Origin of the sequence: Pseudoflavonifractor hominis (genome assembly GCF_014288125.1) — a bacterium.
Classification (GTDB): domain Bacteria; phylum Bacillota; class Clostridia; order Oscillospirales; family Oscillospiraceae; genus Pseudoflavonifractor_A; species Pseudoflavonifractor_A gallinarum.
In genome coordinates, this window is record NZ_JACOPR010000002.1 from 1 (window position 1) to 112,375 (window position 112,375).

A 112,375-nucleotide genomic window follows, 5' to 3' on the forward strand; every position below is an offset into this window, starting at 1 on the left:
TTCTCCCGCCGGGCTTTTTCTTCCGGCGTGCGATTCTTTCTGGCCATATGTATAACCTCCTGTGTGATGCTTCTATTTTACACCACTCAGGAGGTTTACACATAATTTGAAGAAGTCTCTGTACGGCTCCTCTCATATTTTATAAAGTATAAAGGGAACCGCTGCAGAAGTTTTCATTCTGCAGCGGTTCCCTTTTCTCTGTGCTCACACTCTTAAAATACTAAGACATTTACTTCCACTTTTTCAGTGCAATGATAACCAACAAACGATCTGCAAGCTCCTCACAAAATATGAATGAGTCCGAATGTTACCATCGTCATGATAGATGCCGCAATACAGACACCCAGGAAAATAGCGGGAATGGCCTTTAACCGCATGTCCAACACCGCCGCTGCCAGGGCCACGGGATAGTCCAGCCATAGGGCAGACCACCCCGCAGCTCAACAGTAGGCGCCACGGAAATCAGAAATGTGGCAATCAGTCTACCGAATGTTGTGGATGTAAGCCAGGTGATCATATAGGTCTTTCCGCCTTGTCTGGTTTAGTTTTTTTCTCGTTTCACTATATTGTTTGCGCTTTTAAAAATACTCTCTGCGGGAATCACTCCCCGGACAGACGACAAGGGATAGACACTCGTTCCGCGACCAATCACTGTTCCCGGATTCAATACGCTGTTGCATCCAACCTCCACAAAGTCCCCCAGCATGGCACCAAACTTTTTCAGGCCTGTAGGAATCTCTGTATGGCCATCTTTTACAACCACCAGCGTCTTGTCACTTTTGACATTGGAGGTAATAGAGCCGGCCCCCATATGCGCTCGGTATCCCAATATGGAATCTCCTACGTAATTGTAGTGCGGGACTTGTACGTTATCAAACAGAATGACATTTTTCAGTTCCACAGAGTTCCCTACGACGCAGTTCGCTCCTACCAGTGCGTTTCCTCGAATAAATGCACAATGCCGTATCTCTGCATCCTCACAAATAATACAGGGCCCTGTGATACTGGCTGTGGGTGCAACACGTGCGGATTTTGCAATCCAGACAAATTCATCTGGATGGTCAAATACTTCCGTGGGCAGCTGTGGCCCCAGTTTTTTCAAGAAATCGCCGATCTGCGGAAGCACCTGCCATGGATACTCTGTGGCTTCAAACAATGCTCCAGCCAGTGTGTGGGAAAGATCAAACAAATCTGGATTCTGATACATACAATTCCCCTTCTTTTATCGCCGTTATCTTTTTTGATTCACATATTCAGCCATAGACTGACAATCAAAATCTCGCAGCATATGTTCCATCTTCCGGCGGCATGCTCCAATACCATAATAATGGATCAGCGCATCCCGTTTGCTGAGTTTGAGTCTGGGCTGCTGAGGATCAATTTCCCGCGGATGCAAATAAAATACCACCGGATGCCCCTCACGGTTGACTTGCTTTGCAAACATATGAATAAACGGATAGGGCAGTGCCCGAAAATAGAATCCCCCCGAAAACGGGATATTCATCCCGGGCACCCGTACCGTAGAAGGCGGAATCTCCAGCAAGTTTGTTGCCTCCGGATGATACTGAACGGCCGGAAACGGAAATCTAGGTGCACCGCTGATTCCATACAGAAAATTTTTGAAGGGGAAAATGCTGCTGTCATACACAAACCCCTCCTCTTGCAAGATTGCAAGGGCCCAAAGAGACTCCTCCGTAATGGACCAAGATGGTGCCCGGTACCCTAACACCGCTTTCCCAGTAATATCCTCCAAGAGTTTTTTGCTCCGCTGGATATCCTCCCGAAAGGCCTCGGGTGACTGCTTATAGACCAACTGATGCCCATATCCATGACTTGCGACCTCATGTCCGGCCTGTGCAATCTTTCTTACCAAATTCGGGTGCTGTTCTGCCACAAATCCGAGGACAAAAAACGTTGCTGTGGCATTGTTTCGTTCCAGTGCCTCCAAATATGCTTCTGTGTTCTCTTCCACTGTAGACTTCACTGCCGCATCATTTTGGAAAAGACCATCTTCATAATTTGCGTGGAACCAGTCCTCAGTGTCAATTGTAAAAATATTTTTCATACGCATCTCTTATATTACATCATAGTCGCCCATCGTAAAGAACCAATTCTTCACATCGCAGACGCCTTTTTCTTCCAGCGACTGATCAAACAACCGCAAAATCAGCGGAAATGGCTGCGGTTCAAATCTCTTCGGGCAACGGAAAAAGCCGAGCTTTTTCAAAACCGCAGATTCCTGGGTATGTCCAAACATCAGACAGCCAGCCAGACTTGCCCCTTGGTTTTGCATCTCATGCAGGAGCTTCCGCAAAAGCCGCTCGGCAGCTTCCGCGTAGCCATCTGCAAACAGGAAATCCGCCAACATGGCACACTGCATCCCGGCTACCTCCATGATCCGTCCCACCGCAAAGCAGACAGGCCGGCCATGCTCCACGGCCAGATAGGGGAAATAGGTCCTACGGGGCATATCCAGATAGCGGAATCGGACAAATGCGCTGTCCCGGATGTTCATTACCGGGTATTTCCCCTTCACCGCATTCCAGAATTCATCTACCAATTCCAGCCGCTCTTTCGTAACCGGTAAAATTTCAAGTGCTCCCTCTTTCACGCTTTCTTTGATTCGGAAAAAAGGATCGGTAGGCTTTCCAAAAACGGAGAGAACTTTACTGTGCAAAAACTCTTCCACCATCTGGGATGGGCGCAATGGACGCAGCAGGAGGGGGATTTGACCGAGTTCTTTAAAATTCAGTTTCTTGATAAAGCCGGGATAGGAATTCGGATTTGGCATCCCATAGCAAAAAGCATGCCCAAGTTCCTCTTCTCTACGGTATGTTTCTTCCGCAAGGCCAGTAAAAATACCTTGTCCCCGATACTTCTTTCCGGTGAGAGTATTGAGTGAGTTGGAACTTTGCCGCAGTTGCCCATGGATCAAAAAGCGCATGGGCCAGACCACATACTGCCCCGCCAGCGCACCATCCTGTACATCCACCGCCAAATCGATCAGGGCATCACCTGCTGGGTTTTTAAAATACTGATATCGTAAGAAATCCTCATTAGCAATATCATTATCTGGCCCATACTGCCTTTGAGTCATAGCTATAATTTCATGCAATTTTGCATAAGAAAACCAAACACTCTTCCACATACAAAGTCACCTGCAAGCCATATCATTACCGTTATGATAAATTTATGCCAAATTGCTTAATATTACTCCGCCAATAATTAACGCAATTCCTCCCAACTGTGTCCATGTGATAACCTCATGAAAGACGATACCTGCAATTATAAAATTGAAGATATACGTAGTGGCAAGAAATGGAACAACTTGCGATAATTTATAGTGTGATAAAAGATAAAAGAATAACAACATGGAAATTCCATAGCATACAACTCCGCCCATAATTCTCCAATGAAATACAGACCTTATTAAAGCATAGAGAGAGTCAGTTTGAAGAGGTGTCTGTAAAAATTGGGTCTTCCAAAGCGCATTTGCTATAGAATTACATGCACTAGAAAGTAATGCAGGGATTATCAACATAATACTGTTCATTCGCTTCTCCCCTGCAAAATATGTCGCTGAATACAAGAAAATGTTTCATCCGCATGCTTCTTTGAAGACAAACCAACAACAACATTCTGAATTCCGGCGCTTTCAAGATATGCATACGCTTCTTCCGGCTTTAGACGCCCGGAAGCTAGCGTTGCCATTGCTAAAACAGTGTGCCTAGTGCTTTTTACCGCTTGTTCACACGCAGTTTTACTAGGATTCATCAAAAATCCAAGCTTATTAAATCCTGCCATTACCAAACTATCTTCTGCATCAATCTCATCTAGATATTCCAAAAATCTAGTTAAATTCAATGTTCCATAACCAGGAATGGCATGGTATTTCTTGCGAATATATCTGTCAAATCCTTTCAAAATATCTTCCATTTGATATCCAAGAATGAGATCACAAAGAGCATTATGAAGAAAAACAGCTTTTATATTTAAACCTTGGAACGGTGCAAGTTCCACATCAATCAGTCGTTCAAAAATCCCCATATGATCAAGTGTTATAGCATTAATACAGGATTTTGCTATAAATCCTACCCGATTTTTTCCCTGCTGGGAAGTAATAACCGATTTAATCGTATCATATATTCCCATCTCAGTAACCATACTTACATATTTAATAATGTATGGCACATTGACGTATATATTTAAATTTTTACGAAGTCTATCATCTTTCCGAATCATATTGCAAATTTCCCCAACAGAGGGATGCGTAGAAAACATGACTCCATGGACACCTTTATCTATCGCATAGTTTAAAATTCGCATAATTTCAGATAAGTCTTTAAACTGTTCGTATGTCTCATGTCCTCTATCCTGAGACATATGGTTAACACCAAAAAATTGGTTGTCTCCCAAGATAACCTGATCAATTTCAATCATTCTTATTTACCCCCACTGCATCCTTAATTTCTGCACTTCGGTAAATCGATTCAATAACACGTTGAACATATAGTGCTTCATAAGGTGTACATCCCTGCATTCTCTTTTCTAATTTTTTACCCGAAATATTTTTTAAAAAGCTATCCATCTGATAAGAAAAAAGAAGTCCACCGAGGTCCATAAAGCACCCAGGATAAAGATCTGGATAGGTGTATTCCTCCAGCTTTTCTCCATCCATATCAAATAATTCTAACGTTTGATCTGTTAAAACAATCCTACCGGCGTCGCCCTGAATTTCCATTTTAGTATATGATTTTCTAAATTCCTTTTTACTCCAAGATGTTTCAAAATCACACACCACGCCTGATTTAAACAAGATTTCTACAGAAGCTTCATCTTCCACGAGACGTGAATAAAGCTGCTTTGTTTCGGCATTTACAGTTTCAATCTCGCCAAAAAAATGAATTAAAAGGTCAAGCATATGAATACCAAAGTCTATTAGTGCTCCTCCACCAGATAGTTCCGGCTTATAGCGCCAGCCCGTATGCTCTTCAAAAACATCCCCAATAAACATTTGTGCTTCCACATGTTCTATCTTTCCTATCCTCTTATCTTCTAAAAGCTCTCCAGCTTTTAGAACACTAGGAAGAAAACGATTGCAAAAGCCTATTTGAATTACTGCATTCTTTGCATCTGCCATTTCACAAATATATTGTGCTTGTTCTGCATTAATTGCCAAAGGTTTTTCTACAAAAACTGCGCATTTATTCTCTACTGCTAATTGTACAGATTCTTTATGGTTAAATGTTGGTGTAGTCACAAGTACAGCATCTAGTCGCTCTTTTTCAAACATCTTCTTTGCATCACTATATGCATGTACATTTTTGTATACATGTTTAAATCCAAGCCGCATAACTGCAGACTTGTCGCAAATAGCAGCAATTGTAGCCTGCCGTGAGCCAGCTAAAAGAGCTCCATGCAACATTCCCATTTTGCCAAAACCAATAATACCTACTTTATACACAATGCTCCTCCTCTAATTCCCGAACCCTTTGCTCCAGTATTGCAACAGCCTGTGCCAATTGTTTCGTTTTCTCATTCTGCTTAGATACTATCGCAGTTAGTGACATTAAAATAATAATTACACAGAAAAAAATCAACGAGAATAGTGCATTTGTCGGCTCATAAATACCGATCAATGCAGCAAACCAATCCAAAAGATGAGGAAATACAGCCAACACCAGCATCAAAATGCCAGAAAATATCCAGAGGAGTGTATATTTTAAATGTAAACTCCTCTTTTTCAGCAGTAGGAGCAACAGTACAAAGTATACCGCCACTGCGAAAAGCATCACAATTTGAAGTGTCCTACTGATCATTTTTTGCCTCCCTTCCGTACATAAGGCGGAATAAGATCAAAGCCAGAGAGACCTTGATCATATAATACACCGAACGAACCGGGTTAATCGAACTGACTCCCCCCTGACGCTCCCGCATTTGGACAGGCACTTCCACAATTTTCGCCCCAGCAAGTCCCGCCGCTAAAATTGCCTCTGGTTCGGGATAGTCTTGTGCATAATCGGCAGCAAATCGCTCAATCATGCTCCGGTTTACCGCCCGCATACCACTGGTCACATCCCGAACCTTTACACCACAGAGAAGATGAATCAGTCCACTGAGAAAATTAATCCCCAGCCGGCGCAGACCGGTTGACTGAAATCCCTCCTTTTCAAGGAAACGCGAGCCAATGACCACATCGGCTTCCCCGCGCTCAATCGGTGCAATTAGATTTTGCAAATACTGCGCATCATGCTGGCCGTCACCATCAAATTGGATAGCAATATCATAGCCATACTCCAACGCATAGCGGTAGCCCGTCTGTACACCACCACCGATCCCGAGATTGATGGGGAGGTCCAGATAGTTGGCTTCTGCTTGTCTGAGCACGCTCTTTGTCTTGTCGGTAGAACAGTCATTGATCACCAGATACTGGATGCTCTCCGGCCCGCTCTTCTGAATATCTCTTATGGTTTTCAGAATATTTTGCTCCTCATTGTAGGCGGGAACGATTACTAAAACTTTCATATGACCTCAAGCTTATCATCTATTGTACCATCTCTGGCACTTGATATTTTGTAATACGGATGCTGTTGATGGAAAATTCTGTCCCGCGGAATACACACGGAACGATCATCAGGCTGGAAACATTATCATCGATATATACAGTCTGTTTCCCATTGAGTGACGTGCGCGGAAATCTGCCATAGACATCATTTTCCGATATTTCGGGCGTATGGCTTCCAGTCCAATACACCGTACAATAATCGTATAGATATCCTCCCGGCATATCCAATTCCACTTTGGTAATTACAGAATTTTCACTCAAAGAAGCCTGCGATTCTGGAACTTGGACATGCAAAATCGGAATTCCGTCCCATATTCCCTGATACGTGGTATCACCAATTTGTTCCACATTGTCTACGCGCCACAACGATCGATCCGAAATAAGCTCCTGGCTTTCTAACACAGGAAAGGACTCCACCTGTGAGGACGAGACGTCATACGTGCGGGCAAGTCGGTAATTTGACATCTCTGTCCCCATGCTCCACGAAAAAATATAAACACTGTACAGAAGAATAATGGAAAACACGATACTAAATGCCCAATAAGCATATCGAAAGATCAGATTTATATAGGCAATACTCTTTTGCTCATATACTTGAATATCTGTATCGCTTTTCTTTTTTCTGATTTTAAAAACAACTTTCTCTACTATCACCCCAAATAGTACCAAAACACAGGGAATGGACGGATACACATAACGTGCAAGTCCATGATAAGGCAGGCACATCAATGTGAATAAGAGAGGTACACAACCTATCAAAAGTACTTCTTTTTTACTTCTTCGAATAAATACGGGAATCAATGCGATGGTTGGCACAATCAGAAGAGGGTGGATCAACCGGAACATGCTCAGTATCTTGTATGGATGCACCAGGTTTTCATCCCAGAAATCATACCACATAAAGTTGAAAAATCCAAATACCCGCCATTTCCAGTAAAGTGTTTCACTCAGGGTTTTATTCTGGAAAATCAGCGAATCAATATCCACCCCATTTGTACTGCTCATGTCCAGGAAATAGGGCTGTGCCCCCCAGATTTGTGGTCCAACCCCAGCCTCTGTAAGCAACCAAAATTGATGAAAATCCAACCAATTTCGTATCCAAAGAGGTACTAGAAAAGCCAGTGCAACGATTATCACTATGCCACAGCAGCGGATTCTCTTTTTTAGTGGTAAGGCTGTTGCATATATCAACAGGAAAAATATTTCTACTGCCAAAAAGGGAAGTGCCTGCGCACGTACCATAACCGCTGCCATCAATACAGCCGTTATGCCCGCAACATAAAAATATGGATGCCGAATACTTTCCATACGCCGCATAAATCGGACCATTCCATAAATTGCCGCAGTTAAAAGCGCTGTAGATAAATTTTCCGTTAATAAAATATCCAGATTATATAGAAATGCCGGATAAATTGCTGCAACGGCCGTCACAAAAACAGAAACAAAAAATGATATACCAATCTCTTTCAGCAACAAATAGATAAGACAAAGTACCGCAAAGCTTAGAAATACCTGTACCATATATGCAAAAGGCAACGCATCATTTATGATATAAACCATCGCCAAAAAAATGGGATATCCAGGCATAACATTACTTGCAGGAGAAATGGCAACCTCTCCACGATACATAGCGCCGTCTCGATCATTGGCAAGTACGCCGTATTTTATAAGATTTCTAGCAGCATAATCATAAGCGGCACTATCTGAACTATCTGCGATTGGTCTATTAAAGTCTGTTACATAAACTCTCAAAATTAATCCCATTAATAAAATTAGGATCAAAAATATAGTTTTTTTATTAAAATACACAGAACGATTGTCCTGTATTTCAAAATTCACAGTATCACACTCTCTATCCCACGATGGCATAAATTTGCCATGGGTCAATTGAATCTTCATAGACCAACTCAATGGCCCCAGTACTTACTAACTCCTCCGGTACTCCAACAGATGTGAAAATATATTTTATTCCAAGCTTATTTGCCGTCTCCAAATTAATATAAATTATTCTGTTTGTACCATCGACCTTTTCACTCTTTTCATAATCGTATATTTCGACTCGATTTTCTCCAACTGTCAAGCGCATATCAATATGGGCATACTGATTCCAGTAGTGCTCGTATTCATGATTCGGATCAATTGTCTCCATCATGGTCCAATCCGGATAATAGTAGGTCCCGCTGACACGAGCTACGCCCTGTGCGCTTACCAGATTCGAAATCGTCGGACTTCCACTGACCATCCACCGCCCGGGGTCCTCTGCATTGAGCTGCCGAATGGCCTGCATGGTTGTCTTTTCAAACATAGAGTCCGTACCGCAGGTAATCGGATCAATCCAAACTGTAGAAAAGACATTCAGTGCAACGAGCAGGGACATAAAGTAAGTGCAGGAGCGTCTCCCCCCTCGCAAAAGCAGATATGCCATATAGCAAAGGAGGGTTACAATACAGACAAAAAATACGGTGCCAAACCAAACCGCACAAAAATAGCTAAATATGTTCTCACAGTTGGACCCTACAGATAACAGGAAGAGCCACAGCGCGCCACAGATTACCAATGCCTTTCGTGCACAAATCCCCTGTATCTCCTCTTCCAGCATGGGGACCAGTGATATCAGAGTAAGTGTATAGCCGATCCCACACGCAAGCATCATCCGGCCGGGATAACTCATGGACAGCAGTGTGATTTGATTGATGATCGGCATTTCTGGGAGCCAAGCTATCAGTGCCAACAAGGTTGATATGCCACACAATAGGGCTGGCAAGAGCACTTTTTTCTGACGGCGTACGATCAGCCAGATAATCAGAGGGACCGTAATAATGCCAAATGAATAGAATTGACTGATTTCACAAGAGTTGGAAAAGTCTGGATGCCGAATAAAGGCAGTAAATGGGTTGATCAGTTGGTAGAGCGGATACTCTGCGGGGAGAGAAATCCACGCTCTTGTTGCTCCTGGATAAACCGTATCCAGCATAGTTTGAATTGCCGGTCCAGACATCAGCCAGAAGCGCACCAGTAGCCCCGCAAACGGAAGGGCGACCAACACATAGGTACACAGGCGTCGGGGCGCAAAGGGATGCTTGTCCCAGTTTCTCCATATAATCCAGATTACAACCCCCAACAGCACATAAGCCACCGGGACTTGGCAGGCCGGATAAATTGTCAGTATATAACAAGTTAAGAAGTAAAATACACCAACAATCGACAGTCCTCGGAGCACTCTGCTCTCTGCTTGGAAGTATGCATAATAGCACGCCACTGCAAAAAAGCCAAACGTATATAATTCCGTGGTGGACTGAGACAGCCACCACCGAATCGCAGGTGCGAATGTGAAAATCATCGCCCCGTAAAATCCATATCGGTTCCGTCCCGTTAGGATACGGCAAAGCTCAAATGCAGACATAAAGAGCGCAATAATCTTCCACCACCAGTAAAATGCAAACGCATTCGCTGCCGGCAAGAACAAAAATCCCAGCAAAGATGGCCGGAATAGGATGATCGGATCTTTTACTGGTGAAAATGCGGATACAATCATATCCGCCCCGTCCATCATCAGCTTATCGTTGTAATAAGGAAGATCGTCACCACCATTTACCTGCGCAAAATAATAGGGCTTCTCCGTTGCCCACTCATCTCCACGAATTCCCTGCGGAATTCCCAACAGAGTGCTGCACTGGTACTCTTCCGTATTTCCCAGCAGCATTCCGTCGTAAAAGCCCAAGGAAGAACCGGTGTATTCCCCGCAGGTCATAAGGACAAGAAGCAGCGTTGCCAGGAGATACCGGTAACGTACGGTTCTCTCCCCTCCCAGCAGCAGGCATAGCATTCCAACAAAAATCAAAATAAAGAAAAAGCCTGCACGCAGCAATGAAAAACTGCTTCCTGCGCTGAAGTACCGGGTCATCGTGTCCATTCCCAAAAAAACAGCCGCACGATATAGGATTTTTAACAGCACTCCATCTATCACAAGGGCAATACATGCTGCGGAAACTGCACACACACCTACTCCCAACACTGCACGCTTGTAATCATTCGGGATATGCACATATACCCACAAATCATGCCCCAATTGATATAGTTTCCTAAAAATTTTAGCAAAACCTCTGGCCAAAATATCAATCCATGTCAGCGCACACGCAAGCGCTACCACCGCAGCAAGGGTAGTGACTGTTTTCAGAGAGATTCTTGCAGTTACTGCCTGTGTCAAATCGGTATCCGCGGCAATGAATCCATCTGTTCCTGTGACTGTGTATACAACTGCGCCGTCTTTTTCTTCGCTATTTATAATATCATTTTGGACTTCAAACCAGTTAAAAATATCGGAGGAATCGAAATAATATTCCTCAAATAAGGTCGGCTGGACCGTAATGTAAAACAAAGTCATCGTTCCGGGAGATGTTCCAAAATCCAAACGGATCCGATTCATCCCTTCCTTTGGAACCGGGATAAAAACCGTCTGTCTCCCTGCACTTAAAGGAACGGCTTCGGACATATGGGTATCATCAAAGCGATACTCGCCCACCATTCCATTGTCATAAAACAAATTGATACTTGTTGCAATATCCGATTGCATATCAATCGCAACATGAGGCTCCCAGCTCTGTATATAGAACATGAAGCCTACTGCAACCAAAATGATGAATATAATTGCACGTTTCCAAATTTTCATCGTTTTATCCACTGTACAAACGCCTTTGCCAGCCCGCAAATTCCTTTGCTTGCGAGTATGACCCGCGCCTTTTGCAGTCTCCTCTTCCATTTAGACGGTTTCTTTATTTTCCCATTGCTTTCAACACCAAGTAACTCCTGGTAAATCTTATTCGACTTCGCAAACGGGTCGTCATACAAAAACATCACATCGTAGTTTTCCCGGTAGGCCTCACGCACCTCACGCTTTACTTCTTCTCCTGAATAGTAATTCGCGTAGCTCCATGGCGTTTTCGAGATATGATCTGCGTCGTTTTGATTGTGCTCGGCCGCATACTTTGCATAGAGTTCACGAAATAGTTGCCCTTCCTCAGGAAGCCATTTATCCATGCAATTTTCCGCACTGGCACCAAATCCGGAGAAATGGATGAATCGCAGCGGATCTCCCTCAATATAGTATCCGCCGTCATCCCGCGTAATATTGCAATTCATAAGCGACCAGGGCGCAAAGTCATATCCATGATGTTTGAAAATCTTAGCATCAAAAAAGCTTGGAACAAGATCAAACCATTTTTGATCGGTAAAAATTCCTCTTTGGATGTCATCATAGCAAAAGAGGTACAGTCTTTCCGCCCACCAATCAACGCACTTTCTTCCTTCGTCGCTGCGTTTAATGCCCAAAAATCCGAGGTTATATACGCCATGTGCGGTACTGGAAAGCTCCATATCAATGTTACCCGGTTTGAGCAGGTGCGGACAAAGAACAATCGGATATTGATCCAACATCTCTCTCAGCTCAACAAAATCACTATACACATAAGTGTCCGGATCCAGATACACAAATTTATCTTCTTCCGTAAAGCGATCCATCAAGTACCGAAAAAACTGCCCCTTTACCGCTGTAGAAGCTTCCACGATGCTATGCTTAAAAATGAAACGGTCAAAATTTCCTTCCCAAGCATCTTTCGCTAAAACAATGTGATCAAAGCACTCATCTGGTATTGCATTTGAAATTTCTCTTTCAACCAGGCACAGCACCATAGTTGCATCCGGAATGTTCCTTTTTACCGACTGTGCCAAAGTTCTTGCTTTGTGCACGTAATTAGCACACACAGAAGTAAATATAATCATGCGTATAAACTCCGTTTTATTTTAAAATGAATTTTTTGATCCAATATTTTAAGAATGGATTTTTCCTCAGTCGCTCCAGTATCCCCAGACTCTCCTGATATGCACGGTTCAGAAAAAGCTGCTCGATCAGCGCATCACGCAAAATAATCGCATACTCATCTTTATATTTTTCATACAACCGTGGATGCTGCAAATAAATATTTCGATAAGTCTCTTGCACAACCGCTGCACTTTCTTGGAACTTCGTAGTTCGAGATCTGGGCTTAATCCGGTAGTGGAAGAGTGTTTCCGGTAACTGCTCTACCTCTCTCCCGAGCTCCAACAGCGAAAGCCAGAAGTCATAGTCCTCCATTCCATGCTCCATATTTGTCCGAAATCCCCCGACACTTTCCCAATCCTCTTTTCGAAATAGGGCTGTGACAAATATAACATTGTCGAGCAGCATGGAGCGCAAGGAATATTCCGGAAGCTCCCATGGTCCGCTCTTTTCGCCGAACAAATCCGCGCGGCAATAGACGATCCCAATATTTTCTTTTTCTTCCATCACCTGAACCGCCCGTTCAATATAACACGGCTCAATCAGGTCATCTGCATCTACGGGCAAAATATATTTTCCCGTAGCAATCTCGATCCCGGCATTTCTTGCACCTGCCGGACGCAACCTCTCCGTATGGAGCAGCTTCACATTCCCCTGTTTTTCCAGTTCTTCAAGTATGCTCACGGTCTTGGGATCATCAGATCCATCATCAATGACAATCAATTCAATGTTAGTGTAAGATTGACCAAATACAGATGCAACCGCATCTGTTATATATTCCCCGTCATTATAGCAGGGCATGATTACGCTAACTTTTTCCACTTAATTCAACCCTTAACCTTCTATTTTTCTCTTCATAAGAATCTTTGCCGCAGATTTCCACCGATGGTCACATAGTTCTCCCTTTAAATATTCCAATGCAGAATTTATCTGTTGTAATTGTTGCTCAGTCTCTTTCAGCTGTTGTTCCTTTTCTGCAATCTGTGCCTGCGCTAATCGCAATTTTTGGGCACTATCTTCTGCCTGTGCCTGCGCTAATCTTAGTTTTTGGGCAGTCTCTTCTGCTTGCGTCCGCTCCTCCTGCAATTGCTGGTCTATTTCCGCTGCGTGCGCTTCCACCGTTTCAGTCCGCATAAGAAGCTGCCGATTTTCAGCCTGGACCGCCTCACACTGCCTTTCTGCATTTAGACGTTTTTCCCGTTCCGCATTTCTCTCACACTCTATTTGAAAATAGCCAGTCGTCCAATCCAAAATCTCGCACTTAAATTGGATTTTGATACATGCTCTGTTTGAGGTGCTGCCCTCTACCAGGAATTGGGGATCATAGGTGGAAAATACAGCCTTATTTTCATCCCAGGATCGTGCATTGATCGGTCTTACCGATAGCTCCTCCAGTCGAACATCAGATATACTGCATGCATTTCCTTCCAGTGGATCCCATCTGATTTGTTTTGCCTGTGCAATCCTGTCTGACTGAAACTCGACACACCATGTGCCGTCCTTATTTTGAGCCGCACTTTTCAATACTTCGGCATGGCCGGCCTCATCAAATAGAAAAAGCTGGCTCCAAAGAAACTGCTTGGCCTCTTCCTCTTTAATGCTTTCATCCAGGTCGATATGATATACGGCTCTTTGCTGAGATGCAAAATCTTGCATACCAACATACTCTGAAATAAAGTGGTGTTCCCACTTCTCAAAAACTTCCAGCTCCGGCTCGCCTACTTCTAAGAAATCTCTTACCGCCGCTTCTGTAACGATTGGCCGAAACAGCGCATGGTCTCTTAGCTGCTGCAATACTCTCCAAAGAGCATACTCCCCCGGAACCGCACAGGAGAAGACCCATTCATTGTCAATGACAGTCCATTGATCCGGTCCACAAAAAAAGTTGTCCGTGTTCAAATCAATATTTACTTTTTCTGTCCAATGCAGCTGTCTTTGGGGCTCAACAGGGCCAAACGCTTCCAAGAATTTTGGATCTACAGGTTGTTTTGAAAGGTCACCCCTGTACAAATACGTTTTTAAAATTTGGAGTGTATCCCAGAAGGCATCGACTTGCCCCTGCTCGGCTTGTTCACTCAGGAGACTCGTCAAACTCTGCTCATGCAGCAGCGAATACCTTAAGATACCATCTTCATATTTTGATTGGACGGTACAAATCGGTCCCTGATCTTGGATTGGCGTTTCCATCCGTTGAAGATGTTTATTGGCATCTGGATAAAGTGCTCGTTTCTCTACAATTTCCTTCTGCTGATAGATCTGTGTACAGATTGCAAATTTCTTTTTTCGATTGCTGCTAATTTTAACATAGTCCGGTCCGTTCATTTCTTGGCATGCCTTGTTTCCCAGCTCCACCAAGAATGAATTGTTAAAAACTCCAGCAATTTTGTTTTCCATCAAAGCTTTTCTGACAATTTCCTTATCAAACAGCTCAATTCGAGGCATATCATAGGGTACATCCGTGGTTTTCGGCTCTATTTCATCCACCGTAGAATCAGAAAAAATTTCGGTTGGGAACTTATAGTCCGGATACGGATAATACCACCGCAACACATCCAACCCCACGCATTCGAAAAGATTGGAAAGTTCTTTGCGCGAAAAAGTACGTATTTTATTTTGCCCAGGATATCCGTTTATCCCCGCAAAAACTCGGCCCAAATGATCTTCGGGTGCGCCGTTGATATATTTAAGGCCAAATTGATTTTCTATGGCAAGTAAAATCTTCCCCTCAGGCTTCAAAAGAGACTTCATATAGCTCAAAAATTGTGTATATGGGTTTTCCACATCTTTTCCCATGATCCCACCGGCATACTCCAATACACCATTGATGATCACATAGTCAAAGCGCTCTTCAAACTCCACACGCAGTACATTTCCGACAATGACTTCCAGGTTGTCCGCATCCACGTAGCGTTGAAAAAGGATCTTAGCTCTTCGCATGGTTAATTCGCATGAGGTCACATGTTTACCCCGCCGGATCAACAGTCCGGTCAGCGCGCCACAGCCAGCTCCAATCTCCAGAATGGTACTGTTAGACTCAAACGGGTACCAGTTCAATATGTTCTCTCGCTGTGGAGAAAAGTGATAAAATACAGCCCAGCGGGGATCCATACCAAGCGTCTCATCACGCTTGCAAACACGTGTATAGATCTCATCTTCAATATCGCCATCAGAATAGAGGGCGTCTTCCTGGCTCTGATAATATTTCGTATTGAAAACCGCCATAGCTTTTCTCCTTACTGCTGCGCAATCCTTACCTTTGAATCAATGTCAAAAAAACCATTGGTTATTTTTGCTCCGAGTGTTTGTATGCAAAGGACATCATACAAACGGTGCAATACACGCAGTTCGCCCTGCCCGTCAAATTTTGTACACCCAAGAGATAGAAAAAGAGGATAATTCTGAAATGGAAACTTCTGTCGAAAGGAAACGGTCACCGTCTGGCCCGGCTTTACGGTCCCGGTATCGACATTTTCCTGCATGGTATTTGTTCCGGCAACCTCCAGCCCAGACATATCTTTGAAGGTAATCGCATAAATCGGATTTTGAATCTCAGCGTGGAAGAGCACCTTCATTTTAATTGTATACACGCTGTTTCTGTTATAAATGGTGGCCAAGTTTCCACTTTCATCAAAAATCCCGAAATCCGTAATTTCTGCTTGCCGGTCACCATACTCCAATATTTTCTCATTCAGAGCGTATTGTGTCTTCCAGCAGACAGATTCCCGCTCTTCTTCCGGCATTGCCTCCTCAGGATGGGGTTGGTTTTGCTGCTTTTCAACCGCCAGAATCTGCTTGTATTCGTCAATAACCTCTTTGGGTGCGCCATCACAGACCATACGGCCCTTATCCAGTAAAATCGCTCTGTCGCAATATTTAATGATGCTTGACTGATCGTGGCTGACGAATAAAATCGTCTTTCCCTGTTTTTTGAAATCCTCAATCTTTTTATAGCACTTTAATTGGAAAAAGACATCTCCTACAGCAAGGGCCTCATCAATAATCAAAATTTCCGGATCCACACTGATTGCCACGGCAAATGCAAGCCGGACAAACATACCCGAAGAGTAAATTTTGACCGGCTGATTTATAAAATCTCCGATATCGGCAAACTCAATAATTTCTGGGAGTTTGCGCTGCATTTCCTCCCGGCTGTACCCCATAATCGATCCGTTTAAATATATATTTTCATATCCAGTATACTCTGGATTAAATCCCGCACCCAGCTCCAGCAACGCGGAAACTCTTCCTTGAACATGGACAGATCCTTCCGTAGGGGTCAAAACACCGGTTAATATCTTCAGCAGTGTGGATTTTCCAGAGCCGTTCTTTCCAACTATACCAACACATTCCCCTTTGTGCATGGAGAAGGTAACTCCTTGCAGCGCATAAAAATCTTTATGGTAAGAACGCCCTCCCGGTCTCATTGCCTCAAGAAGTCTGTCAACTTTCCGTGAATACAGTGCATACTTTTTCGTTATATTTTCGCATTGGATCATACATGTCATTTCTTCCATGCCAAACTCCTATATTACATCCGCAAAATGAGGTCTCATCTTGCGGAACATCAGGGCTCCCGCCAAGAAAATTATCCCTGTCACAATCCAGAAGTAAAGACTTGTCCCTATTCTCTGATAAAATGGCACGCCATAGATAAAGGAGTCCCGATATCCTCTGGTAATATAAAACATTGGATTCAATTTTAAAATCATCATCAGGGCGCGAGGAATGTTATCTTCACTGTAGAAAATGGGGGTAAGCCAAAAACCAACCTGCAGTACGACCTGCACGATTTGTGTCATATCCCGAAAGAACAGGGTAATGCTCGATGTTAAAAAACCCAGTCCCAGCGTGAGTACGCACATCGCAAACATATAGTACAAGCTCTGGAGCCAGATGAGCCGCACCGGATTCCCATACAAAATGTTCATCAAAAATAAAAACACCAGGAAAAACAGGTGCAAAAACAATCCAGACAGGACTTTCACAACCGGCAATACGCTTGTTCGGAAATTCATCTTCTTCACCAGATAGGAGTATTCCGCCAAGCAGGCGCTCGAATATATGACAGTTTCAGAAAAATAAATCCAACTTATATATGCCGGTGTAAACCACAAGATAAAGGGAACATTGTCCACAGGCGGATTCTTGAATCCAACCTCAAATACAAACCAGTATACCAATATGGAAACAAGCGGCTGCACAAATGCCCAAAACGCGCCAAACACAGAGTTCGAAAATCTGGCCTTAAAATCATTTACAGCAATATCCCAGATCATCCTGCGTCGTTCAAATACATCTGAACAAAATTCCCGAAAATATTGCAATAGAATCATAGTGCGTCTATTTCCCCCAGATATTCGTATAATGCAGTTCGCCAATCTGGAAGCGGCGTCCATCCCAGTGCATCGCTCGCACTCTTGCTGAGTCGTGAATTATGCGGCCGAACTGCTTTTGTTGGATACGCGTCACTTGCAATCGGAATAACAGATACACTCCGGTTGGCGATATGGAAAATCTCCCGGGCAAATTCCGCCCACGAACAAATTCCAGAATTGGTCAAATGATAGATCCCATAGTTTTTACTGTTGATTATATCACATATCGCTTGTGCTGCATGCCTGGTATAGGTTGGCGATCCAATCTGGTCATCGACGACACGGATGGTCTGATGTTGCTCCGCCAGTCTCAGCATTGTCTTTACAAAATTGTTCCCATGCTCTCCGAAAACCCACGAAATGCGCACAATGAAATATTGCTCCAGAAGTTCCTGTACCGCCAGTTCGCCCTCCAGCTTTGACTTTCCATAAACATTCAGCGGGCCTTTGGGATCGTCAACCTCATAGAACTGTTCTCCCGTTCCAGGAAACACATAGTCGGTGGAAATATAGAGCATTTTTGCATGTAGTTTCTGACACGCTTGTGCGATATTGCGCGTACCATTCCCATTGACCGCAAAAGCCTTTTCCGCTTCCTCTTCCGCCTGATCCACTTTTGTATAGGCCGCACAATGGATCACCATGTCCGGTTTATACGCCATAACAAAATCCAAGACCGCTTGTGGGTCTGTAATGTCCATTTCTTTCGAGGACACCCCGCAATTTTCAACCCCACGAGCGGTCAGTTCCCTGCACACATCATAGCCAAGCTGGCCACTGGCACCAGTTACCAATACTTTCATTTTTCCCTCACACTAAATTTCGCTTTCCAAGCTCTACAAATTTGCAAAACAGCCATTCCGGCATATGGCACGCAACGATTTCAAACAGAGAGGGCAGCTGACTGAATTTACGGTATCTCCAAACCAGCATCGCTCCACCGCGATGATTCCAGTTTCTCTGCCGCGCCTCCAGCCAGCACAGCCGCGCCTCAATTTCCTTTTTCATCTTGGCACAACAAGGAAAATTCTCCTTTAGCCAAGCCATGCGGCAATATGCGGCATCAATCCGAACTCTTCCGTAACTGGCTTTATCGTAAACGCCAGCCAGCAATCCGGTTTGGTTCCCACCGTGAATCCGGTAGCGGATCAGCGGCTTTTCTACGGAAATAATCGCACCTTGCTCTGCGCACCAGAGTGCTAAATAATGGTCATGTACCATATAGGGACAAAAAGGTGCTGCACGTTTCCCCAATTTTGCCTGGAGCAACATGGTACATCCCGTTACAAAATTATGCGTCAGCAGCCCTGCCGCCAATTCCTTACCCGAATGAAATACATGATGCTTTCGAACCTTGGTAATGCTGTCGGCTATCTGCGCTCCTTTTCCATCAATGATATACATATCTGAGCAGGACAGCAGCGCTCCGCTTTCGCTCATCGCTCTTTCTAATATCTCCAGCTTTTCCGGCAACCACACATCGTCCTGATCGCAATAGGCAAAGTAGTCTCCCTCTGCCTCCTGCGTTAACCGCTCAAATGTCCGGTTGGAACCCAAGTTCTTCTCATTGCGCTGAACCACGTATGGAAACGCCGAAATACACTCCTGCAAACAGGACTGTATTTCTTCATACGGCACCGTCGGAGAGCAGTCGTCCCGAACGTACAGCATCAGATTCGGATAGGTCTGTGCATTCAGGGAACATAACTGCTCCCGCAGCCAGTCCATTCGCGGCTCATAAACGGCCATCAAAATGGCAATACGCGGTTTATCGGTTTGCGTACATCCGCTCATAGTAGTTCTGATACTCTCCATTGATGATGTTTTCCCACCAAGACCGGTTGTCCAGATACCACCGAATGGTCTTTGGGATTCCGTCGGCAAACTTGGTGGCCGGCAGCCACCCCAGCTCCCGATGGATCTTCGCCGGGTCAATGGCATAGCGCATATCGTGACCCTTGCGGTCGGTCACATAGGTAATCAGAGACTCAGGCTTGTCCAGCGCTTTCAGAATGATTTTTACAATATCGATATTGCGCATCTCATTGTGGCCGCCAATGTTGTAGACCTGCCCCACCCGGCCTTTTTCCAAAATGAGGTCAATGGCCGCACAGTGGTCTTCCACATACAGCCAATCCCGCACGTTCAGCCCCTCTCCGTATACCGGCAGAGGCTTGTCCGCCAGGGTATTTGCAATCATCAGCGGGATAAGCTTCTCCGGGAACTGATAGGGGCCATAGTTATTGGAGCAGCGGGAGATGGTAATGGGCATGCCATACGTGCGATGATATGCATTGCACAGGAGGTCTGCCGATGCCTTGGACGCAGAGTAGGGAGAAGAGGTATGCAGCGGTGTCTCCTCCGTAAAAAACAGGTCCGGCCGATCCAGCGGCAGATCGCCGTATACCTCATCGGTAGAGACCTGATGATAGCGGGCCACACCGTACTTCCGGCTGACATCCAGCAGCACCTGCGTGCCCATAACGTTGGTTTCCAGGAACACCGCCGGGTTTTCAATGGACCGGTCCACATGACTCTCGGCCGCAAAATTCACCACCACATCCGGCTTTTCCTCCGCAAAAATCCGATCCATTTCACTGCGGTCGGCAATATCTGCCCGAATAAAGTGAAATTTGGGATCATCCATCACAGAGGCCAATGTCTCCAGGTTTCCGGCATAGGTGAGTTTATCAATGCATACCAGGTCATAGTCCGGGTGAGCCTTGCGCATATAAAAAATAAAATTGCTGCCAATAAAGCCGGCGCCGCCGGTAATGAGCATTTTCATAACGGCTCCTCCTTAAAATCCGGTCTCGGCGTCTTTCAGCCAGGGAGCATTCTGGTCCTTCTGAGACAGGATCGGATTTTCTACCCCCCAGTCAATGGCAAGCTCCGGGTCATTCCAGCGGATACCGCCGTCGGCTTCCGGCGCATAATTATTATCCGCTTTGTAGAGAAACTCCACATGATCCGTCAAGGTCACAAAGCCATGGCCAAAGCCACGGGGAATCAGCAGCTGGCGCTTGTTCTCCTCGGACAGCTCCACCGCCACCCACTGCTTATAGGTGGGACTGGCCGGACGCAAGTCCACCGCCACATCCAGCACGGCGCCCCGGGCGCAGCGCACCAGCTTGGCCTGGGCCTTGTCCCCTTTTTGGAAATGGATCCCTCGCAGCGTCCCCTTTACCGTGGAGGAAGAGTGATTATCCTGCACAAAGTCGTAAAAAAGGCCTGCCTTTTCAAACTCACGCTTGGACCAGCTCTCCATAAAAAAACCACGATGGTCTCCAAACACCTTCGGCTCCACAATCAGGACGCCATCCAGCTTTGTCTTGATAAATTCCATTCCGATATACGCTCCTTAATAGAGGATTTTATTGTCGGCCACCGCACGCAGGTGTGCCCCATATGGAGACTTCCCATAGTTTTCAGCAGAAGCAAGTAGCGTCTCCCGGTCGATCCAGCCATTTCGGTAAGCAATCTCCTCCAGCGCCGCAATCTTGGTATCCGTCCTCGTCTCAATGACCCGGACAAATTCCGTGGCCTCTGCCAGGGAGTCCACTGTCCCCGTATCCAGCCAGGCATAACCCCGGCCCAACGTAATGACATTCAGGGTCTCTTCTTCCAGATAGATTCGATTCAGATCGGTAATCTCCAACTCCCCGCGCGCGGAGGGCTGAAGCTCCTTGGCACGCTGGCAAACTTTCTGGTCGTAGAAGTAAAGTCCGGTTACCGCATAGTTGGATTTGGGGTTCTTTGGCTTTTCTTCCAGCGACACCGCCTTGCCGGAAGCGTCAAATTCCACCACACCGAATCGCTGGGGATCCTCCACATAGTAGCCAAATACGGTCGCCCCGGTTTCCTGACTTGCGGCACGTTTGAGATGGGCCGTCAGGCCCGCGCCATAGAACACATTGTCCCCTAAAATCATGGCACATCGGTCCCCGCCGATGAACTCTTCCCCCAAAATAAACGCCTGCGCCAGTCCGTCCGGCGAGGGCTGAACTTTATAGGAAAGATGAATGCCAAACTTACTGCCGTCTCCCAGCAGACGCTCAAAGTTGGGGAGATCGTGTGGGGTAGAAATGATGAGGATGTCCCGAATCCCCGCCAGCATTAGGGTAGAGAGTGGATAATAGACCATGGGTTTATCATAAATGGGGAGCAGCTGCTTGGAAGTTACCATCGTAAGCGGATACAAACGCGTTCCGCTGCCACCGGCCAATACAATACCTTTCATTCTGACGTTGCCTCCATTAGCAATATGATAGGAGATCCATACATCCTTATATGAGATGAAAGCCTTCTTTCCTCTCTAAGAACAATTTTGCCCCACTAGATACGCAAATAGCATTATCTATGCTTAATCTTTCGCACACTTTTATGACTATTGATTATACCATAGGCCTATCTCAGGCGCAATAAAAATCCCCTTGCCGTTCCATCGTTGCTCTTTGCCAGTAAAAGGTCTTCCCCCGTTCTCCCCCAACTCCTTGAACCTGTTTGGGACACATCCACATCCCACTGGATGGGCTCCATACCGATGGAGCGGATGGTCGAAATCACGGTATTGTTATACTCTCCGTAGGGTGGCCGGATCAGGGTGGGCCGGACTCCCGTCACCGCTTCGATCTTATCATTGCAGGCCTCCACATCCGCCACGATCTCCTCCCGGGAGAGCTGATTCATATGTGCGTGTGAATTGGAGTGATTCATCACCTCATGTCCGGCGTCATGGAGCGCCTTGACCGATTCCGGATAGCGGTCCACCCAGTCCCCCACGACAAAGAACGTCGCCTTGACCTGATACTGCTCCAGAATATCGATCAGCTGCTGGGTGTCCTCGTTCCCCCAGGGTGATGGAAACTTGCGGCGCTCTATCTTTCTCACTTGTTGATTTTCAGAAGTTTCCTATTACATTTTTCGATATATCATTTTATCTTCATTGACGAATCCAATTGGTATTTCTCCCGCCGAGATGGTACAATCTATTGGACTTATTCCGCCCTACTGTCTCTGACTTCTATATTCTTCCCCAAAGGCAGGCGATACGACATGTTCCTTGATATGCACATCCATGAATCCACCTGTTCCAGTGACAGCCGCATGACGTTGGCTGAAATTGTGGAAACCGCAAAGATCAAAGGGCTGGACGGCGTCTGCATTACCGACCACGACAGTATGGGGCTCCGGGAACAGGCTGAGGCATACAGCCGTGAAATTGGATTTCCCATTTTTGTCGGTGTGGAGTACTACTCTCTCTGGGGCGATATCACCGCATTTGGAATTGATACGTTTCCCGATACCCGCATCCCCGCCCAGGACTTTATCGACCAGGTCAATGCGGCAGGGGGCTTCTGTGTGGCCTGCCACCCCTTCCGCAGCAACAATCGGGGATTAAAGGAGCATCTGCGGGATGTCCACGGTCTCCACGGCGTGGAAGTGCTCAACGGCAGTACCGACCTTGCCGCCAATCGCCTGGCCCTTGCTCGGTGTCGGGAGCTGGGTCTGGCCGCCATCGGCGCCAGCGACGCCCACTGGACCAGCCAGGTGGGCGTCTATGCCACCTATGTCCCCGGCCATCCCAGGACCATCTCCGAACTGGTGCAGGCACTGCATCAGGGCGGTGTGCACCCGGCGATCTGGGAGAACGATGGTTATCGAATCGCGGACACCTTTTGACCCTGTCCGCCGTGTATGTCCCCTGCCTGCCATGACGCAGACAGGGGACTTCCTCTGGACAAAGTCAAGAACCGCGTTTGGATAAAATGTAAGGAAAAGAGTAAGGAGAAGAAACACATGAACCAAAAGATTGCTGCCTCCGCAGCCGCAGCCGCCCTCCTGGCAGGTCTCCTGTCCGGATGTACCCCTGCATCGGAGCCCTCCAGCCAGCCGGCCCAGTCCGCCTCCCCTGCCCCCACCGAGACTGCCGCTGAGAAGCCCTATGAGGGTACCACCCTCAACGTCATGCTGGCCTACGGCGGCGCCGAGGCCTCCTTTGACGCCTTCACCGAGAAGACCGGTATTAAGGTAGAGTATGTAGAGATCTCCACCGGTAAGGCTCTGGCCCAGCTCCAGGCCGAAAACGGCAACACCACTGCCGACATCTGGTTCGGCGGCGGCGTGGACAGCTATATTGCCGCCACCGATCTGGGCTATCTGGAGCAGTATGTCTCTCCGGAGGCGGAAAACATCAACCCCGCTTACAGCGACAAGGACGGCTACTGGACCGGTCTGGCTCTTGTCCCCGCCGGCTTCCTGGTCAACAACGACGTCCTCGCCGAGCGCAACCTGGAGGCACCCAAGACCTGGGAGGACCTGGCCAAACCCGAGTACAAGGGTGAGATCATCATGGCCTCTCCCGCCATCTCCGGCACCCAGTATGCCATCCTCAACGGCACCATCCAGGCATATGGTGAGGAGAAGGGCTGGGAAGTCTGGCGCGGCATCAATGAGAATGTGGACTTTTACGCCCAGGGCGGCGGCGAGCCCGGTCCCAAGTGCGCTGCCGGTGAGTTCGGCATCGCTGTCCTGGCCATGACCGGCGGTACCTTCGCCATGGAGGATGAGTTCCCGGTCACCGCTCTCTATCCCGAGGACATGATCCCCTGGACCCCCGCTCCCATCGCCATCTTCAAGAGCTCGGAAAACAAGGAGGCCGCCAAGGTCTTTGTAGACTACATGCTCTCCAAGGAGGGACAGGAGGCCCTGCGTGAGGCTGACGCCCGTATCATGGCCCGCTCGGATGTGGAGATCCCCGCTGAGATCGGCAATGTGGACACCAGCAAGCTCATCGAGCAGGATGTGCGCCTCTTCGGCAGCCAGCGGGAAGACCTGCTGGCCAAGTGGGATGCGCTGGCCGGTGACAAGGAGTCCAACTAATCAAACCCGGGTCGGACAGGCTGCAGCAACAGCCTGTCCGCCTTTTTGTGAGGGATACTATGAAACATCCTGACACCCTATCTTCCCCTCTGCGCTACCGGGCGGCCGCCTGTCTGGACCGTATGCTCCTGCTCCTGGTGCTGGCCGGCGTAGCCCTCTTTATCCTCTATCCCATCGTCTCCGTGGTGGCCACCAGCCTGTTCCGGGACGGACAATTTACGCTGGAATACTATCAGGCCCTTTTTACCGAAAAAAACGCGGGTCTGATCCGGAACAGCCTTTTTGTGGCCACCCTCTCTTCGCTCGGCAGCGTGACCCTCTCCTTCCTCATCGCGCTGAATGTATACACACTGCGGGGACGCAGCGGCTCCCTCATCCGGAGCGGCCTTCTGCTGACCATGATCTCCCCGCCTTTTGTCTCGGCGCTGGCCTATATCATGCTCTTTGGCCGGAGAGGGATCATCACTCATCAGCTCCTGGGGCTCAGCATCAACCCATACGGCTGGCACGGCGTGGTCATCCTCCAGATCATCGGGAGCATCTCCTTTGCCACACTGATGCTCCTCACCGCCTTCGACCACCTGGACGCCCGGCTGATCCTCGCCTCCCGGGATCTGGGCGCCTCGCCCGGGGAGACCCTGCGGCATGTGATTCTTCCCTTGATACGTCCCGCACTGCTCTCCGTTTTGCTGATGCTCTTTACCATGAATCTGGCGGATTTCGGCACGCCCATCGTTATTGGCGGAAGCTTTCGTGTCCTGGCCACAGAGGCCTACCTCCAGGTGATCTCCTCCTCTAATCTGGGACGGGCTTCGGCTATCAGCGTCATGATGGTCCCCGCAGCAGCGGCGGCTTTCTACTGCTACAGCCGCGCCATGAAGCAGGAAGAGCGCGTCCGCATGGACGGACGGGACTCCGCTGTTCCCACGCCCTACACCCCCTCCCGTCCCATTGCCCTCCTGGCTCGGGGCGCCACGGTGCTCTTTTTCGCTGTCATGGCGCTGAAATACGGCATGATCCTGCTCTCCTCCCTCTCCAACACCGCCAGCGGCACACTCACATTTACGCTGAAATACTGGGGAGATCTGCCCCGCTCTCAGTGGAGCTCCTTTGGCCACAGCCTGGTCTATTCCGCTGTGGCGGCCGCCGGAGCTGCCTTTCTGGGTATCCTGCTCTCCTATTTCACCACCCGCCGAAAACTGCCGGGAATGCGCGCGGTGGAGTTTATGGCCTCCCTCCCCTACATCATTCCGGGGACCTTCTTCGGCCTGGGCTATGTAGCCGCCTTCAGCCATGAGCCCATCTATATCCGGGGGACGGCGGGGATTCTGATCCTGAACATGCTCTTCCGGCAGGTCTCGCTGACCAATAAGAGTGCCAACGCCCACTTTGCCACCCTGAATTCCAATCTGGAACATGCCGCCCGGGATCTGGGCGCCAACCGTCTCCAGATCCTCTTCGGCGTACTCTTCCCCATTCTCCGCTCCTCCTTTGTCACTGGCTTTGTCTCCATTTTTACCTCCTGCATGACATCGGTGGGAGCCGTGATCTTCCTGATCTCACCGGGCAAGAATCTGGCCAGTGCCGAGCTCTTCCAGTCCATTGAGAATGGCCGCTATGGGGTCGCATCGGTCCAGGCTGTCCTGCTCATTCTGGTCACAGTCGGCATCAACCTGGCCTTTACCGCCGGCAGCAAACGCACCAAACAGAGGAGGAAACCATATGTTTTTACAGCTTAAGGGGCTGAAAAAGCTCTACGACGGCTCCAAGGGCCTCTCCCATCTGGATCTGGAGATCGAAGCGGGCTCTTTTGTCACCCTTTTGGGGCCCTCCGGCTGCGGAAAGACCACCACCCTGCACCTTCTGGGCGGCTTTCTCACGCCGGACGCCGGGCAGATTCTCTTGGAGGGGCAGGATCTGGTCCCCCTCCCGCCTGAGCGCCGTCCGGTGTCCACCGTCTTTCAGAGCTATGCCCTCTTCCCCCATTTGAATGTGCTGGAGAACGTCTCCTACGGCCTGCGCTTCTTCCGGCGCCTGAAAAAGCGGGAGGCCGCCGCGGCCGCCCTGGAGCAGCTGCACGCGGTGGGCCTGGAGGGATATGAGCACACGCCGGTCAGCGCTCTGTCCGGCGGACAGCAACAGCGGGTGGCTCTGGCCCGGGCCATGGCCACCGGCCCCAAAATCCTGCTGCTGGACGAGCCTCTCTCCAATCTGGACGCCGCCCTGCGGGTCCAGCTGCGTGAGGAGCTCAAGGAACTCCAGCGGCGGCTGAACATTACCATGATCTTTGTGACCCACGACCAAGAGGAGGCCCTCAGCCTCTCCGACCAGATCGTGGTGATGGACCAAGGCAAGGCCGTCCAGACCGGCACGCCCCGGGAGATCTACTTCCAGCCCCAGAACCGCTACGTTGCCTCTTTTGTGGGCAAGGCCAACTACATTCCCTATCAGGGACAGCAGGTCCTGGTCCGCCCGGAGGAGATCCGGCTGACTGCCGACCCGGCGGGCAGCTTTCTGATCGGCCAGGCCAGTTTCATGGGCGCGCACACTCTGTATGTCCTGCACCGGGGCGAAGAGACGCTCTATGTGGATCTCTCCGGCCAGGCAGGAAGCCGCTTTGCTATTGGCGCTCGTGTACGGGCCGAGTGGACTCCAGCCGCTTCAGAGAAGAGCGGCCCGATCTCCCTTTGACCCACTCCATCCAAATCTGCTGCACTGCAAAGAGAGACCGCCCGATGGGCGGTCTCTCTTCTCTTTGAATATGCTAATTATTCCACCGTATAGACGCTTCCCGTCGTATTGAGGAAGGTCTGCTCCGGCATCTGCTCCTGGAACATGGCGGTTGCCTTGGGTCCGGTGCAGTGAGACAGGCCGATCTGCTGTACGCCCAGCTCCTTGAAGCGGTCGATGGTCTCCTGGATGGTCGCCTCGTCCGCGTCCAGCAGGTGGAAGCCGCCAATCACCGCATACACCTTTTCGCCCGAGCGCTCCTGGATGGTATTGACGATGTTCAGGATTCCGCTGTGCGAGCAGCCGGAGAGGATCACAAGACCCTTGCTGGTCTCCACCGCGACTGCGACCTCTTCGTCAAAATCGTCCACCTCGTAGGTGCCGTCCTCCCCCTTCTCCAGCATGTTGGGAGCCAGCTGGAAGGACGGGTCCTTGTCGAACGAGCCGTAGACCGTTACGCCGTCAGCGATCTTGACACTGCTGGTATCCAGGTACTCAATGGCAACGCCCCGGTCCAGCAGGTCCTGCTCGTCAAAGTTGATGCCCACAGGGAAGTAACCCTTGGTTCCATCCGTAAAGTCAAACTTCTGTCCCACCGAATCGTAATAGTATTTGCCGTCGGCCTTATCGAAGAAGCCCTTCTTCACAAAGAGAGTCTTCCCCTCGGCGCCGTAGGTATCAAAATAGGGAGTCACACCGCCGCAGTGGTCATAGTGGGTGTGGCTGAGGACCATCTTATTGCAGTCAGCCAGGTCGATCTTCATGGCCTGGGCATTTTTCAGGAACTGGCCCGCCTTGGCGGTATCAAAGATGATCTTATCGTTGCCGGTCTCTATGATGGCGGAAAATCCGAACTCCTTCTCCAGCGCCTCATTGCTGCCGTTGTTGTTCTCCGCCAGGGTGGTGATCTTTACCTCATCCTCCCGGGTAATGCGGATCGTGGAGCTCTCCTGGTCAAATTCCACCTGAAATCCCAACCCTTCTGCCAGTGCACGCAGGCCAATGGTGGTGACGCCGTTGACGGTATTGCCCGCCAGCTCCGTCTCCTCCCCATTGATGAAAATGGGATACATGGACCTGGCTCCTGCCGTTGCCCCCAGTCCCAGCGCCAGCGTACACGCCAGTACCGCAGCTGCCTGTCTCTTGTGCTTCATAAAATTTTCTCCTTTCCCAGGCCGACACACCCGGCCTTTCTCCGCCTTCCAGTATAGCTTTGGTGAATGAGGAGTTCAAATTGTTCTCCTCTCTATTCTCACCGCCAAATATAGATGGTTGCAAAGTCTCCTTCATCCGCCATTTTCCCTCATATTTCGCTTGCCGCCGGGCGCCCGCTCTGCTATCCTGAGAGCAGAGCGAAACGCTCTGTTTCCTCCCCCTTCTTCCTCATGCACCATAGATCATCCAAAGGAGAAGACCGATATGCTCACCATTGCGATCCCCGGTCGGGAACCCCTCCATCTCACCCATTTGCTTCTGGACTACAACGGGACCATCGCCCTGGATGGTCAGCTGATTCCCGCGGTAAAACCCAGACTGGAGGCTCTCAGCCGCAGTCTGGATATCTCAGTCATCACCGCCGATACCCATGGGACCGCCCAGCGGGAGTGCGCCGGACTTCCGGTCGCCGTCAAGGTCTTTCCCACCGACCACGTAGCCGAGATCAAGGCCTCCGAGGCCCGCTCTCTGTCCGGGGGCGTGGTCTGCATCGGCAACGGCTATAACGATATCCGGATGGCCGATCAGGCCGCACTCTCCATCTGTGTCATGGGGCAGGAGGGCTGCTGCGCCGCTCTCCTCGGCCATGCGGACATTGTCGTGACCTCCATTACAGACGCGCTGGACCTTCTGCTCAAACCCCAGCGCATCCGGGCCACTCTGCGCACCTAGCCGCCCGTTCCACACCGCAAAAAAACGACGCTTTCCCGCGGCCTGACCGACCGGGAAAGCGTCGTTTTCATCTTTAAAAATATTTGGAAAAGAGCTGGGTGAGATACTCCTCCGCCTCCTGACAAAAGGCGCCGTAGGTTTCCATCAGCGCTTTGCCGGCCTCTGTCACAGTGGACGCTCCCCCCGATTTTCCACCCCGGGTGCGCTCCAGCACCGGGCAGTCCATATGCCGCTCCAGGTTGGAGATGATCTTCCGTCCCTTGCTGTACGAGATCCCCATGAGACGGCAGGCATCCATCAGCGAGCCCGTCTCCTCGGTCAGGTGCAGGAGCTGATGGGCGCCCGGGCCGTAGAAGGGGCGGTCCCCCAACAGCTGAAAGCGAAAGCCGGGGCGCAATCCCTGCTTCTCATAGCCGGAGATCAGATGCTCATACTTTCGTCCATCCCGGACATTGGCCAGGATGCCCTCATCGTCCACCTCCAACCGCGTCTTCTCTACGCCCGCCGCACGGATGGCGCCGGCCAGTCCGTCCGGCCCGTCATACCCCAGTACCCCCGGGATCTGCCCTGCACTCAGACGGATGGGATGGCCGCCCCGGCCGCCGCAGACCGGCACGCAGATCTCTCCCTCTGCTTCCAGCAGTCTCTTCACCGTCTCCACCGAAAAGAGCGGCACATCGGTGTGGGATATGAGCACCGCAGAGCACTTGTCCTGCAAGTAGGAAAGGCCGGTTTTGATGCTCTCCAGCATCTCTCCGGTGTGGGAGCTGTGGAGAAAGACCACGTTCATATGGGGGATCAGCTTTTCGGCCCGGTCCTCCTCGCCGTCGCAGACCACGGCAATGCGCTCCACCCCGGCCATCTGAAAGGTCAGCACGCTCCGCTTGAGGGCGCTCAGGGTTCCTACCTCTTTTTCCGGTTCAAACCGCCGTGCGCCGCCGGTCTGACCCGCGGCAATGATCAAAGCAGCTGTCATGTGCGCTCCCACCTTCTCCATGCTCTGGACTCATCTTCTCAGAATGTACCAAAATTATACCACAGATACTGCAAAAGACAACCAAAGGCAGAGATGCCCGGAGAGCGCGTTCTCCGGGCATCGGTTCTGGATACTGTTTTTTTATATCGTACCGGCGTAGAGCTGTGCCAGCTGCTCCTCGCTCAGGTCCACATGGTAGAAGAGCTGGAAGAACTCCTTGACCTCCTCGTCCACGTCATAGGGCACCCGGTCGGGATAGAGCAGCCCGGCCAGCCAGCGGATTCCCACCAGACGGTTGGGTCCCGGCGGACGGTCCACCCAGCTGAACGGCGCGTTGGGCGTGCCGTAAACCTTCCCCTCCTGTACGGCTTTGAGGGTGGCAAAATCCGGATTGCTCAAAATGGACTGGGCCGCCGCGCCGCCGCTCATGTTGGACTTGGGCTCACCATTGACCACGATCACGTCGGGGTCCCAGGCCAGCAGCTGTTCCAGAGAGATCTGGACTCTGGAGCCGTCTCCCAGCTCCAGATCGGCCACATTGACCGCTTTCACCGCGTCCAGGATGGCGCCGTGGGAGGAACCGGCCGGAGCGGTCTCCAGAGAATTTTCCCCATTTCCATAGTAGACGCGGACCTTCTCCTCCTCGGAGACATCGATGGCGGCTACATCCGCAAAGACGGCCTCAGCATACTCCGCCAGGATCTCCGCCTGCTCCTCCACGCCAAAGAGCTCTCCTATGAAGCGGTAGACCTCTGCCGCGTCCTCCAGCTCGGAGCTGACCATCACCACCGGAATACCCAGCTGCTGGGAGAGCTGATCGGCCTCGTCCTTTGTCCCCTCATTGATGGCGGAGACATGGAAGGCAATGGTGGGACCGGCCGCGATCACGGCCTCGTAGTTGACCGAATCTCCCATGCCGAAATTGGGTAGGTCGTGATACTCGGGAAGGATGATGCTCTTCTCAATGTCATTGAGCTCATAGTTCCAGCCCAGCAGTTTGTCGGGGACCAATGTGTACAGATAGATGGCCGAGACCGGTCCGGTGGAAAAGGCCGACTGGATCTCTTCCGGTACCGTCATGGTGCGCCCCGCCATATCGGTGATCTCCCGCTGTCCGGTCTGCTCGGTCTGCTGCGCGGAAGGATCTGCCGCCGGGGAAGCCGTGGGAACGGAGCTGCTCTGTGTACATCCGGCCAGCAGCGCCAGTGCCAGCAGCAGCGCCGCCAATCCCGATGTACGCCGTAAGTTACGTTTCAACGATGTGACCTCCTCTTTCTTGCTTTGGTTTCTATCCCAAATCCGACCCGGGCCCAAGTCGGAATTGACACAGCGCGGGAAATGTGTCATACTACTTCTCATCGATAGTTTTTTAAAAACATATCGACTTGATGTTTTAGACACTATCACAATCCTGTCCGGATGTCAAGCACCATTCCGTTGCAGAAAAGCGAAGGAGGCCTGGATATGCAGTTGGAATATCAGCAGGAGGAGGCGGTGATCCGCAGGCGCTACCGCCTCGTACTGGCCGGGATGTTTCTGGCCCTGGCGGCGGCCGGGCTCTTCTCCTTTGCCATCGGCTACTATCCCTTGACCCCTCAGGAAGTGTTTCAGGCCTTCCTCTCCCGCTTTGGGGCCGCCGGGGAGATTAAACCCCAGGCCGTGACCATCTTCTGGAGCATCCGCCTCCCCCGCATCCTCTCGGCCCTCTTCATCGGGGCCTCCCTCTCGGTGGCGGGGGCCACCTATCAGGGTATGTTCCGCAATCCCCTGGTCTCGCCGGATATTCTGGGGGTCTCCTCCGGGGCCAGCCTTGGGGCCGCCTTTGCTATTCTGTGCGGCTCCCCCAACTGGCTTATTCAGCTCTCGGCGTTCACCGGCGGCATTGCCGCGGTGGCATTCTCCTATCTCATCAGCCGGAAATCGGCCCATTCCCAGATCCTCAGCCTGGTGCTCACCGGCTCCATGGTCATGGCCCTGTGCAATGCCGGCGTCACCATGATCAAGTATGTTTCCGATCCCAACGACGTGCTTCAGCAGATCACGTTTTGGCTCATGGGAAGTCTGACCAAGACCAGCATGAACTCCTTCTCCTGGAGCGCGGTCCCCATGGCGGTGGGTCTCGCCATCGTCCTGCTGCTGCGCTGGCGGATCAATCTGCTGACCCTGGAGGAAGAGGAGGCCATCACGCTGGGCATCAACGTGCGCCGGCTCCGCCTGATCCTGATTCTGGCCTCCACTCTCCTCAGCGCCGCCGCCGTGTGTCTGGGCGGCATGATCGGCTGGGTTGGCCTTATGATCCCCCACATGGCCCGGGCATTGGTGGGGGTGGATTACAGCCGTCTCATTCCCGCAAGCGCCATGCTGGGCGCCCTCTATCTGCTGCTGATGGATGATCTGGCCCGCTCGATCCTCTCCATGGAGCTGCCGCTGGGCGTGGTGACCAGCATTATGGGCGCACCGTTCTTTGTCTATCTCATCATCAAGCGGAAGGAGCGCGATTGATATGCTGCTGGAAGTGGACCAGGTCCGCGGCGGATATGGCGGAAAAGACGTGGTCAAAGGGGTGAGCTGCTCCGCCGACGCGGGGGAGGTGCTCTGCCTGCTGGGACCCAATGGGTGCGGCAAGACCACTCTCTTCCGCCTGCTTCTGGGCCTTCTGCCCATCACCGGAGGGAGTATCCGGCTGGATGGACAGGATGTGCGCTCCTTTTCCCCCCGGGAGCTGGCAAGCCGTATTGCCTACATTCCCCAGTACCACACTCCCGTTTTCTCCTATACCGTGTTGGATGTGGTCCTGATGGGGCGCTCAGCCCATTTTTCCACCTTCTGTGCCCCCAAGGAGGCCGACCGCGCGGCCGCCTTTGCGGCTCTGGAAAAGCTCAACGCCGCCCACCTTGCCAACCGGAAATACACCGCGCTCAGCGGAGGACAGCGACAGCTCGTCCTGCTGGCCCGTGCCATCTGCCAGTCAGCCAAGATCTTTGTTCTGGATGAACCGGCCGCCAATCTGGACTACGCCAACCACCAGCTCCTCATGGAGGTGGTAGCCGATCTGGCCCAGAAGGGATACTGCATCGTCATGTCCACCCACAGCCCCGAGTGTCCGGCCTCCATCGGCAGCAAAGTGCTGCTGATGCAGAACGGGGAGCGCTCCGCCTTCGGAAGCCCGGAACAGGTCATCACGCCGGAGCATCTCCAGGCGGTCTATCACATTGAGATCGACGTCGCCACGGTCCATGACCGCTACGGCGCCCGGAGAACGATTTGCCTGCCAGTCCAACGGCCGGCCGCATCCTTTTGATTTGAGGAGGTACTGTTATGACACCGCTTCTCTCCACACCCTATCCCGATCTGCGGGGGGATCTGGACTATTTTCTCTCCATGCAGGAATCCCAGCCCGTGGACCGGCCCGACCACTCCGCCCAGAAGTGGGATCAGCGGGCAGACGCCTGGGAGCAGGAGGGTCCCAAGGCCCAGAAGGGGGACGCCCGCGTCCGGAGCACCATGGCCTATCTGGAAGAGCGCGGCCTGCTCCGCCCGGAATATGAGATTGCCGATATCGGCTGCGGTCCGGCCCGCTTTGCCGCCGCCTTCGCCTCCCGGGTCCGCTGGGTGACCGGCTTTGATCTCTCTCCCCGGATGGTCCACTATGGCAGCGAATACGCCCGGAAGCAGGGCGTGGAAAACCTGACCCTCCGGGTGGCCGACTTCCAGACCCTGGATGTCCAAGAGGAGGGGCTGGAGAAGGCCTTTGACCTGGTGTTCAGTTCCCTCACCCCCGCGATCCACGGGAAGCTGGGCCTCCAGAAGGTGGTGTCCATGAGCCGGGCCTACTGCTGCAACATCACCCACATCTACCGCCGCAATTCTCTGTGCCGCCGGCTCCGGGAGGAGGTCTTTCACCTGCCTCCGGAGGCCCCTACCTGGGGGATCCGCTGGTTTTACTCCCTCTTCAACGCCCTGCTGCTAATGGGCTATCTGCCTGAGACCAGCTATGATTCCCGCCTTCAGGAGCGGCGCCTCCCGCCCAGCGAGCGCTATGCCTCCCTCCTGATGGAGCACACACTGCCCCGGGAGGCCCGCACGCCGGAGCATCAGGCCCGCATCCTGGATTGGATGGAGCGCAATACCGACGCCGACGGCCTGCTCACCGAGTCCATTGAGGCCTGCTACGGCCGCATCCTGTGGGATGTGCGCGTCTCTTCCGCGCCGGAAAAAATACACACTGAGAAGGAGGTATGACCATGTCCCCACTGCCCACCCGCGCCCACGTTCTGGAGACCTTGTTCCAGCACTGGGCCCCCATCGCCCGGAGCGAGACCATCCCCACGATCCAGGCCCTGGGCCGGGTCCCCGTTCAGGACCTGTATGCCCAGGTATCCATCCCGGTGGTCCGGGCAGCCGCCATGGACGGCGTGGCCGTCGCTTCCTCCCGCTTCTGCGCGGGGATCCCGGACATGTCCCACTGGAAGCTCGGGGAAGACTTCTGCCGCGCCGACACCGGCGACGACTTTGACGATCACTTTGACGCGGTCATCCCCATTGAGCAGGTGGAATTCCCGCCCGAAGGAGGGCTCCGTCTCCATGACATCTCCTCGGTCCAACCCGGAGACCGGGTCCGGCCCTGCGGCAGCACCATACGGGAAGGGCAGCTTCTGGTCCCAAAGCACCGGCAGCTGCGCCCCTTTGACCTGGCCAGCCTGGCCATGGGCGGCATAGACCAGGTGGAAGTCTTTGCAAAGCCAAAGGTCGCCTTTCTTCCCACCGGCAGCGAACTGATCCCCCTGGGGGCCGCCGTGAAGCGCGGGTGCGACATTGACAGCAACAGCATCCTGGCCCACAACCTCCTCCGGGAGATGGGGGCCGAACCGCTGTGTTATCCCATCGTACCGGACCGTCCGGAGAATGTGGCGGCTGCTCTGGACCGGGCGCTGGAGGAGGCCGACGTGGTACTCCTCAACGGCGGCTCTTCCAAAGGGGAAGAGGATTTCAACGCCCGCCTGCTGGAGGAGCGTGGCTCAGCGCTGTTCCACTGGGTGGCCGCCGCGCCTGGAAAACCCATGTGCGTGGCTCTCATTGGAAATAAACCGGTGATCAATCTGCCCGGGCCTCCCCTGGCGGTACTCTACGGGATGGACTGGTGCATCCGCGCCATCGTGCACCGGCTGCTCCACACACCTCTTCCCCGGCGGCAGACGGTCCCGGCCACTCTCACCGAGCCCATCCAGGCCCCCAGCGATATGGAGATCCTCTGTATGATGGAGCTCTGGCACACCCCCTCCGGCTACCAGGCCAAGCAGAAGCCCTGGCGGGGTGGCAGTGTGGCCGACGCCCTTGGGGCGGGCGCCATCTTTATCACCGAGTTGGGCCGGGGCCCTTACCAGCCTGGCGAGACGCTGGAGGTCACGCTGCTGCGCGGTCTGGAAGATTTCTAAGCGAACCGTTCGCATTTCTAAGAAGCATACCAATGGTTTGCGACACACGGAGACGGCCCCGGGTCAAAACCCGAGGCCGTCTTTTACTCATACTATTCCGCCCTTTTCCCGCATAGGCTACCAGAGAGATTTACGGAAAAGGAGGAAGCCATATGTCCACCCAGACAGCCCCGCCACGCCTCCCGGAGACTTGGCACATCTCCCGCCGATTTGCGGGGGACCGCTCCCCGGAGGCCGTGGTCCAGGCCCTGCTCCGGGCCCATATGAAATAGCCCCATATCCACCTGCGAAAGGAGGGACGGCCGTGCGCACATGGAATACGGCTGGGTATCTGCGCCTCTCCCGGGAGGATGGCGACAAGAGCGAAAGCGACAGCATCGCCCATCAGCGCCGTCTCCTAGAACAGTACCTGGCGGAGCATCCCGAGCTCCGCCTGATCGATTTTTACCAGGATGACGGCTACACCGGCACCCATTTTGACCGTCCCTCCTTCCGCCGCATGGAGGAGGACATGGCCGCCGGAATCATCGACTGCATCCTGGTCAAGGACCTCTCCCGGTTCGGGCGGGACTACATCGAGGTGGGGCGCTATCTGGAAAAGGAATTCCCCGCCCGTGGGGTGCGCTTCATCGCCGTCAACGACGGGGTGGACAGCGAACAGGGGCGCTACGACATGCTCCTGCCCATCAAAAACCTCTTCAACACCCAGTATGCCAAGGACATCTCGGACAAGGTCCGCTCCACCATCCGCTCCAAGCAGCGACGGGGGGAGTTTATCGGGGCCTTTCCCAGCTATGGCTACCGGAAAGACCCCAGGAACCACAACCATCTGGAGATCGATCCCCCCGCCGCCTGTGTGGTCCAGCGGATCTTTGATCTCTGCGAGGCGGGGCTCGGACAGCTCAAGATCGCCAAGACCCTCAACGCGGAGCACATCCCAAGCCCCAGCGAGTATAAGCGTCTCTCCGGTGAGCGCTACCACAACGGGCGCAGGATGGATCAGACCACCTACTGGACCTACGCCACCGTCCACCGTATCCTGCAAAACCAGATGTACCTGGGCAACATGGAGCAGGGCCGCAGCGAGCGTCCCGGCATGCACGGGAAGGCCCGCCAGCGGCAGCGGGCGGAGTGGATCGTGGTCCCCGGCACCCATGAACCCATCATCTCCCGGGAGCAGTGGGAGCGGGTCCAGAGCCTGCTTCAAAAGCGCACCCGGCAGCTGAGCTTTGAGCAAAACCAAAGCCCCTTTGCCGGTTTTCTCCGCTGCGGCGCCTGTGGACGGGCCATGGTAAAGACCCGGCGCCCCGGCGGGCTCTCTTACAGCTGCGGCTCCTATAAGCGCTATGGACCCACTGTCTGCACCAGGCACAGCATCTCTCACGCCGTGCTGGAGCAGATCGTTCTGGAGGATCTCAACCGCCTGCTCTCCTCTGCGGGGGACCTCAACATCCTCGCCCAGCGGTCGGTTGCCGGTCTGCCCCACTCCTCCGGCGGTCCTCCGGAGGGGGAGCGGCTGGAATCCGCTCTCCAGCGTCTGCGCCGGCTGAAAAAATCCGCCTATGAGGATTACCGGGACGGCCTGCTCAGCCGGGTGGACTATCTGGCCTATCAGGCGGACTATGAAGCACAGATCCAGGCCCTGACCCGCCAGCTCGCCCAGCTCGCCCGGGAGCAGAAAGACGATCCCCTCCGCCGGCCCTGGGTGGACGCCCTGCTCCGGCAGGGGAAACTCACCGAGCTGGACCGGGTCACCGTGGCCGAGACCATCCGGGAAATCCGGGTCTTTCCAGATCATCAGCTTGAGATTACATACACCTTTGCCGACGATGCGGGGCTGTTATCCGGGTAAGCTTTCATCCTGTCCTTCCGACAAAAATGGGGGCGCGCCAATCGGTATTGGCGCGCCCCTGTTCCATTCTTTTATCGGATTCCGTACTTTTCAATGATATAGTCCATGTCCTTGTCTCCGCGGCCGGACAGGTTGATGAGGACCGAGCCCTTCCCCATGGTCTTGGCCAGCTTCATGCCATAGGCCACCGCATGGGCGCTCTCAATGGCGGGGATGATGCCCTCCAGCCGGGAGAGGGTGAAGAAGGCGTCGATGGTCTCCTCATCGTTGACCACGTCGTACTTGACCCGTCCCAGATCGTGGAGGAAGGCGTGCTCCGGTCCGGAGGAGGGATAGTCCAGTCCGCTGGCCACCGAGTAGACCGGCGCCGGCTCCCCGTTGGCGTCCTTGAGCATGAGGCTGTTGAACCCGTGCATGATGCCCTCGCTGCCGTAGGAGAGGCTGGCCGCGTGATCGCCCAGGGCGGAGCCCCGGCCCAGCGGCTCTACCCCGTAGATGTCCACCGGGTCATTGAGGAAGCCGGCAAACATGCCCATGGCGTTGGAGCCGCCGCCCACGCAGGCCACCACCGCGTCGGGCAGCTCGCCCGTCATCTCCAGGAACTGCTCTCTGGCCTCAATGCCCACCACAGCCTGGAAATCCCGCACCATCATGGGGAAGGGGTGGGGGCCCACCACGGAGCCGATGCAGTAGATGGCGTCCCGGTACTCCCGGCAGTAGGCGTCAAAGGCGGCGTCCACCGCTTCCTTCAGGGTCTGAAGCCCGTGGGTGACCTCGATCACATTGGCGCCCAGGATCTTCATACGCGCCACATTGGGAGCCTGCTTCTGGATGTCCACCGCGCCCATATAGATGTCGCACTCCAGCCCGAAGTAGGCCGCGGCCGTGGCCAGGGCCACTCCGTGCTGTCCGGCGCCGGTCTCGGCGATGACCTTTTTCTTGCCCATATACTTGGCCAGCAGCGCCTCGCCCATGCAGTGGTTGAGCTTGTGGGCTCCCGTGTGGTTCAGGTCCTCCCGCTTGACATACAGCTGCACATTGCCCAGCGTGCCCGAGAGCCGCTCCAGGTAGGAGACCGGCGTGGGTCTGCCCTGAAACTCCCGGCGGATGCGCCGCAGCTCACTGACAAACTTGCTGGACTTGCAGATGGTGAAGTAGGCCTGGGTGATCTCATCCATGGCCGCCTGGAGCTCGGCAGGAATATAGGAGCCGCCATATTTCCCATAAAACCCTTTTTCATCCGGGTACTGCTTGAAATAAGTATCAAATTCCACCTGATTGAATTTCATGTTCTTCTCCTCCTGACGTATTTCATATCGTTCCGGCATGTTGTCCCGGATGTTTTCCGAAAAAACAAAAACGTCCCTGACAGAACCAACTCTTCTGCCAAGGACGAATCATAGCGCTATCATCCGCGGTGCCACCTTGTATTCACGGGTCATCCCCGCACACTCCATAGGATATCAACATATCCCCGGCAACTAACGTATGCCACACGTTGCGGATACTCCGGAGTCTCCCGTTTCCCCACACCCTCTGCGGTCCATTTGACAGCCTGTGTCCTGCCTGCTTTCCAGCCCCGCAGGCTCTCTGTGAGGGCATGACTGCCGTTATCTCCGCTTCATCGGTTTAGTTTATTAAATTTTTTGCATTATATCATCCCACACGTTCTTTGTCAAGTATTCCTGGCCGCCTTCCCGTCCGTCGTCCCAATTTTTCGTCCTCTTTTCTTTCCTTACACATTCATTACGTCCGCCTCTCTTGCACAGCGTTTGATTCCTTGCTATACTTAATTTGTTCTTATACGAAAATTTTGAGATGAGGAGCATGATTATGAAAAAGATGCGCATTCTCCCCCTGTCTCTGGCCCTGAGCCTTGCGGTCTCCATACCCGCCTCTGCGGCCTCTCTGAGCGATGTCTCCGGCCCCTACGCCCAGAGCATCGACAACCTTGTCCAGCGCGGTGTGCTCCAGGGTGACGGCACCGGTTCCTACCGCCCGGAGGAGGCCCTGACCCGTTCGGCTGCCGCCTCTATGCTCTACAATGCCTTCTGCCTGGTCCCGGTCTTTTCCATGGAAGCCCCCGCGCCCGAGGCCGGCGAGGACGGCACCATCCCGGAGCCTACCACCAAAGCCTTTTACTCCACTTCCACCACGGTAGCCACACTGGATGCCGCCCTTATACCCGCCGCTCCCGATGCCGTGGGTACTTGGGCTGAGACTGTGGCCAATACGGTGCTGGAGGCCCGCCTGATGGAGCAGATCGACGGCTCCTTCCAGGGGGACAAGACCATGACCCGGACCGAGTTTGCCCTGGCCGTGATGAAGGCGGTCTACGGTGCGGACAAGGAGATGGACTTCCTGGCCCAGGGCCAGGCGGACGGACTGCTCCCGGAAGGCCTCACTCTGGATGATACCGTCATGACCCGCGGCGAGGCGGCTCTGCTGCTGGATACCGCCATCCAGGACCTGACCATCCTTACCACCATGTCCACCTCGGATATCCACGGCAATATGGTCCCCTACACGCCTTCCGGCTCCCGGATCCAGGTGGGCGGTTCGGCCCGGGCTGCCTGGCTCTTTGACGAGGCAAAGCGCCGCAACCCCAACACCCTGATCATTGACGGAGGCGACTCCCCCTACAACACCGATCTGGCCAATATTTCGCTGGGCAAGTCCAGTGTGGACGTTATGAACGCCCAGGGCTACGACGCCACGGTGCTGGGAAACCACGACTTCGACTACTCCTTTGAGAATCTGCTCTCCCTGGCGGACCGTGCGGAATACGCCATGCTCTCCGCCAATACCTTCTGGAAGGACGGCACCTATCCCGAGCAGTTTGATCCCTATATCATCAAGGAAGTGGGCGGCCTAAAGGTGGCCATCGTGGGTCTCACCGACGACGGCAGCAAGGCCACCACCCACTACTCCAACACCCAGGACATCGACTTCCATGACCAGTGGGAAGTGGGCCAGGAGACCGTCACCAAGGCCAGCGCCGAGTCGGATGTGGTCATCCTTCTCTCCCATCTCCACAGCCATAACAACACCGTCCCCACCAAGATCGATGGAATTGATCTGGAGATCGGCGGCGGAAACGACATCTTCGGCCGTCCTCTGAACATTGAGGACACCGTGGTGGTGAATCCCGGCGGCGTAGGCACCTGCGTTAACCAGACCAACCTGAACATCAAGGACGGCGAGGTTCTGGGTTATACCTTCAATCAGATCATCCTCTCCTCCGACGTGCCTGAGGACCCCGAGGTCAAGGCCATCCTGGAGGACTATCAGGCCGACCTGGATGCCCAGATGGACGTGGTCATCGGACAGTGCGCCTCTGACATTGCCTGGTCCAGCCCCCTGGTGCGCACCCAGGAGAGCCCCCTGGGCAACCTGTCCGCCGACGCCCTGCGCGATTACTGTGACGCCGACATCGCCATTCAGAATGGCGGCGGTATCCGTGCCGGCCTCACCGCAGGCGATGTGACCGTGGGCGACGTGTTTGCCATGCTCCCCTTTGACAACAAGGTCACGCTGGTGGAGGTCACCGGTCAGACCGTGTGGGACGCCCTGGAGAACGGCGTGGACGGATATCCCACCACCAACGGCAAGTTCCCCCAGGTCTCGGGCATCAAGTACACCTTTGACGGTTCCAAGCCCGCGGGCGAGCGCATCGTCTCTGTGACGCTGGAGGACGGAACTCCGCTGGATCTCAATGCCTGGTATACCCTGGCCTGCAATGACTTCATGTGCGGCGGCGGAGATGGCTACACTATGCTCAACGTCCTCAATCCCGAAAACGGCGAGGGACACAACGGGGAAATGGCAACCCAGGATCTGCCCGGCTGTAAGCTGATCAACCGTACCAACGACTATTACCGCAATGTGGTCAGCGAGTACATCAAGGCGCAGGGCTCCATTGCTCCGGCTCTGGATGGCCGCATCACCATCCTCAATCCCCAGGAGGGCAGCGGCGCTCTGAACTGATTCTTTCCCGCCCTTCCCATCATCCAACCTCTTGAAATAGACGGGCCCCCGCAGTGCTTGCTCACTGCGGGGGGCCCGTTTTTCAATTTCTATTTGATGAGGGACGGACCATAGTCCGCTTCGATTTTTCCGATCACCATATCCAGGCACTGCGAAAAATATCGATCCAGGGATACGCCATCTCCATTCAGATACTGCATGGAGGCTCCCATCATCAGGGATATCAGCGTGTAGGAGAGATCCTTGGCATACTCCGCTTCCATCTGCGGATAAAATTCCAGCATGCTCTCCACCAGATGCCCTCTCCAGTGGTCAAAGGAGCGGCGGAAATCCTGCTTGACCGTCTCATCCGACTGGCCCAAAAGCCAAAAATCAAACTGGACCTTGTCATAGCGGGGCTGCTCCAGAATGAGCGCCTTCTTCTGCTCAAAAAAGACCGCCAGCCGCTCCCGCAGGGAATGGGTCTCCTGCAGCATAAGCCCGCTGCGTTCCTGGTCAAACCGGTCCTGTATCTCCGCCAGCAGGGCCAGAAGCAGATCATGCTTTGTCTTGAAATGGTAATGCAGATTGGACGCGGCCATGCCCGCCTCCTCCGCAATCAGATGCATCCGGGTCCCGCTGATGGAATATTTGGCCATCACCCGGAGGGCCGCATCCAAAATACGCTGTTCCTGCAAAGTACGAGGCACATCGTTCACCCTTTTCTCAGTAAAATCTATCTCTTAAAAATTATAGAAAGAAACGGGGCACTTTGCAAGGCTCCCGTCTCCCCCGGCTCCCATTCGGCTTTTTGTATAATTTTTTATCCTATTTTTTCTCTAAAATAGTCAATTGACCAAAGCGCACAAGGGGCGTATGATGATAGCAAGAAATTCGACTGACTAATCAGTCAGTATTTTGAGGAGGCAATGCCATGCCGCGCACCCTGATCAAACATGCCGACTGGATCCTTACCATGGATCCCAAGGGTACCCGCTACCGAAATGCGGATCTGCTGCTGGAGGATAACCAGATTTTAGAGATCGGTCCCAACCTGGACGCCGGCCCCGGGCCCGTCCAGGTGATTGACGCCACAGGGAAAATCATCACTCCTGGCTTTGTCAATACCCACCACCACACCTTCCAGTCCCTGGTGCGCAATATCCACATTGCAAATGGTCTGAAGCTGGAGCCGTGGCTCATGGTGGTCTATGATATTTTCCGTGAGATCAATCCAGAGTTGGTCCGCGCCGGGGCCCTCGTGGGCCTGGGAGACCTTCTGAAAACAGGCTGTACCACCTCTTCGGACCATATGTATGTCCATCCCCAGGGCACTCAGCGGCTGACCGATGTGGAGATCGAAGCGGCCGCAGAGCTGGGCATCCGGTTCCATCCCACCCGGGGCGGCATCACCATTGGCCGCTCCCAGGGCTGCGGCCATGTACCCGACGATCTGGTGGAGTCCGCCGATGACATCGTCGCGGATGCGGAGCGGCTCATCGATACCTACCATGACACCAGCCGCTTCTCCATGTGTCAGATCGGCCTCTCCCTGTGCTGGCCCCCCTTTGAAACCGATGAGATCGTGCAGCGGCTGCGGGACCTGGCCCTGAAGCGGAACGTGCAGTGTCACACCCACCTGGGCGAGAGCCAGGGTGAGCTGGCCATCTCCATGGAGCGGCACGGCTGCCGCCCGGTGGAATATATGCGCCGGATGGGCTGGTTCGGCAAGCAGTTCTACTTTGCCCACTGCGTCCAGCTCACCGACGAGGAGGTCCGCCTCTTTGCCGACACCGGAACGGGCATCGCCCACTGCCCCAACTCCAATATGTTCCTCAGCTCCGGCGTGTGCCGTGTCCCCGATTTTCTGGAGGCAGGCGCGGCCATCGGCCTGGGCGTCGACGGAGCCGCCAGCAACAACGCCTCCAACATGATGGGCGAGATCCGCAACTGCTATCTGGTCAACCAGCTGAAATGGGGCAGCCGGGCTCCCTCGGCCGAGCAGGTGCTCCGGATGGCCACCGCCGGCGGCGCACAGGTGCTGGGCCGGGACGACATCGGCTACCTGGCCCCCGGCATGGCGGCCGATCTGGTCCTCTTTGACTGGAGTCAATTCTCCTATGCCGGCGGACAGAATGACCCGGCGGCCTGTATCGTGCTCAGCGGCGATCCGCGCATGGTGGATACCGTTCTGGTCAACGGCAAGGTGGTGGTGGAGCACGGTACTCTCACGACCATTCCGGAACGGGAGGCCGCACACTGGATCCGCAAGGCCACCCGCAGCATGCTGGAGCGCGCCTCCGTGCGTCAGCCCGCTCTGAGAGACGATTTATAAGGTTTATCAAATCCATAGGGAGAAAGCAAAAGGAGGAAATTCTGTATGAACCACAAGGCGCCGCGTACTTATGAACTGAACGAAAAGCCCCCTGTTCCCGAGTTGATTCCTCTGTGTCTTCAGCACGTCCTTCTCTTCCTGGCCAGTACCCTGGCTATTCCTCTCATCATCGGTTCCAGCCTGGGCTTCTCCAGCGCGGAGATCACCCTCATGCTCCAGTGCAGCATCTTTATTGCCGGCGTAGGCACCATCCTTCAGTCTCTGGGCGTGGGGCCGGTGGGTAACCGCCTGCCCATCATTCTGGGCGCCACCTTTACCTTCGTGACACCCGCCATCGCCATCTCCCAGGCCTATGGCTTCCCCGCCTTCATCGGCGCCAGCCTGGTATGCGGTGTGGCCGTGGCCCTCTTCGGTGCGGTCAGCGTCAAATTTATCCGCAAGGTCTTCCCCCCTGTGGCCATGGGCTGTGTCATCATGGTGATCGGCCTCACTCTGGTCAGCGTCGCTGTGGGGTACTGTGCCGGCGGCAGCGACAGCCCCACCTACGGAAGCCTGCAAAACTACGGTGTGGCCCTCTTCACGCTGGTTATCGTCATTGTACTCAATGCCTGGGGAAAGGGCTTTGTAAAAGGCGCCTCTGTCCTGATCGCCCTGATTGCCGGGTTCCTGCTCTCCGCTGCGCTGGGCATGGTGGACTTCTCCTCTCTGAATGAGTCCTCCTGGTTCTCCCTGCCCCAGCCCCTCCACTTCGGCATCTCCTTCAAGCTGCCCGCCATCATCATCATGGCCCTGCTGACTCTGGTCAATCTGGTGGAGTTCCTGGGCGACACCTCCACCGTGGCCTTTATTGCGGCCAACCGCGTGGCCACCAAAGAAGACCTCTCCCGCGGTGTGGTCTGTGACGGCGTCGCCAGCATTCTGGGCGCCCTCTTCAACTCCACCCCCACCATCTCTTACAGCGGCAACATCGGCCTCATCGGCGTGACCGGCGTCAAGAGCCGCTATGTAGTGGCCGCGGCCGGCGGATTTATGGTGGTGCTGGGCTTCATTCCCAAGCTCGCCGCCTTCCTCTCCCTCATCCCCACCCCGGTCATCGGCGGAGCCACCCTGGTGGTCTTCGGCAGCATCGCCGCAAACGGCCTGAAGATGCTGGGACAGCAGCAGCTCTCAGAGCGGGATATGCTCCTCATCGCTGTGTCTCTGGCCATTGGTCTCGGCTTCAGCGCCACACCGACTGCTCTGGCCGACTATCCCTTCTATGTCTCCGCCCTCATCAACGGCATCCCCGGAACGGCTTTCTCCGCCATTCTGCTCAACCTGATCCTTCCCAAGGACAAGGCTGTCCCTGCCGTATCTGAGGAGAATACACAGGTGGAGAGCAAGTAAGAAGCCATATCTCCAACCATCGACAATCTTTTTACAAAAACAACGAGGTCGGATCCGCTTGGACATCCGCTCCCCGTTGTTTTTGTTTTTTCACGCTCACTTTGCATGTTATCCGAATTTTTTATGCAAAAAATTTCCACTTATATAAGGTATGGTTACCCGTTCTCCATGGCTGGCAAAATATTGCGCATGTTCTCTTTGATTCTTCCTGCAAAAATATTGTCTTTTGGGTGTAATATGATATAATTAGTTTTATCATATTCTTTTTCACAGTAGTGTGTGCTGTGGCAAGGCCTGTCCGTTTTAAAATGTAGTCCGGCTCCCACAGAGTTTCACGGTATGTTGTGAAGAGAAATTGTCGCGAAAAGAAGGGAGATATTATGAAAAGACCAACTCTGAAGAAAACCGTTAGCCTCGCATTGGCCTGCGTCCTCAGCCTGTCCCTGCTGGCCGGCTGCGGCTCCTCCGGTTCCGGAGACAACTCCGACAAGACCGTGATGACCATCGGCATCAGCTCTGACCTGTCTTCTCTGGACCCCCATCTGCAGAACGATACCGCCTCCGGCTACGCTACCCGCCATATTTACAGCACCCTGGTCCTGCTGGACGAGACCACGAACGAGTTCGTGGGCGATCTGGCCGAGAGCTGGGAGGCCGTTGACGATGTGACCTATAACTTCAAGCTGAAGGAGGGCGTCACCTTCCATAACGGCGACACCCTCACCTCCGAGGACGTCAAGTTCTCTCTGGAGCGCCAGAAAGAGTCCGCCAAGGTTGGACATCTGGTCTCCATGATCGAGTCTGTGGAAGTGGTGGACGATCTCAACTTCGTCATCCACCTCAACTCTCCCAGCAACGCGCTGATCTCCTCCCTGGCCCACATGGGCTCCGCCATTCTGGACAAGACCTACACCGAGGAGCTGGAGGCCAGCGGCAAGACTCTGGCCGACGCCCCCATGGGTACCGGTCAGTATACCTTCAAGGAGTGGGTCCCCGGCGCCTCCTTTGAGCTGACCAAGTATGATAACTACTTTGATCCCGAGCGTGCCGCTCAGAACGACGGCCTGATCTTCAAGATCATCCCCGAGGAGACCTCCCGTACCATCGCTCTGGAGAACGGCGAGATCGACGTGATGCTCAATGTGCCCGCCAATGACGCCGACCGCATCCGTGAGAGCGAGAGCCTGGCTCTGGATGAGTTCGGTTCTACCCGCAGCGAGTTCCTGCTCTTCAACGTTACCAAGGCTCCCTTCGACAATGTGAAGGTCCGTCAGGCCATGAACTACGCCATCAACAAGGACGACGTTCTCACCGCCATGGTCAACGGCGCCGGCAAGACCACCAACGAGTACTTCAACTCTGCCGCCATCGGCTATGAGGAAGTGGACGGCATCTACACCTACGATCCCGCCAAGGCCAAGGAGCTGCTGGCGGAGGCCGGCTACGGCGACGGCTTCACCTTCACCTGCTACCTGGCCGGCGATGCCCGCAACCGCGCCGCCACCGTCATCCAGGCCAACCTCCAGGAGATCGGCGTGACCATGAACATCGAGATGATGGAGTCCGCCACCTTCTATGAGCGCACCGGCAAGGGTGAGCATCAGGCTGCCATCAGCGGCTGGATTGCCAACGCCGAGCCCGACAACACCTACCGTCCTCTGTTCACCTCTTACAGCGTGGGTGACGGCGGCAACCGCTCCTTCTACAGCAACCCCGAGGTGGACGCCCTGGTGGATGACGCCGCGGTCAACCCCGATCCCGCTGCGGTCAGCGCCGACCACAAGCAGATCCTGGAGATCCTGGTCAACGACGCCATCTGGGTGCCCCTCAACGAGTGGACCGGCATGGTGGCCCGTCAGGCCAACCTGCAGGGCATCGGTCTCTCCGCCATCGGCATGGAGCGCTTCGAGGGCCTGCACTACTAATCTTTCTTCCAACTGCACGCTGCATGGGCAAAGGCTTCGGCCTTTGCCCATGCTTAAAGGAGTCAGACAACTATGTATAAATATGTGTTGAAACGACTGCTGATGCTGATTCCCGTCATCATTGGTGTGTCGTTTCTGGTATTTTTTATTATGTCCCTGTCTCCCGGTGATCCCGCCCGTACTATCCTCGGCGAGACAGCCCCGATTGAGGCCGTGGAGGCCCTGCGGGAGGAGCTGGGCCTGAACGACCCCGTTCTCAAGCGCTATGTGGACTATATGGGCGGACTGCTCCACGGAGATATGGGGACCTCCTACAAGTCCAACCGACCCGTCTTTGATGAGATCATGGGCCGCTTCCCCGCCACGCTGAAGCTCTCCCTCTGGGGTATGCTCTTCGCTGTGGCGCTCTCCATTCCCATCGGTATCATATCCGCCACCAAACAATATTCGTTGGTAGACGGAGTGAGTATGGTGGGCGCCTTGCTGGGTGTGGCCACACCTAACTTCTGGCTGGGCCTCATCCTGATCATCGTCTTTTCTCTGAATTTGAAATGGTTCCCATCGGGTGGTATGGACGGGTGGAAAACCTATATCATGCCCGTGATCACCCTGGGTACCGGATGTATGGCCAGCATTACCCGTACCACCCGTTCCTCCATGCTGGAGGTCATCCGTCAGGATTACATCCGCACTGCCCGGGCCAAGGGCGTCAAGCAGCGTGTGGTCATTACCCGTCATGCCCTGCGCAATGCCCTGATCCCCGTCATCACGGTCATCGGCCTTCAGTTCGGTTACCTGCTGGGCGGCGCTGTGCTGACCGAGACCGTCTTCTCCTGGCCCGGCGTGGGTACCTATCTGGTCAACAGCATCAAGGCCAAGGATACCCCCTCGGTGATGGGCTGCGTGATCGTGTTCTCCATCGCCTTCAGTATTGTCAACCTGTTGGTGGATCTGCTCTATGCCTTCGTGGATCCCCGCATCAAGTCCAAGTATAAGTAAGGGAGGTGCAGACAATGAAACATACTCATGTAAGCCAGGCGGACTCCGCCTCCCTTCAGCCCGCTAAGAAAAAGAGCAGCATGGCGGCCGAAGTATGGATGCGTCTGTGCCGAAATAAGATGGCCATGATCGGTCTGGCCATCCTTCTGGTCCTGGTCTTTTGTGCGATTTTTGCCAATCAGCTGGCCGATTATGAGACCCTGGTCATCAAGCAGGATATGTCCATCCGCCTTCAGGGGCCCAGTGCAGAGCACTGGCTGGGCACCGATGAGTACGGCCGCGACATCCTGGCCCGTCTCATCCACGGCTCCCGGATCTCTCTGGTGGTCGGCCTGGTCTCGGTGAGCATCTCCCTGGTGGTGGGCGGACTGTGCGGCGCACTGGCCGGCTACTACGGCGGCATCATTGATAACGTCATCATGCGCGTGATGGATGTTCTTCTGGCTGTCCCCAGCATCCTGCTGTCCATCACCATCGTGGCCGCGTTCGGTACCAATCTGTTTAACGTTATGGTGGCCATCGGTATGTCCAGTGTGCCAGGCTATGCCCGTATCGTCCGCGCGGCCGTGCTGAGCATCAAGGATCAGGAGTTCGTGGAATCCAGCCGCTCCATTGGTACCGGCACCCTCCGCATCATTCTCCAGGAGATCATCCCCAACTGCCTGGCTCCCATCATCGTACAGGCCACGCTGGGTGTCGCCAGCGCCATCCTGTCCACGGCATCTCTGAGCTTTATCGGTCTCGGCGTGCAGCAGCCGGTGCCCGAGTGGGGCGCCATGCTCTCCGGCGGCCGTACCTTCATGCGCGACGCCATCCATCTGACGGTGTTCCCCGGTCTGGCCATCGTGATCACGGTCCTGGCCCTGAATTTGTTGGGCGACGGTCTGCGGGATGCCCTCGATCCCAGACTGAAGCAGTAAGGGAGGACAATGAGACATGCAAGAAAAAGAGTATAGCGTCCAGATCCGGGATTTGTCGGTTCAGTTTTCCACCACCGACGGCGTGGTCCACGCCATCAACGGCATCGATCTGGACATTGAAAAGGGCAAGACTCTGGGCCTGGTAGGCGAGACCGGAGCCGGTAAGACCACCACCGCCCTGAGCATCCTCCGCCTGATTCCCGATCCCCCCGGAGAGATCACCGGAGGCACCATCCTTCTGGATGGAAAAAACATCTTTGAGTACTCCCTTCAGGAGATGGAGGATATCCGCGGTGACTATGTGTCTATGATCTTCCAGGACCCCATGACCTCCCTGAACCCGGTCATGTCCGTGGGAGAGCAGATCGCCGAGGTCATCCTGCTCCACCAGAAGGTCAATAAAAAGGAAGCCATGGTCCGCGCCCAGGAGATGCTGGAGCTGGTCGGTATCCCCGGCGAGCGCGCCTCGGAATATCCTCACCAGTTCTCCGGCGGCATGAAGCAGCGTGTGGTCATCGCCATGGCCCTGGCCTGCAATCCCAACCTGCTCATCGCCGACGAGCCCACAACCGCTCTGGATGTGACCATCCAGGCGCAGGTGCTGGACCTGATGCAGAAGCTGCGTGAGAAATACGGCACCTCCATGCTGATGATTACCCACGACCTTGGCATTGTGGCCGAGGTCTGCGACGAGGTGAGCATCATGTACGCCGGCTACATCGTGGAGCACGGCACGCTGGAGGACATCTTCGATCACACGGCCCATCCCTATACCAAGGGTCTCTTCGATTCTCTGCCCAATATCAAGCGGCGCAACGAGGAGCTCAAGCCCATTCCCGGCCTGATGCCCGATCCCACCGATCTTCCCAGCGGCTGCCCCTTCCATCCCCGCTGCAGCCACTGCCAGGAAATCTGCAAGACCCGTATGCCCCAGATCACCCAGCTCTCGGACACCCATACCGTCCGCTGTCTGGCCTATGAGCCCGATGCGGGAGTCACATTAGGAGGTGCGGACCATGTCTGATGTCATTTTGGAGGTACGCAACCTCAAAAAATATTTCCCCACCAAGAAGGGACAGCTCCATGCGGTGGACGACATTTCCTTCACCCTGGAGCGGGGCAAGACCCTGGGTGTCGTGGGTGAGTCCGGCTGCGGCAAGTCCACCACCGGTCGCGCTATCCTCCGCCTGCAGGACCCCACCAGCGGTCAGGTCCTCTTCCAGGGGAAGGATATCACCAAATTCTCCACCCACGAGATGCGCAATCTCCGCACGGAGATGCAGATGATCTTCCAGGACCCCTTTGCCTCTCTGAACCCCCGCAAGTCGGTCAGCGAGATCATCGCCGCCCCCCTGCGTCTGCACAAGCTGTGCAAAAACAAGCAGGAGCTGGAGCGCCGGGTCATCAGCCTGATGGAGACCGTGGGTCTGAGCCAGCGTCTGATGAACACCTATCCCCATGAGCTGGACGGCGGCCGCCGTCAGCGCATCGGCATTGCCCGCGCGCTGGCCATGGACCCCTCCTTCATCGTCTGTGACGAGCCGGTATCCGCTCTGGACGTTTCCATCCAGGCTCAGATCCTGAACCTGCTGAAAAAACTCCAGCATGAGCGCGGACTGACCTACATGTTCATTACCCACGATCTGTCGGTGGTCAACTATTTCTCCGACAACATCATGGTCATGTATCTGGGCAAGATGGTGGAGTACGCCCCCAGTGAGGAGCTCTTCGCCTCCCCCACGCATCCCTACACCAAGGCCCTGCTTTCGGCCATCCCGGTGCCTGACATCCACCATAAGAAGGAGCGTATCCTCCTCCAGGGCGAGATCAGCTCTCCCATCGACCCCAAGCCCGGCTGCCGCTTCGCGCCCCGCTGCGCCTATGCCCGTCCCGAGTGCTTCGAGGTAGAGCCCAAGGTCTATCAGGTCAGCCCCCGGCACAAGGTAGCCTGCCATCTGTGCGCCGACCAGGGGCTGCCTCTGGCGGAATCTTCTCAGGGAAACTAAATGGAATTCCAGGAGGAACTGTAACATGGAACTTCAGATCGACACGCAATACATTCTGGACACCTTCCGCACGCTGGTCAACACGCCCAGCCCCGTGGGCTATTACCGGGAGATCAATCCCGTCGTGGCCCAGATGGCCAAAGAGCTGGGCTATGAGGTGACCTACGACAACCGCAATACGGTCTACATCACGGTAGATGGCCAGGACAACAGCAAAACCGTTATGATCGGTGGCCACCTGGATACCCTGGGCTTCATTGTCCGCCGGATCGATGACGACGGTATGATCCGCATCCGCAATCTGGGCGGCGTCAGCCACACCAGCATGGAGAGCGAGACCGTCACCGTTCACACCCGCGACGGACGCAAATATACCGGCATCTACACCTGTCAGTCCCACTCGGTCCACGTCTTTGACGACGCCCGTACCCTGGAGCGCAATGAGCAGAATATGATGATCCTGCTGGATCAGCCCATCAAATCGCGCCAGGATGTGCTGGATCTGGGCATCCGTCACGGCGACATGGTCTCCTTTGAGCCCCACTGCACGGTGACCGATAACGGCTACCTCAAGTCCCGCTTCATCGACGATAAGGGCGCTGTAGCCTGTATCTTCGCCATGCTCAAGTATCTGACCGAGCACAATCTGAAACCCAAGTACCGCACCCTGCTGGCCTTCCCCCACTACGAGGAGATCGGCCACGGCGGCTCCTATGTTCCCCCCGAGGTGGAGGAATTTGTGGCCATCGACATCGGTCTGATCGGTCCGGACTATGAGGGCAATGAGTTCAATGTGTCCATCTGCTGCAAGGACGCCTTCTCCCCCTATGACTACGACCTGACCAGCCGCCTCATTGAGACCGCCGAGCGCATCGGCTGTGACTACGCGGTGGATATCTTCTACCACTACGGCACGGACGCCAGCATTGCGCTCAAGTCGGGCAACAATGTCCGGGTTGCGGCCTTCGGCATGCCGGTCTATTGCAGCCATGCCGTGGAGCGCACCCATGTGAAGAGCCTGGAGAATACCACCAAGCTTCTGGTGGGATATGCTCTCGGACTGTAAGAGTGATTGCTAAGGGCCGGGTCCCCTCCGTACATAGCAGAGGGGACCCGGCCCTTTTCTATTGTTCCGGCACTATACCGGAACCACATCAATCTTCATTTTAAATTTCGCTTTGCAGCAGGATTCATAAACCGCACAGGTGGAAAAGTACTTGGACCCAGCGCTGACCGGAATCCTGGCCCGTTCCGACAGTCCGCCATCCACTGGCAGATACCCAAAATACTTCATGATATGCTTGATCATCCGCCCAATGTTCTGCCGCGCCACCGCATTTTTATTGCTCCCCATGACGCACACCGGAAAGTTCGAAGTGTCATCAAAGCGGTTCTCCAACTCCTGGACGATGGGTGTCAGTGCCGGCAGACCCATATCAGAGGCTACCAGCATCCGGTTGACCACGTCAGGAGAGGTGAGAAACTCCATCACCTCCTCCACTCCCTTGACTTCCTGGTGAATATCCAGAATTTTGGTGCTTTGCAAAAAGTCTTGCGTGATGATATTCATAAGCGCGCTCCCTTCTAACAAATCATTTTGCATTGTTTTAATGTAATTTTTAAGCATATTAAAACATATCATTTATTTGATGTCAAGCATCTTCCCCGTGTTCCATCGCTTTTTTTCGCTACGCGTCATAAAAAGATCTCCAGGAGACCACAACTGCAGTCTCCTGGAGATCTTTTTAAACTCTTTTTGTCTCGTCTCAATGAATTCGGTCTGTATTCTCTGCCGCTGCGCGGCCGTAGACCTGCTCCGGACGTCCACGGCCGGCCGCCCGGTGCATATCCACCACCTGTAAAATTCCGGTCTGGGTCATGGCCTTGAGAAAATAGTTGGCGCTGCGCCGGGTGATTTCCAAACGCTCCGCCAGCTCCTGGGAGGTCAGGCGGCCGTTCGGCATGGCGCCCAGCACTTCCAGCACCCGGTTGATGGTGGCCTGTGAGATCCCCGCGTGGCTGGACATATAGGAGAACACGGACGGCGATGGTGGAGCGGCTTCCCCTCCGCCCAGAGGACCAATGAGGACATCCTGCTCATTGACCAGATAGCTCCCCCCCGATACCTCGGATTCCCGGGTGGCCGTAATGGCATTGAGACGGGCCTGATAGATTCCCTGCCCGATCCCATAGCCCACAAAGATCCGGAAGTCCAGCCGCGCATTCAAAAAGGCGCTGAGCTCACACACGGTATATTCCCGGGTGCACTGGGCCACCGTCTTTCGGTCGGTGAGGATATCCACTCCAAAGTGGCTGCGGCGGAAGAGCATGTCCTCCGCCTTGCTTCCAAAATAGTCCATCAGGCTCTGCTGGAGCTGAAGCAGCCGTTGCTCATAGAGGCTTTCCACCGTATAGGCCGGATTGGGCATCCACAGATTCACATGGATCTCGGCCGCCTGGTAGTCCTGGAGCTGGCGCATCTCGATCTCCCGCTGGGCCTGGGCGCAGGCGGAGCGGATGCTGTCGATGCTGGGAAACGGATAAAAAATCTGTACTCCCCGCTGCCGCAGCATCGGGAGCAGGCCGCTGTACCGGGTGATGATCCGTTCAAACTGCCCGGTCTCCCATACCTCCAGCAGCTTTTGGAACTGCCGGTATTCCCCCCGCAGGAATTCCTCCGGGGTCTGCTCCCGTCCGGCGTCCATGCTCACCGAGAGTGGGATTCCGTGGTCCTCTGTGAGAAAGCTCGGAATGCTCAGGTGAAGCTCATCCAGAAAATCGGCGTAGATCCTCTGAAAGTCCAGATCGGGCTGCTCCTGCTTGAGCCGCCAGAAGAGCCGGTGGACCTCTGCGTCGTTGATCCCCATGGGGACCACCACCCGCCGGTCCCGGGGAAACATGTGCCGGAAAGCGCTGCCGAATCGGTTGCCGCTGGTGATCACGCCATCCACTTCCCGCGGAATCTGCCGGAAAAACCCGTCGATCTCCTCAAAGGGATGGTAGGCATAGATGGAGAAGATTGCGTCCATCCGCAGCTGGGGCAGGACCCGCTCCAGATGCGGCTTCACATATTCCGTGGTGATAAATGCGATCTTATGGCGCATCCTCTTCCCCTCTTCCGGTCAATCGATCCCCTCCCAGCGGCGGATGCTGTCGTCGGACCGCCCCAGCTGGTCCAGGAGCCGCCCGGCAAAGAAGTCGGCCAACTCCTCCAGGGAGGAAGGAGCATGGTAGAAGGACGGGCAGGCCGGCATGATGACCGCGCCGCACTGGGAGAGGGTGAGCATATTTTGCAGGTGGATGGTGCTGAAGGGGGTCTCCCGGACCGCCAGGACCAGCTTTCCCCGCTCCTTGAGCACCACGTCGGCAGCCCGCTCCAGCAGATTGTGGGAAGAGCCGTGGGCAATGGCGGAGAGGGTGCCCATGGAACAGGGCACCACCACCATTCCGTCGGTCCGGAAGGAGCCGCTGGCGATCCGGGCGCCGATGGCGTGGATATCGTAGTACCGCAGCTCCTCTCCGCACTGGAAGCGGCTGCGCAGCGCGGCCTGGATCTCCTCGGGCGCGGCCCCCTCCGGCCACTGCCAGGGCAGCTCCTCCCGCACGACGATCTGTCCGGCCCGGGTCAGGCAGAGATGGACCTCACACCCGGCCTTCAGCAGCCGCCGGATCACCGCCTCGGCATAGAGCGAGCCGCTGGCCCCTGTGATCCCTACGATATACCTTCCGCCCATACGGACTCTCCCTTCTCCCGCGGCTCCGGTCCGGACCGGCCGCTTATACGTACTGACTCAAATCGACCTTGGGATAGCGCACCCGCTCCAGGCAGCGGCTCTCCTCATTCAGCGTGGCGTCAATGCCCATCTTGGTCTGCACGCCCCGCTCGTCGGAGCAGGGATCCAGCTCATGCCCCTGGGCATTGGGCACGTAGAAAATGTCCCGCTCGGGCACCACCCGGTTGGACACCGCCCACATCACGTCGGCCGGGTTATAGATATCCACATCCTCATCCACCACGATGACATTCTTGATGTTCACATAGGTCATCATGGCCGCCAGCGCCACATTTTTGGGCTCGCCGGGGTTCTTCTTCCGCAGGCGGACCAGGGCCAAAAATCCAGATCCATAGGGCGGAATGTGGACATCCAGCACGCCGCTGCTCACATAGCTGGTGAATTTCTTCAGCAGGGGCTCACGGGGAAGCACATTGCCCAGGTTGATGTGCTCAAAGGAGGCGCCGTTGATGGTCTGATAGATGGGATCAGCGCAGTGGGTGATGGCGGTCACATGGATGACCGGGCTGTTCCAGGGGGCACTGTAATGTCCGGTGAACTCACCCAGGGGGCCCTCCAGCTCTCTGGTGTTGGGGAGGATCTCACCCTCGATGACGAACTGGGACTCGGCGGGTACATAGATGTCGTTGGTGATGCATTTGACCACCTGCATGGGCCGGCCCCGGATGGCTCCGGCGATCTCCATCTCGTCCCCGTCGTAGCGCAGTCCGGCGCCCACATAGACCACTGGGTCGGCGCCGATGGAGATGGCGATGGGAAGGGGCTTGCCCTCCGCCTCAGCCTCATTGTAGAACTCCTTGAGATGCCGCCACTCGTTGATCATGATGCTGATCTTATCCTTGCCCTTCACATGCATTCGCTGGAAGGAGAGGTTCTGACGGGTCCCGTGGAGCTCCTTGGATACGATGACGCCACCGGTGATGATGGGGCCGCCATCCTTGGGTGCATGGACCGGAACCGGCAGCTTGGTGACGTCCACCTGGTCCCCCGTCTGGATGTAGGCCTGGCAGGGCGCACTCTCCACGATCTGAGGCTTGATGGGACGGTCCAGGCATTTGGCCAGGAAATCCGTGATCTCCTCTTTTTCACAGCCCAGGGCCACCGCGATGCTGTCCATGGACCCCAGGAGGTTGCCGCACACACCGAATTGCTTGTCCTTCACATGGGGAAAATAGCCCGCCCGTCCGCTGGGTTCCAGCGTGGCGATGAGGGAACCGATCTCGTGGTTCCAGTCCACTTCCTTCTCGGTGGTAAAGAGCAGGTCCCGCTCCTTCAGGGCCTGGAGAAATGTTTTGAGATCATGCACTTCCACAGTCTCGTCACTCCTGTTCTTTTTATTATTGGTCGGCCGCACAAGCCAAGGCTTTCTTTCCGTATTCTCGAATCAGAGCCATATCCGCCAGCTTATCGGCCAATTTCAAAACACCGTTCATACCGGGCTGGTCCATTTCCACGCCGTCAGGACCTTTGTCCTGGGACCAGACAAATCCGCCCGCGTATCCATAAACCTCATTGCACACAATATTGATCCCGCGGGCCATCATCATGGCAAGCAGATTATTTACCGCCATCTCCTCGCCGCCATTGCGTGTTCCGCCTACCGCCAGGGCCGAGCCGAGCTTATCCCGCATCAGCTCCGGATACACGTGGAACAGGGGCCGCATGCGGCTGAAGAATGCTGCAATCTGGGGGGTGGAGCTGTAACAATATACGGGAGAACCAATCAAATAGGCGTCTGCTGCCATAAACTTTTCGAGCAGCTCCTGGCAATCATCCTGAATACAGCACCAAGTTTTATTTTTCTTACAGTATCCGCATCCGTTACAGGGCGCAATTTTTTTCCCGCGCACGGTAATGAATTCTGTTTCTATGCCCTCTCGTCCCTCCAGATGCTCCAGCGCCTTTTTCAGGACATATTCTGTGGCTTGATTACGCGGACTTCCGCAGACTGCCAAAATCTTAGCCATGATAAAAAATTTCCTTTCTGTATTGTATCACAAATCATGCTGCAGTGGACATCTGCTTTTTCTCAGGCAGAGCTGCAAGCGCATTGGTAAGAGGCCGGACCAGTTTCGAAATTTGGCCAATGCAAATTGCCGCAATGACCGTGCCCTCCCGCACGCCTACCACTTTATGCAAAAACAAAAGGGAAACAAGAACCGCCAGGATAACCAAGCTCACATCCACGGCAGACTTGGCATTTCCCCACTTCAATCCCGTCCGATTTGCCAAAATGCCAATAAACGCATCTCCCGGCATCAGCAGGACATTTGCGGATACCATAAGAGAAATACTCAACGCAAATACAATGCATCCAATCGCCAAAATAAGCAGCTGCATGGGGTAACTGCTTGGGACCAGGTTTGCCACCAGCATCATATTGAGATCCACTGCCACGCTGAGGAAGAAGGTCGGAATCAGCTGTATCAGCTTTACCGGATGAAACGACTTGGGTTCTAACACAAATTCACCGACAAAAAAGGCGAAATTAAGGAAGAATGTATATGTTCCCAGTGAAATGGGAGCGTATACATAGGTCATGACATTGGTCAGACTGCTCATGGGAGACGTGCCTGTTTGAGATTTGATAATGATGGCAATGCCAGTCCCCATAAGAAAAATTCCGGCAGCCAACATGAGAAAGTGTAACGGGTGCTTTTTTTGCTCATTTTACAGCCCTCTTTTTTACTCATTTGATTCACATTTTATCTGGAGCGAACATATTACACAGATGAAACCAGATACCCAATTCTTTTGCAGATGGTGCTTTTTTGCTCTAGAACCATAGAATGCGGTCCTAAAACTTTGCGTACACATCCCTGTGCCAAGCAACGGTTTTGTGATGCCACTTTTTAAAGCATCATGGCAAAATCATTCTGAATAATGTCTTTAAACCGTTTCAAAGAATACGGCGCTATTCCTCCTTATTCTATAGCTGGTATGAAATCCTCGAGGCTGATGCAAGTATATGGCTTCTATATTCATTAAGTCAATATTGCCTTTTATAATTGCTTTATCTTTGTATAAGCATACAATTTAGTCGGGTTAAAAAGTTTCTTTCCCTTTCCCTGCACGTATTTAAGGAACATTTAAAGAAGTATCTTTGTATGCTTTTTCCAGTTCTCTTATTTGTAAAACTATGCTCGGACAAGGGATCTATCCTCCAATCTTATCCCAATAATTTACATTTTCTTTCCTCATGTCAGATCTATTCTGCGCATAGAGGAAGCTCCTTCTATGGACTATTGCTCTGACCATTAAGATCCCTGCCTTCCAGGCGCCGCTCTCTTCCATCACCCCAGGCTGCGTCGAAAGAAATGGAGAGCATCTTCTGATCCCGCTCCACACAGTAAATGGGCAGCTCCCGCTCCGAGGCCGCCACGCCTACGACCGCCGGATGGTTGACCGTTACGAACATGGCCACCGCCACCGCCAAACAACCTGCTGCCGCCAGGATCTTTCGCTTTAAAATAATACATTTCATGATAAAACCCTCCCTCATAACCATTGTCGTCCTATCCATATGCAGTAAAACACGCTCCCATGTACTCACCTTCTTTTGTCCCCCTCCTCAGGAACTTTTTGACTTCCCTGTGCGTCAAAAGGAAAGCCGGAAATTTTAAGGTTTTATTAAGAACTTGTCATCCTTTTGAAAATACCTTTTTATAAATGGTGTGATACAATAGGGTGAACTATTATCCAGGCATAGGAGGAAATGAATATGACGGAACAACAGACCCCCGTTCTCACACCTGAGACGTCCCCTACATCCGCCCCGTCTCCCACTGCCCCGCCCAAGAAAAAACGGAAAAAGAAACACCTTAAGGGAATCATTACCCTTGTTATTCTGCTGGCCATTCTGGCCGGCGGAGGTTATCTGCTCTGGCGCTTTGTCCTTCAGCCCCCTCCAGTGGAGCAGGGCGAGATTTATGCTGTCCCCGCCTCCATCGGTACCATCCAGAGTGTGGTACAGGGCAGCGGCAATGCCAAAGCCAAGGAATCGGCCGCCATCACACTGACTGAGGGCGGTACCGTACGGGAGGTCTTCGTCAATCCCGGCGATGTCGTCACAGCTGGACAGCCGCTGTACACCATTTACAGTGAAGCCGCTGAGAAGGCCGTCTCGGACGCCCAGGAAAAGGTGTCTAACCTGAACCGGGAGCTCTCCAAATTGCAGGAGCAGGTCTCCGATCTGGTGGTCAAGGCTCCCTTCGCCGGAAAACTGATGAATGTGCAGACCTTTACCCCGGACCAGGATGTCTCCAGCGGAGCAGAGGTCACCACACTGGTCAACGATAAGAAGCTCAAGCTCTCCCTCTATTTCAGCTATGCCTATGAAAACAGCATCGCGGTGGGGCAGAGCGTGTCGGTCAATATCCCCGCTGTCATGAAGGACTTTTCCGGCAAGGTGGAAAAGATCAACAAGGTCAGCTATATCTCCCCCGAGGGCGCCGTCCACTTTGAAGTGGTCGTGGTCTTCGATAACCCCGGCACCCTGACCGCTGGAATGGATGCCTCGGTGGCCATCGCCCTGGCCGACGGCACTTCCGCCTACCCCTACGCCTCCGGTAAGACCGAGTACTATGAAACCCGCACTATCACCACCAAGGCCAGCGGCCCCGTGGTCTCTTCCAACCTCCTCAACTACGCCAATGTGACGGCCGGACAGACCCTGCTCACCCTGGGCTCCGACACCCTGAACGACCAGATCACCGCCAAGCAGGATGAGATCGCCACCGCACAGAAGGCATTGGAGGACGCACAGAAGGCTCTTGCCAACTTTAACGCCGTGGCCCCCATCGACGGCACAGTAACCGCTTGTACCCTGACCGTCGGCTCCGAGGTCAAGAGCGGCGATACCGTCATCATCATCTCCAACTCCACCACGATGCTGGTCACCATTACTGTGGATGACCGGAACATCTCCTTTATCAAGCCGGGCAACACCGTGGATCTGGACTGGAACGGCTCTACTTACATCGGTACCGTCACCTCCATTGATATGAGCAAGGCGGAGAGCAGCAACGGTATGACCAACTACCCCGTGACCCTCACGGTGGACAATATGGACGGCAGCCTGGTGGATGGCGCCTGGGTCAACTACTCCTTCGTGACCAGCCAGTCCGACGACTGTGTGCTGATCCCCGGCAGCGCCGTCAAGAGCGTGCTGGACAAGGACGGCAACCCGCAGACCGTCGTGTTCATCAAGGCTGACAGCAAGCCGGAAAACACCCTGGAACTGGATCTGCCCGAGGTGGAGCCTGGCCAGAAGCGCACCCTTCCCACCGAGGAGGACGGCTACTATCCCGTCGCGGTGGAGACCGGTATCTCGGATACCCAGAACGTAGAGATCAAATCGGGCGTGGAGGAAGGCATGGAGGTCTTTGTCAACTATACCGTGACCGAATCCAGCTCCAGCTGGTAAATGGGGTGTCTTTATGCTCATTGACATCAAGAACCTCTATAAGATCTACAACGAGGGCAAAGAGAGTGAGGTGCGGGCTCTGGACGGTGTCTCCCTGTCCATCGACCGGGGAGAGTTCGTCGCCATCGTCGGACAGTCCGGTTCCGGCAAATCCACGCTGATGAATGTACTGGGCTGTCTGGACATCCCCACATACGGGGACTACTATCTGGATGGCACTGATATCACCTCTCTGAGCGACCGTCAGCTGGCCCGCATCCGCAACCGGGAGATTGGCTTCATTTTTCAGGGCTACAACCTCATTCAGGAGCTGGATGCCCTGGAAAATGTGACCCTTCCACTGATCTACCGGGGTGTGCCGGCCTGGGACCGGGAAGACCTGGCCATGGAGGCCCTGGAGAAGGTGGGCATGGCCGAACGTGCCCATCACCGCCCCAGTGAGATGTCCGGCGGACAGCAGCAGCGTGTGGCCATCGCTCGCGCCATCGCTACCCGTCCCCCCATTATCATGGCGGACGAGCCCACCGGCGCTCTGGACTCCAAGACCGGCAAACATGTGCTGGAGATCCTTCGAGATCTCTACCGGGAGGGGACCACCATCCTGCTCATTACCCACGATGACCACATCGCCGCCACCGCCCGCCGGGTGGTGCGCCTTTCCGACGGCGTCATTATCTCCGACGCCCCCCAGGAGGTGGATTGGACATGAATCTGCTGCAAGCTTTTAAGATGGCCTTCAAGTCCATCGCCTGCAAAAAGACCCGCTCCTTCCTCACCATGCTGGGCATTATCATCGGCGTTGCCTCGGTGGTCATCATGGTCTCGGTGGTTCAGGGACAGAACCAGAAAAACCTGGAGTACTTTGAGAAGATGGGCAACAACAAGATCAGTGTGGACGCCTATTATTTCTATGGCGGCGACAGCGGAAATACTGTCTTCCAGGACCTGTATGACTACTGCCTGGGCATGCAGAATCTGGTGGTCGGCGTGACCCCCACCATCAATCTCTACAACGAGATGATCATCAAGTATGGCGCCAAGACCCTGTCCACCCAGCACTATGAAAACTGGGAGGACATGATCCAGGTGGTCCTCGGTTCAGACCAATACGGCGCCTGCAACAACTATACGCTGGCCGGCGGCCGGGAGCTGTCCTATCTGGACATTCAGAACACCAACAACGTCTGTGTCCTGGGCGGCCGCCTCAAGGAGACCCTCTTCAACTTTGTGGACCCGGTGGGCAAGACCATCACCATCAACGGTCAGCCCTTCCTGGTGGTGGGCTGGTATGAGCGCAAGGACCTGGAAAACTGGCCGGAGCTGGACAATATGCTCCTTCTGCCCTATACCTTCAACCGTACCCTCAACCAAAACAGCGCCATCAACTCCTTCGTGGTCAAGGCCAGAAGCGCCTCTGCCACGGTGGAGGCCATGACCCGCCTGGATGCCTTCCTCAGCTCCATGTTCCCCAAGGATGCCACCGGCATGCCTACGCGGGGAGACTACAACATCCGCAGCGACAATGCCTCGGCCGATTCCATCCAGCAGCAGAGCAACATGCAGGCCATGGTTCTGGGCGGAATTGCCGCCATCTCCCTGTTGGTGGGCGGTATCGGTATTATGAACATCATGTTGGTCACCGTGACCGAACGCACCCGGGAGATCGGCATCCGCAAGGCCATCGGCGCCGAACGGCGGAGCATCATTACCCAGTTTCTGATCGAGGCCGCTGTCATCTGCGGAATCGGCGGCCTGCTCGGCATTGGTCTGGGCTATATCGGCACACTGATCGCAGGCCGCTTCCTGCTGGACGGGACGCTGCTGCTGCCCAGTACCCCCATTGCTCTGGGCGCCTTCCTGTTTTCTGTGGTGCTGGGCGTCCTCTTTGGTATGTATCCCGCCATCAAGGCCAGCGGCCTCCAGCCGGTGGAAGCACTGCGTGCGGATTGATCCCAAGTGCAAAGGAGAGAAGTGCATGAACTGTAAACGTATTCTGGCCGGGGCCCTTGCCGCGGCAACTCTTGCAGGACTGCTGGTCCTGCCCGTGGGCGCGGCCGACGGCTCCGCGTTCCACGACATCAGCGATGCCGACACCGCCGAAGCGGCGGAGATCCTCCGCCTGCTCGGCGTAGTGGACGGCACCGGCGGCGGTTCCTTCCGCCCCTCGGCGACCCTCAGCCGGGCGGAATTCTGCAAAATGGCGGTGGATGTGATGGGCAAGGGCGATCTGGAGCCCGCCCAGCGCAACCGTACCATTTTCCTGGACGTTGGTCCCAAGCACTGGGCCCGTGGCTATGTGAATCTCGCCTCCTCCCTGACCACCAGCGGCGAGCTGGCGGATACCTCCAGCACCTCTTCGGACAAGGGCGAGAGCGCCCCTGCCGCTGACCGTCTGATTCTGGGCGTGGGCAACGGCACCTTTGAGCCCGACCGTGCCATTACTTATGGAGAGGCCGTGGCCATTCTCACCCGTGTGCTGGGCTACACCACCTCGGATATCGCCACTGGCTCCACCTGGTATGACGGATATCTCTCGGTGGCCGGAGAAAACGGGCTCACCCAGGGCCTGGGCCTGAAGGGCAATTCCACGCTGACCCGCGGCGAGGCGGCGGAGCTCTTCCGCAACCTTCTCTTTACCGATGTGAAGGGCTCGGAGGAGTGCTATCTGGTCCAAAAGCTGGGCGGCACCCTCACGGAGGACACCGTTCTCCTCTCGCTGGATAAAAACCAGAGCAGCGGCTCCACCACCGTTACCGTGGCCAACGGCCTGGATACCCGCTCCCCCAAGACCCAGCGCACCGAGCTCTCTTCCTCGCTGCTGGGCGTCCGGGGTGAGATGGCCCAAGACAAAAACGGCAATTTCCTCACTCTGCGCCCCAATGAGGACGACTCTGTCCGGCGCGTCACGGTCTCCGGCACGGTGGACGCCAACTATATCACAGCCGGCGGAGAAAAGATCACCATCCTCCCGGAAACTCCGGTCTGGAAAAACGGCGAAGCCACGACCTTTGAAAAGGTATGGTCCTATCTCTACAACGGCACCCCCATGACCCTCTGCTACGGCCCCTCGGGCAAGCTGGACTATGTCTATCTCTCCTCCGCCTCCCAGTCCAGTGACAGCGTCATGGTGGCACGGACCAAGCCGAACGGCACCACCAATCCCTTCTCCTCCCTGGCGGGCGGACGCACCGACTATCAGCTCTACAAGAACGGTGTCCCTGCCACAGTCGCTGACCTGCGCCAGTACGACGTGGCCACCTATGACAGCGGCGCCAATATCATCCGGGTCACCGACCTGCGTCTCACCGGCCTGTATGAAAACGCCTATCCCAACCCCACCGCACCCTCCAAGCTGACCATGCTGGGACAGGAGTTTACCGTTCTTCCCGGGGCTGTGGCCGATCTGGCTGCCTTCCGTCCCGGCGATCAGGTGACGCTCCTCTTTACCTCTGACGGCCGGGTGGCCGGTGCCCTGGATCCCTCCCTGGCACGCTCCACCACGGTGGGCGTCGTGGAGAAATGCTCCGCCAGCAGTGCGGAGGTCAAGCCCCTCCTGGACCTCTTCAACGCCAAGGGCGAAAAGGTGGTCTTTACCGGCGATCCCGGTCTCAACGAGGCCTCTGCCGACAAGATGGTGGGCCAGCTGGTCACCATCTCCTCCGGAAAGCAAGGGAAACTCTCCCTCACCCGTCTGGGCGGCGGCAGCGTCAGCGGTACCCTCAGCGTGGCCTCCCGCACCCTCAACGACGTTCCCCTCTCGGAGAATGTCCGCATGTTTGAACGGGTGGGCAACAGTGAGCCTCATGAGATCACCTTTGACCAGCTCACCCGGACCAGCGTCCCCTCCTCCAAGATCCTCTACGCCGGAAAGGATTATGCCGGAAAGTACAACATCCTGGTCTTTGACGATGTGACCGGCGACCAGTATGACTACGGCTTTGCCAAATATACGCCCGGCCGTCACAATCCCGACAACCCCTGGGATTTCAGCAACGCGTCCATCACCGTGAAAAACGGCGCTCAGCCTCAGGGCGGCACCGAACTGATCACCGGTTCCGCTGATCTCCGCACGGATGATGCGGTGGGTATCGCCGCCTCGCTGGAGACCCAGGGTGGACAGCAGAAACTGGCCGCATCGATCTCTCTCCAGTCCGCCTCCGGCATCCGCCGGGCGGCCTACGATCCGGACAGCCATATGCTGAAGGTGGGCGACTCCCTCTATCCTGTCTCTCAGAAGGTCTGGTGCTACAACAAGACTACCGGCCACTGGTTTGAGGCCGATACCGGGTACGAGCGCTTTGAGCTGGCCCGGGCCTACTCCGATGACCTGACCGTCTACTACGACAAATCCCCCGAGCAGGGCGGCAAGATCCGCCTGGTCGTGGTGGAGTAATTCCGTTCTTCTCTCAGTTATGAAAAAACACCCGGCGGCGGATTCTATGATCCGCCGCCGGGTATTTTTATCGGTGTTGTTTACAGCATTTTCCCGTCGCTTCCGTTCAGCATATAGGAGCCGCTGTCGGTCTCCACATACCAGACCGGTGTCAGGGTATATGGCCGGCTGTTGGAGAGGTGATACCCCGCCGTAATGGAGTAGATCTGGCTGAACATCCGCCCGCTCTCATTGCGCTGCCCCAGAAAGCGCATCAGCATGGTGGGGACGTTGAGCATATCAGACTCTTTTAAAACGCTCACTTCCCCAAAAATTCGCTGGCCTTCCATGGTGTGCAGCCCGCCATTCTGATAGTGGAGCTCCGCCACGGCATTAAAGACCGGCACACCGTCCAGATTCTGCCGGAAGGTGAGGATCTCCTCCTCTCCGCTGCTGCGGCGGTCGGTCAGTTCTCCGCTGAATTCCAGACAGGAGAGCTTTGCCAGCCCGTGGACCAGGGGTTCCTGTCCATCGAGCATCATCTCTCCCGGGTTAAACTCTGCGGAGAAGCGGCCGTTACTGAAGGTCTCCAGCCGTCCGGCTGCCCCGGTATAGACCAGGCGGACACTTCCTCCCTCATCCTCCCAGCTGCAATGCCCCAAGAGGGCCTGCGCCTGCTTGGGAGGGGTCTGAAGATTCTCCTGTTCCACCAACAGAGTGGGAAGCTCTTTCTCTTCCGGCAGAATGCTGCGGGAGACAGTAATCCCATTTTTCTCCAGCGCCTGCAGCACCTGTGTCAGGGATGCGTTGGCGTCCTGTCTCTGCTCCAACTCCTGCTGCAGTGCCATGACCAGTAAAATTCCATTGAGCAGAAGCAAAATGAGGAGAATAATATTTTTTATTTTAGACCATTCCAACGGCACACCTCCTCATCCGGCCATCCAGGACGCCTGGGCGCTGTTTCCGTCATCCCGATAGCACAGGCTCAAATCTGCGCCGGCCTCCAGATTCAGAGCTGACAGGGCCGCGATCGCCTGTGTCTCCGGCAGCACCAGGGTCTCTTCTCCGGTTGCCGTATAGCAGCGCAGGTGCATCTCATAGGATGTAATCCGGTCCTCACGCACCGTAAACGAGGCGGCCTCTCCGTCCTCGAGGCTTACATCTGCTCCCCCCAGCGTATAACCAAAGCGGATCTCCCATCCGCCTTCCGGCTGCTCCAGTGTCTCTTTCAGATAGATCTGTGCCTCATTGGCTGTCGTACCGCACCAGGCCTCCAATGCTTTGTAGAAGAGATTGCGCCCTGCCTCTACTGCCTCAGACAGGGAGACGCTGCCCTGCCCCACTGGATACCGTGCTGTGGAGAGGGCCTCCCCATCTTCGTAAAAGATATCTCCGTTTTCGCTCAGCCGCAGCCCGTCTCCGTCCCGGAGGACCCATGCGCCCCCGATGGAATAATCGCTGCCCCGGAACCCTAACGTGCGCTCCAGTTCTGCGCGGACCGTCTCGTCGCTCAGCTCCAAGGTCTGCGTCACCTGATAGCGCTGTGCTGCTGGCGCATCGGGCAGGAGCAGGACTTCCGGGGCCAGTGTGCGGTAGGATTCCTCCTCCCGCTCAAAGGCAAACCGGGCGCCATTATCCCCATACTCCAGCAGCGTATTATTCAGATATCCCTCACATACCACCGACGTATTACAGGCATAATACAGGCCCTGCTGATCATCCATATAGTAGAGGGTCGCCGTTTCCGCGCCCTCTTCCGCGGTCAGAACCAAGCGCCGGGCAGAGCCGGGCAGGATTTCCACGTCTCCGCCCTCCGATGCCCAGCGTACCATCAATTCCATGGGTACGCTGCCCAGAAAATCAAAATAGAGTCCCGGTGTCTTCAGCGCCTGCTGCCAGTCCAGGGCAGAGACCGTCTGAGCGTCCCGTGCGCTGGCCAGGCCCTCACTGAGAAATCCGCTGAGCGCCCCAAAGACCTGTTCCACCTGCACGGTATCGTACTGGATCCCATAGCGGCTGACACTTTCTCCCCCCTGTCCGCACACCGCGATGCGCACAGGATGGGGGAGAGATGCCGGACGGCCTGGATCGAGGGAGGGCGATACCTCCGATTCCTGCCCTGCAAAGAAGCTGCTCAGAGAGGAAAACCACACCTTATCTCCCGCTACGGTATAGATCTGGCTGCGCCCCACCAGGGACACCGCAGAGCAGATCAGCAGCAGGATGAGCACATCTTTCCCCAGTTCCACTGCCCTGCGCCGTTTGCTGAGGCGGGGCTTGCGGACCGTATTACGCAGTTTCATAGCCGGGGCCCTCCATCTTCAGCTCCATACGCACGGTCAGGCCGGGGCCCGGACGGTCTACCAGACGGAGCACACCCTCGTGCCGGTCAATGATCTCTTTTGCAATGGACAGACCCAGGCCTGTGCCGCCCGACTCCCGGGAGCGGGCCTTATCCACCCGGTAAAAGCGCTCAAAGATCCTGGGCCGGTCCTCTACGGGGATGCCGATGCCGTTATCCGACACCTCCATCCACACCCAGTTCCCATCCCGTCCGGCCCGAATGAGGATCTTTCCATTGTCCGGGGTGTATTTGATGGAGTTGGAGATCACATTCATCATGACCTGAACGATCCGCTCCCGGTCGCCGATCACCTGCGGAAGCTCTTCCTCCAGCAGCAGACGCATATCATGGCCGTGGCGCTGGGCCTCCATGCGGTTGGCCTGGTATACATCCTCTACCGCCTGCCCAAATGAGAAGGGCGCCATTTTCAGCTCGCTGTGTCCCGAATCAAAGCGGGAGAGGGTCAGCAGATCCTGTACAATATGGGTCATCCGGTCGCTCTCGGCCAGAATCACACTCAGGAAATTTTTCTCCATCTCCGGCGGGATCTCCCCGGCGCTGTCCACCAGAGTCTCCGCATAGCTGCGGATATTGGTCAGAGGCGTGCGCAGCTCATGGGACACATTGGCTACAAACTCCCGCCGCATCTCCTCGGTCTTGCGCTGCTGGGTGACATCGTGGATGACCACCAGCACGCCGCCCTGGCGCTCCCGGTAAAAGGGGGCCAGGAGGAGCTCCAGACTGCGGCCGTTGACCTCCCGGGTACCGTTGAGGCAGCCGTTGGCCTCCACCGCAAGCACATCGTGAAGGGGGGCAATATCCCCAAAGAGGAACTCATAGTTATAGCTCGGCTCTTCTCCCTGTTCCTCATTGCTCACAGGAATGGGCCGCCCCAGCATTTCTTCTGCAGCGGGATTGGCATGGATCACCGCGCCGGAGGCGGAAAAGGCCACCACGCCATCGGTCATATAGAGGAAGAGGGTATCCAGCTTATTGCGCTCATTCTCCACCTCGGTCAGCGTCTCCTGGAGCTGCTGCGCCATGGCGTTGAAGGTTCCGGTCAGAATGCCGATCTCATCCCGGGAGGCCACCTCCAGCTTGTAGGAGAAGTCCCCCTCGGCCACCCGCTCGGCCCCCTCGGTCAGGCGTTCAATGGGAATGACCATGGTCTTGGACATCAGGAAGGAGAGAAGCACCGAGATCATCAGTCCGAAAAAGAGCGATTTGACGATCAGATCGATGAGGGCCCCATTCAGGTCTGAGATGCTGGCGCGGTTATCATAGATATAGATGATATAGTCACTCTCTCCCCGTTCAATCGGAAAGGCCACATCCATATAGCGGGAGGATACGTCGCTCTCATACCCGCCGTCCTTGCCGTTGAGGGCGAGGCTCAGGTTCAAAGAGCTGAAATCCAGAATGGGATCACTCTGGGTATCCGAGGTCTCCAGACACCGCCCGGTCTGTCCGTCCAGAACATAATAGTTCCGGTTGCGTCCATCTACGCCGAGGGAGCCGTTATAGGATTCCAGGATCATGGCGATCTGCTTGGCCCCGTTTTCCTCTCCCTCTACCGGAGTGCGCAGGGCCGCCATCAGGTCGGCGTCCTGTCCGAACACCTCTTCCATTCTGGTGTAGAAGTCATGGATATAGTAGCTCACCACGGAATTGATGAGGAAAGCGCCCACCACCGTCATCAGTGACACGATGAGCAGCGTCATGATGAGCACCAGTTTCATATGCAGGCTGCGAAACATGCGCGCGCCTCCTCTCCTTTCCTTACTGCTCTTCCCCGTGGAACAGGTACCCCAGTCCCCGACGGGTCAGGATGAACTGGGGCGAAGCGGGGTCCCGCCCAGTGGGCAAGCCCACTGGGTCCCCGTTCTTCCCATATGCGGGAGGATGAAATGAATCCATCCTCCCTCCGGCGCTTACGCGCCGCCCCACTTTGTGGGGCCCCGAGGACGCCCCCGCTTTCTTTCCTTACTGCTCTTCCCCGTGGAACAGGTACCCCAATCCCCGACGGGTCAGGATGAACTGGGGCGAAGCGGGGTCCCGCCCAGTGGGCAAGCCCACTGGGTCCCCGTTCTTCCTATATGCGGGAGGATGAAATGAATCCATCCTCCCTCCGGCGCTTACGCGCCGCCCCACTTTGTGGGGCCCCGAGGACGCCCCCGCTTTCTTTCCTTACTGCTCTTCCCCGTGGAACAGGTACCCCAGTCCCCGCCGGGTCAGGATGAACTGGGGCGAAGCGGGGTCGTCCTCCACCTTCTCGCGCAGGCGCCGGACGGCCACGTCCACCGCCCGCACATCGCCCACATATCCCTCGTAGTTCCAGACATGTTCCATCAGCGCCTCCCGGGAAAATACCTTCCCCGGCTGAGACGCCAGAAACTTCAGCAGCTCATACTCCCGCTGCGTGAGATCCAGCGGAGCGTTATCCTTATAGCCCACCATCTCGTCTGTGTCGATGCGGATGCGGCCCTGTACGATCTGATTGGCCCCGCTATCTGTGCGGGGCTCCTTGGCCGCCTCATGCAGCAGCACCTCGGTACGGCGGATATTGGCCTTCACCCGGGCCAACAGCTCCCGCATGGAAAAGGGCTTGGTGATATAGTCGTCGGCCCCCAGCTCCAGCCCCAGCACCTTGTCGGTCTCCTCTTCCCGTGCGGTGAGCATGAGCACCGGCGTGCTCCGGTTCTTTTCCCGGAAGGCTTTGCAGACATCAAACCCGCTGCGCTTTGGCAGCATCAGGTCCAGCAGAATGAGGTCCGGGTTCTGCTCCAGCGCCAGCTGGAGTCCGGCCTCTCCGTCATAGGCCTCCAACGTCTCATAGCCCTCCCGCACCAGATTGAAGCTGAGGATATCCACGATATTCTTTTCATCCTCTATAATCAGAACCCGCTTTTTCATGGGTCTCCTCCTTCTTGTCTCGCGCTCTGTATGCTCCAGGAATCAAAGGCCCAGCAGCACCTTGACTTTCAGCGCGGCGGCTACCGTCTTTCCGTCCGCGATCTCGCCGGACATGACCCGCTCCACCAGCGTCTGGAACGGAATCCGCTCCCGCTCCAGGAACTCATCCTCATCGGGGTGGCACGCCCCCTGGTGGAGCCCCCGGGCCAGATACATGTGCAGCACTTCGCTGGAAAAGCCCGGAGAGGTATAGATACAGCCCAGATAGGTCAGCTCATCGGGCACCGCGCCCACCTCTTCGCTCAGCTCGCGCAGAGCGGCCAGGCGGTGATCCTCCCCGTACTCCAGCTTGCCGGCAGGCAGCTCGGCAATGACCTTTTGGAAGGGATAGCGGAACTGGCGCACCAGTGTGACGGTGCCATCCTCATAGAGGGGCAGGATCACCACGCCGCCGGGATGCTCTACCACCTCCCGGGAGGCCTTCCGCCCGTTGGGGAGCTCAGCCTCATCCAGGCGCAGGGTAACAATACGACCTTTAAATTTGATCTCAGAGGACAGCGTCTTTTCCAACAACTCCACGCGTAACACTCCTTGTCTCCGGGCATTCGCCCGTCTGCGTTCTTCCGGCTTGGTTCCGTATTGTATTAGTGTACCACAAATGGCGGCCGCCCGCCAGTCCGGACCCCTGTCGGCGGCCAATTTTTCCCACTGCCGTCCGGGGGAAACATTACCGCTGTAAAAGCCCCCGCCGCCCCGGTATAATGGAAGCAATCCGTCCCCTATTCCCTCTTCCGGACCCAGGGGAACACTATGGCAAGAGGAGGCATTTCATGACCATTCACCCCATTGGTACATCCAGCATAGCCCTCTATCTCTCCCCCTCCGATCTGGAGGAGCGGGGACTTACTGGCGACACCTTTTCCGACGAGGCCGCCCTGACCCTTACCCGTGCCCTGTGCCGGGAGGCCGGCATCTGTCTGGAGGGCACCCTGGAAGTGGACGCCTACCCCGGGGGCGACGGGCTGCTGGTCTTTGCCTATGTCCGTCCGCCCCGTCAGATCTGGTTCATCTTTGATTCCCTTCCAACGCTGTGTGCCGCCGCCCGGAGCCTGCCCGCCCTCCCCCCGTCGGCCGCGCTCTTCTGGTGGAAGGACGCCTGGTGGCTCTCTCTGCCCGGCACGGAGCGCTGCGCCATCCATATCCTCAGCGAGTACGGCACCTCTCTGCCCTCCACCCCCTTCCGGGAGGGACAGCTGGCCGAATACGGCCGCCCCGTCTTTGATCGGCAGGCCCTGGAGCAGCTGCTCCTCTATGATCCCTGAGCCGATACAGGAAGATTCCCACGCCTTTCGTCGAACTGCTTGACAGACATGCTATAATATTGGTACGATAGACACCAGAGATCCGGAGCGGAGGTGAGACCGTGGAGCGCAAGGGCACAAAACTGATCGCGAAAAACAGCAAGGCCTTTCATGACTACTTTATTGAGGACCGCTACGAGGCCGGCATTGCCCTTTCCGGCACCGAGGTCAAATCCATCCGTCAGGGCAATGTGAATTTGAAGGACTCCTTCTGTCTCATCAAAGACGGGCAGATGCAGGTCATTGGCATGCACATCAGCCCCTACGAGAAGGGGAACATCTTCAACAAAGATCCCCTCCGGCCCCGCTCCCTGCTGATGCACAAGCGGGAGATCCTCCGCCTGTTCATGAAGGTGAAGCAGGACGGGTACTCTCTGATCCCCCTCTCCCTCTATTTCAAGGATTCCCGCGTCAAGCTGGAGGTCGGTCTTGCCAAGGGCAAGAAGCTCTATGACAAGCGGGACGCCGCGGCCGCCAAGGACGCCAAGCGGGAGATGGACCGCACCATGAAGACCCGACGCAATTACGGCTGATCCGGCCGCTTTTACGCGTGATGTATACGAAAGGACGTGTTTCCTATGGCTCAGAATCCCATCGTGACCTTTGAGATGGAAAACGGCGGCAAGATGGTTGCCGAGCTCTATCCCGAGATCGCTCCCAACTCCGTCAACAACTTCATCAGCCTGGTGAAGAGCGGCTTTTATAATGGCCTGATCTTCCACCGTGTTATCCCCGGATTCATGATCCAGGGCGGCTGCCCCCAGGGCACTGGCATGGGCGGCCCCGGCTACTCCATCAAGGGTGAGTTCTCCGGCAACGGCTTCAAGCAGAACACTCTGAAGCATGACCGCGGCGTGCTCTCCATGGCCCGCGCCATGCACCCCAACTCCGCTGGCAGCCAGTTCTTCATCATGGTAGAGAAGGCGCCCCACCTGGATGGCCAGTATGCCGCCTTCGGCAAGGTCATCGAGGGTATGAATGTGGCCGACGCCATCGTGGGCGTCAAGACCGACGCTATGGACCGCCCCTTTGAGGAGCAGCGGATGAAGAGCGTGACCGTGGAGACCTTCGGTGTGGACTACCCCGCGCCGGAAAAGTGCTGAGTTTCAAGTTTTTCCTGTGATCGTTGTTCCCACCAGGGAACTGCAACCTCCCATCCCGCCGAAACCCAATAACATGGGTTCGGCGGGAAGAGGAGGCGCAAGGGAGCGAAGCAAGGGATGTCTGTGCCTGGGTATCCCGAGTGGAGCAGACTTTGCGACGACATGGGGGCGTACTGGTTTCGACGGGGACGTAGAGGCCGGAATAGCGGGCAGATGCGCCTAACATCTCTAAAATGGGCAACTTATAAATTAAAGAACAACGATAACGTCGTTCTCGCCGCTGCTTAATTAGCGGCCGTCCCACCCGGAAGGACCACGAGCCGGGATGGGGCGTCGTTTAGTGGTGCACGTGTGTGCGCAAAGCTTTGAGCGCACCATGAATCATGAAGCTACCAATCCCTGAAGTGTGACGGCTCACGTCAGGGTGCGGGAATGGAAAGAACCGTCTGCGCCCGGAGAAGTTCCTGCTGAAGCGTTTTCGGACGGGGGTTCGACTCCCCCCGCCTCCACCAAAGCAGAGCCAGACGAACCATGCAGGTTCGCCTGGCTTTTGTTCTGCTCCGACGATCTATATGGTCAGCGATGTTTTCGTCTTGGTCTGCCCGTTCAGCCATGCTCGGAAATAAGAAAAGCGGCTACCGCACAGTTTCTCTGCTGTGTGGTAGCCGCTTCGTTTTTCGTCATAGCCATAACCTATTTCGTTATATTCTACCAAAACCCTGCGGAATTCTAAAATTGTTGTTAGAATCTACCGTAAAGGAGCATGGCTATGATTAGGATTTTACTGTCCACCCGGCTTGGCGAGCGGAGGTGGACGCAAGCTGACCTTGCGAGGGCAACAGGCATTCGACCTTCGACAATCAATGACCTGTACCACGAGATCGCTGAAAGGGTCAACCTGGAGCATCTCGACCTCATTTGTGAGGCGCTGGGGTGCGAGCTGTCAGATCTGATGATCCGGGAGGAAAACCCGGATGTCAGAGTCAAATCGCGCACCGGCGCGGATATACATAGCAAGCGTTAAGCCTGCTCCAAGGCCTCGGGCGTTCATTCGCCCGGGGCCTTTTCTTATATCTCCTCGCCGTCCTGTGTGACAAAACGGATTTCGACTGTGCAGCCGAGCGCAGCCGCCAACTCCGTGATGTCTTTTTCAGTAAAGTTCCCGCGCGTCATTTTGTTGGACAGGTTTTGCCGCGTCTGCCCTGACGCCTCAGCCAGATCGCCCATCGTTATTTTCTGCCTTTTCATGATCAGGCGAATCTTTTCGGCAACAGAGAGTCCCATACTCTCACCTCCTCACTCGTACTATACACTAAAATGTGTCGCTTGTCAAAAACTTTTTTACGATTTCCACGAAAAAATGTAAAATAACCGTTGACAAGTGACACGAATTAGTGTAATATAGTTCTTGTAAGGGAGAGGAACAAACCTCTCCGGAAAGGAGGACAGGCCGATGGACAAAGCAAAAAAAGAAGCCCTGCAAGAGCTTCTGAGGTTGCTGGCTGATAATCCCGATTTAGCCGACCGGATTACAATCACCATCAAACCTAACAGCAAGCCCCAGCAGGGCGAACGCCAAGAGACCTAACCCCGGCGCGAGGGGGAGCGGAAAAGCTCCCCTCCCCCTCAGTATAAAGCGTCGAGTGTGAAAATACAAGGAGGAACGCAAGATGAAGATCAATATCACCGATGAAATCCGGCAGGAGATTTTGGATACGCTCAACAGAGATACCGCAAAGGAATACTTTGAAAAACTCCGCGACACGGAGAAGAACCCTACTCGCGGACAGGTTTACGCATACCGGAGCTGGGAGCAGAGCACGGAAGACCGAGCCGATATGTTTGAGGTCAGAGCGCTTCCATGGGGCAGTCAGATTAAGGACGGCGTGATGAAAGAATTCGTTGCTGCATTAACCGCAGCTGATATTGACGAGATTATCGTCACAGATCAGTCCACCGCGCTCATGGAAAGTGTCCACGCCTTGGTAGCCGAAGGCGCGTATCTGGAGGGCGTCGGAACTGTTACCCGCGATCCACTGCACGATCCATCAGGCCGCCGCGAGGTCAAAGGGCTGGTATTCAGATTTTGAGAAAGGAGCGCCGACAATGAAAAAGCTGATTTGTTCTACTTTCCGCGAAGGTTACGGCATCGACCAGATCCGCAGAACGATGACGGCCGGCGAGCTGATTAACTTCCTCGCCCAGTACGATGAAGATACGCCGGTCTATCTGAGTTTTGACAACGGCTACACCTACGGCGGCATTACCGAGGGCCGCTTTGAAGAAGACTATGGGGAGGAGGACTAACCATGAACAAGATCCGCCGCAAAAATTTGCAAAGCATCATCGACCAGCTGGAGGAGCTGAAGGGCAGTCTCGAAGACCTCCAGTCCGAGGAGGAAGAGTACCGCGACAATATCCCTGAGAATATGCAGGAGAGCGAACGCTATGAAAAGGCAGACGAAGCCTGCGGCAACCTCTCCGAAGCCGTAGATAACCTGGAGGAAGTCATCAGCAGCATCGAAGCTGTCATTGAGTGAGAGGGCGGGCATGAGAAAAATTACTGTCTTCGACTTTTGCAGTCAGATCGGCGCGGCCAGCGATGAAATCCCCGTTGTGGTGAAAGCCGGTATGCAGGAGATCGGCCACTTCCGCAGCTTATACAAAATCCCAGCGCAAGCGATGCCGGGAGTTCTGGAAGCCAAAATCACCTATGTTACCATGGGCCGCGAAGAAATCATCATCCAAGTCAAGTTGAAAGACTACAACGCCAAGTTGTAATGACATGACCGGCTGACCTATCGGCACGACGGGGAGAAAGGACACGATATGGATTACAACACTATGAACGCTACCGTCAAGGGGACAACCTGTGAGGGCGAGCCTTTTACCGAAAGTCTCACATTTACCCTCGTTCCCCCCACCGACAACAAGCACTACGGCACAGGCTACTACATGACGGTTAAGACATCAACGCAAACGCTGTTGATTGACGTGCGCTACGAGCGCACCACTGACATTGAAATCCTTGCCGATAGATGGATTAAGGGTTACTACGGCGAAAACGCGCAGGACATCATCAAACAGTTCTGAGAAAGGAGAGATTTCTATGAACGAGAACGAAGCCAAGACACTGATCGAGCGTTTTGCAGAGAAGCAGCAGGGCGGGCATTTTGCCTGCCCCCGCTGCGGGAAGATGGCGATGGATGCGGAGAGCGTCACCCGCAACGCACTGAGCCGCAGGGCAACGGTCCATATCTGCGATGCCTGCGGCACGGTGGAGGCGCTGGAAGACATGACGGGGGATCGGCGGCCGCTGACCGCATGGGCTATCGTCTCCGCGCCGGAGAACTGGCGCATGAGGCGGCACTACTCCGCCGCAGCGTGGGCGCGTGAGCAGTACACCGACCGCTGGAATGATTGCCCGTACTTTCGGGATATGGTCGAGCGCGGTGAAATTCCAGCGGATTACATCGGTCGCCGTACCGTCATGATCCACGCGCCAATCAAAGGGACTGTGCTTTTGACCGAGGGCTATCATTTCACCGTGGACGATGAAGAAGGGAGACAATACCTGTGAGTAAATCTTGGACGCCCGAGGAGCTGGCCGCTGCCAGTGCCGCGATGAAAGCGGAGGGCCACATGAGCTACGAGGATTTCTGCGCCGCGCCAGTGTTGCGGCTGGAACACAGAGGCCGCGACAGCTGGGGTCGCCCTGTCTACGAGTGCGACGGTCGGCTCTATGTCGATGTCGACCCGCGCCGGAGCAGACCGGCCGACATCTGCACGAAGCAGGGCAACGCCTTTGACGGTGAGCCCTGCGACCCTGTGCCGGAGGGAACGATCATTGAGTTTGTTCCAGCACGGGACACATGGGATTTCTAAGGAGGACTGACAATGGATTACATCAAGCGTAGCGTTGTGGTGCAAAAGGTGATGGAAACGAAGTGGGAAAGCGGCTCTGATGGAGCGGCGGCTATGGAAATTGTTGCCGCTACCCCAGCCTCTGATGTTGCCCCTGTGACACACGGGGAATGGATTGAGGACGACTACGGTTATAACCGTTGCTCCGCCTGCGGCTGGGAGTGGGACGAGCCGGAGGCTGTCTCTCTGTACTGTCCTCATTGCGGCGCAAAAATGGAGGAGGGTGAAATTGATGCCTGAATACATTGAACGTGAAGCGTTACTGCTTCGCATTGATTGCCATGGCACGAACAAATTTGGTATGCTTGACGAGAATATAAGAGCTTTTGTCAAAGCACAGCCCGCCGTCGATGCCGCGCCTGTGGTGCACGGGTTGTGGATGCCTGTTTATGAAAGCGAAATGACCGGATGGGATCCCGCAGTTGCAGGACGCGACCCGATCGGCGGATATATCTGCTCTGCCTGCAAAGAGGAAGCTGTTTACGACTGCAACGACAAGTTTGTTCTGTCGAACTACTGCCCACACTGCGGGGCGAGGATGGAAGGAAGTAATGAGCATGAGACTGATTGACGCCGATAAACTCAGTGCAAGGCTAAGTCGCAACGCAACGCCGTATTTCACGGTACCAGATATCGAAAATGCGCCGACAATTGATGCCGTTCCCGTGGTACGATGCGAAAGTTGCTGCTATGCAACATGGGCGGCATGGGCGAACAAATACTCTTGCGGTCAAGTTCACGGATTGTTGGTCTTTGGAGATCATTTCTGTGCATTCGGCAAACGAGAGAGGACGGAGGGCGAATAAAAAGCCCCTCTCGCCGCCGTAGGCGAGTTGCAACACGACCTTTGCATCGTGGGAGGGTAGACGCACGCCCAAGCCGTGAAAAGCGCCACAGCGCCCAGTAAACGCGAAAGCGCCGGAAAATAGAAAAACCCCCTCGACAGGACGGTAAAATCCTGCGAGGGGGCTTTCATTGTGTGGGCGGTATTCAGATGGCGGGGCTGTCGATGCTGCCATTTTCCTCCGTGTCTGTCCGGAAGTTGTTTGCCTTGGCTGCCTCAAAGGTAATCCCGCCACGCTTGTGGTCGGACTTCGCGAGCGAGAGGTAGCCGTTTGCTCCGGCGATGATGATCGCCTCACCAACGCCGGTGGCGGCAGTAAGCCATGCAGCGGCGGCGGTATAGCCGCTTTTGATGCACAGATACATGAGGAACAGGCATTCTTGAACGATCAGCAGACCGGCCAGCATCGCCAGCAGGCACACGACCTTGCTCCATTCGACCTTGCGCTTCTTCGCGGCTCTGCGCTTGCGCCTTGCCATCAGCTCAGCCCAAACTTCTGGGCGAAGCGGTAGAGGACGGTCACCAGCTGCTCGCGGGTCATCATGTCCTCCCACATTCCGTTGAACTCATCGGAGATGCCGCCGCGAATGATGCCGTTATCCACGGCCCATTTGCGCGCTTCCTCCGAGTAGGCGGAAGCATCGTTGTCCTGAAGCTCCTTGCGCATCTCACGCCAAAGCTCCTTGAATTTGTTGATATCCATATCGTCATCCTCCTCGTCCGTGCCTGCGGAAAGCTGGGCTGTCACCTTTTCGGCGAGGTCGCCCATGCGGGCGTACATCCAGTTCCCGGGGCAGCTTTTGTTGGCAAACCAGCGGTGTACGGTCAGCACCATCTCGTCCGGTGCAGGGGTGTAGGCGAGCGTCTTGTCCTTATCCTCCAGCCAGAGCAGCTTGGTCTTGCCGTTGCGCTTGCAGATGTCGACGCAAAGCGTAATGAGGGACTGATAGACCACATCGCGGAATGCGTACGGCTCTGCACCATCGGACGCACATTCGATAGTCACCGCCCGCTGGTCGTTTGCATTGCTGGAGGAACACCAGGATCGGTTTTTCTCCTCGACATACATACCGACGCGGCCGTCTGCGCCGATTCCGTAATTGCAGCTCGCCTCTCTGGAGGCAGGGAGGAAGATATCTCCCAACCGCTCCACGCTGCACTGGCCCACTACGCAGTGCGGCGTGATGCGGTCGATCTTACGGGTCCTCTGCCCGGAGTGATTCGGGCTGAGCTTTGTGTAACTGACAAGAGGGCTATTGCTCATAGGTCATTCCTCCTCGGGGGCGGTATGGTCTTCCTTGCCCTCGCCGGAAGGCAGCGCAGTAGGCGCCGCGTCCGCCCCGGGTGTCGCGGTAGAGAGCATATCTTTCAGCTTTTTCAGTACATCAACGGCATAGGCGGTAAAGGCTGCCAGCATGGCCAGCGATACCGCTGTCATCAGGTTTACGGTCTGCCCATCGACCTCCACCACCATCAGATCGGGGTTAAGGTATCCGGCGAAGTAGACCGCGACCAGCGCCGCTGCCACAACTGCACTCTTGATGCAGCCGTTGCGGAACTTTGTCCGGTCCCACTCCCCATCAATGATGGCATTGATGGAACCGAGGGCAATGTTCGCGGCGATCAGCAGCACAAGCCCTGCGGCCAGGCGGATGATCGTCATATCCAGCATGTTCATTGTGCGTCCTCCTTACTGCAAAAAGTCGTTGCTGTCCAAGCACCGGCGATATATCGTCTTGATTCGGTCACTGGTCAGCTCTGTTACATTGTTTTCAAACTCCGGGTGATCATCGCAGTATCGTTCATAGGCAGCGATGTCCCGGAGCGTTTGGTCGAAATGATCTTTGGTGTGGCGCTCGCCGTGGAGACATTCATCGCCAAAGCGTAGAATGCGCGTCCGGCAGTTGACAGCCTTTTCCTCGGCCATGCCAGACCGAACGCACTGCAGCTCGCTTTCGAGCTTTCCGACCTTCTCCAAGACCTCGCTGTTGATAGCGCGCCCGAAAGCCTTTGCTATTGCAGACCACGGATTGATTTTGATGGGGGCGAGCTGGAGCAGCGTCAGCAGCACAAACAGCGCACTTCCCCCACCAAACAAAATCTCCTTGAGCGTCATCTCTCAATCCTCCTCTGCGCGTGATAAGAAGGGCAGCCCCCGCAAAGGAGCTGCCCTCCGTATCAATGCCGTGGTCAGACGGTGACTTCGAGATCTGCCAGGATCTCCTCGACCTGCTTCCGAATCAGGCTCGGAACCTGGTCGATGGTCTTCTTGCCCTTGACGATCAGGGTCGCGTAGACAACTGCCATAACTGCTACCTCCTTTCCCATCAGAATGTATAAAAGAAGGAGCCGAAGGCTTTTCATAAGCCCTCAGCTCCATTCTTGCTATTTTCGAGGATTTCCCGGACGGCTGCTTGCAGCGGGTCAGGAACTTCCTCAATCGTCTTTTTCCCTTTGCGGATCAGGTCTGCGTAGACCTTCACCATGTAATTGCTCGCCATCGGTTACTCGCCTCCTGTTGTAGATGTCACGGCGACGATCTGTTCGTAGACATCGCATAGCGCCATCTGCGTATCGGTGACCTGCCCCTCAAGGCTCGTCACCTTTTCCGTCAATGCCGCCTTGTCGGTCTCCAGGTCGGCTACCTGCTGCTGCAGGGAGGGGATCGTCTTACCCTCCGCCTCATGCAGCTTGGCTTGCGCCAGATAACCGGCATAGTTGCCGAGGATGTCTTCACTCAGGCCGTCGTACATATTCAGCTCCAGGTGATATTCGTCGTACACCCACCCGCTGATGGTCAGCTCGTCCCGCTTTTCCTCAAACGGCTCGGCGTTCTCATAGAAGCGTACCAGGGCTACCCCCGGCTTATTAGGCTGCTCCTCCAGCGAGAATGCGTTGCTGGGCGCGTTGTCGCCTCTTACTCTCATTTCGCACGACCTCCTTCAGATGTTTTACTCCAATCGGGTCAATGTACTTCACCCGAATTGTATGACTATTGCAGTGTTTCAGTTGCCCGGCGCGGCTTAGCAGCCCGGAGGCCTGGGCGAACATGATAGGCTTCCCGGCGTCAAGCCGTTTCTTGACGCGGCGGCATTGCCGGGTGAAGCGCAGGAAATTCCGCTTGCGCAGAATGACATGAGTGCGGGAAAAGCGGTAGCCGACCGCGCTCACCATGCGCTTTGCCGTGGGATAGATCTGCCAGTTCGCTTTCATGGACAGGCCGAGCCGCTGCTGCATGAACGCGGCGATCAGCTTCCGCGCCTTGTGCAGCTGCTTCTTATTCGGCCCGAGCAGGGTGATGTTGTCCATGTAGCGGGTCATATACTTCACGCCCGGCAGCGTCATGATGTACTGGTCCAGAGACTCCAGGTAGAAGTTTGCCAGCCATTGGCAGATGTAATACCCGATAGCCAGCCCGCCGCCGCAGGATTCGATGATGGAATAGACCGTCCGCAGAAAGCGCTTGTCCTTGATCTTCCGCGCAAGAGCCCAGATCAGGCGCTTGCCGGAGATGCTGGGGTAATACTGCGCGACGTCAAGCTCCGCGGCGTACTTCGTTCCCTTCGGGTCGTTGCGAAGCGCGCCGCGGATTTTCTTGTAGATATGCTTCCCGCCGCGTCCCGGAATGGACGCACAGGACCACGGGTGCATACCGCGCATAAGCACCGGCTTCATAGCCGTCACAAGCATCCATTGGATCACGCCGTCCGGCCAGAACGGGACCATCTTGATCTTCCGGTGCTTCTCGCTGCTCTCATCATAGATCTCGCGGATCTTCGGCTCGGACGGTACAAAGCTCTCGGTTGCGACCAGCTCATAGGTCTTTTCGACATACCCGTCCAGGTCCGCCAACACAGGGGCGATGTCTTTACGACTCCGGCGCCCCTTTGCCGCCTCCTGAATGACAGCGCGAATGAAGTCCCGGTCAACCATCTTGTCGTAGAGATAGCCGACTCGTTTCGGCATAGGATTTTCCCTCCGTCCTTGTTTGCCTGCGAGGTTATTCGAGCCGAAGCCTACTAAACCCCGTCCTATGCGGCAATATTTTCACCAAGCGGTGAGGGAAAGCCTGCGCCAGTCAAAAGAAAAACAAGTAGTCGCGCGCCGACGTTCGAGTTCGTGTTCGACGAGGTGTTGTTCGCGTTGAAGTAGAAAAGGCCGGCATTGCCGCCATTGTTCCAGTTGCCACCCACAAAGAGGACACGCCAGCCAGAGTTGTAGTTGGCGTAGAAATCAAGCCCTCGGCGCATGGCGCAGACAGTCCCGGAGATAATTATACCCCCGGCCTGCCACGCATATGGAAAAACGGGAGAAAATAACAGAATACGTTATTTTCAAAAATCGTGTCGACGGGGCTTCGCCCCGTACCCCATTCAGCTTTTGGGCTTGCGCTTATGCCGCCAGCTGGTGCAGGCGGGAAAGCTCCGGGGGCTGCGGCCCCCGGTCCCCCATTAGGGGTGGAAAAGGAGTCGCGCGCCGACGTCCGAGAGCGTGACCGACGAGGTGTTGCCCGCGTAGAAGTAGAAAAGGCCGGCATAGCCGCCAAGGCTCCAGCCGCCACCCACAAAGAGGACACGCCAGCCAGAGCTGCAGTAGGCGTAGTCCGGAATATAGGTTGTTTCGCTTCCTCCGACCCCCGTGGGGAAGAACGCCCAGGGCATGGCAGCCGCTACGCCGATGGCCGTGATGTACCCATCGCTCTGTATCTTGGAGCCGATGTTCGTATAGTTGGCCGCGGTGTCATCTGCATAGCTCGCAGGGTTCAGGCAGACATATACCGTTCCGTCGGAGAAGTTGATCCCGTCGATAAACTCGAAGACATTGCCGTAGGGATTCTCGATGTGCCGGTACTGGACGGCGGTCTTTCCGTTCGTCCCAGCTGCGCGTCCGGTATGGTAAGTCATGCTGTCCGTGCCGCCGGAAGAAATGGCAGAGCTGTTGCCGTCGACATAGCCGCGCCCGATTTTGCTCTGGCTGTCCCAGTCGGAAAACTCCACCAAATAGAGCAGCCAGACCGCGCACCAAGACGCGAAGTCATACTCGCTCCACTTGCTACCCTTTCCTCTGGCACCGGAACGAGCCGATGCGCGGGTCAGGTTGACCAGCGGCGCAGCGCCGGTCTTGGAATAATGGCCGGAGATCGTGTTGTAGCGGCCGACATACTTGCCGGAGCCGGGGTGCTTGGTGAAGCCGCTCTTGGCCTTATCCGCGATGTAGAAGTACCGTTTCTTGTTGGCGGCATCGTCGATAATACGGAAGTAATACTCGGGGATGAAGACAACGGTATCGTAGCTGCTTCGAGAGAAGCCGCTCTGCCCCTTCTTGTAGCTTACGGCATTGTTGATGATGTTGTACTCGTCCATGCCGCTCCACGGGAGATAGTTGTCGAAGGGAGAGCTGCCGGCGCCGGTACCGATCGCAGGCGCGGGATTCGTGGTGATGTCGACATTGACCAGTCCGTTCGGATCGGTGGACTTTTTCAGGCGGGTCAGCGCCGTCGACTGTGCATTGTAATTCCAGCAGACACCGAAGACCTTGACATAGGACAGCTCCAGCGTATAGCCGGTGTAGGAGCTGCAAGCTACGCTGCCGGTGGCCGTCTCGCCGTTCTTGGTGGCGGTGACGCTCCACGTGCCGGTGTTCGGCAGGTAGAACTTTGCCGTTCCGCTGCTGGTGGCCGTGAGTGTGGTGGAGCCGTTGACCGCCTTGACCGTAGAGCCGCTGTCGATGGTGACGGTGAGGGTGCAGAACTTCACCGTTGCGGTGTAACTGCCGCCGGAGGTCGACACCGATGCGGACGCCGTGGACGAGGATACCCCGCTCTTGGTGGCCGTCACGGAATAGGTGCCGGCATAGTTGACGGTCAGCGCACACTTGCCGTTGCTGCCGCAGGTGCCGGTATACTGCTTCGTGCCAAGCGCGGCGGTCACGACTGCGCCGGATTCCGCCGTTACGGTCAGCGTAGCCGCGAAGTAACTCAGCGTCACCGCGTACTGCTTGACCTGATCCACGACCACAGTCTCGGTGGCGGTGGTCTGCCCGTTCAGCGTGGCATACAGCGACCATGTGCCGTAGCCGGGAAGATCAAAAACGCATTTACCGCCGACGCTGGTGCCGGTCAGAGTAGTCTCGCCGTTCGTACAGGTGATAGCCGATCCGGTGGCAACAGAGACCTCCAGCTGTGGAGACACGCCGCCGCCCTTGGGCTTTTCCCATGTATATACGCCGGTCTGATCGTTGGCTGCCGTGCAGTAGAAGGTCTGCATGGTGTCTGTGTTCAGATACGACTGGCCGACCGAGCCCTTCGTGCTGGAGGTCGGATCGGTCTTGCCGGTGAGTGGCTTACTTCCGTCCAGCCCCTTGGAGAGCGTGTCGAGGTCGACGGAAACGCCATCAAGGAAGGTGCCGAGCGATTCACCGTTATAGGTCAGATCGGCCGCGTCGCTGGCGCCGGACAGCTTCCACTGATACTTGCCGCTGCTGTCCTTGCCGTTGCAGACGTATTCCTTGCCCGTAGCGCCGTCATAGTAATGCTGCCCTGCGGTACCCTCGGTCGTGTCTGTCGGCGCTCCTGAGCCTGTTGCAAGTGGATAACCGTAGTCCTTTCCGGCGACTGCCGCAGAGATATTCCCGTTCCCGTCGCCCAGCAGCAGACCCTTGACCATGATCTTGTCCTGCTTGGTCTTTACCGCCTCAGCGATGGCGGCGGACATATCGCTCTGCGTGACGCAGGCGCTGGTGTCGACCGTCACCGTCCATGTGCCGGTATTCGAGCAGGAGATCAGCGCGTAAAAGGTGTAGACGAAATCCGGCGATTCTGTCTTGCTGGGAATGGGAACGCCCTGCTCCAGCTGGAACAAGGCGATCATGGCGGATGCTCCTCCGTCCACGCTGGCAGATACGCGGAACTGATTCAACGTATAGGCCGTATTCGGCGCAGCAATGCGGAGCTTCAGGCGAATGCCGGAAGATACTCTCTCGCCGCCCAGCAGGCTCGCGGTCTGCTTTTCATTGACGAGGGCGGTCTGTGCCATCATTGCCGCCGCCGCGACGGTGCCCTGCCCCGCAGCTGCGCTGTCGAAGTTCAGGGTCTTTTCATTCACCCACTCATTGAGCAGGCTGTTGCCGGCGTTGGTGATGACGCCGTTCCATGTTGCCATAGTAAAACACCTCCGTGTCAGTATCGAATGGCGGCCGCGCTGTCGACCAGCTCGCAGCCGATACAGGCCGCGCCGAAATACTCTGTTGCCAGTCCTCCGGCGTCGTAGTATTCTACCTCGTCCAGCACCGAGCGCAGATTCTTGTAAAAGTCAACGCGGTCGATCACGCGCTGATGTCTGACGGGGTCGACATTCTCATAGGTGGCGTCGATCAGCAGCTTGAAGTGGTACGGCTTGCCGCCGTATTCCCACCATTCACTGACCTGCGTATCGGGGTAGATGGCGGAGATCGCCAGCACGACCGCCGCCTTGGTGCCGAGCCTGCGGTGAACACTCCATGAGTCTTTCAGCGTCCGGCGCTTTTCCTCCAGGGTGTAGTTGGCGTCCCACCAGTCAACCTTGAAGTCGTTCGCCAGAATGTCCAGCAGCTCGTTCGGGAGCCGGTCGATCTGTGAGTAGATCGACACGCGCTCAATCTCGCCTACGCGGGCAGCCAGCACCTCGGCAACGGCAGAGGCAAGTGCTGCCATATTGTCGTCATTGGCAAGGACTGCCGGCAAGGAGGCCAGCAGGTTTTCCTTCGTGATGCCGTGCGCCTCATTCATCCTCGTAGCCCCCATTCGTGGCCGTGATGGTCCCGACCGACGCAACCTGCGGCGTCGTGTCGTCGGAGCCATCCCGCAGCGTGGTAAAGACCGGGCTGGTCAGCGCCACGCGCTTGATGCCGGTCTGCATGAGCTTTCCAATCAGCACGGAGGGGTTGATGTCGCGCCCCAGCTTCCCGCACTGCCACGCGACGAACTCAGCCACGGCCTTGTCGACCGCAGCCTTGATCTCTGTGGAGCTGAGGGAACTGTCCTTCGGCACATAGTAGGTGAAGGTGATATTGTAGCTCACCTTCTGCGGGTCCTTGACAGAGACCTTATCCGTCAGCGGCCGCACCGTGTCATCGTTGCAGGCGGAAAGGACAGCATTCTTGATCTCCGTGGTAGCGATGGTGCCGTCGTCCATGAGGACATAGAGGTCCACCGCTCCGTCGCTGGGGCTGTTCGCCACCACGTCGGCGATCTTGGTGCTGACCTGCTTGGCAAAGTAGATATACCCGCCCTTGGCTCCGGCGCAGCTGTAAGCGTCCTGACTGGCGCGCATCAGCTCATAGAACTCGTCGTCAGTGGCCTGGTCTGCGCCGTCATCGCTGGCGGTGAGGTTTTCGCAGCGCTCACAGTAGTCGAACAGGTCAACGAAGGTGTTGATCTGTCCTGCTGCGTAGCCGTTGCCGACCGCACCAACAGTCTGGCAGCGGATCTGCACATCGGCATAGGTCTCGCCGATGGACACATAGGCATCCGCGACCGTCTCCCATGTCAGCGTACCGCTGGCGTCGGTGACGCGCGTACCGGCAGGAATGAGGATCGCCGTGGTCTGTGCCTCGGAGATATGAAAGCGCTCGGTGCAGACCGCAGCCTGCGCCGCCGGGCGCTGCGTGACATAGAACAGCTCGGCCAGCGCGTCCAGGTTTTCCCCTTCCGCGCGGCTTGGGATATTCTGATTACCTGTGTAATTGTTCAGCCCGCGCTCCTGGATCACCACGGCGGCCACGAACTGGATAAACAGCTTTTCGGGGCTGGCGGGCTTCACGCTGACGCCGGTGATTTTTTCGTAAATGGAGATCAGCAGCGATTCCACCGCTTCGGTGTCGGTAGAAACAAACTGATATCCCGTATTTCTCTCACTCATTGATGATGTTCACCTCCACGGTAGGGATCAGCCTGCCCGGGGCGTTTCTGTCGGCCGCAAAGGTCACATTCACCACCTCGGCGCGGGGCTCATATTCTTCCACTGCCTCTTTGACCTCGGAATACATCATAGGCATAGCTACCGGCAGAGGCTTATCCACGAACTTCTGAGGAAGACCGAAGCCGCGATACAACGGACAGGTCCCCTGCCGCGTGGAAAGGATAATGGCGATATTCTGCAAGACAGAGCGGACGGTGTCAGTCTCGTTGAGCTGCACCGCGCCGATGTCAGATGCGGTCACCTTGTAGCTCATGGCAGCTTTACCCCCTCAGATACTCTTGCAGGCTGACGGACACGGTGGCGCTGGTGACGTTGCCGCGTCCGTCATAGGTTTTCATCTTCATCTTGTGATCAAGCACGGACCAGCGATATTTCCCGTAGCCCTTGTTGCCGATCACCAGCGGGACGGCAATGCCGCCGCGCTCATAGTTCCACAGCTTCACGACCTCGGCGATAGGATCAACGCCGAGGTAAGCGGAGAGAACGATGTCGAAGGTCATCTTGTCGGGGTCAAGGCCGGTGAACTCCGTAAGGGCGTGTGTGCCGTGCCGCTGATGGGTCGCGTACCGGGCCGACCCAGACCAGGTGACATTATTGATCGTTTCGATCGTGCGGTCAGACACCGTAAAAACGATGTCGCCCAGACAGCCGACCATTCCCATGCTCAAAAACCTCCTAACACAAAACCGTCCCCGTTGAATACCGGAAGGTATAGGCAGAGGACGCGGTCATTCACCTTCGGCATCCAGTAGGTCAGATGCGAGCCGGGCAGGTGGTCGTGGTCGGGGAATTCGCTGGCTGTGCCGCCGCCGGTGAAGGTGTCCGTGATCTCATGCGTGTGCTTTGCGTCCGGCTTTATGTAGAAATTCGCTCCGTAGTGCTGGAGCACATAGAGCCAGTCCGAAATGATGCCTGTGTCCTTAAACTTGACACGAGCCCTGCGCTTTGCGCTGTCGACGGCCGTTACCGTGCCGGTCTGAACGAGCCTCGAAAGGATATTCTGCAGTTCGTCCATCAATATCCCTCCAATGTCTTGCGCAGCTTGACCTGCGTGGTATAGCCGGACGAGCCGACCGAGTGCGCAGCCTGCTCCACAATGTATTTCCCGTCCCACGCACCCCAGCCGGTGAGCTTGGCTGTGATGCCGGCCACGATATCGGGATTGCCGGGCAGCGTAAAGGTCGCGGTCTTTGCGTACTTGTTGTGTAGCCGGAGATATTTTTCGGCCTTGGTCTTGGCCTCGGCCACGCTTGCCACCTTCGCGGTGATCTCCAGCTGCTGGTTGTTCTTGGCCTTGTCGTTGTAGTCCTCGACCTTGACGGTGGCCTCGATGCACTTCCCTGTGCCGGGGTCTGTGTAGCTGACGCGGCAGGAAGCGTACTGCGTTCCGGCCGTTCCCGCGTTCAGCTTGTGCTTGGTGTAGCTGCCGCTGCCGCGGACGATGGTCAGCACGGGGGATTTCTTCTCGTAATCCTCCTGGTCGAAAAGTACGATCAGGTTATTGGTGGCTTTCAAAGAGATGCCCGCCTCGTGGCACAGCTTGGAGAGAAAGGCGATGTCGCTCTGCTTGTACTGCTCCACGCGGCCATAGGACGGGTCGCTGTTGGCGAGGAACATACAAGTCATTCCGTTGGCAGCGGCCATCTCGTTTGCGATGCCGGAAAGCGTGTAGGCCTCCCATGCCTTGGATTTCTCCGTCTGACGGATCTGTGCGCTGTACGGAAGAGCCGTCGCCTTGATGGTGATGGTGTTCGGCGGGCCGGAGGCGTCAACGCTGTCCAGCTCAAACTGTCCGCAGTCCAGCACCTTATCCCTGCCGCCGCCCGTCCAGTTCTCCCGAACGAACACGGCGCTGATCTTGAAGCCGGCGCCGGACGCAGAGGCAGGAGCGGCGGCAGAAGCATCGCCGCCCCCGCCGCCGGATTCCTTGATGTACGATGCGCTGACATAGGCGGTTTTGCCGTTATAGCTGACCTTCGCCCAGCCGTTTTCGATGCCCTCGACCTGCAGCTCCGCGCCGCAGACCAGAGCACCGTATTTACCGTAGCTGGTGCTGGGGCCAGAGCGGACATTCAAGCCGCTTTTGGCGGTGACCTTGTAGGACTTTGCCGCGCCATCGGTCTTGGCCTTGGAGGACGCGGACAGGCTCCCTGCGGAGGCTGCTGCGTCGATGGCATCGGCCAGCCACTTTTTGAGCCATATATCATCGCGGTCCTGAAGCTTCAGCTGCAGATCGTCGGTGCCGTCCGCCTCCTTGTCGGTGTAGGTGGCCGACAGGAAATAGGGGCGCATACTGCCGGTGATGTCCGCGCCCTGGAAAAATATCTGCGCCGTGACGCGGCGCGCCTGATTCGGGCTGCTCATCCGACCACCTGCTTCCACGGGGGCAGGGCATCGCCGACATCCTCGGCAGGGTCGGGCAGCTTCAGCACGATCCCGGCCGGAAAGGTGTAGTACCCGAGATACTGCGGATTGAGATTCATCAGCCGGTCGGTGTACGCTTCGCTCCCCAGCTGGGAGAAGGCGATGCTGTCCCACATATCGCCCTGAATGGTGGTGTAGGTCTTACTCATTTGTAGGCCCTCCTTGCGGTGTCGATGCCGGCCTCCTCCATGACTTCAAGGACGCGCTCGGCGAACTCGTCTCCGTACTCACGCAGAGCTTCCACCGTCTCGGGCGATGCGCTGCCGTTGATCTGAAACACGATCTGCAGCTCCACCGATCCGGCGCCGGAGCCTGCGCCCGGCTCTGCCGAAAGCGCGCCGTCGCCATGGATGGCGTGCAGTGCCTCCAGCAGCTGCGGGGCGAAGGTGATGGCCTGGATTTCCATGCTCTCGCGCATAGCGGCGGTCTCCTCGGCGGTCATGACCTGCTCGCCGCCGTTGAAGTAGACCAGCTCCGGGCCGTTTTCGCCGACGAGGGCAAAGCCGGGTGCGGCGGACTGTGTACCAACTGCGTAGCCGGGAATGCTGCCGGCCGTTCCGGTACCGGACGCGGACAGTGCGGCTCTGGCTGCGGCGGCGACGCGGTTGTAGGCAGCGGTCACCTGTGGCAGCATACCGACAGCTCCGTCGATAAAGCCCTGAATGGTGGCCTGCGCGCTTGCCTTGGCCTCGTCGCCAAGGTCCATCGCTTCAATGTCCTCAGCAAGCGCCGTCTGCAGCTCGTCCATGGTGGCCGTGAAGTCGGTCTTGAGGTCGGCTACGCTCCCCGCTGCGTTCTGCTGCTCCTGCTGCAGAGTCTTCCAGTTGGCTACCATCGTGGCCAGCTGCTCGTCGGTAGCGCCTGCCATGCCGGCGATCGCGTTCACGCTGTCGGAGCTGCCGTCAGCAAAGGAGGCGATCATGTCGCTCAGTCCCTCGATGTCGGCGCTGCGGTCAGTCAGGGATTGCAGGTTGGCGTTGTAGTCCTGCCAGTAGGTGATCTGGCTCTCCAGTGCAGAATTGATGCTGCCTGCGCTGGTTGCAACGACCTTTGCGGCCTCGTCCCAAAGCTGATACTGTCCGGATATGCTTTCGTATGCCGCGCTGTACGCCTCGTTGTAGGACTCCACAAGGGCGTTGATCTTTTCCTGTACGCCGGAGATGGCAGCCTGGAACTCGCTGACCTGTGCAGCAGCCTCTTCGGACGCGCCAGTGCCTTCGTTCATGGAGGCGGTCAGATTCTTGACCGCCTCTTCCGCGAGGGCGATCTCCGCCTCAGCATCGGAAACGGCGTCTGCGTCCTCTTCCATCGCCTTGTTGTAATTTTTGATGGACTTCTCAGCCGCCCATATCTCGTTGTTGGTGTCGTAGATGGAGTTTTGCAGGTCGTAGTATTCCTGCGAGAGAAAAGCGGTCGCATCGGTGTAATAGCCGTACTGGTCGTAATAGGCATCCGCCTGCTTCTGCGCGTCTGCCCATAGCGCATCCATCTGCGCGTAAGTATCAGACAGCTTCTGCTGGGCGGCCTCCAAGCTGTACTGCGCCTTGGTGAGCCCGATGCTGTTTTCTTCTGCCTCGATCAGCACAGCGGAATACTGGGAGTACAGCTCGGTGAGCTGATCCTGATAAGCCTGCTGCATGGCATTCTGCTTCCACGCCTCGGTGTTGGCGCGGAGTGCTTCGGTGCCGCCGTTGATGGTGTCGGTTTCGAGGTCGATACAATCGGCCAGCTCCGGTACCACCTGGCAGAGCAGAGCCAGGGTGTTGTGGTACTGCCTGTGCTGCTCGTCGGTATTGAGCCCCGCCGCCTCCAGCTCCTCCAGCTTGCCGATGTAGGTGTCTGCGACGCCTGCAGCGGCCATGGTGGAGGTAACAGTATCGTCATAGGTGGCCTTGGCCTCGTCCATCGCCTCCCGCATTCCTCGGGCGGCTTCGGTCAGCTCCTTCACACTGGGTACGGCGTCATTCGCCGCAGCGGTGGCCAGAGCAACTATGCCGGCCGTGATTGCGGCCACGGCAGCGGTAACGCCCATGATGACATTGACGCCAGGGATCGCCGCAGTGAGAATTGCACTGGCGGCTGCGGCTATCTTTGCAGCGACCGCATAGGCAGCCAGCGCGGCGACGACCGCGCCGATCACGCCTGCAAAGGCGGTGATGGCATTGACCAACGCCGGGTTCTTCTGAATGAACGCCGTAATGCTGTTGAGGACCTTCGTGCCGACGCCGTAAGCCTCGCTGAGCGCGGGAGTATAGGCGTCGCCGATGGCTACCTTGAGGTTGTTGTAGGCGTTCTGCATCATGGTCAACCGGCTCTGCGCGGTGGCGTATCGCTTGTTGGCCTCGTTGGTAAGGGCGGTGTTTTGCTGCCAGGCGGTATTTGCAGTGTTCACCGCGCCGGTCATCTGGTCTGCGGCAAGACCCAGGGCTTTGAGCATATTGCTCTGCCGGATGCCGGTCAGACCCAGGTCTTCCAGTACGAGGACGGTGCTCTCGCCCTGCTCGTCCAGCTTGCCGAGCCCGCCGATGAAGGAAGTCAGGGCGCTCATGGCGTCGTTCTTCCACGCAGAAGAAAATTCTTCGGAGGACATACCCGCGATACGGGCGAACTCCGCAAGGTCGTCCCCGCCCTTTGCAACGGCCTTTTCAATGGCGTTGAGCGTCTGGGTCATGGCGGTACCGCCCGCCTCGGCTTCGATGCCGACAGAGGACATCGCCGCCGCCAGAGCCATGATCTCCGGCTCGGTCAGTCCGGCCAGCTTACCCGCCGACGCCAGGCGCGTACCCATCGCCACGATCTCGGATTCCGTCGTGGCGAAGTTGTTGCCAAGGTCAACGATGACAGAGCCGAGCCGTCCGTAATTGTCCGTTGCCATGCCGGTAATGTTGGCGAAGCGCGCAAGGGAGGTTGCTGCCTCGTCAGCTGTCATGTTGGTGGCAGTGCCGAGCATGGTCATGATCTCGGTGAAGTCCAGCAGGGCGTCCTTTTGGATGCCGAGCTGTCCCGCGGCTTCGGTTACCGCCGCGATCTCCTCTGTGGTGGCGGGAATCTCCGTGGACAGCGCCTTGATGGAATCCGACATTGCCGCCAGTTCCTCGTCTGTGAGGTCTGTGGTCTTGGCGACGCCGGTAATGGCGCTCTCAAAGTCCATCGACGCCTGCGCGCAGCTGGCGAAGTATTCGTAGATCTCTTTCAGGGCGACGGCGATGCCTGCGGCCACGATGGCCTCGTGTACCTGATTAAAGGCCTGCCCCGCCTTGTCGCCGAAGGTCATAGCTTTATCGGCGGCCTCGCCCTGCTTCTTTTTCAGCGTGTCGATCTTGCCGGCAAGCTGCTCGGAGCTGTGGGAGAGGTCGTCGGTATTGACGCCTGCCTCTTCCAGAGCCCCGCTCAGCTCGTTCAGCTTTGCCGTCTGCTTCTCCAGCGAGGCGGAGGTCTTGTCGATCTGAAGCTGCTTTGCCAGCAGCTTGTTCTTCATGTCGGCGGACTCGTTGCCGGTCTCCTCCATCTCCCGCTGGATATTGTCATATTGCTGCCGCAGCATTTCCAGCCGCTTCCGTGTCGCTTCCACGGCTGCCTGCTGCTTTTGAAATGCGGAAATATCCGCCTGTGTCTTGGAGAGGGCCTGAATTTCTTTCTGCATGGACACAATTTCCTGCTGAGCGGCCTTGAAGGTCTTGCTGTAACTGCCTCCAAGCTGCGCATTCAGCTGGAATAGCATCTCATACTCTTTGCGGCCTGCCATAGACGGCCCTCCTTTCAGATTTATTTATTCTTGCGTCGCTCCCGCGCCTCCTTCACAAGCTGGTTGCTGACTTTGATCCACTTGCACAGGGACGGCAGGGGCAGCGACAGCCAGTAGGAAACGGGGGTCTGATTGGTTTTCGCCATCGTAAGACATTGCCTGCGGAGCCAGACGCCGCCGTCGCCGGTTACAGCTCCGATGCCAGCAAAAAAGAGCGAGCCTTGCCTCTGACGCGGTTGAACTCGAAGATGGGCAGGGCGCGCAGGGCGTCGTCGCCGATACGGCGGGGATGGCCGCTGGCGTCGATGATGGTGTTGGTGCAGGCCCGCGCCGCCATGCGCACCAGGAACTGGCCGGAGAAGGTAGGCGAGATGGTGGGCTTGCCGATGGCCTGAAGCTCGTCCTCAATGGCAAGAGCGTCATCGCCGGTCAGCCCCTCAAAGTCGAAGTTCAGCTCGTCAAAGGTCTGCCCCTCGTAGGTGAAGGGCCTTTTCAGCTTGAGTGTGTAGTTGCCTACGCTCTCCTTGGCCTGCGCCTCGGCGGCGGCGTACTCGTCGTGATCGACGGTGGAGAAAGCGTCGGCGGGAACAACGGTCTTGTTGATATCAGCCATGGTGATAACTCCTTTCAAATCTCAAAAAGATGCCCGGAGCGGATGTTCCGCCCCGGGCTTTTGTCAGGTCTCTTACATGCCGAGCGCCTTGCGGACGTCGGCCAGGTAGTCGGTGCCGTTGACATAGCAGATGAAGTTGAGCTGGTCGACCTCACGCACCTTCTTGCCGTCAATGTAGGTAGCCCAGTAGCGGACGGCGTACTCGCCGGAGCCGTTGGAGGGCGCGGCGGGGGCGACGGAGCCGCCCTTGTCGCTCTTGGGAATGACCACAAGAATGTGCTTGACAGCGCGGACGACCACCTTGCCTGCCACGACATCTTCGTCCTGCTGTGCAACGCGCAGGTCGATGGTGTGACGGCGAGGCTCGGAGAGCTTCACGCTCTGATCGGTGACGGTGCGGAAGTTAAGGCCCAGCGTCATCGCGTCGAAGTGGCCGAGAATGACAGACTCCACATTGCCTGCGATGCCGGCGCCAGAGATGGACTGCGTCAGCGCGGTCAGGTCAGGCAGGGTCGCCTGTGCCATACCGACATATTCAACAGAGTCCTCGTAGACCTTGAAGTTGATAATGCTCTGATCCATGATTCAAACCTCCTTTTAGCCCTGCAGGGCGCTGGTGACATAGCTGGCGTCATACTCCAGCACGAAGTCGATCTCCTGAGCAGGAGAGGGCGGCGTCATGTAGACATGGAGCTTGATGATGCCGGCCATGAGGTTGGTCAGCGGGTTTTCGTTCTCCAGCATCTCCACGCGAGCGCCCAGAAGGTAGCCCATACCCACCAGGCCGTTGAGCCAGATGTTGGCGGAATCGAGAACGGTGTCGATCAGGCGGCGGGTCATAGGCTTGTCCAGCTTGCTCCAGAAGGTCTTGACGAGGGAGTTGCCGACCCAACCGAACATACGGCTGACCGGGATAAAGTAGTCCTTGACATCGGTGTTGGAGGGATAGCAGGCGGTGTAGTTGCCCCACGCCACCCAGCCGCTCATGAAGTTCAGCGCGGTATCCACGCCGACGCCGTTGAGATAGTTAGCCTGCGCAAGCGTCAGGTTGACCTCGGTGCCGTCCTCCAGGCAGAGGCCGTCGCACTGCAGCCCCTTATTGGAGGGGGACTCATAGGGGCAGCCGCCGTTGCCGGTGTCGATCTGCGCCATCAGCCCCGCCATCTGGGTAGACAGGTGGAACTTGTAATCGCCCAGCTTCGCCATCGGCCAGAAGGCGATCTCGTCCTCGTCGGCGATGTTGGCGGCGTTCTTCTTGGTGAGAACATCGGAATAGGCACGCGCGCCGGAAGCACCGCAGTCGATGTCGATCAGCGCCTTGGCGCGGAACAGGCCGTTGATGTTGCCTGCCTTGGCGGTCATTGCAGCGGCCACGGTAGACTGCTGAGAATAGCCAGGGGCGCACAGCAGATCGGGGACGATGCCCAGCAGGGTCAGGCACAGCTCCACATTCTCCATCGCGGAGGCGATGTCAGATGCGGTGACGGTGGATGCCTTGACCTTGTTGTAGGCGATGTTTACCTGCTCGGCATCATAGGCGCTGCCGGTAGACAGCAGCTCCACCACCAGATGCTCGCCGCTGTAATAGGCGTTATAGTCGGTGCCGGACACATAGGCAGAGCCGGTACCGCCGGCAGGCTTGATGACCAGAGCGGAATCGTTGATGGCCGCGATGGGAAGCTTCACCTTGTGCTCCGTCACCGCAACATCGGTCGCGGCAGACGCTTCCTTTGCGGTGGCGATATCCAGAACATTGCAGAAAATGACAGGCTGGCAGGCGAACAGCTTGAAGTGCGAATACATGAATTCGCAGAGCGTGTAGGTTGCCCAGTCGTCGGAGTAGCCCAGCTTCTCCACCGCCTCGGACCAGCTGGTGCAGAGAACAGGGGTGCCGGGGGCAGCAGGCTTATCCGCCGCCTGAACAGGAGCCAGACCGACCACGAAGGGGACGCCGGACTCCGCCACGACAGGGGTGCTGACGCTGGTAGCCTGCTGAGAGACATATACGCCGTGGTTCATTGAAATTTCCTCCTTACTTCATGCCCTTGGCCAGCTTGTGATAATTCACATACAGCAGGTTCCCAGGCGTTTTGACTTTGATGCGGTCGGCGGGGAGCGTTTCGTCGCTCACCACCAGCGACGCGATCAGCGGGTGCTGCTCGATCACCGGGGCAAGGGAGTCAAGGACTTCCTTCCGGCCGCCGCGATAGATGGTGCCGCGCTGGATCACGCCCATCATGGTCGGACCGAGATAGACGCAGAAGCCGCCGGTGTCGGCGACCTTCTTCGGCGCGGCAGGCTTTTTCTTTGCCGTCTTTGGTGCGGCGGTCTGAGCCGCCGTGTCGATGATTTTTTCGCTCATAGGTTAACCTCTCTTTCCACAGGGGGAAGCTTCCATGTGGAGATCATTTCCCCCACGAAATAGGGGGCGGTGTCATCGGGATAGACCAGCGTTTCAAGCCCCGCCTCCAGGTCAAGGGTAAACTGCCCCCCGATCACGACCTGCCTGAGCATCGCAATGCGCAGCCGTTCCATGAGATTCAGCAGCATCAGCCCGCCCTCCTGCTCGTCATCGTTATAGACACAGCAGATAGACCGGACCTTGGCGCTGGAGGTCACACGCTGTCCTTGCGGCTGTTGATCCATGCCGGTAATGACCTGGTGCAGCACATAGGGAGCCTTCTTTGTGGCAGAAGTGCCGTCCGGCAGGCGCATCAGGTAGACCTTTGCAGGGCGGAAGATCTGCTCCGTGTCGCCCTTCTGCAAACGGGTCGGCATGATCAGGTCGGCGGTGACCTCCTCGGTAAAGGCCCGCAGGCGTTTCAGCAGAATGGTTCTTGTCATAAATCAGCCTCCCCATCCGTTCAGCACGCGCAGGATTTCATGCTCAACGCGCTTTTCGTAGGTGTCGCGGATCGTTTCGTCCATCTTCTCGATGACTTCTTCGTTCCGCATCATGTGTCCGGTAGACGGGCCAAACTTCTGCTCCACAGGAAAGCGCGGAGAGCCGACGCGCTCGAAAACGGCAGTCGGGCCGAAAATGCGGGCCACGAATGCGTGTTGAAGCGTCGCAGCTCCGCCGTTGCGCTTTACCTGTGTCTGCACGGTGCCGTCCCGGCTGTATGTGGTGTTGAAGGTCAGCAGCGGGAGCACGGTGCCGGAGAAACTGATGCTCATACCCATCACGCCTCCCGCACCGCCTGTGATGTGGGTCTTGGAGTGAACTCTCCGCATGAATTCACCCTTGTTGATGGTGTACTCGGCGGCGGCGAACTGTCCGGCGCGGGTCTTGGCTGTATCTCCGGCGCGCCTCAACGCGGAGAACGCCGCTTTGTAAACGCCGCCGGGGATATTGTGCAGCAGCTTGTTCACGCGCTCCAGGCTGTCGTCGCCGACCTCGTTGACGCGGATAAAGCTCATTCGTCCACCGCCTCCAATTCCACGCGCAGCATACCCATCTCACAGACCGAGGACGCGACATAGAACTCCCGGAAGAAGCCTCCGCCGCCCTCCTGGTCGTTGATCCTGATACGCTGCCCCCGCTCCGGCTGCACCCCGCCGAGATCGGACAGGGCGCAGTGGAGAACGGAGGAAACGATGTAAAGCCCCTGGGCATGGTCGCTCATCAGCTGGCGGCGATCCTTCTCCTTCAGACCGGAGAGGACGATGGGAATATCCTCGTAGGTCGCCCCGTCATACTTGACGGTGCGCTTTTCCGCGAACTCGTCGCAGTTGAGGAACACGCCGAAGTTGTCGCGGGCGACCATATCCTTGAAGCCGCTCATACCACAGGCGCCTCCGGCGTCAGCACAGGGGGCGCTTCGCCGTCGTCCACGCCGTCGTCGTCCTCGGCGATCGCGTCCTCCAGCGGAACATCCGTAATGGCGGCGATCAGCTGCGCCTTGGTCTTGAGCTTAGCGGTGTCGATACCCATCTCCTTGGCCAGCTCCGTGAGCTTGGCGTTGGTCAGCGTTTTGAGCTGCTCGGGGTCAAGATGGGCGCTTTCCGCGCCCTCTGCGCCCTCGCCGCTGTTAGATGGGTCAGCGCCAGCCCCGCTGCCGTCCTCACCCGCAGGGGGCGTTGCAACAGCGGGAGAGGGCGTTTCCTCGGCGGGGCGGGCGACACACAGGGCAAAAAGGCGCTGAGCCTCCTCTTCGGAGACCTCGCAGATACCGCCGCGGTCGATGGGAATGGGGTGCTTCGAGCCATCCGGCCTGTAGCCGTATGTGCCGCAGATGATCTCAATTTTCGTCATAGCAGTCTCCTTTCCGCGCCGGGTCAGGACACAACTTCGGCCGCGTAGATGTACGGGCAGTAGTTGTGAGGAGCAGCCAGCGGACGCGCGCCCAGACGCAGCTTGCGGATGTCCGCCTCCTGGTTCAGAGAGAACTTCGGAACGCGGGTCGCCGCATGGGACGCGAACTCGGTGGAGCCGTAGTCGATCTGGGTGATCTGGCCATACATCAGATGGCCGCAGCCGGGGGCGGTGACCATGGCGGAGGTGGCGGGGAAATACTTCTGCTCCGCGCCGCTGTCGTCGATGTAGGTTTCGTCTACGGAGATCAGGTTCAGCTTGAAGCCGCCGAAGTTCAGCGTACCCATATAGACCACGCCATCGTAGCGGCTGAGTTCCTGGTCGATGGTACCGATGATGATGCCGCTGTTGCGGTCGAGCAGCTTCTGCACCTTCTCCATGTCGAGGATCGCGTCGGCTGCGTCAGAGCCGAGCACCAGGTCAACCGCGCGCAGGCCGCGCTTGGACAGCTTGCGGCACATGGTCTTCACATCGCCGAAGAAGTCGCCGCCCGTGGCGTTCCACTTGGTGGCCACGGTATAGGTGTGGTCGCTGGCGTCATCGAAGAACTTGACATACAGCTTCTCACCCTCGGTCTTGTCGTCGATGTAGGTCTGCATGGTGCAGGCGTTGTTGATCATGGTCTGCGCGCACATCCACTCCTCGCGGCGCACGATGCGGCGGTCCATGTCGGTCAGGTCACCCAGCTGCAGACGGGCCGCGCGCTGGGCGGGGGTGCTGTTGGCGTAGATGGCCTCGCCGAAGCCGCGCTTGCGCAGCTCGTCCAGCGTCAGCAGGCGGGACGGAGCGATGAAAGCGGGCTGATACTCGTGGATCTCGTAGCCGCGGCGATCCATGGGGATATCGCCGGCGCGGGCGGAGACGAACGCGGCCATCTTGCGGTCGCCCTTGCGGTACTCGGTCAGCACCTTGTCGCAGGCGAAGATGTCGCCCTCCCCGGTGGGGAAGTAGCGGTCCTTGAAAAAGGTCTGCTGAGGAACGATCTCCTCGGTGATCGCCATCAGCACATAGGTGTCAAAGAAATTCAGTTCAGAAGCCATTGTTGATTCCCTCCTTAGTTGGCAGCGGCAGCAGCCTTGAAGACGATGCCGCGCATACGCAGGTTATCCTTATCACCCTCGGTGATGGTGTAGCTGGCCGAGACCGTCACCTTGCCGATGTCGAAGCAGCCGGCGGTGTAGACTGCCACCTTCTCGTCGGCGGCGGTGCCGACGTCGATGTCGTCGCACAGGATGCAGTCGGGGGTCAGGGTCTCGTTTTCCTTGGCCGTGCTGCCGAGAACGACCAGCTTGCCGTCGCCGGCCGTGCCGGAGGACTTGGCAAGAATGGTGCCGCGCTTGAGCGTGGCCGCAGCGGACAGCTTGCGGATAACGCCGCCGCGCACTTCGGGCGCGGGCTTGATGTCGGTGATCAGACCGTCAAAGGTCATCTCGCCGAGCTTTTCACTCAGATTGATCATGTTCTTAGCCCTCCTTCTTCTTGCCCAGCAGGTCAGCGACCATGCTCCGGGCGTTGGTCATGCGCGCCTCGGGGGTGTCGTTCTTCTCGCCGTCTTCGCCCTCGGGCGTTTCGACTGCGGGGGCAGGAGCGGCAGGAACGCCCTCGGCGCCGGATTCCTCGCTGTCGTCCTTCAGATCGGTCAGAAACTTCTTGCCCTGCTTGGCGGCGTTCTTGGCCGCTGCCATCAGCAGGTCGGCAGCAGAGCAGGGCTTGTCACCGTACTTGGCCTGCTGCACGTCCGTCGCGTCGAGCAGACCGGAGATCTCGTCGATCTCCTGCATACGCGCACGCTCGGCCTGGATCGCGGTGTTGACCGCCTCAGTGTGATCGACGGAAGCACGGGCGTCGGCCTCCACCTGGGCGATCTCGTCCGGGTACTTCGCCCGGAGCTCTTCCTTAGTCATGGAAATTCCTCCTTCATCGCCGGTGACTTCCGGCTTGTTTTTATCTGTCTCAACCGGGGCGGAGGCCTCGGGTGTGACCGTAGGAATGTTGTCCGGCGCAAACATGCCGGGGGCAAGGTGCATCTGCCGCCCGTTCACGAACAGGCTGCGCCCGTCCGCGCTGGCGGCGATGCTGGTCGGCTCCGCGTCCTCGATCAGTTCGTCCGCAAAGCCCTTGTCGATGGCCTCGCGGCCTGTCATATAGGTCGTGTCCGCCATCATGTGGGAGATCACCGTGGCCGACAGCCCGGTCTTGCGCGTGTAGACCTCCATCTGCATCTTGTCCCACGCCTCCTGCTGGGTGGCCTGTTCCCGCAGCTCGTCGGCGTTGTAGCCGCCCCACAGGAAGGTCCAGCATTTGTGGATCATGACGAGGCTGGAGGGATTGACCCTGACCGTATCGCAGGCGCACATGATAAGACTGCCGCCGCTCATGGCAACGCCGTCCACGATGCAGGTAAGCTTCGTGCCGTTCCGCGCCAGCTCCCGCAGGCGGTTGTGGATCATGTTGGACGCGCCGGCATCGCCGCCGTAGCTGTTCATGCGGATAGTGATGGACGTGCAGCCGGAGATCTGCTTGAGGTCCTCCAAAAACTCGGAGAGCAGGATGTACTGCCCCTCGACGGGCTCGCCCCACCAGTTCGTGGGCTGCTCCTCGTAGATGTCTCCATACATGGTGATCTCGGCATCACTGCCGTCCACCGTGGCCATCGTATAGACCTTTTTCGAGATGCTGACGGCGGGAGACTTTCGCCCAGCTCTCTTTGCTGGAATACTCATGCGCATTACCTCTTTTCTTTCCAGATATCGCTTGACGGAATGTAGGGACTGTTCAGCCACTCGCGGATTCCCGCGCGGCAGTTCTCGTTGCAGCGGCGCTCCATGTTCTTCGGGCAATAGGCGCAGTAGTCGCTTGCGTAGTTCCAGATGGCGAGCGCCATGCTCCGCACATTCAGGCTCTGCAGATGCTCGAAGTTAGTCTTCATCGCCGTCACCTTCTTTCGGCGATGCCGATACAACGGTGACCTTGTTGCCTCCTGCCTGTGTCAGCAGCTCGTTTTCACGCTGCAGCTGCTCCACGTTCTCCTCCCAGTCGCCGCCGCTCATTTCGCGGCTGACCTGCTCATGGGTCTTGATGGCGTTGTCGATCAGCATGAGGGCGGCTTCTGCCTCCTTCTTGGGGTCAAGGCTGCCCTGCACGGGGCCGATCCAGCGCGCGCCGCACCATGCCTCCCGCACAAGGGGGTCCGTGAAGAAGCCGGGGGCGTTGATGCGCCCCAGAGCGACCGCTTCGGCCAGGAACATCTCATAGACCGGCTGGCAGAAGTCGTCCACAAACCACTTTCGGCGCATTTTGAATGCTTCCCACGCCTCCAGCAGCGCGCCTCGGCTTGCGGAATAGGAGCTGTTGAACTCCTTGATCAGCACATCGTAAGGCAGCTCTAAAGCTGCGCCGACCAGCTTGCACAGCGTCTTGACAAAGGTCTCAAAGCCAGCGGTTGGGATGTTCGGATTGCCGAAGTTGACCTTTTCCCCGGGGGCGAGGTGCGTCACCGTACCCGGTCCCATCTCGTACTCGTTGTCATCATCGGAGATGTTGTTCGCCACCGGTCCGCCGTCCGCGTTGACCTCGGCGGGGACGCCGGCAATATCTCCTGCGCCGACCTCGTTGAAGGGTGTATCGGAGGGGTCGGTCTCCGTTTCAATCCATGCAGTGAAGAAGCTCTGCACCAGCGCCGCCATCAGCTCGGACTCCGCATAGCGCCGAAGCTGGAGCAGCGGCTCGATGACCTGCGCCAGATAAGGAACGCCGCGGTACTGGTCCGGGCGTTCACTGTCCATGATGTGGAGAATGTTCGGCAGGCCGGTCTTGGCGCCGTAGGCCTCAACGCGCTGCCACTTCTGCGGCTCGCTGGTGATCTGGTGCGGGTAGGTGTTGCTGATGTGATAGGCGACCACGCGGCCGTTGCTGTCCACCTCCACGCCGTCGTAGACCTTGTGGCCTGCGCCGGGCTTTCCCTCGGGAATCTTGCCCTCCACGAAGCCGCCGATGGTGACACCGCCGCCATATTCGCTTGGCGTGCAGGCGCGGTCCGCCTCCACGATGTGTAGCCGCAGGGTATAGGGGTTTAGTGGTGTTGCCGGGTATCGCTTGACCAACGCGAACACATCGCCGCTGAGCAGCCACGACTTCAAGGCGAGCTGCTGCAAACTCTCGAAGTTGTTCAGGCCCAGCGCGTCGCAGTTCTGCTTTTTCCCTGCCCACAGCCGGAATTCCATCTCCGCCGCGTGCTGCCACTTCTTCGCCGCCTCCGGGGAGATGCCCAGCACCTCGCGGTCCACGGACGCTTTGAGCGTCAGCCCCGTCCCGATGACCTTGGTGCGGTTGGTATTGATCGCCGCCGTAGCCACCGGCGCGGCCATGTAGAGCATTCGCGCCCTCTGCCGCAGGGTGGCGTTGTTGCGGTTGATGTCCTCATTGGGAGCGCCGCTGTCCGGAACAAATCCCTTGAGCGCCCGCCGCGTCAAGCTGGCCCCGGCTTCGCTGTACCCCTTCGCCTGCGGCGCGGCTGCGCGGCGGCGGTCTTTCTTGTTGCTCAATGCTTATCGCCTCCCGTTTTCGGAATAAAAAACAGGCCGCCCGGCGGCGAAAGGAGCAAACTCCGCCGGACTGCCTGTGCAAAAAGCCCTTTCGGGCGCTTTGCCGGTATCATTTTCGTGACCTCACGAAAAAGGTCACCAGTCGCGGGGGACGATGCCGAAAGCCTTTCTCGGCTTGCGGCCGTTCAGCTCCGCGAGCAGTTCGTCGACCTTCTTCTCCGCGTCTTCGATCTCGTCTTTCAGGTCGGGCAGGTCGAAGCGCGTCAGCTCCCGGTCGTCGATGACATAGCTTTTTACGCCGCCGTCCACAAGGGCCAGATATGCGGCGCGCAGCTTTGAGAGGGCGCTCTGCCAGAAGTCCAGCCGCGCCCGCAGTTCAACTTTATCCATATCGGACACCTCACCAATCGTCGTAGTATTTCTTCCCGCTCCTGCGCTTCGGCCTCTGCTTGGCGGCGGGAGGCGGCATGACAGGCGTTGCAACAGGGGCAGGAGCGCGTTCGCCGCCCGCCTCCTTTAGCCGCCTGTCTATCTCGTCCAGGTTCTTAGGAAGCGCCTTGAACGCCGCCAGCGCGTAGTTGCGGCAGTCCAGCGCCTCGTTGCGCTCGTGGCCGGGGATCTTCTTCCACTGCCACGGCTGCTTTTTGTTGGGGTCGTAGACCTTGACCTCGGAGAGCAGCCCTGTGAAGTAGCCGGAGCCGTAGTCATCCCGCTTGGGGAAGTGACAATATTTCGCGCCCGGCGTCTGTACGCGCAGGTTGTCCATGATGACCTCCTTGCCGGAGTCAACGCCGATCTGGTACTGCCAGCAGGTGCCGACCGCCGTCTGCTTGATGATGATCTTCTGCTTTTTCGGCGGCGCGGTGTATGGCTTATCACTGCCGGGCATGCCCTTGATGCAGAACACCTTTTTGCCCAGCCGCGCCCGGCACTGCATACGGACCTCCTGCGTGAAGTGTCCGCCCTCGTCCACAAAGGACATTGACATTTTCAGCCCCACGCCGTTCTCAAAGCGCAGAACGCGATCAAATACCAGCTCGTCCAGCTGCGCCCATACGGCATCGTCGTCGGGCCGTCCCATGACGATGCCCTTCTCGATGCCCCAGGTCTCACCAAAGTGGCCATGGCCGACGATCTCGTATTCCATGCGGTCGTCCTGGGTATCGACGCCGGCCGTCAGAACAAGCACGCCCTCCGGCAGCTCGGCGGGGTATTCCTCCCGGCGCGCCATCAGACTGTCCTCGTCCTCCAGGTCGCCGCGATCCTCCCACAGCTCGCCGAAGCAGGTGTTGTAGACGACCTGCATCTTGCGGGTACTGCCGATGGCGTTCAGGTATTTCAGAATGATGGATTCCCAGCTCGCCCACTGGCTGACAAATGCGTTCAGCCAGAACGAGCGCGTGCCCTGCTCATAGGCGGCGGGGTTGTCCGCCTCCCATCTTGCCGGAGCGCGCTTCATTTCCGCCTCGGTGGAGATGCAGCCGCAGCCGGGGCAGGCATAGCAGACGCTGCGGACCTTGTAGGTCTTTTTCCCCGCGATGATGATCTCGTCGTGCTCAAAGCGGATGTCCGCCCATTGGATCTCGTGATACTCGCCGCAATGAGGGCAGCGGGATTTCCACCGCTCCATCGTGCCTGTCGCGTAGGCTGCCTCGATGGCGCTGGCGTTTTTGACGGTGGGCGTGGACACCTCGCCACTTTTCGCGTTGTAGAATGTCGTCTGCCGCGCCATCGCCAGGTCCCACGGGTCGCCCTCGTTACCGGCGGACAGCGCCCAGCGGTCACGCTCGTCACCCAGCACATAGCGGATAGGCTTTGACGCCAGAGCGTGGGCCTCGGTGGAGCCGCACATCGTGAGGATGCCTCCGGGGTAGGTCTTTTGCAGAATGGTATTGCCGCTGTCGCGGCTCTTGGGGTCGCTGACCTTCTTTCGCAGCGTGGGGCAGTCGCGGATCATCGGCGCGATGCGGAGCTTGGAATACTCCTTTGCGTCAATGGTGGTAGGGTGGACAAACAGGATCGAGCCGGGGTCCTGGTCGATCACATAGCCGATGCAGTTATTGAGAAATTCAGACTTACCGACCTGGGACGCGGCCACCATGACGATGTGCCGTATCTTTGGGTCGGTCCATGCATTCATCGGCTCGCGGAGATAGGGGGTGCGTTCGGTGCGCCACGGTCCGGGCTCTGCGGCGCTCTCGGCCGACAGGCGACGATTCTGCTCCGCCCATTCGGTCACGGTCAGGTCGTCCGGCGGGAGCATACCGGCCATCGCTTTGGCGATGACCTTGTTCAGCCGGACGGCGGCGAGCCTATTCGTCATCGCTGTCACGCTCCGACCAGTCGCGCCGCTCTCTCACACGCTCCTCGTATTTCTTGGGGTCGTAGTGATACCCGGCCAGCTCCCGCATGACCTTGCTGACCTCTTTGCGGATAACCTCAGACGCCTCGGCAGGGGTGGAAACAGCCGCCACATCAACGGCCAGCCGTCCGGGCAGCGCATTGAGCGCCCCTCGGATTGTGTAGACCAGATCCTCCGTCAGCGCGGCGACGTCCTCCGCCCGGTGCATGGTGCCTTTCAGTTCCTCAGCCTCCAGCTTGGCAATGGTGGCCTTGGACGCCTTCATCGTCGTCTCCGCCACGCGGCGGGTCTTCTCCAGCTTCTTATCCTCTTCGTCCATCGGGCCGTCAGACAGGAACTTAACATACCGCTGTACGGAATCGGCAAGGAGGAAGCGCCCCTTGCTGACCTTTTGCAGCTGACCGTCCTCCGCCATCTGGCGAATGCGCCGTCCTGTGATACCCAGGACACAGGCCAGCTCTGTCGTGCTTACCTCCGTTTCCTCGGTAATGGCATCAATAGCTTCAGACATGGCGCTCCTCCTTCCTTGCGCAGTCCAGCCGGCTTGACTGTCTGCGTAAATTGTGATATGGTATCGATAGTGCAAAACCATATCGACTGAGGGCGCAAGACCTGACTGTTGCAGCAGTCGGGTCTTTTTTTATGTCCGAATGCGGGACTCACCAGAATTGCACTGGAGCACACAGGCCGGTACCAGCAGCTCTGTGCGAGACCCTTATCCCGCGTGTGGTCTTATATTTCATAGGAGGCCTTTATCTGGACTTCCTCCACATTTCCGCAGAGAAAGACGGATAAAGCGATGGGGGATTGCGGCAGGTACCGCCACAGGTGCCGCGCTTGGCACCAAAAGCAACGCCAAAGCGGAACGGAAATGCCAAAATTTTGCCTTGGTAACTACGCTTTTTTCGGGGTCGGCGAGCCCGCGGCGTGTGGGGCGGGGGTCGTCACAGTACCTTTTGCCGTCGTCGCCTGTTGCAACGCATTTCCCCGCCCTCAGCGCGACGATGCCGAGAGGGAGAGGGCGCAACACAGCCAGACGCAGATACGCCGCTCTCGTGCGATGTATGCGCCTGGCTGTGGTATTGTGTTATAACTTCGTCAGCAATTCCGCATGGCTATACCCCTTAACGCCCTTGGTCATCATGCCGAGGAAGTCATCACGCGAGAAATCAGAGAGCCGGAATACTTCTTCGGGTTTCATTCCGAGCTGTTTGCCGATCTCCTGAACGGGCTTGCCCTCGTCCAGCAGCCGCTTTACGATGGCTTTCATCGGCTCAAGCAGATGTGTACCACGAGCGCGGTTGTGTGTGACGGTGCCGTAAATATCCTCGGTCGCGTCATCATGCCGCACGATTACCACCGGCACCTTGCCTTTGAGCATGGTGTGCAGCGGCTCCTCTCCGGCCACGGTCCAGCGGTGAAAGCCGTCGATGATGGTGTAGTCGGGACGCACGACGATGGGAAGCGTCCAGCCATTGGTCATGATCGATTGCACCAGCAGTTTCAGATTTTCGCGGTTGACCTTGTTGGGGTTGTAGTCATTGGGTTTGAGCTGCTCCCGGTCTACCCATTGCAGGGAGGATAACGGGGCGAACAAATCCGCGTCAGCCATTTGCCTCACCTCCCTTCCGGAAGCGCTTGGCGTAATCAGCGTAGGCGCAGGATATGTCCTGATAGATGGCGCGCAGGGTGCGGAGCTTGGGATCACCAGCAGTCAGACCGCCGTACATTTTCTTGTAGTCGCGCGGCCGAGCCATTCCGTCCATCTGAATGAACATCTTGCGGTACTGCTTAGCGATCTTGCGCTTGTGCTCCGTGTTGAAGAAGTCTCCCGGGCGGACGAACAGCATCTCCTTCAGGAGCGCACGGTAGTCCTTGGTGTCCTCGCCCTCCAGCTCCCGGCGCTTCCTTGTGGTGCGGTGGAACATTTCGCTGTCCCAGTACAGCATGGCAAGGTAGGCGTTCGGCTCGCGCCGAAGGACGCGCTCCATGAGAGATGGGTCGTATTCGCCCAGGTGTACCAGCACAGGTACGGTATCAACGGAGAAGAACTGCGACACGCGCAGCTGATTCCGATTGACGCCGACCTGATACATCTGCAGGTAGACCTCGGGGACTTCGATGCGCTGGTCTCGCAGGTACAGCCAGACGTCCGCCGTCTTCCAGTCGTAGATGGGATAGATGGTGTTCGTGCCGGTGATGCCCTTTGCGCCCATATTTAGTGCTGCCATGTATTGGAGCCGCTGAATGGACTCTGCCGCGCGGACGCCGGTGATCATGATGCCGTCCATCGTCACGCGGGGCAGGAAGGATTGATAGTTGTCGATCCTTGGCCGGAGCTGCGGGTGATTGCGGATGGCAAAGGGCGGCGGCTGCCGCACCCAGACATCGCGCTTGCGCCGATCCCAGCAGACGAAGGTTTCATCGCTGGACAGCTCATTGAGACAGCTGAAATGCTTGACCTCGATGCACCACCATTGAAACTTGGCGCCGGCAAGCAGGAACTTCTTCCGCCACGCCTTGGTCGTTGCTTCAATGGAATCGAAGATTGCCTCCTCGTCCACGAAAAGGACGGTCAACTGCGAGGGATTGATCTCTCCAGTCTGGATCAGCTTATATGTCAGGTCGGCAAGAACGATGCTGTCCTTGCCGCCGGAAAACGAGAGGTATACAGGGACGCCGTTGGAAAATACGTTCTTGATCCGCTGGCGCGCCGCTGTCACAACGTCGATGTCTGAGCTGATGCGCTTTACAGCCATATCCGCTCACCACATTTCGGGCAGAGGATAAACCTCTTAGCGGGCTCGGTGGAAGACGCCGTGCCGCTCTGTGCGGGTGCGACTTCCTCAGCCTGCGCCGCAGCAGCTTCTTCCCGGGCGGCGTATTTCTCGCGCGTCTCGGTGATGGCCGCAGCCTGCTCCGGCTCAATGGTGCCGTACTCAAGCAGGGCGTCGCTGGCTTCGTCAGCCTCCATCACCATCGCACGGAGAAGATCCTCTTCGTAGCCGGGAATGTCCAGGTCGTCTTTCAGCTCAAGGATAAAAGCGTCCAGCGCGGCCAGATCGTCAACGCCCAGGTCAAAGACGCGGTTATCGGCCAGCATGAGCTTTTTCTTCTCCGCCTCAGTCAGTCCAGACACGACATAGCAGTCCGCCTCTGTGCGGCCGAGGGACAGCAGCGTTTCATACAAGCCGTTGCCGGCGAGAATAACGCCGTCCTCGTCGACCACGATGGGGCGGATCTGACCGAACATTTCGACAGAGCGTCGGAACTCCTTCAGCTGCTTGTCGGTGTGCATTCGGACATTCCGATCCGGTCGCCGCAGCTCGGTCAGAGGCTTCTTTATGACCTTCATGCCTGCACCTCCTTCAAGAAGGCGCGAGCGCTGTCGATCTTTTCAGCTACCGCAAGGACGATGCCGGGGTCGATATCGTAGACCTCACGCCAGCCGTTCTCGATGCTGCCCGTCCATTGGCGGGCGGGCCACGGGTGAGTGCCGCACAGATATCCGTTCTTCCAGCCGTAGATCGGCGGAAGCGGGAGCTGATGGTAGTGAATATAGGCAAGGATGTGCTCATGCTTCCACGCAGCGAGCGGGCTGAATCGCGTAACACCTTTGCCATCGGTATAGATATTGCTGTTGCGACCGACATAATTGCCGTCCGCACGGCGGCGGCCGAGAATGATGACGTCCAGCTCGTGCGCCTTGAAGTATTCACGCTGCGCTCGGTGCTGCACGATAGAAAACCATCGTCCGGCCGCGGCGGAGTCCTTGGGGAAAAGCATCTCTTGATGCTTCACCAGCCAGTCGATATCCTGATGCGTGTTGATGACTTCGCAGCCTGCCGGCTTATGCTCCTCGATCCATGCGGCAAAGGCGGGGTATTCCAGGTCGCACACGCCGATCATGCTATCGGTGACGCCGGCCGCTTCACAGAGTTTGCCAAGGACAATGCTGTCCTTACCAGCGCTCCATGCGTAGGCAGCACACTTCCCAGCCGTCACGGCCTTGATGTCCGCCACGGTCGCGGCAGTAAGTTCGTCCAGCTCTGCGCGGGAAACGGCTTCTTCGATAGTTGCAACGGCTTCCAGCCATGCGCTGTTGTCGATCCTCTGCTTCCTTCCGAGACTCATGCTCTCACCGCCTTTCTCGAGGCGATAACGGCGACAAGGCCGCTGGACAGGACGGTCGTCAGACTGCCTGCCGCTTTCACAGCCGGAATGCCGGCGAGATTGCCGTAGGCGAAGATCGGAAGCCCGACACACAGCGCGGTCAGCACACCGGCAAAAACGCCCTTGCCCGTCAGCTTCTTGCCGAGCAGCGTCATGACCGTCGGCAGCAGCGTCGAAGCACGGAGCGTTCCGTAGAACAGGAACAGGTATGTCACCGTCAGGCCGGGAATGTTGGCGATGGCGATAGCCACGATCAGCAGGCAAAGCATGGTGCGGCGCGAAGTCTGCACCGTGTCCTTCCCAATGCCGAGCCAGTCTGTCGTGAGCGACGCTGCCGCGCAAAGGTTGCTATCCACTGTGGAGAGCAGGCCGGAGATAATCATAAACAGAAACGGGACCAGCACCCATGTCGGAAGCAGCGAGGAAACGAATTCAAAGTTGACCATGCCGCTGTCGCTGGCCACAAAGCCGGATCCAGCGGCAAGGAAGCCCACCGTTCCCATGCAGATCGGAACGAGCGCAAACAAAAGCGCACCGGCAAAAAACGATCTGCCGATGCGGTCGCGCCTGATTGCGAAAGCTCGCTGCCAGAAGCACTGATCCCCGAATGGGCCGGAGATCAGACCGACAGCCATCGGCAGACCGTAGCCCAGCAGGACCTCAATGCCCGTGGAGGAGGTGAGCGAAGTATATTCTCCGGAGACAGCACCGAGCCCTGCCCGTACCGTGTCAAAGCCGCCGGTCATGCGAAGGCTCAGAACGACCAGCAGAGCGCCACCCATGAGAATAATGCCCAGCTGGACGACATCGGTGATGATGGAGGCTTTCAGTCCGGAGAAGCGGGAGTAGGAATATGCGATAGCTGCCAGGGCGAGCGTCATGCTCCAGAATGGCAGCCCCGTAATGAGGGCCAGCGTCTTTCCCCCGGCGAGCAGCTGTACTGCCGTTGAAAGAACGGCCAGCGCGCCGAGCTGGAAGGAGTAGACGCCCTTGACCTTGCCGGAGTGATAGCGCTCCGCCATGTAGCCGGTCAAGGTGATGCCCTCCGGGTACTGCGCCCGGATCCTTTTTGCAAAGGGGATAAACAGGATCAGGCACAGCACATTCGGTACCGTAAACCAGAACATCCCCGGGATGCCGCGCGTATAGGCCATCTCCGAGGAAGTGAACAGTGAGGGAGCCCAAATCCAAGTGGCGGCGATGCTCATGGCGGCAATCACCGAGCCGATGCGCCGGTCCGCCACATGGAAGCCCTCTGCGTCGGTCGTCTTTCGGGTGAACATCAGCGTGACGCCGATCATCAGCACCGCATAGACGGCCAGAATGACAATTCCGAACATTTTGGAAATCTCCTTTTATGATGTCACCGCTGCCCTCTGCTGGCGAACATCGGACCCGGCGCATGACCGGCGCGCAAGGAGTAACGCGCAGGCCTCAACCTCCTTCCCAAACGAATGACGGCCACCCCGCGAGGGATGGCCGCCTGGCTTATGTAGGATTTTACGAGTCTAATCCTAATACATGGTGCGGGGAATATCAAGAAACGAGTTGCAACAGCGAAGAACAGCTTTTAACTACCGAGGTAGCGGTAACACACCATCTTTACCGAATCCTCCGAATTGCGGCCTCCTATGACCGCTGCGACCTCTTTCCATGCGAGCCCTCTCAGGAAGCGCAGCCGGAAGATCAGGCGCGTCTGGTCATCGTCGATGCCTTGAATGAACGGCATGATCTGCCCCTCGCTGGCCTTGACCTCTTCCTCCAGAAAGCCGACACGCGCATCCATATCCACGATCTCAGCTGCGAGGTCGCCGACCTTATCCTTTATGCCGGGAGTATGCGGCATACCTGTGAGGGCAGCCGCGCCGGGGCAAGCCGCGTCACGCAAGGACTGTAGCATCTCCCTTGCCCTTGCCAGTTTCTCTATCAGCTCAAAATGCTGATTCAATTCCGAAAGCGTCGTAATAGCTCACCCCAATCTGTTCTTACTTCCTCTTGCCACCCTGCTGGCTGGCAGTCTCTCCAATCTGCATTTGCCGGTATGTTGGCTGCACTACCTCTACCGACACCACACGGGTATCTCCGTATCGCTCCAAATCCTGAGCAATCTGCTCCTTTATGCCAATGGCCTGTCCTGCCGGAGCATTGACGTGAACGGTGATAATGAGCATCACCGCACCGTCTGATAGGCGCGAGCTTTCTTGTTATAGGCCAGGTCGACCGGCGCACCACAGGAAAGGCAGTTTTAGGTGATACTGTCCTCTTCGATGTTCGTTCGATACTTGAAGCTCTTCCCGCACTTACAGCGGATGTGCGCCGACATGAGATCGTGCAGCGGCGTTTCTCCACCGCAGGCCGCACACCGATAAGACGAGATAGGCTGTTTGACACAAAAGCCTCGCAAATCTCCGCACTGTGCGCACCGAATAAGCAGAAACCCCTTGTATGTCTTCGGCGTGGTCTCCTCGACTTCTGCTCTATCAGGGATAGCCCATGTCTCTTTCGGCCCGAACATAGTCTCCGCGCGGCTGGGCTTTGCACGAAGCGAAGTCGGCTCTGCTTTGTGCATCTCCGGCAGAGATGCCTTCGTTGCAGCCCCGCGCCACACAGGGCGGCAGTCTATGCCATTCCCGAGGCGGCAATGCCATCTGTTCGCGCCGCTGAATTCCTCTTTCTCTCCATGCTCGCAGTATTCGCAGTTGCCGTTCAGCCAAAGCAGAGCGGCAATATCGGTCGCGGCGGCGTTGATCGTCTCCTCCGCTCCCGCAAACTCCTGCACCAAGTCAAAAAGACGGCTGTAATCGTCGTACTGAATACGCCCGGTTTCGTTCAGCTCATTGACAAAATCGAGCAGGTTTTCAAATCGTTCCATAGAAACTCCTTTTCATTTCGGCACCACGCAACCGCAGGCCGTACATTGGCCGTGAAAGTGTCCGTTGCTGCACGCCCAGGCGCTGGCCTTTTTTAGTGCCATGGGGAATATTTCAAGCATGATAATCCTCCAGCACATAGCACCAGCTCTGCGGCGGGCGCTTGATGTCATATGGCGCTGCGCCAAATCTCGTATTGCGTAATCCGGTAAACTCGCTCAGTTCGCGCGCCTCGTCGTAGATGCGCAGGTTGGAGATATGCCAGCCGTAAAGCGGTGTTCCGTGCCCATAATCCCATAGTGCTCCATTTTCAAGACAAGTCTGTAATACATAATCATCGTCAATGTCATAGATGCCATACGGTTCGTTTGCCGGGGCAAGTCTATCTATGCGGTCACAGGTAAATTCCCCGATGACTTTGCCGTGCTTTCCCCACGCTCTGAGAGCAACACCGCTCTGCGTGCAGTAGATATAGCACTTAAACGGCGTTTCCATCTTCGGGCGCGTCTTACGAATTTCGATGGCTTTCTCACCGCCGATGATCTTGTCGCACCACTGCGGGCGAATGCTGATAAGCACGGCTTTACTCATTCCGCTCCACCTCTGCTATTCTTCTGGCGGCCATTTCTACATACGAGGGAACGATCTCACATCCCACAAAACCGCGCCCCATGCGTTTGGCCACCACGCCTGCTGTGCCGCTGCCCGCAAATGGGTCAAGTACAACGCCGCCCTCTGGGCAACCCGCTAAAATACACGGCTCAATCAGCTTTTCCGGGAACACGGCGAAGTGTGCGCCGCGAAATCCGTTTGTGCTTACGCTCCAGACGCTCCGCTTGCTCCTGCGCCCCGTCTTGTTTTCAGCGTTCCCGTGGCTCTCACGCTCCACCTGTGCGCTGTTGTCGTGAGATCGACCGCCGGTATAGGCTCCGCCGCCGCGAAACGTCCTTGCGTTTCCTTTGGCCGATGTGACTGGTTCGCTGATTGCCGCCGCGTTGAAATAATAGTGCGCTGACTTTGACAGCAGGAAGATGTACTCATGTGACTTCGTGCATCGGTCATTTGCGCTCTCCGGCATACAGTTCGGTTTCTGCCAAATGATGTCTTGCCGCAAATACCAACCGTCTGCGCGGAGGGCAAATGCCAACTGCCAAGGTATGCCGATCAGGTCTTTTTTCTTGTACCCCTGCGGTACGCGCTTTGCGGTGTGTCCGCAGGAATTGCGGGTGTTCGTCGGC

General features: G+C 56.4%; 123 protein-coding genes and 1 other RNA gene (1 of these 124 cut by a window edge). 39 read left to right on the top strand and 85 right to left on the bottom strand.

Annotated elements, in window-relative coordinates:
- Positions 1–541 precede the first annotated feature (541 nt).
- The 21 genes from H8S34_RS02635 to H8S34_RS02735 all read right to left on the bottom strand — a co-directional run bounded on the left by H8S34_RS02635 (position 542) and on the right by H8S34_RS02735 (position 22,645).
- On the bottom strand, positions 542–1,207 hold the full coding sequence (locus H8S34_RS02635) for an acyltransferase (protein WP_101692169.1): 666 nt from the start codon (positions 1,205–1,207) through the stop codon (positions 542–544).
- Positions 1,208–1,231: 24 nt separating this feature from the next.
- Entirely contained in the window at positions 1,232–2,065 is an 834-nt protein-coding gene (locus tag H8S34_RS02640) for an XrtA system polysaccharide deacetylase (RefSeq protein WP_186962960.1), read from the bottom strand.
- A gap of 9 nt (positions 2,066–2,074) precedes the next feature.
- Complete coding sequence (locus H8S34_RS02645; RefSeq protein WP_186962961.1) at positions 2,075–3,148, bottom strand: GNAT family N-acetyltransferase; 1,074 nt, start codon at positions 3,146–3,148, stop codon at positions 2,075–2,077.
- Between the two features lie 42 nt (positions 3,149–3,190).
- Complete coding sequence (locus tag H8S34_RS02650) at positions 3,191–3,553, bottom strand: EamA family transporter (RefSeq protein WP_101692172.1); 363 nt, start codon at positions 3,551–3,553, stop codon at positions 3,191–3,193.
- Positions 3,550–4,440 (bottom strand): hypothetical protein, encoded by an 891-nt coding sequence (locus tag H8S34_RS02655; protein WP_101692173.1) that lies wholly within the window; start codon positions 4,438–4,440, stop codon positions 3,550–3,552. Before H8S34_RS02655 ends, H8S34_RS02650 begins: the two co-directional genes overlap by 4 nt.
- A complete protein-coding gene (locus H8S34_RS02660) occupies positions 4,433–5,464 on the bottom strand; it encodes a Gfo/Idh/MocA family protein (RefSeq protein ID WP_101692174.1) in 1,032 nt (343 codons plus the stop codon). Before H8S34_RS02660 ends, H8S34_RS02655 begins: the two co-directional genes overlap by 8 nt.
- Positions 5,457–5,819, bottom strand: a complete 363-nt coding sequence (locus H8S34_RS02665; RefSeq protein ID WP_101692175.1) for a DUF2304 domain-containing protein — start codon at positions 5,817–5,819, stop codon at positions 5,457–5,459. The genes H8S34_RS02660 and H8S34_RS02665 overlap by 8 nt, the downstream gene beginning before the upstream one ends.
- Entirely contained in the window at positions 5,809–6,525 is a 717-nt protein-coding gene (locus H8S34_RS02670; protein WP_101692176.1) for a glycosyltransferase family 2 protein, read from the bottom strand. The genes H8S34_RS02665 and H8S34_RS02670 overlap by 11 nt, the downstream gene beginning before the upstream one ends.
- A gap of 19 nt (positions 6,526–6,544) precedes the next feature.
- A complete protein-coding gene (locus H8S34_RS02675; protein WP_186962962.1) occupies positions 6,545–8,464 on the bottom strand; it encodes a hypothetical protein in 1,920 nt (639 codons plus the stop codon).
- Positions 8,418–11,324, bottom strand: coding sequence for a DUF7657 domain-containing protein (locus H8S34_RS02680; protein WP_186962963.1), 2,907 nt, complete (start codon positions 11,322–11,324; stop codon positions 8,418–8,420). The genes H8S34_RS02675 and H8S34_RS02680 overlap by 47 nt, the downstream gene beginning before the upstream one ends.
- A complete protein-coding gene (locus tag H8S34_RS02685) occupies positions 11,231–12,343 on the bottom strand; it encodes a glycosyltransferase family protein (protein ID WP_101692179.1) in 1,113 nt (370 codons plus the stop codon). Before H8S34_RS02685 ends, H8S34_RS02680 begins: the two co-directional genes overlap by 94 nt.
- Before the next feature lie 16 nt (positions 12,344–12,359).
- Positions 12,360–13,202, bottom strand: a complete 843-nt coding sequence (locus tag H8S34_RS02690) for a glycosyltransferase family A protein (protein ID WP_186962964.1) — start codon at positions 13,200–13,202, stop codon at positions 12,360–12,362.
- A gap of 12 nt (positions 13,203–13,214) precedes the next feature.
- A complete protein-coding gene (locus H8S34_RS02695; RefSeq protein ID WP_186962965.1) occupies positions 13,215–15,602 on the bottom strand; it encodes a class I SAM-dependent methyltransferase in 2,388 nt (795 codons plus the stop codon).
- Between the two features lie 11 nt (positions 15,603–15,613).
- On the bottom strand, positions 15,614–16,894 hold the full coding sequence (locus H8S34_RS02700) for an ABC transporter ATP-binding protein (protein ID WP_186962966.1): 1,281 nt from the start codon (positions 16,892–16,894) through the stop codon (positions 15,614–15,616).
- A gap of 9 nt (positions 16,895–16,903) precedes the next feature.
- Positions 16,904–17,713 (bottom strand): ABC transporter permease, encoded by an 810-nt coding sequence (locus H8S34_RS02705; protein ID WP_180956786.1) that lies wholly within the window; start codon positions 17,711–17,713, stop codon positions 16,904–16,906.
- The gene (gene rfbD / locus H8S34_RS02710) at positions 17,710–18,558 is read right to left on the bottom strand and encodes a dTDP-4-dehydrorhamnose reductase (RefSeq protein ID WP_186962967.1); all 849 of its coding nucleotides are present in this window, start codon (positions 18,556–18,558) and stop codon (positions 17,710–17,712) included. Before rfbD ends, H8S34_RS02705 begins: the two co-directional genes overlap by 4 nt.
- Positions 18,559–18,565: 7 nt before the next feature.
- On the bottom strand, positions 18,566–19,549 hold the full coding sequence (locus H8S34_RS02715; RefSeq protein WP_186962968.1) for a glycosyltransferase family 2 protein: 984 nt from the start codon (positions 19,547–19,549) through the stop codon (positions 18,566–18,568).
- Positions 19,524–20,543, bottom strand: a complete 1,020-nt coding sequence (gene rfbB, locus H8S34_RS02720; protein WP_186962969.1) for a dTDP-glucose 4,6-dehydratase — start codon at positions 20,541–20,543, stop codon at positions 19,524–19,526. Before rfbB ends, H8S34_RS02715 begins: the two co-directional genes overlap by 26 nt.
- 12 nt (positions 20,544–20,555) lie before the next feature.
- Positions 20,556–21,101 (bottom strand): dTDP-4-dehydrorhamnose 3,5-epimerase, encoded by a 546-nt coding sequence (gene rfbC, locus H8S34_RS02725; RefSeq protein WP_101692187.1) that lies wholly within the window; start codon positions 21,099–21,101, stop codon positions 20,556–20,558.
- Positions 21,102–21,116: 15 nt separating this feature from the next.
- Positions 21,117–21,995, bottom strand: a complete 879-nt coding sequence (gene rfbA, locus H8S34_RS02730; protein ID WP_101692188.1) for a glucose-1-phosphate thymidylyltransferase RfbA — start codon at positions 21,993–21,995, stop codon at positions 21,117–21,119.
- Between the two features lie 167 nt (positions 21,996–22,162).
- Positions 22,163–22,645: a polysaccharide deacetylase family protein gene (locus tag H8S34_RS02735; RefSeq protein WP_366485588.1), complete on the bottom strand. Its 483-nt coding sequence runs from the start codon at positions 22,643–22,645 to the stop codon at positions 22,163–22,165.
- A 177-nt stretch (positions 22,646–22,822) separates the two neighbouring features.
- Between H8S34_RS02735 and H8S34_RS02740 the strand changes: the two genes are divergently transcribed.
- The 4 genes from H8S34_RS02740 to H8S34_RS02755 all read left to right on the top strand — a co-directional run bounded on the left by H8S34_RS02740 (position 22,823) and on the right by H8S34_RS02755 (position 27,328).
- Positions 22,823–23,437, top strand: coding sequence for a PHP-associated domain-containing protein (locus H8S34_RS02740; protein WP_243207892.1), 615 nt, complete (start codon positions 22,823–22,825; stop codon positions 23,435–23,437).
- 117 nt (positions 23,438–23,554) lie between these two features.
- The gene (locus H8S34_RS02745; RefSeq protein ID WP_101692190.1) at positions 23,555–24,637 is read left to right on the top strand and encodes an ABC transporter substrate-binding protein; all 1,083 of its coding nucleotides are present in this window, start codon (positions 23,555–23,557) and stop codon (positions 24,635–24,637) included.
- 59 nt (positions 24,638–24,696) lie between these two features.
- Complete coding sequence (locus H8S34_RS02750) at positions 24,697–26,376, top strand: ABC transporter permease (RefSeq protein WP_186962970.1); 1,680 nt, start codon at positions 24,697–24,699, stop codon at positions 26,374–26,376.
- Positions 26,360–27,328, top strand: a complete 969-nt coding sequence (locus H8S34_RS02755; RefSeq protein ID WP_186962971.1) for an ABC transporter ATP-binding protein — start codon at positions 26,360–26,362, stop codon at positions 27,326–27,328. Before H8S34_RS02750 ends, H8S34_RS02755 begins: the two co-directional genes overlap by 17 nt.
- A 77-nt stretch (positions 27,329–27,405) precedes the next feature.
- Here the strand turns inward: H8S34_RS02755 and H8S34_RS02760 are convergent, their stop codons facing one another.
- Positions 27,406–28,521 (bottom strand): MBL fold metallo-hydrolase, encoded by a 1,116-nt coding sequence (locus H8S34_RS02760; protein ID WP_186962972.1) that lies wholly within the window; start codon positions 28,519–28,521, stop codon positions 27,406–27,408.
- A 265-nt stretch (positions 28,522–28,786) separates the two neighbouring features.
- Here H8S34_RS02760 and H8S34_RS02765 point away from each other — a divergent pair, with 265 nt between their 5' ends.
- Entirely contained in the window at positions 28,787–29,254 is a 468-nt protein-coding gene (locus H8S34_RS02765; RefSeq protein ID WP_101692194.1) for an HAD family hydrolase, read from the top strand.
- 73 nt (positions 29,255–29,327) lie between these two features.
- Here H8S34_RS02765 and H8S34_RS02770 read toward each other — a convergent pair whose 3' ends face one another.
- Together H8S34_RS02770 and H8S34_RS02775 are read right to left on the bottom strand one after the other, a co-directional pair.
- The gene (locus H8S34_RS02770) at positions 29,328–30,230 is read right to left on the bottom strand and encodes an NTP transferase domain-containing protein (RefSeq protein ID WP_186962973.1); all 903 of its coding nucleotides are present in this window, start codon (positions 30,228–30,230) and stop codon (positions 29,328–29,330) included.
- Between the two features lie 141 nt (positions 30,231–30,371).
- Positions 30,372–31,487: an ABC transporter substrate-binding protein gene (locus H8S34_RS02775; protein WP_243207893.1), complete on the bottom strand. Its 1,116-nt coding sequence runs from the start codon at positions 31,485–31,487 to the stop codon at positions 30,372–30,374.
- Positions 31,488–31,694: 207 nt separating this feature from the next.
- On the opposite strand from H8S34_RS02775, the gene H8S34_RS02780 reads away from it, so the two are divergent.
- The 5 genes from H8S34_RS02780 (at position 31,695) to H8S34_RS02800 (ending at position 37,517) form a co-directional block, all read left to right on the top strand.
- Positions 31,695–32,732: a FecCD family ABC transporter permease gene (locus H8S34_RS02780; RefSeq protein ID WP_186962975.1), complete on the top strand. Its 1,038-nt coding sequence runs from the start codon at positions 31,695–31,697 to the stop codon at positions 32,730–32,732.
- 1 nt (position 32,733) lies between these two features.
- Positions 32,734–33,531 carry an ABC transporter ATP-binding protein gene (locus H8S34_RS02785; protein WP_101692198.1) on the top strand — a complete coding sequence of 266 codons (798 nt, stop codon included), beginning with the start codon at positions 32,734–32,736 and terminating at the stop codon, positions 33,529–33,531.
- 17 nt (positions 33,532–33,548) lie between these two features.
- Positions 33,549–34,472, top strand: coding sequence for a class I SAM-dependent methyltransferase (locus H8S34_RS02790; RefSeq protein ID WP_235964366.1), 924 nt, complete (start codon positions 33,549–33,551; stop codon positions 34,470–34,472).
- A 2-nt stretch (positions 34,473–34,474) separates the two neighbouring features.
- Positions 34,475–35,665 carry a molybdopterin molybdotransferase MoeA gene (locus tag H8S34_RS02795; RefSeq protein ID WP_186962976.1) on the top strand — a complete coding sequence of 397 codons (1,191 nt, stop codon included), beginning with the start codon at positions 34,475–34,477 and terminating at the stop codon, positions 35,663–35,665.
- Positions 35,666–35,969: 304 nt separating this feature from the next.
- Positions 35,970–37,517 (top strand): recombinase family protein, encoded by a 1,548-nt coding sequence (locus tag H8S34_RS02800; protein WP_186962977.1) that lies wholly within the window; start codon positions 35,970–35,972, stop codon positions 37,515–37,517.
- 71 nt (positions 37,518–37,588) lie between these two features.
- Here H8S34_RS02800 and trpB read toward each other — a convergent pair whose 3' ends face one another.
- Entirely contained in the window at positions 37,589–38,791 is a 1,203-nt protein-coding gene (trpB, locus tag H8S34_RS02805; protein WP_101692650.1) for a tryptophan synthase subunit beta, read from the bottom strand.
- A 559-nt stretch (positions 38,792–39,350) separates the two neighbouring features.
- Here trpB and H8S34_RS02810 point away from each other — a divergent pair.
- Complete coding sequence (locus H8S34_RS02810) at positions 39,351–41,504, top strand: 5'-nucleotidase C-terminal domain-containing protein (protein WP_186962978.1); 2,154 nt, start codon at positions 39,351–39,353, stop codon at positions 41,502–41,504.
- Between the two features lie 89 nt (positions 41,505–41,593).
- Here the strand turns inward: H8S34_RS02810 and H8S34_RS02815 are convergent, their stop codons facing one another.
- On the bottom strand, positions 41,594–42,181 hold the full coding sequence (locus H8S34_RS02815; protein WP_145996840.1) for a TetR/AcrR family transcriptional regulator: 588 nt from the start codon (positions 42,179–42,181) through the stop codon (positions 41,594–41,596).
- Between the two features lie 236 nt (positions 42,182–42,417).
- Between H8S34_RS02815 and H8S34_RS02820 the strand changes: the two genes are divergently transcribed.
- From H8S34_RS02820 to H8S34_RS02855, 8 genes are all read left to right on the top strand, one after another.
- Positions 42,418–43,818, top strand: a complete 1,401-nt coding sequence (locus tag H8S34_RS02820) for an amidohydrolase family protein (protein ID WP_186962979.1) — start codon at positions 42,418–42,420, stop codon at positions 43,816–43,818.
- A gap of 45 nt (positions 43,819–43,863) precedes the next feature.
- Entirely contained in the window at positions 43,864–45,204 is a 1,341-nt protein-coding gene (locus H8S34_RS02825; protein ID WP_186962980.1) for a uracil-xanthine permease family protein, read from the top strand.
- A 380-nt stretch (positions 45,205–45,584) separates the two neighbouring features.
- Entirely contained in the window at positions 45,585–47,129 is a 1,545-nt protein-coding gene (locus H8S34_RS02830; protein WP_180956791.1) for an ABC transporter substrate-binding protein, read from the top strand.
- A gap of 72 nt (positions 47,130–47,201) precedes the next feature.
- The gene (nikB, locus tag H8S34_RS02835; RefSeq protein WP_186962981.1) at positions 47,202–48,128 is read left to right on the top strand and encodes a nickel ABC transporter permease; all 927 of its coding nucleotides are present in this window, start codon (positions 47,202–47,204) and stop codon (positions 48,126–48,128) included.
- A 14-nt stretch (positions 48,129–48,142) separates the two neighbouring features.
- Complete coding sequence (locus tag H8S34_RS02840; protein ID WP_101692209.1) at positions 48,143–49,048, top strand: ABC transporter permease; 906 nt, start codon at positions 48,143–48,145, stop codon at positions 49,046–49,048.
- A gap of 16 nt (positions 49,049–49,064) precedes the next feature.
- Positions 49,065–50,072, top strand: a complete 1,008-nt coding sequence (locus H8S34_RS02845) for an ABC transporter ATP-binding protein (RefSeq protein WP_101692210.1) — start codon at positions 49,065–49,067, stop codon at positions 50,070–50,072.
- Positions 50,065–51,054, top strand: coding sequence for an ABC transporter ATP-binding protein (locus H8S34_RS02850; protein ID WP_101692211.1), 990 nt, complete (start codon positions 50,065–50,067; stop codon positions 51,052–51,054). The genes H8S34_RS02845 and H8S34_RS02850 overlap by 8 nt, the downstream gene beginning before the upstream one ends.
- A gap of 25 nt (positions 51,055–51,079) precedes the next feature.
- Entirely contained in the window at positions 51,080–52,120 is a 1,041-nt protein-coding gene (locus H8S34_RS02855; protein WP_186962982.1) for a M42 family metallopeptidase, read from the top strand.
- A gap of 72 nt (positions 52,121–52,192) precedes the next feature.
- Here the strand turns inward: H8S34_RS02855 and H8S34_RS02860 are convergent, their stop codons facing one another.
- The 7 genes from H8S34_RS02860 to H8S34_RS02890 form a co-directional block, all read right to left on the bottom strand.
- Positions 52,193–52,624 (bottom strand): hypothetical protein, encoded by a 432-nt coding sequence (locus tag H8S34_RS02860; protein ID WP_101692213.1) that lies wholly within the window; start codon positions 52,622–52,624, stop codon positions 52,193–52,195.
- A gap of 196 nt (positions 52,625–52,820) precedes the next feature.
- Entirely contained in the window at positions 52,821–54,158 is a 1,338-nt protein-coding gene (locus H8S34_RS02865) for a winged helix-turn-helix transcriptional regulator (protein WP_186962983.1), read from the bottom strand.
- 18 nt (positions 54,159–54,176) lie between these two features.
- Positions 54,177–54,788: a UbiX family flavin prenyltransferase gene (locus H8S34_RS02870; protein ID WP_186962984.1), complete on the bottom strand. Its 612-nt coding sequence runs from the start codon at positions 54,786–54,788 to the stop codon at positions 54,177–54,179.
- Between the two features lie 43 nt (positions 54,789–54,831).
- On the bottom strand, positions 54,832–56,160 hold the full coding sequence (locus tag H8S34_RS02875; protein WP_186962985.1) for a UbiD family decarboxylase: 1,329 nt from the start codon (positions 56,158–56,160) through the stop codon (positions 54,832–54,834).
- 25 nt (positions 56,161–56,185) lie between these two features.
- Positions 56,186–56,815: a flavodoxin family protein gene (locus H8S34_RS02880; protein ID WP_186962986.1), complete on the bottom strand. Its 630-nt coding sequence runs from the start codon at positions 56,813–56,815 to the stop codon at positions 56,186–56,188.
- 34 nt (positions 56,816–56,849) lie between these two features.
- Positions 56,850–57,485 carry a YczE/YyaS/YitT family protein gene (locus tag H8S34_RS02885; protein WP_243207894.1) on the bottom strand — a complete coding sequence of 212 codons (636 nt, stop codon included), beginning with the start codon at positions 57,483–57,485 and terminating at the stop codon, positions 56,850–56,852.
- A 598-nt stretch (positions 57,486–58,083) separates the two neighbouring features.
- On the bottom strand, positions 58,084–58,332 hold the full coding sequence (locus H8S34_RS02890; protein ID WP_186962987.1) for a hypothetical protein: 249 nt from the start codon (positions 58,330–58,332) through the stop codon (positions 58,084–58,086).
- Positions 58,333–58,569: 237 nt separating this feature from the next.
- Here H8S34_RS02890 and H8S34_RS02895 point away from each other — a divergent pair, with 237 nt between their 5' ends.
- Genes H8S34_RS02895 through H8S34_RS02910 form a run of 4 tightly spaced genes read left to right on the top strand, consistent with a single transcriptional unit; the run spans position 58,570 to position 64,666 of the window.
- Positions 58,570–60,273, top strand: a complete 1,704-nt coding sequence (locus H8S34_RS02895) for an efflux RND transporter periplasmic adaptor subunit (RefSeq protein WP_186962988.1) — start codon at positions 58,570–58,572, stop codon at positions 60,271–60,273.
- A 13-nt stretch (positions 60,274–60,286) separates the two neighbouring features.
- Positions 60,287–60,982, top strand: coding sequence for an ABC transporter ATP-binding protein (locus H8S34_RS02900; protein ID WP_101692229.1), 696 nt, complete (start codon positions 60,287–60,289; stop codon positions 60,980–60,982).
- Complete coding sequence (locus H8S34_RS02905; protein WP_101692230.1) at positions 60,979–62,223, top strand: ABC transporter permease; 1,245 nt, start codon at positions 60,979–60,981, stop codon at positions 62,221–62,223. The genes H8S34_RS02900 and H8S34_RS02905 overlap by 4 nt, the downstream gene beginning before the upstream one ends.
- A 25-nt stretch (positions 62,224–62,248) precedes the next feature.
- Positions 62,249–64,666, top strand: coding sequence for an S-layer homology domain-containing protein (locus tag H8S34_RS02910; protein ID WP_186962989.1), 2,418 nt, complete (start codon positions 62,249–62,251; stop codon positions 64,664–64,666).
- A gap of 80 nt (positions 64,667–64,746) precedes the next feature.
- Here the strand turns inward: H8S34_RS02910 and H8S34_RS02915 are convergent, their stop codons facing one another.
- The 6 genes from H8S34_RS02915 to H8S34_RS02940 form a co-directional block, all read right to left on the bottom strand.
- Positions 64,747–65,562, bottom strand: coding sequence for a hypothetical protein (locus tag H8S34_RS02915; protein ID WP_186962990.1), 816 nt, complete (start codon positions 65,560–65,562; stop codon positions 64,747–64,749).
- A gap of 12 nt (positions 65,563–65,574) precedes the next feature.
- Positions 65,575–66,948: a hypothetical protein gene (locus tag H8S34_RS02920; protein WP_101692233.1), complete on the bottom strand. Its 1,374-nt coding sequence runs from the start codon at positions 66,946–66,948 to the stop codon at positions 65,575–65,577.
- Positions 66,935–68,746: an ATP-binding protein gene (locus H8S34_RS02925; protein ID WP_101692234.1), complete on the bottom strand. Its 1,812-nt coding sequence runs from the start codon at positions 68,744–68,746 to the stop codon at positions 66,935–66,937. The genes H8S34_RS02920 and H8S34_RS02925 overlap by 14 nt, the downstream gene beginning before the upstream one ends.
- Positions 68,747–68,768: 22 nt before the next feature.
- Positions 68,769–68,906: a hypothetical protein gene (locus H8S34_RS02930; protein ID WP_186962991.1), complete on the bottom strand. Its 138-nt coding sequence runs from the start codon at positions 68,904–68,906 to the stop codon at positions 68,769–68,771.
- Positions 68,907–69,176: 270 nt separating this feature from the next.
- Positions 69,177–69,902: a response regulator gene (locus tag H8S34_RS02935; RefSeq protein WP_101692235.1), complete on the bottom strand. Its 726-nt coding sequence runs from the start codon at positions 69,900–69,902 to the stop codon at positions 69,177–69,179.
- A 42-nt stretch (positions 69,903–69,944) separates the two neighbouring features.
- Positions 69,945–70,481: an NUDIX domain-containing protein gene (locus H8S34_RS02940; protein ID WP_101692236.1), complete on the bottom strand. Its 537-nt coding sequence runs from the start codon at positions 70,479–70,481 to the stop codon at positions 69,945–69,947.
- A 251-nt stretch (positions 70,482–70,732) separates the two neighbouring features.
- On the opposite strand from H8S34_RS02940, the gene H8S34_RS02945 reads away from it, so the two are divergent.
- From H8S34_RS02945 to H8S34_RS02965, 5 genes are all read left to right on the top strand, one after another.
- On the top strand, positions 70,733–71,224 hold the full coding sequence (locus H8S34_RS02945; RefSeq protein WP_101692237.1) for an adaptor protein MecA: 492 nt from the start codon (positions 70,733–70,735) through the stop codon (positions 71,222–71,224).
- 101 nt (positions 71,225–71,325) lie between these two features.
- Positions 71,326–71,796, top strand: a complete 471-nt coding sequence (gene smpB, locus H8S34_RS02950) for an SsrA-binding protein SmpB (RefSeq protein ID WP_101692238.1) — start codon at positions 71,326–71,328, stop codon at positions 71,794–71,796.
- Between the two features lie 45 nt (positions 71,797–71,841).
- A complete protein-coding gene (locus tag H8S34_RS02955; RefSeq protein ID WP_186962992.1) occupies positions 71,842–72,366 on the top strand; it encodes a peptidylprolyl isomerase in 525 nt (174 codons plus the stop codon).
- A gap of 164 nt (positions 72,367–72,530) precedes the next feature.
- Positions 72,531–72,878: a transfer-messenger RNA gene (ssrA, locus tag H8S34_RS02960) on the top strand.
- 257 nt (positions 72,879–73,135) lie between these two features.
- Positions 73,136–73,390 carry a helix-turn-helix domain-containing protein gene (locus H8S34_RS02965; protein ID WP_186962993.1) on the top strand — a complete coding sequence of 85 codons (255 nt, stop codon included), beginning with the start codon at positions 73,136–73,138 and terminating at the stop codon, positions 73,388–73,390.
- A 44-nt stretch (positions 73,391–73,434) separates the two neighbouring features.
- On the opposite strand, the gene H8S34_RS02970 is transcribed toward H8S34_RS02965, so the two are convergent.
- Positions 73,435–73,650 carry a helix-turn-helix domain-containing protein gene (locus H8S34_RS02970; RefSeq protein ID WP_118358530.1) on the bottom strand — a complete coding sequence of 72 codons (216 nt, stop codon included), beginning with the start codon at positions 73,648–73,650 and terminating at the stop codon, positions 73,435–73,437.
- A 169-nt stretch (positions 73,651–73,819) separates the two neighbouring features.
- Between H8S34_RS02970 and H8S34_RS15295 the strand changes: the two genes are divergently transcribed.
- From H8S34_RS15295 to H8S34_RS03020, 11 genes are all read left to right on the top strand, one after another.
- The gene (locus H8S34_RS15295) at positions 73,820–73,954 is read left to right on the top strand and encodes a hypothetical protein (RefSeq protein ID WP_256152932.1); all 135 of its coding nucleotides are present in this window, start codon (positions 73,820–73,822) and stop codon (positions 73,952–73,954) included.
- Between the two features lie 82 nt (positions 73,955–74,036).
- A complete protein-coding gene (locus H8S34_RS02975; protein ID WP_118729390.1) occupies positions 74,037–74,456 on the top strand; it encodes a DUF7698 family protein in 420 nt (139 codons plus the stop codon).
- Between the two features lie 16 nt (positions 74,457–74,472).
- The gene (locus tag H8S34_RS02980) at positions 74,473–74,673 is read left to right on the top strand and encodes a hypothetical protein (protein WP_118358534.1); all 201 of its coding nucleotides are present in this window, start codon (positions 74,473–74,475) and stop codon (positions 74,671–74,673) included.
- A gap of 2 nt (positions 74,674–74,675) precedes the next feature.
- Positions 74,676–74,906 carry a hypothetical protein gene (locus H8S34_RS02985; protein WP_186962994.1) on the top strand — a complete coding sequence of 77 codons (231 nt, stop codon included), beginning with the start codon at positions 74,676–74,678 and terminating at the stop codon, positions 74,904–74,906.
- A 10-nt stretch (positions 74,907–74,916) separates the two neighbouring features.
- Entirely contained in the window at positions 74,917–75,147 is a 231-nt protein-coding gene (locus tag H8S34_RS02990) for a hypothetical protein (RefSeq protein ID WP_118729388.1), read from the top strand.
- A gap of 63 nt (positions 75,148–75,210) precedes the next feature.
- Complete coding sequence (locus H8S34_RS02995) at positions 75,211–75,459, top strand: hypothetical protein (protein ID WP_186962995.1); 249 nt, start codon at positions 75,211–75,213, stop codon at positions 75,457–75,459.
- 16 nt (positions 75,460–75,475) lie between these two features.
- Positions 75,476–75,946, top strand: coding sequence for a hypothetical protein (locus H8S34_RS03000; protein WP_118729386.1), 471 nt, complete (start codon positions 75,476–75,478; stop codon positions 75,944–75,946).
- A 62-nt stretch (positions 75,947–76,008) separates the two neighbouring features.
- A complete protein-coding gene (locus tag H8S34_RS03005; RefSeq protein WP_186962996.1) occupies positions 76,009–76,251 on the top strand; it encodes a hypothetical protein in 243 nt (80 codons plus the stop codon).
- 12 nt (positions 76,252–76,263) lie between these two features.
- On the top strand, positions 76,264–76,530 hold the full coding sequence (locus tag H8S34_RS03010) for a zinc finger domain-containing protein (RefSeq protein WP_186962997.1): 267 nt from the start codon (positions 76,264–76,266) through the stop codon (positions 76,528–76,530).
- Positions 76,523–76,861 carry a hypothetical protein gene (locus tag H8S34_RS03015; protein ID WP_186962998.1) on the top strand — a complete coding sequence of 113 codons (339 nt, stop codon included), beginning with the start codon at positions 76,523–76,525 and terminating at the stop codon, positions 76,859–76,861. Before H8S34_RS03010 ends, H8S34_RS03015 begins: the two co-directional genes overlap by 8 nt.
- Complete coding sequence (locus H8S34_RS03020; RefSeq protein WP_147574117.1) at positions 76,848–77,096, top strand: hypothetical protein; 249 nt, start codon at positions 76,848–76,850, stop codon at positions 77,094–77,096. Before H8S34_RS03015 ends, H8S34_RS03020 begins: the two co-directional genes overlap by 14 nt.
- 184 nt (positions 77,097–77,280) lie before the next feature.
- Here the strand turns inward: H8S34_RS03020 and H8S34_RS03025 are convergent, their stop codons facing one another.
- The 45 genes from H8S34_RS03025 to H8S34_RS03235 all read right to left on the bottom strand — a co-directional run.
- On the bottom strand, positions 77,281–77,613 hold the full coding sequence (locus H8S34_RS03025; protein ID WP_186962999.1) for a hypothetical protein: 333 nt from the start codon (positions 77,611–77,613) through the stop codon (positions 77,281–77,283).
- On the bottom strand, positions 77,613–78,398 hold the full coding sequence (locus H8S34_RS03030; protein ID WP_243207895.1) for a peptidoglycan recognition protein family protein: 786 nt from the start codon (positions 78,396–78,398) through the stop codon (positions 77,613–77,615). Before H8S34_RS03030 ends, H8S34_RS03025 begins: the two co-directional genes overlap by 1 nt.
- A gap of 3 nt (positions 78,399–78,401) precedes the next feature.
- Entirely contained in the window at positions 78,402–78,806 is a 405-nt protein-coding gene (locus tag H8S34_RS03035) for a hypothetical protein (RefSeq protein WP_186963000.1), read from the bottom strand.
- An 18-nt stretch (positions 78,807–78,824) separates the two neighbouring features.
- Positions 78,825–79,250 carry a hypothetical protein gene (locus tag H8S34_RS03040; protein WP_186963001.1) on the bottom strand — a complete coding sequence of 142 codons (426 nt, stop codon included), beginning with the start codon at positions 79,248–79,250 and terminating at the stop codon, positions 78,825–78,827.
- Positions 79,251–79,324: 74 nt separating this feature from the next.
- Complete coding sequence (locus H8S34_RS15300; protein WP_342982900.1) at positions 79,325–79,441, bottom strand: CD1375 family protein; 117 nt, start codon at positions 79,439–79,441, stop codon at positions 79,325–79,327.
- A 53-nt stretch (positions 79,442–79,494) separates the two neighbouring features.
- Positions 79,495–79,635, bottom strand: a complete 141-nt coding sequence (locus H8S34_RS03045) for a CD1375 family protein (protein WP_118358554.1) — start codon at positions 79,633–79,635, stop codon at positions 79,495–79,497.
- 3 nt (positions 79,636–79,638) lie between these two features.
- Positions 79,639–80,061, bottom strand: coding sequence for a hypothetical protein (locus H8S34_RS03050; RefSeq protein WP_147574113.1), 423 nt, complete (start codon positions 80,059–80,061; stop codon positions 79,639–79,641).
- On the bottom strand, positions 80,003–81,100 hold the full coding sequence (locus tag H8S34_RS03055) for an RNA-directed DNA polymerase (RefSeq protein ID WP_118358558.1): 1,098 nt from the start codon (positions 81,098–81,100) through the stop codon (positions 80,003–80,005). Before H8S34_RS03055 ends, H8S34_RS03050 begins: the two co-directional genes overlap by 59 nt.
- Positions 81,101–81,165: 65 nt before the next feature.
- Positions 81,166–81,384 (bottom strand): hypothetical protein, encoded by a 219-nt coding sequence (locus tag H8S34_RS03060; protein ID WP_118358560.1) that lies wholly within the window; start codon positions 81,382–81,384, stop codon positions 81,166–81,168.
- A 201-nt stretch (positions 81,385–81,585) separates the two neighbouring features.
- Positions 81,586–84,294 carry a hypothetical protein gene (locus tag H8S34_RS03065; RefSeq protein ID WP_186963002.1) on the bottom strand — a complete coding sequence of 903 codons (2,709 nt, stop codon included), beginning with the start codon at positions 84,292–84,294 and terminating at the stop codon, positions 81,586–81,588.
- Between the two features lie 17 nt (positions 84,295–84,311).
- A complete protein-coding gene (locus H8S34_RS03070; RefSeq protein WP_186963003.1) occupies positions 84,312–84,899 on the bottom strand; it encodes a phage tail protein I in 588 nt (195 codons plus the stop codon).
- Complete coding sequence (locus tag H8S34_RS03075) at positions 84,892–86,031, bottom strand: baseplate J/gp47 family protein (protein ID WP_186963004.1); 1,140 nt, start codon at positions 86,029–86,031, stop codon at positions 84,892–84,894. Before H8S34_RS03075 ends, H8S34_RS03070 begins: the two co-directional genes overlap by 8 nt.
- Positions 86,024–86,344, bottom strand: a complete 321-nt coding sequence (locus H8S34_RS03080) for a GPW/gp25 family protein (protein WP_118358568.1) — start codon at positions 86,342–86,344, stop codon at positions 86,024–86,026. Before H8S34_RS03080 ends, H8S34_RS03075 begins: the two co-directional genes overlap by 8 nt.
- 7 nt (positions 86,345–86,351) lie before the next feature.
- Positions 86,352–86,753: a phage tail protein gene (locus H8S34_RS03085; protein WP_118358570.1), complete on the bottom strand. Its 402-nt coding sequence runs from the start codon at positions 86,751–86,753 to the stop codon at positions 86,352–86,354.
- A gap of 2 nt (positions 86,754–86,755) precedes the next feature.
- Entirely contained in the window at positions 86,756–87,106 is a 351-nt protein-coding gene (locus tag H8S34_RS03090) for a hypothetical protein (RefSeq protein WP_186963005.1), read from the bottom strand.
- Complete coding sequence (locus tag H8S34_RS03095) at positions 87,106–88,455, bottom strand: SH3 domain-containing protein (protein WP_186963006.1); 1,350 nt, start codon at positions 88,453–88,455, stop codon at positions 87,106–87,108. The genes H8S34_RS03090 and H8S34_RS03095 overlap by 1 nt, the downstream gene beginning before the upstream one ends.
- Complete coding sequence (locus tag H8S34_RS03100; protein ID WP_118729374.1) at positions 88,452–88,664, bottom strand: tail protein X; 213 nt, start codon at positions 88,662–88,664, stop codon at positions 88,452–88,454. Before H8S34_RS03100 ends, H8S34_RS03095 begins: the two co-directional genes overlap by 4 nt.
- Positions 88,661–92,260 (bottom strand): phage tail tape measure protein, encoded by a 3,600-nt coding sequence (locus H8S34_RS03105; RefSeq protein ID WP_186963007.1) that lies wholly within the window; start codon positions 92,258–92,260, stop codon positions 88,661–88,663. Before H8S34_RS03105 ends, H8S34_RS03100 begins: the two co-directional genes overlap by 4 nt.
- A gap of 20 nt (positions 92,261–92,280) precedes the next feature.
- Positions 92,281–92,406, bottom strand: a complete 126-nt coding sequence (locus tag H8S34_RS15305; RefSeq protein WP_256435276.1) for a hypothetical protein — start codon at positions 92,404–92,406, stop codon at positions 92,281–92,283.
- Positions 92,407–92,447: 41 nt separating this feature from the next.
- A complete protein-coding gene (locus H8S34_RS03110; protein ID WP_118358578.1) occupies positions 92,448–92,873 on the bottom strand; it encodes a hypothetical protein in 426 nt (141 codons plus the stop codon).
- 72 nt (positions 92,874–92,945) lie between these two features.
- Positions 92,946–93,455: a phage major tail tube protein gene (locus tag H8S34_RS03115; protein WP_118729372.1), complete on the bottom strand. Its 510-nt coding sequence runs from the start codon at positions 93,453–93,455 to the stop codon at positions 92,946–92,948.
- A 15-nt stretch (positions 93,456–93,470) separates the two neighbouring features.
- Positions 93,471–94,892: a phage tail sheath family protein gene (locus H8S34_RS03120; protein WP_186963008.1), complete on the bottom strand. Its 1,422-nt coding sequence runs from the start codon at positions 94,890–94,892 to the stop codon at positions 93,471–93,473.
- A 13-nt stretch (positions 94,893–94,905) separates the two neighbouring features.
- On the bottom strand, positions 94,906–95,235 hold the full coding sequence (locus H8S34_RS03125; protein ID WP_118729370.1) for a hypothetical protein: 330 nt from the start codon (positions 95,233–95,235) through the stop codon (positions 94,906–94,908).
- Positions 95,232–95,717, bottom strand: coding sequence for a hypothetical protein (locus tag H8S34_RS03130; RefSeq protein ID WP_118358586.1), 486 nt, complete (start codon positions 95,715–95,717; stop codon positions 95,232–95,234). Before H8S34_RS03130 ends, H8S34_RS03125 begins: the two co-directional genes overlap by 4 nt.
- A gap of 3 nt (positions 95,718–95,720) precedes the next feature.
- A complete protein-coding gene (locus H8S34_RS03135; RefSeq protein ID WP_186963009.1) occupies positions 95,721–96,293 on the bottom strand; it encodes a hypothetical protein in 573 nt (190 codons plus the stop codon).
- The gene (locus H8S34_RS03140) at positions 96,290–96,658 is read right to left on the bottom strand and encodes a hypothetical protein (RefSeq protein WP_118358590.1); all 369 of its coding nucleotides are present in this window, start codon (positions 96,656–96,658) and stop codon (positions 96,290–96,292) included. The genes H8S34_RS03135 and H8S34_RS03140 overlap by 4 nt, the downstream gene beginning before the upstream one ends.
- On the bottom strand, positions 96,655–97,128 hold the full coding sequence (locus H8S34_RS03145; protein WP_186963010.1) for a Rho termination factor N-terminal domain-containing protein: 474 nt from the start codon (positions 97,126–97,128) through the stop codon (positions 96,655–96,657). Before H8S34_RS03145 ends, H8S34_RS03140 begins: the two co-directional genes overlap by 4 nt.
- Positions 97,129–97,151: 23 nt before the next feature.
- A complete protein-coding gene (locus H8S34_RS03150) occupies positions 97,152–98,228 on the bottom strand; it encodes a major capsid protein (protein ID WP_186963011.1) in 1,077 nt (358 codons plus the stop codon).
- A 14-nt stretch (positions 98,229–98,242) separates the two neighbouring features.
- Positions 98,243–98,647 carry a head decoration protein gene (locus tag H8S34_RS03155; protein ID WP_118729365.1) on the bottom strand — a complete coding sequence of 135 codons (405 nt, stop codon included), beginning with the start codon at positions 98,645–98,647 and terminating at the stop codon, positions 98,243–98,245.
- Positions 98,648–98,651: 4 nt separating this feature from the next.
- Positions 98,652–99,911: a head maturation protease, ClpP-related gene (locus H8S34_RS03160; RefSeq protein ID WP_243207896.1), complete on the bottom strand. Its 1,260-nt coding sequence runs from the start codon at positions 99,909–99,911 to the stop codon at positions 98,652–98,654.
- 5 nt (positions 99,912–99,916) lie between these two features.
- Complete coding sequence (locus tag H8S34_RS03165) at positions 99,917–100,117, bottom strand: hypothetical protein (protein WP_118729363.1); 201 nt, start codon at positions 100,115–100,117, stop codon at positions 99,917–99,919.
- The gene (locus H8S34_RS03170) at positions 100,107–101,732 is read right to left on the bottom strand and encodes a phage portal protein (protein ID WP_186963013.1); all 1,626 of its coding nucleotides are present in this window, start codon (positions 101,730–101,732) and stop codon (positions 100,107–100,109) included. Before H8S34_RS03170 ends, H8S34_RS03165 begins: the two co-directional genes overlap by 11 nt.
- Positions 101,733–101,867: 135 nt before the next feature.
- Positions 101,868–102,122: a DUF6148 family protein gene (locus H8S34_RS03175; protein WP_118358604.1), complete on the bottom strand. Its 255-nt coding sequence runs from the start codon at positions 102,120–102,122 to the stop codon at positions 101,868–101,870.
- Positions 102,123–102,132: 10 nt separating this feature from the next.
- Complete coding sequence (locus tag H8S34_RS03180; RefSeq protein ID WP_186963014.1) at positions 102,133–104,055, bottom strand: phage terminase large subunit family protein; 1,923 nt, start codon at positions 104,053–104,055, stop codon at positions 102,133–102,135.
- The gene (locus H8S34_RS03185) at positions 104,045–104,605 is read right to left on the bottom strand and encodes a hypothetical protein (RefSeq protein ID WP_186963015.1); all 561 of its coding nucleotides are present in this window, start codon (positions 104,603–104,605) and stop codon (positions 104,045–104,047) included. Before H8S34_RS03185 ends, H8S34_RS03180 begins: the two co-directional genes overlap by 11 nt.
- A 576-nt stretch (positions 104,606–105,181) precedes the next feature.
- Positions 105,182–105,706 (bottom strand): IbrB-like domain-containing protein, encoded by a 525-nt coding sequence (locus tag H8S34_RS03190; protein WP_186963016.1) that lies wholly within the window; start codon positions 105,704–105,706, stop codon positions 105,182–105,184.
- A complete protein-coding gene (locus H8S34_RS03195; RefSeq protein ID WP_186963017.1) occupies positions 105,699–106,853 on the bottom strand; it encodes a phosphoadenosine phosphosulfate reductase domain-containing protein in 1,155 nt (384 codons plus the stop codon). Before H8S34_RS03195 ends, H8S34_RS03190 begins: the two co-directional genes overlap by 8 nt.
- On the bottom strand, positions 106,844–107,449 hold the full coding sequence (locus H8S34_RS03200) for a ParB/Srx family N-terminal domain-containing protein (RefSeq protein ID WP_186963018.1): 606 nt from the start codon (positions 107,447–107,449) through the stop codon (positions 106,844–106,846). The genes H8S34_RS03195 and H8S34_RS03200 overlap by 10 nt, the downstream gene beginning before the upstream one ends.
- On the bottom strand, positions 107,446–108,228 hold the full coding sequence (locus tag H8S34_RS03205) for a phosphoadenosine phosphosulfate reductase domain-containing protein (protein WP_186963019.1): 783 nt from the start codon (positions 108,226–108,228) through the stop codon (positions 107,446–107,448). Before H8S34_RS03205 ends, H8S34_RS03200 begins: the two co-directional genes overlap by 4 nt.
- On the bottom strand, positions 108,225–109,607 hold the full coding sequence (locus tag H8S34_RS03210; RefSeq protein ID WP_186963020.1) for a sodium:solute symporter family transporter: 1,383 nt from the start codon (positions 109,605–109,607) through the stop codon (positions 108,225–108,227). Before H8S34_RS03210 ends, H8S34_RS03205 begins: the two co-directional genes overlap by 4 nt.
- Before the next feature lie 230 nt (positions 109,608–109,837).
- Positions 109,838–110,215 carry a hypothetical protein gene (locus H8S34_RS03215; protein ID WP_055270164.1) on the bottom strand — a complete coding sequence of 126 codons (378 nt, stop codon included), beginning with the start codon at positions 110,213–110,215 and terminating at the stop codon, positions 109,838–109,840.
- Positions 110,216–110,252: 37 nt separating this feature from the next.
- Positions 110,253–110,438, bottom strand: coding sequence for a hypothetical protein (locus H8S34_RS03220; protein WP_186963021.1), 186 nt, complete (start codon positions 110,436–110,438; stop codon positions 110,253–110,255).
- Positions 110,439–110,512: 74 nt separating this feature from the next.
- Positions 110,513–111,139, bottom strand: a complete 627-nt coding sequence (locus H8S34_RS03225; protein WP_186963022.1) for a hypothetical protein — start codon at positions 111,137–111,139, stop codon at positions 110,513–110,515.
- A 112-nt stretch (positions 111,140–111,251) separates the two neighbouring features.
- Positions 111,252–111,728, bottom strand: a complete 477-nt coding sequence (locus H8S34_RS03230; RefSeq protein WP_186963023.1) for a hypothetical protein — start codon at positions 111,726–111,728, stop codon at positions 111,252–111,254.
- Positions 111,721–112,375, bottom strand: the 3' portion of a protein-coding gene (locus H8S34_RS03235) for a DNA-methyltransferase (RefSeq protein ID WP_186963024.1). The gene runs 266 nt beyond the window's last position; only the last 655 of its 921 coding nucleotides appear in the window; its start codon lies beyond the right edge, outside the window; it ends in the stop codon at positions 111,721–111,723. Before H8S34_RS03235 ends, H8S34_RS03230 begins: the two co-directional genes overlap by 8 nt.

Coding starts and splice junctions, on each gene's coding strand:
- H8S34_RS03120 (WP_186963008.1), bottom strand. CDS start 94,892: ATGAACCACGGCGTATATGTCTCTCAGCAGGCTACCAGCGTCAGCACC.
- H8S34_RS03160 (WP_243207896.1), bottom strand. CDS start 99,911: ATGAGTATTCCAGCAAAGAGAGCTGGGCGAAAGTCTCCCGCCGTCAGC.
- H8S34_RS02885 (WP_243207894.1), bottom strand. CDS start 57,485: ATGTTGGCTGCCGGAATTTTTCTTATGGGGACTGGCATTGCCATCATT.
- H8S34_RS02785 (WP_101692198.1), top strand. CDS start 32,734: ATGCTGCTGGAAGTGGACCAGGTCCGCGGCGGATATGGCGGAAAAGAC.
- H8S34_RS02750 (WP_186962970.1), top strand. CDS start 24,697: ATGAAACATCCTGACACCCTATCTTCCCCTCTGCGCTACCGGGCGGCC.
- H8S34_RS03030 (WP_243207895.1), bottom strand. CDS start 78,398: ATGAGCAATAGCCCTCTTGTCAGTTACACAAAGCTCAGCCCGAATCAC.
- H8S34_RS02825 (WP_186962980.1), top strand. CDS start 43,864: ATGAACCACAAGGCGCCGCGTACTTATGAACTGAACGAAAAGCCCCCT.
- H8S34_RS03125 (WP_118729370.1), bottom strand. CDS start 95,235: ATGAGCGAAAAAATCATCGACACGGCGGCTCAGACCGCCGCACCAAAG.
- H8S34_RS03070 (WP_186963003.1), bottom strand. CDS start 84,899: ATGAATGAGGCGCACGGCATCACGAAGGAAAACCTGCTGGCCTCCTTG.
- H8S34_RS02765 (WP_101692194.1), top strand. CDS start 28,787: ATGCTCACCATTGCGATCCCCGGTCGGGAACCCCTCCATCTCACCCAT.
- H8S34_RS03035 (WP_186963000.1), bottom strand. CDS start 78,806: ATGCTGGATATGACGATCATCCGCCTGGCCGCAGGGCTTGTGCTGCTG.
- H8S34_RS03040 (WP_186963001.1), bottom strand. CDS start 79,250: ATGACGCTCAAGGAGATTTTGTTTGGTGGGGGAAGTGCGCTGTTTGTG.
- H8S34_RS03055 (WP_118358558.1), bottom strand. CDS start 81,100: ATGCCGAAACGAGTCGGCTATCTCTACGACAAGATGGTTGACCGGGAC.
- H8S34_RS03085 (WP_118358570.1), bottom strand. CDS start 86,753: ATGGGAATGGTCGGCTGTCTGGGCGACATCGTTTTTACGGTGTCTGAC.
- H8S34_RS02995 (WP_186962995.1), top strand. CDS start 75,211: ATGAACGCTACCGTCAAGGGGACAACCTGTGAGGGCGAGCCTTTTACC.
- H8S34_RS02860 (WP_101692213.1), bottom strand. CDS start 52,624: ATGAATATCATCACGCAAGACTTTTTGCAAAGCACCAAAATTCTGGAT.
- H8S34_RS15300 (WP_342982900.1), bottom strand. CDS start 79,441: ATGGCAGTTGTCTACGCGACCCTGATCGTCAAGGGCAAGAAGACCATC.
- H8S34_RS03130 (WP_118358586.1), bottom strand. CDS start 95,717: ATGACAAGAACCATTCTGCTGAAACGCCTGCGGGCCTTTACCGAGGAG.
- H8S34_RS02920 (WP_101692233.1), bottom strand. CDS start 66,948: ATGAAACTGCGTAATACGGTCCGCAAGCCCCGCCTCAGCAAACGGCGC.
- H8S34_RS02780 (WP_186962975.1), top strand. CDS start 31,695: ATGCAGTTGGAATATCAGCAGGAGGAGGCGGTGATCCGCAGGCGCTAC.
- H8S34_RS02670 (WP_101692176.1), bottom strand. CDS start 6,525: ATGAAAGTTTTAGTAATCGTTCCCGCCTACAATGAGGAGCAAAATATT.
- H8S34_RS02770 (WP_186962973.1), bottom strand. CDS start 30,230: ATGACAGCTGCTTTGATCATTGCCGCGGGTCAGACCGGCGGCGCACGG.
- H8S34_RS15305 (WP_256435276.1), bottom strand. CDS start 92,406: ATGGCGAAAACCAATCAGACCCCCGTTTCCTACTGGCTGTCGCTGCCC.
- H8S34_RS02905 (WP_101692230.1), top strand. CDS start 60,979: ATGAATCTGCTGCAAGCTTTTAAGATGGCCTTCAAGTCCATCGCCTGC.
- H8S34_RS03105 (WP_186963007.1), bottom strand. CDS start 92,260: ATGGCAGGCCGCAAAGAGTATGAGATGCTATTCCAGCTGAATGCGCAG.
- H8S34_RS03045 (WP_118358554.1), bottom strand. CDS start 79,635: ATGGCGAGCAATTACATGGTGAAGGTCTACGCAGACCTGATCCGCAAA.
- H8S34_RS02925 (WP_101692234.1), bottom strand. CDS start 68,746: ATGTTTCGCAGCCTGCATATGAAACTGGTGCTCATCATGACGCTGCTC.
- H8S34_RS02980 (WP_118358534.1), top strand. CDS start 74,473: ATGAAAAAGCTGATTTGTTCTACTTTCCGCGAAGGTTACGGCATCGAC.
- H8S34_RS02910 (WP_186962989.1), top strand. CDS start 62,249: ATGAACTGTAAACGTATTCTGGCCGGGGCCCTTGCCGCGGCAACTCTT.
- H8S34_RS03075 (WP_186963004.1), bottom strand. CDS start 86,031: ATGAGTGAGAGAAATACGGGATATCAGTTTGTTTCTACCGACACCGAA.
- H8S34_RS02870 (WP_186962984.1), bottom strand. CDS start 54,788: ATGGGCGGAAGGTATATCGTAGGGATCACAGGGGCCAGCGGCTCGCTC.
- H8S34_RS03020 (WP_147574117.1), top strand. CDS start 76,848: ATGAGACTGATTGACGCCGATAAACTCAGTGCAAGGCTAAGTCGCAAC.
- H8S34_RS03135 (WP_186963009.1), bottom strand. CDS start 96,293: ATGAGCTTTATCCGCGTCAACGAGGTCGGCGACGACAGCCTGGAGCGC.
- H8S34_RS02650 (WP_101692172.1), bottom strand. CDS start 3,553: ATGAACAGTATTATGTTGATAATCCCTGCATTACTTTCTAGTGCATGT.
- rfbA (WP_101692188.1), bottom strand. CDS start 21,995: ATGAAAGGTATTGTATTGGCCGGTGGCAGCGGAACGCGTTTGTATCCG.
- H8S34_RS02760 (WP_186962972.1), bottom strand. CDS start 28,521: ATGAAGCACAAGAGACAGGCAGCTGCGGTACTGGCGTGTACGCTGGCG.
- nikB (WP_186962981.1), top strand. CDS start 47,202: ATGTATAAATATGTGTTGAAACGACTGCTGATGCTGATTCCCGTCATC.
- rfbD (WP_186962967.1), bottom strand. CDS start 18,558: ATGAAAGTATTGGTAACTGGTGCCAGTGGCCAGCTTGGCTATGATGTG.
- H8S34_RS03010 (WP_186962997.1), top strand. CDS start 76,264: ATGGATTACATCAAGCGTAGCGTTGTGGTGCAAAAGGTGATGGAAACG.
- H8S34_RS02695 (WP_186962965.1), bottom strand. CDS start 15,602: ATGGCGGTTTTCAATACGAAATATTATCAGAGCCAGGAAGACGCCCTC.
- H8S34_RS03190 (WP_186963016.1), bottom strand. CDS start 105,706: ATGGCTGACGCGGATTTGTTCGCCCCGTTATCCTCCCTGCAATGGGTA.
- H8S34_RS03150 (WP_186963011.1), bottom strand. CDS start 98,228: ATGGCTTCTGAACTGAATTTCTTTGACACCTATGTGCTGATGGCGATC.
- H8S34_RS02685 (WP_101692179.1), bottom strand. CDS start 12,343: ATGATTATATTTACTTCTGTGTGTGCTAATTACGTGCACAAAGCAAGA.
- H8S34_RS03115 (WP_118729372.1), bottom strand. CDS start 93,455: ATGGATCAGAGCATTATCAACTTCAAGGTCTACGAGGACTCTGTTGAA.
- H8S34_RS02890 (WP_186962987.1), bottom strand. CDS start 58,332: ATGAAATGTATTATTTTAAAGCGAAAGATCCTGGCGGCAGCAGGTTGT.
- H8S34_RS03205 (WP_186963019.1), bottom strand. CDS start 108,228: ATGAGTCTCGGAAGGAAGCAGAGGATCGACAACAGCGCATGGCTGGAA.
- H8S34_RS03165 (WP_118729363.1), bottom strand. CDS start 100,117: ATGAAGACTAACTTCGAGCATCTGCAGAGCCTGAATGTGCGGAGCATG.
- H8S34_RS02930 (WP_186962991.1), bottom strand. CDS start 68,906: ATGGATTCATTTCATCCTCCCGCATATGGGAAGAACGGGGACCCAGTG.
- H8S34_RS03200 (WP_186963018.1), bottom strand. CDS start 107,449: ATGAAGGTCATAAAGAAGCCTCTGACCGAGCTGCGGCGACCGGATCGG.
- H8S34_RS02895 (WP_186962988.1), top strand. CDS start 58,570: ATGACGGAACAACAGACCCCCGTTCTCACACCTGAGACGTCCCCTACA.
- H8S34_RS02745 (WP_101692190.1), top strand. CDS start 23,555: ATGAACCAAAAGATTGCTGCCTCCGCAGCCGCAGCCGCCCTCCTGGCA.
- H8S34_RS02790 (WP_235964366.1), top strand. CDS start 33,549: ATGACACCGCTTCTCTCCACACCCTATCCCGATCTGCGGGGGGATCTG.
- H8S34_RS03060 (WP_118358560.1), bottom strand. CDS start 81,384: ATGCGCCGAGGGCTTGATTTCTACGCCAACTACAACTCTGGCTGGCGT.
- H8S34_RS03025 (WP_186962999.1), bottom strand. CDS start 77,613: ATGGCAAGGCGCAAGCGCAGAGCCGCGAAGAAGCGCAAGGTCGAATGG.
- H8S34_RS02970 (WP_118358530.1), bottom strand. CDS start 73,650: ATGGGACTCTCTGTTGCCGAAAAGATTCGCCTGATCATGAAAAGGCAG.
- H8S34_RS02665 (WP_101692175.1), bottom strand. CDS start 5,819: ATGATCAGTAGGACACTTCAAATTGTGATGCTTTTCGCAGTGGCGGTA.
- H8S34_RS02965 (WP_186962993.1), top strand. CDS start 73,136: ATGATTAGGATTTTACTGTCCACCCGGCTTGGCGAGCGGAGGTGGACG.
- H8S34_RS03210 (WP_186963020.1), bottom strand. CDS start 109,607: ATGTTCGGAATTGTCATTCTGGCCGTCTATGCGGTGCTGATGATCGGC.
- H8S34_RS02655 (WP_101692173.1), bottom strand. CDS start 4,440: ATGATTGAAATTGATCAGGTTATCTTGGGAGACAACCAATTTTTTGGT.
- H8S34_RS03220 (WP_186963021.1), bottom strand. CDS start 110,438: ATGCTCATTATCACCGTTCACGTCAATGCTCCGGCAGGACAGGCCATT.
- H8S34_RS03110 (WP_118358578.1), bottom strand. CDS start 92,873: ATGGCTGATATCAACAAGACCGTTGTTCCCGCCGACGCTTTCTCCACC.
- H8S34_RS03175 (WP_118358604.1), bottom strand. CDS start 102,122: ATGGATAAAGTTGAACTGCGGGCGCGGCTGGACTTCTGGCAGAGCGCC.
- H8S34_RS03185 (WP_186963015.1), bottom strand. CDS start 104,605: ATGTCTGAAGCTATTGATGCCATTACCGAGGAAACGGAGGTAAGCACG.
- H8S34_RS03230 (WP_186963023.1), bottom strand. CDS start 111,728: ATGAGTAAAGCCGTGCTTATCAGCATTCGCCCGCAGTGGTGCGACAAG.
- H8S34_RS03180 (WP_186963014.1), bottom strand. CDS start 104,055: ATGACGAATAGGCTCGCCGCCGTCCGGCTGAACAAGGTCATCGCCAAA.
- H8S34_RS03065 (WP_186963002.1), bottom strand. CDS start 84,294: ATGGCAACATGGAACGGCGTCATCACCAACGCCGGCAACAGCCTGCTC.
- H8S34_RS02855 (WP_186962982.1), top strand. CDS start 51,080: ATGGAACTTCAGATCGACACGCAATACATTCTGGACACCTTCCGCACG.
- H8S34_RS02680 (WP_186962963.1), bottom strand. CDS start 11,324: ATGGAAGAGGAGACTGCAAAAGGCGCGGGTCATACTCGCAAGCAAAGG.
- H8S34_RS03225 (WP_186963022.1), bottom strand. CDS start 111,139: ATGGAACGATTTGAAAACCTGCTCGATTTTGTCAATGAGCTGAACGAA.
- H8S34_RS03015 (WP_186962998.1), top strand. CDS start 76,523: ATGCCTGAATACATTGAACGTGAAGCGTTACTGCTTCGCATTGATTGC.
- H8S34_RS03100 (WP_118729374.1), bottom strand. CDS start 88,664: ATGAGTAAGACCTACACCACCATTCAGGGCGATATGTGGGACAGCATC.
- H8S34_RS03080 (WP_118358568.1), bottom strand. CDS start 86,344: ATGAGCTACAAGGTGACCGCATCTGACATCGGCGCGGTGCAGCTCAAC.
- H8S34_RS03140 (WP_118358590.1), bottom strand. CDS start 96,658: ATGAGCGGCTTCAAGGATATGGTCGCCCGCGACAACTTCGGCGTGTTC.
- H8S34_RS03005 (WP_186962996.1), top strand. CDS start 76,009: ATGAGCTACGAGGATTTCTGCGCCGCGCCAGTGTTGCGGCTGGAACAC.
- H8S34_RS02755 (WP_186962971.1), top strand. CDS start 26,360: ATGTTTTTACAGCTTAAGGGGCTGAAAAAGCTCTACGACGGCTCCAAG.
- H8S34_RS03145 (WP_186963010.1), bottom strand. CDS start 97,128: ATGACGAAAATTGAGATCATCTGCGGCACATACGGCTACAGGCCGGAT.
- H8S34_RS15295 (WP_256152932.1), top strand. CDS start 73,820: ATGGACAAAGCAAAAAAAGAAGCCCTGCAAGAGCTTCTGAGGTTGCTG.
- H8S34_RS02945 (WP_101692237.1), top strand. CDS start 70,733: ATGACCATTCACCCCATTGGTACATCCAGCATAGCCCTCTATCTCTCC.
- H8S34_RS03195 (WP_186963017.1), bottom strand. CDS start 106,853: ATGGCTGTAAAGCGCATCAGCTCAGACATCGACGTTGTGACAGCGGCG.
- H8S34_RS02820 (WP_186962979.1), top strand. CDS start 42,418: ATGCCGCGCACCCTGATCAAACATGCCGACTGGATCCTTACCATGGAT.
- H8S34_RS02935 (WP_101692235.1), bottom strand. CDS start 69,902: ATGAAAAAGCGGGTTCTGATTATAGAGGATGAAAAGAATATCGTGGAT.
- H8S34_RS02705 (WP_180956786.1), bottom strand. CDS start 17,713: ATGATTCTATTGCAATATTTTCGGGAATTTTGTTCAGATGTATTTGAA.
- H8S34_RS03000 (WP_118729386.1), top strand. CDS start 75,476: ATGAACGAGAACGAAGCCAAGACACTGATCGAGCGTTTTGCAGAGAAG.
- H8S34_RS02990 (WP_118729388.1), top strand. CDS start 74,917: ATGAGAAAAATTACTGTCTTCGACTTTTGCAGTCAGATCGGCGCGGCC.
- H8S34_RS02830 (WP_180956791.1), top strand. CDS start 45,585: ATGAAAAGACCAACTCTGAAGAAAACCGTTAGCCTCGCATTGGCCTGC.
- H8S34_RS02810 (WP_186962978.1), top strand. CDS start 39,351: ATGAAAAAGATGCGCATTCTCCCCCTGTCTCTGGCCCTGAGCCTTGCG.
- rfbC (WP_101692187.1), bottom strand. CDS start 21,101: ATGGAATTTATCAAGACAAAGCTGGATGGCGTCCTGATTGTGGAGCCG.
- H8S34_RS02850 (WP_101692211.1), top strand. CDS start 50,065: ATGTCTGATGTCATTTTGGAGGTACGCAACCTCAAAAAATATTTCCCC.
- H8S34_RS02900 (WP_101692229.1), top strand. CDS start 60,287: ATGCTCATTGACATCAAGAACCTCTATAAGATCTACAACGAGGGCAAA.
- H8S34_RS03155 (WP_118729365.1), bottom strand. CDS start 98,647: ATGATCAATCTGAGTGAAAAGCTCGGCGAGATGACCTTTGACGGTCTG.
- H8S34_RS02635 (WP_101692169.1), bottom strand. CDS start 1,207: ATGTATCAGAATCCAGATTTGTTTGATCTTTCCCACACACTGGCTGGA.
- H8S34_RS02975 (WP_118729390.1), top strand. CDS start 74,037: ATGAAGATCAATATCACCGATGAAATCCGGCAGGAGATTTTGGATACG.
- H8S34_RS02865 (WP_186962983.1), bottom strand. CDS start 54,158: ATGCGCCATAAGATCGCATTTATCACCACGGAATATGTGAAGCCGCAT.
- H8S34_RS02985 (WP_186962994.1), top strand. CDS start 74,676: ATGAACAAGATCCGCCGCAAAAATTTGCAAAGCATCATCGACCAGCTG.
- rfbB (WP_186962969.1), bottom strand. CDS start 20,543: ATGAAAATGCTCATTACCGGCGGCGCCGGCTTTATTGGCAGCAATTTT.
- H8S34_RS02955 (WP_186962992.1), top strand. CDS start 71,842: ATGGCTCAGAATCCCATCGTGACCTTTGAGATGGAAAACGGCGGCAAG.
- H8S34_RS03090 (WP_186963005.1), bottom strand. CDS start 87,106: ATGGACGAACTGCAGAATATCCTTTCGAGGCTCGTTCAGACCGGCACG.
- H8S34_RS03095 (WP_186963006.1), bottom strand. CDS start 88,455: ATGAGCAGCCCGAATCAGGCGCGCCGCGTCACGGCGCAGATATTTTTC.
- H8S34_RS02880 (WP_186962986.1), bottom strand. CDS start 56,815: ATGGCTAAGATTTTGGCAGTCTGCGGAAGTCCGCGTAATCAAGCCACA.
- H8S34_RS02840 (WP_101692209.1), top strand. CDS start 48,143: ATGAAACATACTCATGTAAGCCAGGCGGACTCCGCCTCCCTTCAGCCC.
- H8S34_RS02640 (WP_186962960.1), bottom strand. CDS start 2,065: ATGAAAAATATTTTTACAATTGACACTGAGGACTGGTTCCACGCAAAT.
- H8S34_RS02700 (WP_186962966.1), bottom strand. CDS start 16,894: ATGGAAGAAATGACATGTATGATCCAATGCGAAAATATAACGAAAAAG.
- H8S34_RS02795 (WP_186962976.1), top strand. CDS start 34,475: ATGTCCCCACTGCCCACCCGCGCCCACGTTCTGGAGACCTTGTTCCAG.
- H8S34_RS02675 (WP_186962962.1), bottom strand. CDS start 8,464: ATGAAGATTCAATTGACCCATGGCAAATTTATGCCATCGTGGGATAGA.
- H8S34_RS03050 (WP_147574113.1), bottom strand. CDS start 80,061: ATGAGAGTAAGAGGCGACAACGCGCCCAGCAACGCATTCTCGCTGGAG.
- H8S34_RS02740 (WP_243207892.1), top strand. CDS start 22,823: ATGCACATCCATGAATCCACCTGTTCCAGTGACAGCCGCATGACGTTG.
- H8S34_RS02645 (WP_186962961.1), bottom strand. CDS start 3,148: ATGTGGAAGAGTGTTTGGTTTTCTTATGCAAAATTGCATGAAATTATA.
- H8S34_RS02715 (WP_186962968.1), bottom strand. CDS start 19,549: ATGAGCGGATGTACGCAAACCGATAAACCGCGTATTGCCATTTTGATG.
- H8S34_RS02845 (WP_101692210.1), top strand. CDS start 49,065: ATGCAAGAAAAAGAGTATAGCGTCCAGATCCGGGATTTGTCGGTTCAG.